Origin of the sequence: Curtobacterium guangdongense, from assembly GCF_049341845.1 — a bacterium.
Lineage (GTDB): Bacteria > Actinomycetota > Actinomycetes > Actinomycetales > Microbacteriaceae > Curtobacterium > Curtobacterium guangdongense.
The window spans coordinates 1-115,343 of record NZ_JBMPIT010000006.1 but is presented as its reverse complement, the minus strand read 5'-3'; the positions used below and the strand labels follow the sequence as shown (position 1 = coordinate 115,343).

Annotated in this window: 101 protein-coding genes, 1 tRNA gene and 1 pseudogene (1 of these 103 running past the window's edge); 59 read left to right on the top strand and 44 right to left on the bottom strand. The window is 70.5% G+C overall.

Translation table 11 applies throughout. The features are described 5' to 3' along the window. From ACO0E1_RS10775 to ACO0E1_RS10730, 10 genes are all read left to right on the top strand, one after another. Positions 1-77 carry the 3' end of a TadA family conjugal transfer-associated ATPase gene (locus ACO0E1_RS10775; protein WP_422874184.1) on the top strand. It extends 949 nt beyond the left edge of the window, so the window shows 77 of its 1,026 coding nt (coding positions 950-1,026); its start codon lies off the left edge, out of view; the stop codon is at positions 75-77. Next, complete coding sequence (locus ACO0E1_RS10770) at positions 74-919, top strand: hypothetical protein (RefSeq protein WP_422874183.1); 846 nt, start codon at positions 74-76, stop codon at positions 917-919. The genes ACO0E1_RS10775 and ACO0E1_RS10770 overlap by 4 nt, the downstream gene beginning before the upstream one ends. A gap of 83 nt (positions 920-1,002) precedes the next feature. After that, positions 1,003-1,215 carry a DUF4244 domain-containing protein gene (locus ACO0E1_RS10765; RefSeq protein ID WP_422874182.1) on the top strand — a complete coding sequence of 71 codons (213 nt, stop codon included), beginning with the start codon at positions 1,003-1,005 and terminating at the stop codon, positions 1,213-1,215. Beyond that, positions 1,199-1,549, top strand: coding sequence for a TadE family type IV pilus minor pilin (locus ACO0E1_RS10760; RefSeq protein ID WP_422874181.1), 351 nt, complete (start codon positions 1,199-1,201; stop codon positions 1,547-1,549). Before ACO0E1_RS10765 ends, ACO0E1_RS10760 begins: the two co-directional genes overlap by 17 nt. Then, entirely contained in the window at positions 1,546-2,049 is a 504-nt protein-coding gene (locus ACO0E1_RS10755) for an Rv3654c family TadE-like protein (protein ID WP_422874180.1), read from the top strand. The genes ACO0E1_RS10760 and ACO0E1_RS10755 overlap by 4 nt, the downstream gene beginning before the upstream one ends. Further along, on the top strand, positions 2,025-4,790 hold the full coding sequence (gene topA, locus ACO0E1_RS10750; RefSeq protein ID WP_422874179.1) for a type I DNA topoisomerase: 2,766 nt from the start codon (positions 2,025-2,027) through the stop codon (positions 4,788-4,790). Before ACO0E1_RS10755 ends, topA begins: the two co-directional genes overlap by 25 nt. Next, the gene (gene tmk, locus ACO0E1_RS10745; RefSeq protein WP_422874178.1) at positions 4,787-5,419 is read left to right on the top strand and encodes a dTMP kinase; all 633 of its coding nucleotides are present in this window, start codon (positions 4,787-4,789) and stop codon (positions 5,417-5,419) included. The genes topA and tmk overlap by 4 nt, the downstream gene beginning before the upstream one ends. Positions 5,420-5,471: 52 nt before the next feature. Continuing rightward, on the top strand, positions 5,472-6,614 hold the full coding sequence (locus ACO0E1_RS10740) for a DNA polymerase III subunit delta' (RefSeq protein ID WP_422874177.1): 1,143 nt from the start codon (positions 5,472-5,474) through the stop codon (positions 6,612-6,614). An 80-nt stretch (positions 6,615-6,694) separates the two neighbouring features. Beyond that, a complete protein-coding gene (locus ACO0E1_RS10735; protein WP_422874176.1) occupies positions 6,695-7,330 on the top strand; it encodes a TetR/AcrR family transcriptional regulator in 636 nt (211 codons plus the stop codon). 44 nt (positions 7,331-7,374) lie between these two features. Continuing rightward, positions 7,375-7,450, top strand: a tRNA-Thr gene (locus ACO0E1_RS10730). 96 nt (positions 7,451-7,546) lie between these two features. Here the strand turns inward: ACO0E1_RS10730 and ACO0E1_RS10725 are convergent. Next, positions 7,547-8,602, bottom strand: coding sequence for a BLUF domain-containing protein (locus ACO0E1_RS10725; protein WP_422874175.1), 1,056 nt, complete (start codon positions 8,600-8,602; stop codon positions 7,547-7,549). Between the two features lie 865 nt (positions 8,603-9,467). Here ACO0E1_RS10725 and ACO0E1_RS10720 point away from each other — a divergent pair. Continuing rightward, entirely contained in the window at positions 9,468-9,737 is a 270-nt protein-coding gene (locus tag ACO0E1_RS10720) for a helix-turn-helix domain-containing protein (protein ID WP_422874174.1), read from the top strand. Between the two features lie 364 nt (positions 9,738-10,101). Here ACO0E1_RS10720 and ACO0E1_RS10715 read toward each other — a convergent pair whose 3' ends face one another. Beyond that, positions 10,102-10,734, bottom strand: coding sequence for a M15 family metallopeptidase (locus ACO0E1_RS10715; protein WP_422874173.1), 633 nt, complete (start codon positions 10,732-10,734; stop codon positions 10,102-10,104). A gap of 967 nt (positions 10,735-11,701) precedes the next feature. Here ACO0E1_RS10715 and ACO0E1_RS10710 point away from each other — a divergent pair. Together ACO0E1_RS10710 and ACO0E1_RS10705 are read left to right on the top strand one after the other, a co-directional pair. After that, positions 11,702-12,142 (top strand): helix-turn-helix domain-containing protein, encoded by a 441-nt coding sequence (locus ACO0E1_RS10710; protein ID WP_422874172.1) that lies wholly within the window; start codon positions 11,702-11,704, stop codon positions 12,140-12,142. Positions 12,143-12,734: 592 nt separating this feature from the next. After that, positions 12,735-12,872 carry a hypothetical protein gene (locus ACO0E1_RS10705; RefSeq protein ID WP_422874171.1) on the top strand — a complete coding sequence of 46 codons (138 nt, stop codon included), beginning with the start codon at positions 12,735-12,737 and terminating at the stop codon, positions 12,870-12,872. Positions 12,873-13,143: 271 nt separating this feature from the next. Here the strand turns inward: ACO0E1_RS10705 and ACO0E1_RS10700 are convergent, their stop codons facing one another. From ACO0E1_RS10700 to ACO0E1_RS10685, 4 genes are all read right to left on the bottom strand, one after another. Beyond that, positions 13,144-13,620: a hypothetical protein gene (locus tag ACO0E1_RS10700; protein WP_422874170.1), complete on the bottom strand. Its 477-nt coding sequence runs from the start codon at positions 13,618-13,620 to the stop codon at positions 13,144-13,146. Continuing rightward, the gene (locus ACO0E1_RS10695) at positions 13,617-13,850 is read right to left on the bottom strand and encodes a hypothetical protein (protein WP_422874169.1); all 234 of its coding nucleotides are present in this window, start codon (positions 13,848-13,850) and stop codon (positions 13,617-13,619) included. The genes ACO0E1_RS10700 and ACO0E1_RS10695 overlap by 4 nt, the downstream gene beginning before the upstream one ends. A 209-nt stretch (positions 13,851-14,059) precedes the next feature. Continuing rightward, on the bottom strand, positions 14,060-15,748 hold the full coding sequence (locus tag ACO0E1_RS10690) for a glycoside hydrolase family 13 protein (RefSeq protein ID WP_422874168.1): 1,689 nt from the start codon (positions 15,746-15,748) through the stop codon (positions 14,060-14,062). A 51-nt stretch (positions 15,749-15,799) separates the two neighbouring features. Further along, the gene (locus tag ACO0E1_RS10685; protein ID WP_422874167.1) at positions 15,800-17,491 is read right to left on the bottom strand and encodes an HAD family acid phosphatase; all 1,692 of its coding nucleotides are present in this window, start codon (positions 17,489-17,491) and stop codon (positions 15,800-15,802) included. Positions 17,492-17,621: 130 nt separating this feature from the next. Between ACO0E1_RS10685 and ACO0E1_RS10680 the strand changes: the two genes are divergently transcribed. The 3 genes from ACO0E1_RS10680 to ACO0E1_RS10670 are packed head-to-tail and all read left to right on the top strand — an operon-like array spanning position 17,622 to position 20,820. Next, complete coding sequence (locus tag ACO0E1_RS10680) at positions 17,622-18,686, top strand: Gfo/Idh/MocA family protein (RefSeq protein ID WP_422874166.1); 1,065 nt, start codon at positions 17,622-17,624, stop codon at positions 18,684-18,686. Between the two features lie 11 nt (positions 18,687-18,697). Continuing rightward, complete coding sequence (gene dacB, locus ACO0E1_RS10675) at positions 18,698-20,176, top strand: D-alanyl-D-alanine carboxypeptidase/D-alanyl-D-alanine endopeptidase (protein WP_422874165.1); 1,479 nt, start codon at positions 18,698-18,700, stop codon at positions 20,174-20,176. Between the two features lie 23 nt (positions 20,177-20,199). Next, positions 20,200-20,820, top strand: a complete 621-nt coding sequence (locus ACO0E1_RS10670) for an isochorismatase family protein (protein WP_422874164.1) — start codon at positions 20,200-20,202, stop codon at positions 20,818-20,820. 10 nt (positions 20,821-20,830) lie between these two features. Here the strand turns inward: ACO0E1_RS10670 and ACO0E1_RS10665 are convergent, their stop codons facing one another. The 10 genes and pseudogenes from ACO0E1_RS10665 to ACO0E1_RS10620 all read right to left on the bottom strand — a co-directional run bounded on the left by ACO0E1_RS10665 (position 20,831) and on the right by ACO0E1_RS10620 (position 30,254). Beyond that, complete coding sequence (locus ACO0E1_RS10665) at positions 20,831-22,678, bottom strand: ABC transporter ATP-binding protein (RefSeq protein ID WP_422874163.1); 1,848 nt, start codon at positions 22,676-22,678, stop codon at positions 20,831-20,833. Between the two features lie 6 nt (positions 22,679-22,684). Further along, a complete protein-coding gene (locus tag ACO0E1_RS10660; protein WP_422874162.1) occupies positions 22,685-22,900 on the bottom strand; it encodes a hypothetical protein in 216 nt (71 codons plus the stop codon). A 234-nt stretch (positions 22,901-23,134) separates the two neighbouring features. Further along, positions 23,135-24,574: an MFS transporter gene (locus ACO0E1_RS10655; protein WP_422874161.1), complete on the bottom strand. Its 1,440-nt coding sequence runs from the start codon at positions 24,572-24,574 to the stop codon at positions 23,135-23,137. A 199-nt stretch (positions 24,575-24,773) separates the two neighbouring features. Beyond that, positions 24,774-25,397, bottom strand: a pseudogene (ribA, locus tag ACO0E1_RS10650) (GTP cyclohydrolase II); the annotation flags it as partial. A gap of 29 nt (positions 25,398-25,426) precedes the next feature. Continuing rightward, complete coding sequence (ribD, locus tag ACO0E1_RS10645; protein WP_422874397.1) at positions 25,427-26,485, bottom strand: bifunctional diaminohydroxyphosphoribosylaminopyrimidine deaminase/5-amino-6-(5-phosphoribosylamino)uracil reductase RibD; 1,059 nt, start codon at positions 26,483-26,485, stop codon at positions 25,427-25,429. Between the two features lie 75 nt (positions 26,486-26,560). Next, complete coding sequence (locus ACO0E1_RS10640; protein WP_422874160.1) at positions 26,561-27,133, bottom strand: GNAT family N-acetyltransferase; 573 nt, start codon at positions 27,131-27,133, stop codon at positions 26,561-26,563. A gap of 2 nt (positions 27,134-27,135) precedes the next feature. Beyond that, complete coding sequence (trpS, locus tag ACO0E1_RS10635) at positions 27,136-28,146, bottom strand: tryptophan--tRNA ligase (RefSeq protein ID WP_422874159.1); 1,011 nt, start codon at positions 28,144-28,146, stop codon at positions 27,136-27,138. A gap of 36 nt (positions 28,147-28,182) precedes the next feature. After that, positions 28,183-29,025, bottom strand: a complete 843-nt coding sequence (locus ACO0E1_RS10630) for an exodeoxyribonuclease III (RefSeq protein WP_422874158.1) — start codon at positions 29,023-29,025, stop codon at positions 28,183-28,185. A gap of 114 nt (positions 29,026-29,139) precedes the next feature. Further along, positions 29,140-29,412 (bottom strand): HPr family phosphocarrier protein, encoded by a 273-nt coding sequence (locus ACO0E1_RS10625; protein WP_422874157.1) that lies wholly within the window; start codon positions 29,410-29,412, stop codon positions 29,140-29,142. A gap of 71 nt (positions 29,413-29,483) precedes the next feature. Beyond that, a complete protein-coding gene (locus ACO0E1_RS10620) occupies positions 29,484-30,254 on the bottom strand; it encodes a DeoR/GlpR family DNA-binding transcription regulator (RefSeq protein ID WP_281265051.1) in 771 nt (256 codons plus the stop codon). A 279-nt stretch (positions 30,255-30,533) separates the two neighbouring features. Between ACO0E1_RS10620 and ptsP the strand changes: the two genes are divergently transcribed. From ptsP to ACO0E1_RS10600, 4 genes are all read left to right on the top strand, one after another. Next, complete coding sequence (ptsP, locus tag ACO0E1_RS10615) at positions 30,534-32,189, top strand: phosphoenolpyruvate--protein phosphotransferase (RefSeq protein WP_422874156.1); 1,656 nt, start codon at positions 30,534-30,536, stop codon at positions 32,187-32,189. Positions 32,190-32,251: 62 nt separating this feature from the next. Further along, positions 32,252-33,790: a PTS mannitol transporter subunit IIBC gene (locus tag ACO0E1_RS10610; protein ID WP_281265049.1), complete on the top strand. Its 1,539-nt coding sequence runs from the start codon at positions 32,252-32,254 to the stop codon at positions 33,788-33,790. Between the two features lie 73 nt (positions 33,791-33,863). Beyond that, positions 33,864-34,301, top strand: coding sequence for a PTS mannitol transporter subunit IIA (locus ACO0E1_RS10605; RefSeq protein ID WP_281265048.1), 438 nt, complete (start codon positions 33,864-33,866; stop codon positions 34,299-34,301). Continuing rightward, on the top strand, positions 34,298-35,458 hold the full coding sequence (locus tag ACO0E1_RS10600) for a mannitol-1-phosphate 5-dehydrogenase (protein ID WP_422874155.1): 1,161 nt from the start codon (positions 34,298-34,300) through the stop codon (positions 35,456-35,458). The genes ACO0E1_RS10605 and ACO0E1_RS10600 overlap by 4 nt, the downstream gene beginning before the upstream one ends. 95 nt (positions 35,459-35,553) lie before the next feature. Here the strand turns inward: ACO0E1_RS10600 and ACO0E1_RS10595 are convergent, their stop codons facing one another. Next, positions 35,554-39,669 (bottom strand): DUF7507 domain-containing protein, encoded by a 4,116-nt coding sequence (locus tag ACO0E1_RS10595; RefSeq protein WP_422874154.1) that lies wholly within the window; start codon positions 39,667-39,669, stop codon positions 35,554-35,556. Between the two features lie 140 nt (positions 39,670-39,809). Between ACO0E1_RS10595 and ACO0E1_RS10590 the strand changes: the two genes are divergently transcribed. The 4 genes from ACO0E1_RS10590 to ACO0E1_RS10575 all read left to right on the top strand — a co-directional run bounded on the left by ACO0E1_RS10590 (position 39,810) and on the right by ACO0E1_RS10575 (position 42,623). Further along, entirely contained in the window at positions 39,810-40,727 is a 918-nt protein-coding gene (locus ACO0E1_RS10590) for an NADP-dependent oxidoreductase (RefSeq protein WP_422874153.1), read from the top strand. 20 nt (positions 40,728-40,747) lie between these two features. Next, positions 40,748-41,281: a DUF805 domain-containing protein gene (locus ACO0E1_RS10585; protein ID WP_422874152.1), complete on the top strand. Its 534-nt coding sequence runs from the start codon at positions 40,748-40,750 to the stop codon at positions 41,279-41,281. A gap of 49 nt (positions 41,282-41,330) precedes the next feature. Further along, positions 41,331-41,987: a DUF805 domain-containing protein gene (locus ACO0E1_RS10580; protein ID WP_422874151.1), complete on the top strand. Its 657-nt coding sequence runs from the start codon at positions 41,331-41,333 to the stop codon at positions 41,985-41,987. 78 nt (positions 41,988-42,065) lie between these two features. Next, positions 42,066-42,623 (top strand): DUF805 domain-containing protein, encoded by a 558-nt coding sequence (locus tag ACO0E1_RS10575; RefSeq protein ID WP_422874150.1) that lies wholly within the window; start codon positions 42,066-42,068, stop codon positions 42,621-42,623. A 95-nt stretch (positions 42,624-42,718) separates the two neighbouring features. On the opposite strand, the gene ACO0E1_RS10570 is transcribed toward ACO0E1_RS10575, so the two are convergent. The 6 genes from ACO0E1_RS10570 to ACO0E1_RS10545 form a co-directional block, all read right to left on the bottom strand. Beyond that, positions 42,719-43,363, bottom strand: coding sequence for a TNT domain-containing protein (locus tag ACO0E1_RS10570; RefSeq protein ID WP_422874149.1), 645 nt, complete (start codon positions 43,361-43,363; stop codon positions 42,719-42,721). Between the two features lie 51 nt (positions 43,364-43,414). Next, positions 43,415-44,185: a succinate dehydrogenase iron-sulfur subunit gene (locus tag ACO0E1_RS10565; RefSeq protein WP_422874148.1), complete on the bottom strand. Its 771-nt coding sequence runs from the start codon at positions 44,183-44,185 to the stop codon at positions 43,415-43,417. After that, positions 44,185-45,978: a succinate dehydrogenase flavoprotein subunit gene (gene sdhA, locus ACO0E1_RS10560; RefSeq protein ID WP_413601547.1), complete on the bottom strand. Its 1,794-nt coding sequence runs from the start codon at positions 45,976-45,978 to the stop codon at positions 44,185-44,187. The genes ACO0E1_RS10565 and sdhA overlap by 1 nt, the downstream gene beginning before the upstream one ends. A gap of 63 nt (positions 45,979-46,041) precedes the next feature. Beyond that, positions 46,042-46,488 carry a succinate dehydrogenase, hydrophobic membrane anchor protein gene (gene sdhD, locus ACO0E1_RS10555; RefSeq protein ID WP_281265039.1) on the bottom strand — a complete coding sequence of 149 codons (447 nt, stop codon included), beginning with the start codon at positions 46,486-46,488 and terminating at the stop codon, positions 46,042-46,044. 14 nt (positions 46,489-46,502) lie between these two features. Next, on the bottom strand, positions 46,503-46,952 hold the full coding sequence (gene sdhC / locus ACO0E1_RS10550) for a succinate dehydrogenase, cytochrome b556 subunit (RefSeq protein ID WP_281265038.1): 450 nt from the start codon (positions 46,950-46,952) through the stop codon (positions 46,503-46,505). A 75-nt stretch (positions 46,953-47,027) separates the two neighbouring features. Beyond that, a complete protein-coding gene (locus ACO0E1_RS10545) occupies positions 47,028-48,266 on the bottom strand; it encodes a glycosyltransferase (protein WP_422874147.1) in 1,239 nt (412 codons plus the stop codon). A 151-nt stretch (positions 48,267-48,417) separates the two neighbouring features. Here ACO0E1_RS10545 and ACO0E1_RS10540 point away from each other — a divergent pair, with 151 nt between their 5' ends. The 13 genes from ACO0E1_RS10540 to ACO0E1_RS10480 all read left to right on the top strand — a co-directional run bounded on the left by ACO0E1_RS10540 (position 48,418) and on the right by ACO0E1_RS10480 (position 62,545). Then, complete coding sequence (locus ACO0E1_RS10540; protein ID WP_422874146.1) at positions 48,418-49,530, top strand: mannose-1-phosphate guanylyltransferase; 1,113 nt, start codon at positions 48,418-48,420, stop codon at positions 49,528-49,530. A 209-nt stretch (positions 49,531-49,739) separates the two neighbouring features. Continuing rightward, on the top strand, positions 49,740-50,813 hold the full coding sequence (locus tag ACO0E1_RS10535; protein ID WP_422874145.1) for a BMP family lipoprotein: 1,074 nt from the start codon (positions 49,740-49,742) through the stop codon (positions 50,811-50,813). Between the two features lie 79 nt (positions 50,814-50,892). After that, positions 50,893-52,413 (top strand): ABC transporter ATP-binding protein, encoded by a 1,521-nt coding sequence (locus ACO0E1_RS10530; RefSeq protein ID WP_422874144.1) that lies wholly within the window; start codon positions 50,893-50,895, stop codon positions 52,411-52,413. Further along, positions 52,410-53,759: an ABC transporter permease gene (locus ACO0E1_RS10525; protein WP_422874143.1), complete on the top strand. Its 1,350-nt coding sequence runs from the start codon at positions 52,410-52,412 to the stop codon at positions 53,757-53,759. Before ACO0E1_RS10530 ends, ACO0E1_RS10525 begins: the two co-directional genes overlap by 4 nt. Further along, positions 53,756-55,048, top strand: a complete 1,293-nt coding sequence (locus tag ACO0E1_RS10520) for an ABC transporter permease (protein ID WP_422874142.1) — start codon at positions 53,756-53,758, stop codon at positions 55,046-55,048. The genes ACO0E1_RS10525 and ACO0E1_RS10520 overlap by 4 nt, the downstream gene beginning before the upstream one ends. Positions 55,049-55,064: 16 nt before the next feature. Beyond that, positions 55,065-55,544 (top strand): cytidine deaminase, encoded by a 480-nt coding sequence (locus ACO0E1_RS10515; RefSeq protein ID WP_422874141.1) that lies wholly within the window; start codon positions 55,065-55,067, stop codon positions 55,542-55,544. 5 nt (positions 55,545-55,549) lie between these two features. Beyond that, positions 55,550-56,836, top strand: a complete 1,287-nt coding sequence (locus ACO0E1_RS10510; protein ID WP_422874140.1) for a thymidine phosphorylase — start codon at positions 55,550-55,552, stop codon at positions 56,834-56,836. A 98-nt stretch (positions 56,837-56,934) separates the two neighbouring features. After that, entirely contained in the window at positions 56,935-58,050 is a 1,116-nt protein-coding gene (locus ACO0E1_RS10505; protein WP_422874139.1) for an adenosine deaminase, read from the top strand. A 4-nt stretch (positions 58,051-58,054) separates the two neighbouring features. After that, on the top strand, positions 58,055-58,501 hold the full coding sequence (locus tag ACO0E1_RS10500; RefSeq protein ID WP_402729701.1) for a PTS sugar transporter subunit IIA: 447 nt from the start codon (positions 58,055-58,057) through the stop codon (positions 58,499-58,501). Further along, entirely contained in the window at positions 58,498-58,785 is a 288-nt protein-coding gene (locus ACO0E1_RS10495) for a PTS sugar transporter subunit IIB (RefSeq protein WP_422874138.1), read from the top strand. Before ACO0E1_RS10500 ends, ACO0E1_RS10495 begins: the two co-directional genes overlap by 4 nt. Positions 58,786-58,828: 43 nt before the next feature. Continuing rightward, positions 58,829-59,656, top strand: coding sequence for a purine-nucleoside phosphorylase (locus tag ACO0E1_RS10490; RefSeq protein WP_281265028.1), 828 nt, complete (start codon positions 58,829-58,831; stop codon positions 59,654-59,656). Positions 59,657-59,685: 29 nt separating this feature from the next. Continuing rightward, entirely contained in the window at positions 59,686-61,356 is a 1,671-nt protein-coding gene (locus tag ACO0E1_RS10485; RefSeq protein ID WP_422874396.1) for a phospho-sugar mutase, read from the top strand. 235 nt (positions 61,357-61,591) lie between these two features. Beyond that, complete coding sequence (locus tag ACO0E1_RS10480; protein ID WP_422874137.1) at positions 61,592-62,545, top strand: hypothetical protein; 954 nt, start codon at positions 61,592-61,594, stop codon at positions 62,543-62,545. A gap of 138 nt (positions 62,546-62,683) precedes the next feature. On the opposite strand, the gene ACO0E1_RS10475 is transcribed toward ACO0E1_RS10480, so the two are convergent. After that, positions 62,684-64,462 carry an acetyl/propionyl/methylcrotonyl-CoA carboxylase subunit alpha gene (locus tag ACO0E1_RS10475; protein ID WP_422874136.1) on the bottom strand — a complete coding sequence of 593 codons (1,779 nt, stop codon included), beginning with the start codon at positions 64,460-64,462 and terminating at the stop codon, positions 62,684-62,686. Positions 64,463-64,541: 79 nt separating this feature from the next. Then, complete coding sequence (locus ACO0E1_RS10470; RefSeq protein WP_422874135.1) at positions 64,542-65,321, bottom strand: Maf family protein; 780 nt, start codon at positions 65,319-65,321, stop codon at positions 64,542-64,544. 14 nt (positions 65,322-65,335) lie between these two features. On the opposite strand from ACO0E1_RS10470, the gene ACO0E1_RS10465 reads away from it, so the two are divergent. The 4 genes from ACO0E1_RS10465 to ACO0E1_RS10450 all read left to right on the top strand — a co-directional run bounded on the left by ACO0E1_RS10465 (position 65,336) and on the right by ACO0E1_RS10450 (position 69,746). Next, positions 65,336-66,595 carry a class I SAM-dependent RNA methyltransferase gene (locus ACO0E1_RS10465; RefSeq protein WP_422874134.1) on the top strand — a complete coding sequence of 420 codons (1,260 nt, stop codon included), beginning with the start codon at positions 65,336-65,338 and terminating at the stop codon, positions 66,593-66,595. 91 nt (positions 66,596-66,686) lie between these two features. Continuing rightward, the gene (locus tag ACO0E1_RS10460; RefSeq protein WP_402729706.1) at positions 66,687-67,448 is read left to right on the top strand and encodes a response regulator transcription factor; all 762 of its coding nucleotides are present in this window, start codon (positions 66,687-66,689) and stop codon (positions 67,446-67,448) included. Beyond that, the gene (locus tag ACO0E1_RS10455) at positions 67,432-68,697 is read left to right on the top strand and encodes a sensor histidine kinase (RefSeq protein ID WP_422874133.1); all 1,266 of its coding nucleotides are present in this window, start codon (positions 67,432-67,434) and stop codon (positions 68,695-68,697) included. Before ACO0E1_RS10460 ends, ACO0E1_RS10455 begins: the two co-directional genes overlap by 17 nt. Continuing rightward, positions 68,694-69,746, top strand: coding sequence for a hypothetical protein (locus tag ACO0E1_RS10450; protein WP_422874132.1), 1,053 nt, complete (start codon positions 68,694-68,696; stop codon positions 69,744-69,746). Before ACO0E1_RS10455 ends, ACO0E1_RS10450 begins: the two co-directional genes overlap by 4 nt. A 483-nt stretch (positions 69,747-70,229) precedes the next feature. Here ACO0E1_RS10450 and ACO0E1_RS10445 read toward each other — a convergent pair whose 3' ends face one another. Further along, positions 70,230-70,484, bottom strand: a complete 255-nt coding sequence (locus tag ACO0E1_RS10445) for an acyl-CoA carboxylase subunit epsilon (RefSeq protein ID WP_422874131.1) — start codon at positions 70,482-70,484, stop codon at positions 70,230-70,232. 50 nt (positions 70,485-70,534) lie between these two features. Further along, entirely contained in the window at positions 70,535-72,130 is a 1,596-nt protein-coding gene (locus ACO0E1_RS10440; protein ID WP_422874130.1) for an acyl-CoA carboxylase subunit beta, read from the bottom strand. Positions 72,131-72,204: 74 nt separating this feature from the next. On the opposite strand from ACO0E1_RS10440, the gene ACO0E1_RS10435 reads away from it, so the two are divergent. From ACO0E1_RS10435 to ACO0E1_RS10420, 4 genes are read left to right on the top strand one after another with little or no spacing between them, the layout of a single operon-like run. After that, the gene (locus ACO0E1_RS10435; RefSeq protein WP_422874129.1) at positions 72,205-73,035 is read left to right on the top strand and encodes a biotin--[acetyl-CoA-carboxylase] ligase; all 831 of its coding nucleotides are present in this window, start codon (positions 72,205-72,207) and stop codon (positions 73,033-73,035) included. Positions 73,036-73,039: 4 nt separating this feature from the next. Beyond that, positions 73,040-73,567: a PH domain-containing protein gene (locus ACO0E1_RS10430; RefSeq protein ID WP_422874128.1), complete on the top strand. Its 528-nt coding sequence runs from the start codon at positions 73,040-73,042 to the stop codon at positions 73,565-73,567. A 54-nt stretch (positions 73,568-73,621) separates the two neighbouring features. Further along, positions 73,622-74,929, top strand: coding sequence for a UDP-glucose dehydrogenase family protein (locus ACO0E1_RS10425; protein ID WP_422874127.1), 1,308 nt, complete (start codon positions 73,622-73,624; stop codon positions 74,927-74,929). An 8-nt stretch (positions 74,930-74,937) separates the two neighbouring features. Further along, on the top strand, positions 74,938-76,386 hold the full coding sequence (locus ACO0E1_RS10420; RefSeq protein ID WP_422874126.1) for a glycosyltransferase family protein: 1,449 nt from the start codon (positions 74,938-74,940) through the stop codon (positions 76,384-76,386). On the opposite strand, the gene ACO0E1_RS10415 is transcribed toward ACO0E1_RS10420, so the two are convergent. Further along, positions 76,379-77,554, bottom strand: coding sequence for a glycosyltransferase (locus ACO0E1_RS10415; protein ID WP_422874125.1), 1,176 nt, complete (start codon positions 77,552-77,554; stop codon positions 76,379-76,381). The two genes, ACO0E1_RS10420 and ACO0E1_RS10415, sit on opposite strands and share 8 nt — an antisense overlap. Before the next feature lie 128 nt (positions 77,555-77,682). On the opposite strand from ACO0E1_RS10415, the gene ACO0E1_RS10410 reads away from it, so the two are divergent. Beyond that, a complete protein-coding gene (locus ACO0E1_RS10410; RefSeq protein ID WP_422874124.1) occupies positions 77,683-78,906 on the top strand; it encodes a polysaccharide pyruvyl transferase family protein in 1,224 nt (407 codons plus the stop codon). Then, the gene (locus ACO0E1_RS10405; RefSeq protein ID WP_422874123.1) at positions 78,903-79,877 is read left to right on the top strand and encodes a lysylphosphatidylglycerol synthase domain-containing protein; all 975 of its coding nucleotides are present in this window, start codon (positions 78,903-78,905) and stop codon (positions 79,875-79,877) included. Before ACO0E1_RS10410 ends, ACO0E1_RS10405 begins: the two co-directional genes overlap by 4 nt. 46 nt (positions 79,878-79,923) lie before the next feature. Here ACO0E1_RS10405 and ACO0E1_RS10400 read toward each other — a convergent pair whose 3' ends face one another. Both ACO0E1_RS10400 and ACO0E1_RS10395 read right to left on the bottom strand, forming a co-directional pair. Continuing rightward, positions 79,924-81,495 carry an ArnT family glycosyltransferase gene (locus ACO0E1_RS10400; protein WP_422874122.1) on the bottom strand — a complete coding sequence of 524 codons (1,572 nt, stop codon included), beginning with the start codon at positions 81,493-81,495 and terminating at the stop codon, positions 79,924-79,926. Positions 81,496-81,586: 91 nt separating this feature from the next. Further along, positions 81,587-82,078 (bottom strand): GtrA family protein, encoded by a 492-nt coding sequence (locus tag ACO0E1_RS10395; protein ID WP_422874121.1) that lies wholly within the window; start codon positions 82,076-82,078, stop codon positions 81,587-81,589. A gap of 111 nt (positions 82,079-82,189) precedes the next feature. On the opposite strand from ACO0E1_RS10395, the gene ACO0E1_RS10390 reads away from it, so the two are divergent. From ACO0E1_RS10390 to purE, 3 genes are all read left to right on the top strand, one after another. Beyond that, on the top strand, positions 82,190-83,326 hold the full coding sequence (locus ACO0E1_RS10390; RefSeq protein WP_422874120.1) for a 5-(carboxyamino)imidazole ribonucleotide synthase: 1,137 nt from the start codon (positions 82,190-82,192) through the stop codon (positions 83,324-83,326). A 205-nt stretch (positions 83,327-83,531) separates the two neighbouring features. Beyond that, positions 83,532-85,487: a glycoside hydrolase family 6 protein gene (locus tag ACO0E1_RS10385; protein ID WP_422874119.1), complete on the top strand. Its 1,956-nt coding sequence runs from the start codon at positions 83,532-83,534 to the stop codon at positions 85,485-85,487. 62 nt (positions 85,488-85,549) lie between these two features. Next, complete coding sequence (purE, locus tag ACO0E1_RS10380; RefSeq protein ID WP_422874118.1) at positions 85,550-86,065, top strand: 5-(carboxyamino)imidazole ribonucleotide mutase; 516 nt, start codon at positions 85,550-85,552, stop codon at positions 86,063-86,065. 9 nt (positions 86,066-86,074) lie between these two features. Here the strand turns inward: purE and ACO0E1_RS10375 are convergent, their stop codons facing one another. The 3 genes from ACO0E1_RS10375 to ACO0E1_RS10365 form a co-directional block, all read right to left on the bottom strand. Continuing rightward, a complete protein-coding gene (locus ACO0E1_RS10375) occupies positions 86,075-87,025 on the bottom strand; it encodes a GH25 family lysozyme (RefSeq protein WP_422874117.1) in 951 nt (316 codons plus the stop codon). Positions 87,026-87,163: 138 nt separating this feature from the next. Beyond that, on the bottom strand, positions 87,164-88,306 hold the full coding sequence (locus ACO0E1_RS10370; RefSeq protein WP_422874116.1) for a glycosyltransferase family 4 protein: 1,143 nt from the start codon (positions 88,304-88,306) through the stop codon (positions 87,164-87,166). 117 nt (positions 88,307-88,423) lie between these two features. Further along, complete coding sequence (locus ACO0E1_RS10365) at positions 88,424-89,920, bottom strand: ArnT family glycosyltransferase (protein ID WP_422874115.1); 1,497 nt, start codon at positions 89,918-89,920, stop codon at positions 88,424-88,426. 107 nt (positions 89,921-90,027) lie between these two features. On the opposite strand from ACO0E1_RS10365, the gene ACO0E1_RS10360 reads away from it, so the two are divergent. Then, complete coding sequence (locus tag ACO0E1_RS10360; protein WP_422874114.1) at positions 90,028-91,857, top strand: hypothetical protein; 1,830 nt, start codon at positions 90,028-90,030, stop codon at positions 91,855-91,857. A gap of 63 nt (positions 91,858-91,920) precedes the next feature. On the opposite strand, the gene rfbD is transcribed toward ACO0E1_RS10360, so the two are convergent. The 4 genes from rfbD to ACO0E1_RS10340 all read right to left on the bottom strand — a co-directional run bounded on the left by rfbD (position 91,921) and on the right by ACO0E1_RS10340 (position 96,358). Further along, positions 91,921-92,769, bottom strand: coding sequence for a dTDP-4-dehydrorhamnose reductase (rfbD, locus tag ACO0E1_RS10355; RefSeq protein ID WP_422874113.1), 849 nt, complete (start codon positions 92,767-92,769; stop codon positions 91,921-91,923). Further along, entirely contained in the window at positions 92,766-93,752 is a 987-nt protein-coding gene (gene rfbB, locus ACO0E1_RS10350; RefSeq protein WP_422874112.1) for a dTDP-glucose 4,6-dehydratase, read from the bottom strand. The genes rfbD and rfbB overlap by 4 nt, the downstream gene beginning before the upstream one ends. Positions 93,753-93,854: 102 nt before the next feature. Further along, positions 93,855-95,414, bottom strand: a complete 1,560-nt coding sequence (locus tag ACO0E1_RS10345) for a glycosyltransferase family 39 protein (protein ID WP_422874111.1) — start codon at positions 95,412-95,414, stop codon at positions 93,855-93,857. 2 nt (positions 95,415-95,416) lie between these two features. After that, positions 95,417-96,358, bottom strand: a complete 942-nt coding sequence (locus ACO0E1_RS10340) for a glycosyltransferase family 2 protein (RefSeq protein ID WP_422874110.1) — start codon at positions 96,356-96,358, stop codon at positions 95,417-95,419. A gap of 102 nt (positions 96,359-96,460) precedes the next feature. Here ACO0E1_RS10340 and ACO0E1_RS10335 point away from each other — a divergent pair, with 102 nt between their 5' ends. The 5 genes from ACO0E1_RS10335 (at position 96,461) to ACO0E1_RS10315 (ending at position 102,608) form a co-directional block, all read left to right on the top strand. Beyond that, positions 96,461-97,573 (top strand): glycosyltransferase family protein, encoded by a 1,113-nt coding sequence (locus ACO0E1_RS10335; RefSeq protein ID WP_422874109.1) that lies wholly within the window; start codon positions 96,461-96,463, stop codon positions 97,571-97,573. 100 nt (positions 97,574-97,673) lie between these two features. Further along, positions 97,674-99,200 (top strand): DUF2142 domain-containing protein, encoded by a 1,527-nt coding sequence (locus ACO0E1_RS10330; RefSeq protein ID WP_422874108.1) that lies wholly within the window; start codon positions 97,674-97,676, stop codon positions 99,198-99,200. Positions 99,201-99,240: 40 nt separating this feature from the next. Continuing rightward, positions 99,241-99,849 (top strand): dTDP-4-dehydrorhamnose 3,5-epimerase family protein, encoded by a 609-nt coding sequence (locus ACO0E1_RS10325; protein ID WP_422874107.1) that lies wholly within the window; start codon positions 99,241-99,243, stop codon positions 99,847-99,849. Positions 99,850-99,904: 55 nt separating this feature from the next. After that, entirely contained in the window at positions 99,905-100,768 is an 864-nt protein-coding gene (gene rfbA, locus ACO0E1_RS10320; RefSeq protein ID WP_422874106.1) for a glucose-1-phosphate thymidylyltransferase RfbA, read from the top strand. A gap of 7 nt (positions 100,769-100,775) precedes the next feature. After that, entirely contained in the window at positions 100,776-102,608 is a 1,833-nt protein-coding gene (locus ACO0E1_RS10315; protein WP_422874105.1) for a glycosyltransferase family protein, read from the top strand. Here ACO0E1_RS10315 and ACO0E1_RS10310 read toward each other — a convergent pair. From ACO0E1_RS10310 to ACO0E1_RS10285, 6 genes are read right to left on the bottom strand one after another with little or no spacing between them, the layout of a single operon-like run. After that, positions 102,605-102,742 (bottom strand): hypothetical protein, encoded by a 138-nt coding sequence (locus ACO0E1_RS10310; protein WP_422874104.1) that lies wholly within the window; start codon positions 102,740-102,742, stop codon positions 102,605-102,607. The genes ACO0E1_RS10315 and ACO0E1_RS10310 overlap by 4 nt on opposite strands. 52 nt (positions 102,743-102,794) lie before the next feature. After that, positions 102,795-103,658, bottom strand: a complete 864-nt coding sequence (locus ACO0E1_RS10305; protein ID WP_422874103.1) for a glycosyltransferase family 2 protein — start codon at positions 103,656-103,658, stop codon at positions 102,795-102,797. Further along, positions 103,655-104,803 carry a glycosyltransferase family 4 protein gene (locus ACO0E1_RS10300; RefSeq protein WP_422874102.1) on the bottom strand — a complete coding sequence of 383 codons (1,149 nt, stop codon included), beginning with the start codon at positions 104,801-104,803 and terminating at the stop codon, positions 103,655-103,657. Before ACO0E1_RS10300 ends, ACO0E1_RS10305 begins: the two co-directional genes overlap by 4 nt. A gap of 59 nt (positions 104,804-104,862) precedes the next feature. Then, positions 104,863-105,963: a glycosyltransferase family 2 protein gene (locus ACO0E1_RS10295; RefSeq protein WP_422874101.1), complete on the bottom strand. Its 1,101-nt coding sequence runs from the start codon at positions 105,961-105,963 to the stop codon at positions 104,863-104,865. Next, positions 105,882-107,111: an ABC transporter ATP-binding protein gene (locus ACO0E1_RS10290; RefSeq protein WP_422874100.1), complete on the bottom strand. Its 1,230-nt coding sequence runs from the start codon at positions 107,109-107,111 to the stop codon at positions 105,882-105,884. Before ACO0E1_RS10290 ends, ACO0E1_RS10295 begins: the two co-directional genes overlap by 82 nt. 4 nt (positions 107,112-107,115) lie before the next feature. Beyond that, positions 107,116-108,018, bottom strand: coding sequence for an ABC transporter permease (locus tag ACO0E1_RS10285; RefSeq protein WP_422874099.1), 903 nt, complete (start codon positions 108,016-108,018; stop codon positions 107,116-107,118). 185 nt (positions 108,019-108,203) lie between these two features. Here ACO0E1_RS10285 and ACO0E1_RS10280 point away from each other — a divergent pair, with 185 nt between their 5' ends. Together ACO0E1_RS10280 and ACO0E1_RS10275 are read left to right on the top strand one after the other, a co-directional pair. Continuing rightward, complete coding sequence (locus tag ACO0E1_RS10280) at positions 108,204-108,773, top strand: hypothetical protein (RefSeq protein WP_422874098.1); 570 nt, start codon at positions 108,204-108,206, stop codon at positions 108,771-108,773. Then, positions 108,770-111,211, top strand: a complete 2,442-nt coding sequence (locus tag ACO0E1_RS10275) for a hypothetical protein (protein WP_422874097.1) — start codon at positions 108,770-108,772, stop codon at positions 111,209-111,211. The genes ACO0E1_RS10280 and ACO0E1_RS10275 overlap by 4 nt, the downstream gene beginning before the upstream one ends. Before the next feature lie 72 nt (positions 111,212-111,283). Here the strand turns inward: ACO0E1_RS10275 and ACO0E1_RS10270 are convergent, their stop codons facing one another. Beyond that, positions 111,284-112,588: a glycosyltransferase family protein gene (locus ACO0E1_RS10270; protein WP_422874096.1), complete on the bottom strand. Its 1,305-nt coding sequence runs from the start codon at positions 112,586-112,588 to the stop codon at positions 111,284-111,286. Positions 112,589-112,724: 136 nt separating this feature from the next. Here ACO0E1_RS10270 and ACO0E1_RS10265 point away from each other — a divergent pair, with 136 nt between their 5' ends. Beyond that, the gene (locus ACO0E1_RS10265; RefSeq protein WP_422874095.1) at positions 112,725-115,214 is read left to right on the top strand and encodes a glycosyltransferase; all 2,490 of its coding nucleotides are present in this window, start codon (positions 112,725-112,727) and stop codon (positions 115,212-115,214) included. The last annotated feature ends 129 nt before the right edge of the window (positions 115,215-115,343 follow it).

Genomic DNA, 115,343 nt, shown 5'->3' with positions numbered 1-115,343 from the left:
TCGGGGTCGACCCGGTAGGGCGGCTCACCGTCGAACCCGTGGTCGCGGGCACCGGGCGGTCGGGTCGGCGCGGATGACGCGTCCTGCTCGTCGGGGTGGTGCTGATGCGGTGGGGGCGGCGCGGTTGCTCGACCGTGTCGCGACGCTCGTCGCCGCAGGGGTACCGCCGTCGCGGGCATGGGCGCTCGCGGCAGCGGCCGGCCCGCCCGTGGTCGCCGGTCCCGCCTGGGAGGACGTGCGCGCCGTCACGACGGTCGCCACCAGGACCGGTGCGCCGGTCGCGCCGACGCTCCGCGCCCTGGCGACGGCCCTCCGGCGGGCAGCGGCAGGAGACCGAGCCGTCCGGGTGGCGCTCGCCGGGCCACGGACGAGCGCGAACGTGGTCCTCGCACTGCCGGTGCTCGGACTGCTGCTGGGATCGCTGTGGGGGATCGACACGATCGGTGTGCTCACGGGGACGCCGATCGGCTGGGCGTGCTGCACCGGTGCCGCGCTGTTCGTCGGGGTCGGCCGCGCCTGGTCGGCACGACTCGTCCGCGCAGCGACGCCCACCGGCCGGATCCCCGGCATCCTGCTCGACGCCTGGGCCGTGGCACTGTCCGGCGGCGGGTCGTGGTCCGGTGCCGGGGACGCCGTGCGCGCGGCCCTGCCGTACGCCGATGACACGACGGAACGACGACGACTCGGCGAGGTGCTCGACCTCGCACGGCGCGCAGGGGTGCCGGCCGCAGCACTCCTGCGCAGCGCGGCCGAGGACCTGCGGGACGACGTCGCGTCGGAGTCGCTCGCGGTGGCGGAGCGGCTCGCGGTGCGCCTCGTGCTGCCGCTCGGGACCTGCGTCCTGCCGGCGTTCGTCCTCGTCGGGGTGGTGCCCGTCGTCGTCGGGATCCTCTCCTCCACCGTGAACGGAACGGGGTGATCGCTCCACGGGTTCGCCGCTCGCCGCCCGGCCCGGACGAATGGTCGCGAGGCTGGGTGCACCAGATCAGAAGGGACCCCATCATGACCGAACGACCGAACCCACCGTCCGCACCGCGGGGCCGAACGGCCTGGCTCTCCACCCGGCTCCGCGACGACCGCGGTTCCGCGACCGCCGAGTACGCCGTCGTCATCCTCGCCGCCGTGGCGTTCGCGGGGGTCCTCGTCGCGGTGATGCGCTCCGGGGAGGTCCAGTCGATCCTGACCGAGCTCGTCCGCGGTGCCCTGTCACTGTGAGCGCGGCTCCGACGACCGCGGGGCGGTCACCGTCGAGTTCGCGGTCGCGCTCCCCGTGTTCGCGGTGGTCGTGTCGCTGGCCATCGCGGGCGTCGTGCTCGTCGACGGGCAGGGACGGCTCCAGTCCGCCGCCGCCACTGCCGCCAGGGCGTACGGCCGTGACGACGACGCCGCGGCTCGAGCGGCGCTCGCCGGGATCGCCCCGGGAGCGACGAGCGCCGTGACGCGGTCCGACGAACTCGTGTGCGTCGTCGCCGAACGCCGGTCTGGACCGGGGCCGCTCGCGGCGATCACCCTTCGTGGTGCGTCGTGCGCGGCGACGGGCGGCCGGTGAACGATCGCGGGTCGGCGACGGTCCTGCTCGTCGCCGTCGTCGCCGCGGTCACGATCGTCGTCGGCGCGGTGCTCACCGCTGCCGGTGGTCGGGGCGCGTCCGTCCGCGCACAGTCGACGGCGGACGCGGCCGCGCTCGCCGGCGCGGCGGCCGCCGTCGGGCTGGTGTCCGGTGCGCCGTGCGACGCCGCGTCGCGGGTGGCCAGGCGCGGCCGCGCGGACCTCGCCGGTTGCTCGACGAGCGGCGCGTTCGTCCGCGTCGTCGTCGAGCTCCGGTCCGGTCCGCTCCGTCTCGGGGCGACCGCGGTCGCCGGTCCCCGGCGGACGCCTGCCGATCGACCGGACCGACATCGTCCGGCGGCCATCCCCGCCACTGTGTGTATGGTGTGCCTGTCGGCCCGCCGGTCATCGATGTCCCGGTCGACCCGGACACTTCCGTGTCCCAGGGCCGACAGCACCATCGATCAAGGAGTCACGTGCCAGGCACGAAGAAGCTCGTGATCGTCGAGAGCCCCGCGAAGGCGAAGACGATCGCGCAATACCTCGGTGACGGATACGAAGTCCAGGCGTCAGTCGGACACATCCGTGACCTCGTCGAGCCCAAGAACCTGCCGGCAGAGCTGAAGAAGGGCTCGCTCGGCAAGTTCTCGGTCGACGTCGACAACGGGTTCGAGCCGTACTACGTCGTCTCCGACGCGAAGAAGAAGACCGTCGCGGAACTCAAGCGTGCCCTCAAGGACGCCGACGAGCTCTACCTCGCAACAGATGAAGACCGCGAAGGCGAAGCCATCGCGTGGCACCTGCTGCAGGTCCTGAAGCCCAAGGTCCCCGTCAAGCGGATGGTGTTCCACGAGATCACCAAGGAAGCGATCCAGCGCGCCCAGGAAGCGACGCGCGAACTCGACACGGCACTCGTCGACGCGCAGGAGACCCGCCGCATCCTCGACCGCCTCTACGGGTTCGAGGTCTCCCCGGTGCTGTGGCGCAAGGTCGGTCCGGGGCTGTCGGCCGGTCGTGTGCAGTCCGCTGCCACCCGCCTCGTCGTCGATCGTGAGCGCGAGCGCCTCGCGTTCGTCTCGGCGAACTACTGGGACCTCACCGCCCGGTTCGAGAAGGCCGGGGACAGCGCGTTCACTGCCCGCATCGCCCGGATCCACGGCGCCCGTGTCGCGTCCGGCCGTGACTTCGACGACCGCGGCACGACGACCTCGGACGCCGTCGTCCTCGACGAGGCCTCGGCCACCGCCCTGAGCTCGGTGCTCGAACGCGCCGGCGACGCCGTCGTCCGCAGCGTCGACTCGAAGCCCTACACGCGTCGACCCGCCGCGCCGTTCACGACCTCGACGCTGCAGCAGGAAGCCGCGCGCAAGCTCCGCTTCTCGGCCCGCCAGACGATGAGCGTCGCGCAGTCGCTGTACGAGAACGGCCACATCACCTACATGCGAACCGACTCCGCGTCGCTCTCGCAGCAGGCGATCGCCGCCGCCCGGAAGCAGGCGGCCGACCTCTACGGCGCCGAGACGGTCCCGGACAAGCCCCGCAGCTACGCCGGCAAGAGCAAGAACGCCCAGGAAGCCCACGAGGCGATCCGTCCGGCCGGTGACGTGTTCCGCACGCCGTCGCAGATGGAGAAGGTGCTCCGCGGCAACGACTGGAAGCTCTACGACCTCATCTGGAAGCGCACGGTCGCGTCGCAGATGGCGGACGCGAAGGGATCGACCGCGTCGGTCGTGCTCGGCATCACCTCGACGGAGTCCGTCGAGGGCATCGCCTCCACCGCGAACGGCACGGACGTCGAGTTCACCGCGTCCGGCACCGTGATCACGTTCCGCGGCTTCCTCAACGCCTACGAAGAAGGCAAGGACGAGGAACGTCACGAGGCATCGTCGAACCGCGCGGACGCCAAGCTGCCGTCGATGACCGAGGGCGACCACCTCGGCGTCGACGAGGTCGAGGCGAAGGGCCACGACACGTCGGCCCCGCCGCGCTACACCGAGGCGAGCCTGGTCAAGACCCTGGAAGAGCTCGGCATCGGCCGACCCTCGACCTACGCGGCGATCATCTCGACGATCGTGGACCGTGGGTACGTCACGCCCCGTGGCAGCTCGCTCGTACCGAACTGGATCGCCTTCAGCGTGGTGCGCCTGCTCGAGGACTACTTCGGCGACCTGGTGCAGTACGACTTCACCGCCGAGATGGAGAACGACCTCGACCGCATCGCCAGTGGCGAGGAAGACCGCGTCGACTGGCTCAACGGGTTCTACTTCGGCGGCGGCGACCAGCGCGGTCTCCGGACGGTCATCGACAACCTCGGTGAGATCGACGCGCGAGAGATCAACTCCGTCGAGCTCTCGCCCGGCCTGACCCTCCGCATCGGCCGCTACGGCCCGTACATCGAGACGCCGAGCGACGACCCGGAGAAGCCGCGTCGTGTGAACGTCCCCGAGGACCTCGCTCCCGACGAGCTCACCGCCGAGAAGGCGCGTGAGCTGGTCGAGGCGCCGGTCGTCGGTGACCGCGTCGTCGGCATCAACCCGGAGACGGGCAAAGAGGTGCTCGCCAAGGACGGCCGGTTCGGCCCGTACGTGACCGAGCGCACGCCGGAGCCGGAGCCCGAGGTCGACCCGTCCACCGGAGAGGTGCTCAGCAGCAGCAGCACCACCGCGACCGCGACCGCCACGAAGGCCGAGCCCGCGACGAAGGCGAAGAAGACGACGAAGAAGGCCGCCGCGCCGAAGGAGCGCACGGCGTCCCTGTTCAAGTCGATGGACCCGCAGTCGGTCGACCTCGAGACGGCGCTGAAGCTCCTCGACCTGCCCCGCACCGTCGGCGCCGACCCGGAGTCCGGCGACGAGATCACCGCGCAGAACGGTCGCTACGGTCCGTACCTGAAGAAGGGGACGGACACCCGCACGCTGCCGAGCGAGGACGCGATCTTCGACGTCGACCTCGCCGGTGCGCTCGAGCTGTTCGCACAGCCGAAGTACGGCGCGAAGCGTGCGGCCAGCGCCGCGCTCAAGGAGTTCGACGCCGACCCGGTGTCCGGCAAGCCGATCAAGATGAAGGACGGCCGGTTCGGTCCCTACGTCACCGACGGCGAGACGAACGCGACCATCCCGCGTGGCGAAGACGTGGAAGCGGTCGACTTCGAACGCGCCGTCCAGCTCATCGCCGACAAGCGCGCGAAGGGTCCGGTCAAGAAGAAGACGACGACCCGGCGCGCTCCCGCCAAGAAGAAGTGACCGGCCGGTTCATCACCCTCGAGGGCGGCGACGGCGCGGGGAAGACCACCCAGGCCGAGTCGCTCACCGAGTGGCTCGAGGCGAACGGACGCACCGTCGTGCGGACGCGTGAACCAGGGGGGACGGACCTCGGGCTCCGCATCCGCGAGATCGTGCTGCACGAACGCGGCCACGTGTCCGCAAGGGCCGAGGCGCTGCTGTACGCGGCGGACCGTGCTCATCACATCGAGACCGTCGTGCGTCCGGCGATCGCCCGTGGCGACGTCGTGCTCCAGGACCGGTACATCGACTCGTCGGTGGCGTACCAGGGTGTCGCCCGCGGCCTCGGTGCCGAGCACATCCGCTCGGTGTCGGACTGGGCTGCCGACGGCCTCGTGCCGGACCGGACGGTGCTCCTCGACCTCGACGTGACCGAGGGGCGCGCCCGAGTGGCGGCCGCCCGCGGCGACACCTTCGACCGCCTCGAGTCCGAGGCGGCTGCCTTCCACGAGTCGGTCCGCGCGGCGTTCCTCGGCATGGCCGCGGCCGAGCCCGAGCGGTTCCTCGTCGTCGACGCGGCCGAGCCCGCCGACGTCGTCCAACAGCGGATCCGCCGCGCACTCGCCCCGCTCGTCGAGATCGACGCATGACCGGGCTCGTGGCTCGATCCGCGGCGTCGGTGGTCCCTGGGAGGATCTCCCTGTGAGCGTGTGGGACGGCCTGACCGGGCAAGAAGAAGCGGTCGCCGCCCTCCGCAGCGCGGCCGAGGCCCCGGACGGCACCGGTGGCATGACCCACTCGTGGCTGATCACCGGCCCGCCCGGGTCAGGGCGGTCGAACGTCGCGACCGCGTTCGCCGCGGCCCTCGTCGGCTCCGGCCCGGACGACGACCACACCCTGCGGCAGATCACCGCCCACACGCACCCCGACGTCTCCGTGCTCACGACGCAGCGCGTCATCATCACCATCGACGAGATCCGCCAGCTCGTCACCTCCTCGTACTACTCGCCGTCGGTCGGCCGCTGGCGCGTGGTCATCATCGAGGATGCCGACCGGATGACGGAGCGCACGTCGAACCTGCTGCTCAAGGCGCTCGAGGAACCGCCGGAGCGCACGGTCTGGATCCTCTGTGCCCCGAGCGAAGCCGACCTGCTGCCGACGATCCGCTCCCGCGTCCGGTCGGTCCGGCTGCGGGTCCCCGGCATCGAGTCCGTCGCGGACCTCATCGTCGCGCGCACCGGCGTCGACCGTGCGCTCGCCATGGACGCCGCCCGGCAGGCGCAGAGCCACATCGGCATGGCGCAGCGCCTCGCCACGAGCGAAGACGCCAGGGACCGCCGTCGACGAACTCTGCAGACCGTGCTCCGGATCCGCAGCGTCGGCGATGCCGTGACCGCCGCGGCCGAGCTCCTCGCGGTCGCCGACGAAGACGCGAAGGCGATCACCCAGCAGCGGGACGCCGAGGAGCGCGACGCAGCACTCCGGTCGCTCGGGGTGGAGCCGGGCGGAACGGTGCCGCCGGCACTCCGGTCGCAGCTCCGTGCGATGGAAGAAGACCAGAAGCGTCGTGCCACCCGGAGTCTCCGTGACGGCCTCGACCGGATCCTGGTCGACGTCTCCTCGCTGTACCGTGACCTGCTGCTCATCGGACTCGGTGCACCGGGGGAGCCGGTGAACCTCGCCATGCAGGACGACCTCGACCGGGTCAAGCAATCGGTCCCGCCGGCGGCCGCCCTCGAGATCCTCGACGCGATCGCGTTGGCGCGGCAACGCATCGCCGCGAACGTCGCGGCACTGCTGGCACTCGAAGCGCTCCTCGTCACAGTGGTCCGGGCGCTGCGCTGATCCGGGCGCGGGAAGCCGACCCAGGCGCGGGAAGCCGACCCAGGCGCGGGAAGCCGACCCAGGCGTGGGACAATCAGCCCATGCCCGATGCAGAACCCGGCCTGCGTGAACGGAAGCGACGCGCCACCCGACTCGCGATCCAGCAGGCTGCCCTCCGCATCGCGGTCGAGGACGGCCTCGCCGCGGTCACCGTGGACGAGGTCTCGCGCCGCGCCGACATCTCGCCGCGCACGTTCTTCAACTACTTCCCGAGCAAGGAGCAGGCGATCCTCGGGGACGACCCGACGCTGCCGGAGGACGAGGTCCTCGACGCCTTCGTCGCCGGCAGTCCGGCCGGTGACCTCCTCGCGGACGTCGGTGCCCTGCTCGTGCACTCGACGCAGGAGCTCATCGAGGAGCGCGGCCTGATCGAGGAACGGCAGCAGGTGCTCCGCGCCAACCCGGAGCTCTTCAGCCAGCGCATGGCGTCGATGAAGGAGTTCCAGTCGACCCTCGAGTCCGTGATCGCACGGCGGCTCGCGAACGACGACCCGACCTTCGCCGAGGACGAGGCCGCACTCCGACGCCGCGCCCGGCTCGCCTCGCTGGTGTCGCTCGCGACCTTGCGGCACGCGTGGTGGGAGTGGTCGGAGTCCCCTGCCGAGTCCCACCTGGTGGACGATCTGCGGCGGTCCTTCGACGAGCTCGGCGCGCTCGTTTCGCGCTCGCTCGTCTGAACCTGTATAGTTATGACCCGTGCCGCTCCGGGAACGGAGCGTCCGCCGCCTTAGCTCAGTCGGTAGAGCGATTCACTCGTAATGAATAGGTCGTCGGTTCGATTCCGACAGGCGGCTCCAGGAAAAGCCCCGGTCAGATGCCCTCAATGGGAATCTGGCCGGGGCTTCTTTTGTTTCTGGTGCACACGGCAGTGCACACAACGCCGAAGTTGGCTCTCAGGGAGCGTCGAGGTCGTAGACCGGTGAGATGTCCCAGTAGGCGGGTTGCTCGTATGACTCGGACCAGCCGCGCCGCATTCGGGTTGCGGCTCGGTCGAACTCGTCGACGACGTCTGTTCCTGGCACTAGGAGCGCGTGGATGCGAAGGCCATCGAAGAGCGCCACGAGCTGCTTTGCTCCACGCTCGGGGTTCATCGTTGCCGGTTCTCGACCTGCCGCGACGTCCGCAGCGAGAGCGTTCCGCACGATGCCGACGAAGTCGCTGTAAGCCTCTCGGTACCGTGTCGCGGCAGGCGCGTTCGGGTCAGCGGCAGAGGCGAGCGCGGACACGATCAATCGGTCCAGTCCGGGTTCTTCTGCGTACGCGCCGATCAGCGCGTGCAGGTACGCAACCGCACCGCGTTCGGCCGCGAGCGGGAGAATTGGGGTCGCGACGGCGGTGATCCACTGTGTCAGAGCTGCGGCCGCGATGTCGATCGGGTGTGGGAACAAGCCGCGCACCTCGGAGACTGGCATCCCCGCGTGGTACGCAACGTCCTCGTGGGTCAGTCGTTCCGGCCCGACTTCGCGCAGCACCGAGATTGCCCCGTTCACGGCCCGGTTGCGTGCTGAGCCATCGGAGACGCGGCTGGTCAGCGGTGCGAGGGGGTGGGTGCGGAACCATTCCAGGAGCGCCCTGGCCCGTGACGCGCTGATCTCGTGTTCGGTCGGTCGGCCCTTCGCAAAGAGGTCAACGAAGCCCGGCACGTCACGGATGAGCGGGTCCAGCGGTTGGAACGCCATCGACCAGGTGGGGAACGCCCGATCTTCGATTGGATCGTCGCAGAGCAGCCGCACGTTCGTGTGTGACGGGTGCTGACGGACTTCTTCGAAGCGAGCCCGAACGGCGGCGTCATCTCCCTCGAGGATGCCGAGGCAGTTCTCGTCGCGATGCGCGAGAATTCCGGTGACCCCGGCGACGGTGTTCTTCTCGCGACCTACGACGAGGATCTGGGCAAGTTCAGCATCAGTGAGGGGATGTGTTTGCGTGCTGATGTAGACGATGGAACGCATGGATCGGCCTCCTGGGGCTTCGAACGAGCATGCGGGCTCGCGACTCGAGTCAACAGGGCGGGCTTTGTGCTGACAACCCCGCGTTCTGAGGGCAGGTGCGAACCGCCATCGTTCTTGCGTTTTGTGGCTCGAAGTCGAGCCAGATGCAAGAGGCTCGTGCTCTTGTCTGGGAGGACTGGCGCAGTCGACCTGTAGCGTCACTGCCTGCTACGCCGCGGTCCCTAGCCGCGGTGGCCCGGTTCCCTGTTCTCGGGCTGGCCTCGTCACGACCACCACGTGCGTCGAACCCGACGGCGTCGTAGCGCGAGGGCGTCTGCTTCCGGACCCGAACCAGTCAGCAGACGCCCTCGCATCTTCTGTACTACCCACGACCGACATAGCCAGTCAGCGCACGTCGCGGCCGGCAATGGGGGCGTTCTACCCCCAGTCATCGGGTAGAACCGGTCCGCACTCCGTTGGTTGCGGTTACACATGAGCGTGTGGTGCTGGTAGTCGCACCCGACCGGCAGCGACCGCTGCGGTCGCGCCGGGACGTCCAGCACCACACCCCACCGTCGTGAGCCGCACTGAGCTCGGGGACGGCGGTGCGGGTCCAGGGACGGCGCGAGCGGTGACGCATTCGGGTTGCGAAGCCGCTCGCCTGTCAGGCACCCGGTTTTGAGATGTCGCGGTCGTGTCCAGCCGGGGACATGATCTGCCCAGTTCTGTCCACCTCGTGGCGGAGCCTCTGGAATGGGCCTGGTGCGCTGCGGCTGTGCCGCTAGGAGGGTCTCAGAGTCATAGCGGTGATTGGTCGACGACTTACGCTGCTCGCGGGCGCGTGAGTTGCAGCATCTGGACTGCGCGGCAAGAGTGATGCTTATGGATGTGCTCGTCAAAAGAAATCGCTGCCGCCGCGGGGCTGCGCTCGAGAGGGCTGCAGGGTGCTTTCCAGCGTGTCCACGGAATGACTCCGCTCGCGTATCTGCGGGGGATACGGCTGCTGCTCGCCCGCGAACGGCTCCGATCCGGCTACTCGGAATCTGTCGCCGCAGTCGCCCGTTCCGTCGGGATCGGGCACCTTGGTCGTTTCGCCGGGGCATATAAGGCCGAGTTCGGCGAGCTCCCCAGCGAGACGCTACGAAGCAGATCCTGACGATGGTGTTGGTCGGGGTCGCCGCTGTCGCCTCGGCCGGAAATCCTGTTCACGGGAGGGGCGGCGACCCCCGGACATGCAGGGCACACCCGGGCGGGCGTCGAGTGATCGGAACCCTTTACCCGCTACGGTCACTCTATGGCGCAGCTGGAGCCTAACGCGATCGCCGGGCTACGAGGCTCGAAAGCGGCCCCGCCGGCATCGACCTCTGCGCAGCGTCCGCGCATCACACGAGCCCTCGGCGGTCTCAACCGCCGCTATAAGACCGCTCGGTGGGCCCGACGCTCACCCCCGAAGAGAAGAACCTCCACCACGCCGACAAGGCGGTGGTGGAGGTCCTTCCGAGATACAAGCCTCAGGGCGCTCAGCGCGCGTAGTCCGCGCCGGTCGTGATTGCAGCTCGAGGGATCGACAGCGCGTTGATGACGTCGTAGAACGTTGCTCGGTCGACGCTGTAGTAAGGGATGCCAACGGACTTGCAGTTGTCAACCTGATCGCCCGTACTGAGGTGACGGAGCGTCCGGATACCGACGAGAGCGGTGTAGCCTGCCGAGGCTTCGTTCAGGACTTGGGAAGAGCGGAGGATGATCATTTTGTTCCTAACGTTGGTCGTGCTCGGCGAACTGGGGGCGGCTGCTCCGGCCCCGTCGTACTCGAAGTGCCACGGTTCGTACATCTTGAAAGAGTCGCCTCGTGGCGACCAGCCGTAGTCAGGCGCGTTTGCATTCATCCACACCTTTTCGGTGCTACCCCCGACGTTGACGCCTGCGCCGAAGTCGCAGGCCCGCCCCCAGCCATGAATGGATGTGCCTGGCGCGGCGGCCTCGTTCGTGGTGCCACCGTTCGCTAGGTAGACCTGGCGGTCGTAGTCCCGATACGCCTCAGTGATCGCTAGCGCCTTACCGAAACGCGACTTGAACGCGGCGTTCAGTTGGAAGTACGCATCGGCTGCATTGGGCTCGAGGTACGGTCCGATCTGCGCCGGAACCGACTTCATTGCTGACAGCGGGATCCGTCCATTGGAATACGACCCCCAGCTTGCTTCAGCAGCCGCTGGGCGGGCCGCTATCAGTGCCGGCCCCAACGCACCGATAGACCCCGTTGCCGCCAACGCGATGAGCAACGCTCTTCGCGATAGGCCCGACGATTGTTCTTGTTCGTCCAAGATGCCCCTCTTCTGTGCGATTGCACGATCTGCGCTTCGCTTCCCCTGCTATGAAACGCTCGAGAGCAGGCTATTAGCGCTCTCAGGGTTTGATAGCCCCCCGTTCTAGGGATTGAGACTCGCGAGGTCATCCACTATTTAGCGCGCGGATTGCATTGGGCGCATTCGTCTGTCATATTTCAGATGTCGATCAACGATTGAAGAATCCCGATGCCGCACGACGGAACTCGGCGGTTCGCCGGTCAAGGCGAACGTCCCACCCGTGCCGTAACGCGATGCTCTTCATGAACAAGGCACCATGGTCGGGGGTCGCTGCGCTCGCGATAGTGCTCTGCTTGGCGAGATGCGCCGGGTCACCGGTAGAACCTGACCCCACCTCTGGCGGTGCGTTCAACTCGCTCGTCCGGAGTGAATTCCAGGTCTTCGATAGAGCGACGGATACGCAGCTCACCCGACTCGGCGAGACCGGCTGCGCAGCCATGACCGCTACCGACCTCGGCTGACAGCGCAGCGTCCCTCGCTCGAGAAGAACCTCGAACTCTCCGCGGAAAAGGCCATCGCGCTGATGAGCTTCCAGGCGAGCGCGTACTATCCTGGATGCTTCCGCAGCTCGGAGACGAGTAGATGGGACTCTGCTGGCACGTCCCGCTCCCCGGTCTGTTCTCCCTCGGCGACCGCGGCGACGGCTCCGGCACGGTCTGGACGCCGGACTTGTAGCTACCCGAGCAGGCTCAACGCGACCTTTCGCCCGCCGCGATCGCTCTATGTTGCAGTCGGCACCTCGCGCTACCGTCCGCCCATGACGGTCGACAGGGAGCTCGCCGACGTCGGGATCAACCTCGGTTCCCAGCGACCGCGCGTCGCACGTGCTCTGGTGTACATCGCCGAGCACTACCGCGAACCGATCACCGTTGACGACGTAGCAGCCGCGGCGGGTTGCAGTCAGCGTGTTCTACAGGTCAGGTTCCGGACCGACTTGAGTATGCGGCCCTTCGAGGCGATCCAGCGACTCCGGCTGCAGTGGGCGCGGCAGTTCCTCCTGCAGCAGACCGCCGGTATCGTGCACATCAAGGAGGTCGCCGCTGCGTCCGGGATGCCGCACGCTGGCCGATTCTCAGTCCGGTACCGCGAGCGGTACGGGGAGACACCGACTGAGACACTTCGATGGCGGCTGGATGCGCAGTGGGCGGCACGGGCGAAGAAGAGTTCCCGGATACCCTTTCCCTGGAACTCCGCGTGACCTAATCTCACTGCAAGCCCGGTTAGAGCATGCTCCTGGGTCAGTGCCGCTTTAGGGTGCGGTACAGCGTGGTGGTGCCGGCGATCAGGCGGCACCACCACGGGCAACACGCAGGACCCGTTCGCTGGTTACGTGCATTCGTGGCATGCTCGGTATCAGTCGGCTGGTTACCGACGAGAGCGCCGCCTTTCCCTGATCCAGGGTGCGCGCGTTCGGAGGGCGGGTGCGTGTCATCCCGGAAGTTGACGCGTTCCTGCCCTCTTCACAAGCCTCCATCGGTGCCGCATACTGCTACCGCGTGGTCCAACCTGAGGCCGCGAAGCAACGGCGAATCATCCCTGATGAGCTGTTCGGGCGTGGGTTGAAGGGTTCCATCCTCTCGACTCACGCCCACCCTTCAATAACGATGTGCCCTCGCAATTTGTCAATAACCACGTTCTGGCCATCAACCCTCGGACTTCGGTCTCCCTCTGAGTGCGGACGGACTCCCGGATGGGTAGTCGGCGAGCGTCTCACGTCACCCCATCGGGGTGTTTGTCGCGCCCACCCACACCCGCCACACCCGTAGATTGACTCCCAAGGGGGAGACACCGTGATCAAGACCAACCAACCCACACCGACGCGCACCGAGCGCCTCGAAGCCCACCTGTATCTCATCGGCGGAGCCCTCGCTGCCTCCTGGTTCATCGGCGGCATGATCTACCTCTACGGAGTCGGACGCTTCTGGTGAGCAGGTTCGACGGCGTTCCAATGTGGGCCGTACGATTCGTCACCGGCACCTGCCTCGCTAACCTCGCGTCCTGGTTCGCGCTCTTCGCACACTAGTACCCACCCGGCGGCACCGCATGGTGGATCGCACTGATCGTCTTCTTCGCCAGCTCACTCGTCGTCGTCTGCACAATCGGCCTAGCCATCACCCACACGATCGTCACCCGCGCACGACGCTGAACCAAGAACGAAAGCCCCCCACCAGGCTCCCGAGGGAACCGGTGGGGGTCTGTTCACGTTGAGGCTCGGCGCGGACGTCTTGGCTGGGTGGCCTCGAGTGCTAAGGGGATGATGTCGGCCAGAATCTCCGCGTCACGTCCTTCCGGGTAGGGCATGTCGTGATCGATGCCCCATGCAGACATGATGCGTCCCAGCCAGCGTGCAAGCGCACCCTGACGCTGCCGGTCCTCACGCTTGAAGGTGTCGAACGCCGCCTGGACCTCGTCCGCCCGCTTCTCAGCGGCGGCCGCGCGGGACTCTGCGGCCTCGACCCGGGTGATCAGTTGCTCATTGGAGCGGAGCACACGGTCGGCCCAGCCGTCCGGGTCGGCCGCGATCTGGGCCTTCCCCTCCGCGATGCGTTCCTCCTCGTCAGGCACGGAGGTGCCGCGCGCTGACCGGACCTTGGCCTGGATGCCGAGATAGGTCATGAACGCAGCGAACATGATGCCGATGGTGCTGACGATCGATACTGCGACCTGGTCGCTCATGCATGCCGCCCCTTCGTTCTTCGGGGTGGGCGCAGGCGCTCCTCTCGGACCATCTCCCCGATGATGTCGAAGATGCGCCACAGTGATGCGTACATGCGGATCCCGACGAGGGTGAGAGTGAGCGCGCTGGTCACGTTCCCCCTGAAGATGTAGAACACGGTCAGCACGGCGTACACCGCGAGACCAAGTTCAACCATCACGCGCCCCACAAGCTCGAGCCGGTCGTTCATGGCTGCGAGACTAAGGACGGCGGTGGCGCCGCCATCGCCGCGGCGCGCACACGCGACGTGTGAGCGGACCGATGACGCGTCGCTGACGCGACCCACGACGGACTGGAGGCGGGCCCCGCCAGCCGGTTCCGCTGCGTCGCGAAGCGGCGAAGCGGCCGTGACTGGAGGGACGTTGCCGGACCGGCACCGAGCCTCCAGTCCGTCCGTGGTCACCCGAACTCGTGGACCCGCGCCTCCCACGGGCGCAGCGCGCCCGCCTCCGGCACACCGAGGTTGCCGAGGACCAGGTCGCCGAGGCGGGACCCGACGGCCTTCGGGAGTTCCAGGGCAGAGGACGACAGGTTCGCGACCACCACGAGCGGCGGCTCGGACTCGTCCGGCAGGGACCGCGTGAACGCCCACAGCGACGGGTGGTCGGCCTCGAGCAGCTCGAACGCCCCGAGACGGACCGTCCGTGACGTGTGCCGGAGGTCGATCAGACGGCGCGTGTGCGCGAACACCGAGCGGTCGCCTGCCGCACGGTCGGCGGCGACCGTCACCGCCGGCCACCCCTGCCCCATGCCGATCCACGGCGTGGTGGAGGAGAACCCGCCGGCTGGTTCGCTGTCGTCCCAGGGGATCGGCGTCCTGGCGTTGTCCCGGCTGCGGAACGCCAACGCGTCGAGCGCCTCGGCCACGGGCATGCCGCGCCCGACCGCCCCGCGGTACCAGTTGAGCGACTCGATGTCGCGGTACTCGTCGATCGTCCGGAACCCGGCGTTCACCATGCCGATCTCGTCGCCCTGGTAGACGTACGGCGTCCCGCGGTGCAGGTGCAGCACGGTCGCGAGGAGCGTCGCCGACTCGTAACGGAAGGCGAACGGGTCGGCGTCGAAGCCGGCCGCGGCGGCCACGGCTGCGGCGCCGAACCGCGACACCGGCCGCGGCTGGTCGTGGTTGGCGAGGTAGAGCGAGTTCCAACCGGTCTCGGCGAGCGCGGTCTGCCACCGGGCGAGCGACGCTTTGAGCACCGGCAGGTCGAACGGGCGGTTGTCGAACTTCGTCGTGGGTCCGTGGTCGAGTCCGACGTGCTCGAACTGGAAGACCATGTCGAGTTCGTGGCGGTCCGGATCGGTGAAGAGCGCGGCGTCCTGGACGGTGACCCCGGGCATCTCGCCGACGGTGAGCATGGCATCGCGTCCGGCGAACACCCGCTCGTGCATCTCCTGCAGGTACTCGTGGATGCGTGGCTGCATCACGTACGCGGCGCTGCCGTCCGACAGCGCAGTCGGGTCCTTCGCGATGTGGTTGATCACGTCCATGCGGAACCCGTCGACCCCGCGGTCCAGCCAGCCGTTCATCATCGCGTGGACGGCCGCCCGCATGTCCGCGTTGTCCCAGTTCAGGTCGGGCTGCTGCGGCGTGAACATGTGCAGGTAGTACTGACCGGTGCCCGGGTCCCACGTCCAGGCCGGGCCGCCGAACGCCGCCCGCCACTCGTTCGGCTCGTGCCCGTCGACCGGATCGCGCCAGATGTACCAGTCGTGCTTCGGGCACGCTCGCGACAGCTTCGCGGCCTGGAACCACGGGTGCTGGTCGCTCGAGTGGTTGACCACGAGGTCCATGACGAGCTTCATGCCGCGTCGGTGCACCTCGACGAGCAGCGCGTCGAACTCGTCGATCGTGCCGAACAGCGGGTCGATGTCCTCGTAGTCGCTGATGTCGTACCCGTTGTCGGCCTGTGGCGACCGGTACACGGGGGAGAGCCAGACGACGTCCACCCCGAGGTCCGCGATGTGGTCGAGGTGCTGGCGGATCCCGGCCAGGTCGCCGACGCCGTCGCCGTTGCCGTCCGCGAAGCTCCGCGGGTAGACCTGGTAGACCACCGCGTCCGTCCACCACGGCTCGGGTCTCGTCACGGTGAACGCCTCCTCGCGCTGGTTGTCCTCCGTTCGGACGCTACGCGGGGTTCAGGGCAGGTAGTACGTCGGATTCGGCAACTTCACGGTTCGATCCGCGGAGCCGCCCGTGAGGTCGCTGTACTGGTCGCCCACGTTCGCGACGATGGCGTACCGCCCGCCGGCCGCCGACTCGATGTGCGCGCGGGTCTGGGACTTGTACTCGATCGTCGTGCACTTCGCGGTCGCGCACTGGACGTACGACGGCTGCTGCGAGGTGCCGACCCCGGTCCACTTCGTGTAGTAGGTCTGCGTGCCGCGCTGCTCGGCGCGGAACTGCGGGAAGCCGACCTTGTTCAGGTTGGCGATGGTCGCCGTCTTCTGGTCGTCGTTGCGACCGGTCAGCCCGATCACCGTGCACCCGGCGCGCTGGGCGATCGACACGAGCGACGTCATCGACGGGGTGGCGGGGAAGCGTTGGTCCTGGACCCAGACGTCCTGTTCGGTGGGGTCGAAGACGAAGTGCATGTCCGCGACCTCCATGTCGTAGGTCCAGAGCGTGGTGTCGTCGGCGTCGAGCACGATCGCCGGGTTGCTGTGCTTCGCCCGGCCGACGGCGCACTGCGCGGCGATCACCGGGGCCTGCCGCGCGACGATCGACCGCATCTCGCGGATGTACGGCGAGTCGGTCCGGTTCGCGAGCCCGGTGCCGGGGTCGCCGTAGTACGTCGCGATCGTCTTCTTCACGGAGTCGATGTTCGGGATGCCCTCACCGCCCTGCGTGGCTCCTGACGATCCGTCCGCGGCCATCGTGAAGTGGGTGCGCGGCGCGAGCGACGGCTCGGACACCCCGGGGAGATCGGCCGAGGGCAGGTAGTACGTCGGGTTCGGCAGCTTCAGGTTGCGGTCGGCGTACCCGCCCTGCAGGTCGCTCCACTGGTCGCCGATGTTCAGCGCGATGTCGTACCCGAGGTCCTGCTCGATGTGCTTGCGGGTCTGCGCCTTGTACTCGACCGTGGTGCAGGATGCCGTCGCGCACGTGATGTACGACGGCTGCTGGCTGGCGCCGACGCCGGTCCACTTCGTGAAGAAGTCGTCCGAGGAGAATCCCTGGTAGCCGACCTTCGTCAGGTTGGCCACCGTGGCTGCCTTCTGGTCGTCGTTCCGGCCGGTCAGCCCGAAGACCGTGAACCCCATCGCCGACGCGGTGTTCACGAGGCCGACCATCGACGGGACGGCGGCGAAGCGTTGGTCCTGGACCCAGACGTCCTGTTCGGTGGGATCGAAGACGAAGTGCATGTCCGCGACCTCCATGTCGTAGGTCCACAGCGTGGTGTCGTCCGCGTCGAGCACGATCGCGGGCTTCTCGCCCTTCCGGACCGCCCGGTCGTGGATCTGCCGCAGCTGCGCGGTCTGCCGCGCGACGATCGACCGCATCTCGCGGATGTACGGCGAGTCGGTCCGGTTCGCGAGCCCGGTGCCGGGGTCGCCGTAGTACGTCGCGATCGTCTTCTTCACGGAGTCGATGTTCGGGATGCCCTCACCACCCTGCGTCGCACCGGACGACCCGTCCGCCGCCATCGTGAACGAGGTCCGTGGCGTCAACCCGGCGTCCGGATCGTGTCCGTGTCCGTTCCCGTGCCCCGGGGATCCCCAGCCGTGCGCCGATGCGGGTGCGCCGCCGAGGACGGTCGCCGCGACGACGATGGCCGCACCGACGGCGGTGGCGGAGAGGAACCGGGAAGGAGACACGGGTCGACGCATGGCGTTCCTGATCTACGGGGGAGTGGCCCCCGGTCGGGGGACGTTCCAGCACGCTAGCTGGCAATCGGCAGTGCGGTCCATACCCGAGTGCTGGATGTGGACAACTCGTCGACGCTGGTAGACAGGGCACATGACGGTTCGCTGGGGAGTCATCGGCACGGGCGGCATCGCCCGGTCATTCGTGGGCGACTGCACCGCTGCGGGGGTGGAGTTCGTCGCGGTCGGCAGCCGCACTCGGGCGAGCGCCGACGCGTTCGCGGCGGAGTTCGACATCCCGCGGGCCCACGGCAGCTACGCGGACCTGGTGGCCGATCCCGACGTCGACGCGGTGTACGTCGCGACTCCACACTCCCGCCACGCGGAGGACGCCCTGCTCGCGATCGACGCGGGCAAGCACGTCCTCGTCGAGAAGGCGTTCACGATCACCGCCGAGCAGGCGCGTCGCGTGGTCGATGCTGCTCGCCGGGAGGACGTCGCGGTCATGGAGGCCATGTGGACGCGCTTCCTGCCGCAGATGACCATGATCCGAGAGCTCATCGCGGAAGGGCGGATCGGTCGCCCGAGGTTCGTGGAGGCCACGCACCACCAGGCCCTGCCGACGGATCCGAACCACCGGCTGCGCGACCCGGAGCTCGGCGGCGGCGCGATCCTCGACCTCGGCGTCTACCCGATCTCGTTCGTCGTGGACGTCCTCGGCGTCCCGACCGACGTCGTGGCGGCCGGGACGCTCAGCGCCGAGGGGGTCGACACGCAGATGGGGATCGTGACGACCCACGACGGGGGAGCGCAGTCGACGGTGCACTTCTCGCTGGACGTCCGGAGCCCGAACACGGCGTCGATCATCGGCGACGACGGGCGGATCGACATCGACGCCACCTGGTACACGCCGACGACGTGGCGGGTGCGCGACCGCGACGGAGCGGTCGTGGAGGAGTACGACTCGCGTGAGGAACTGACCGGCTACGCGCACGAGGTCCGCGCGTTCGAGGCGATGATCGCCTCCGGCGACCACGAGGGCGGCGCGATGGACCCGGAGCAGACGATCGCGATCATGGCGGTGATGGACGAGGCACGCAGGCAGGTCGGGGTCCGGTACGCGGCGGACGGCGAGTCGGTGGAGGGTGAGTCGGCAGCAGGCGAGTCGGCAGCAGGCGAGTCGGCAGCAGGCCTGGAGGCTCCTCCCGCAGTTCCGTAGGATCGGTCCCGATGTCCGAGCACGAGTCCGTCCCCGACCGCCTCCGCGGCGCGTTCACCGCGATCCGCGGATCGATCGCGCAGAAGCCCCTGCCGTGGGCGATCGGCGGTCTCGCCGCGGTCCTGGTGCTCGGCTCCGGCGGTGCCGTCGCGGTCGCCGCGGCGACCGCCCCGACCGGATCGGCGTCCACGGCGCCGTCGGCCGCGGGGACGACGAGCGGCTCCGCGACGCCGACGGCGAGCACGACGCCGACCCCGACGGTGGCACCCCGCACGGTGCCGTCCGATGCCCCCGGGCCGTCAGCGCTCCGGACCTGCTCGATTGCCGGCCCGGCATCCGCCGCCGGTCTCGGGAACTTCGAGGGCTACGTGATGAACGCCTCCACCGGAGAGATGCTCTTCTCGAAGAACGGCGACACCGCCGCGCAGACCGGCAGCGTCATGAAGACGCTCACGACCGCGACCGCGCTGGCGGTGCTCGGCGGCGACCACACGATCCCGACGACGGTCACCGACGAGGGCAGCGGCACGATCGCGCTCGTCGGACACGGCGACGCGACGCTCTCGGCCGGCGGCGCGACGGTCTACCCGGGCGCGCCGACCCTCGCCCAGCTGGCGCAGCAGGTGAAGTCGAAGCTCGGGGACACCGCGGTCTCGACGATCGTCACCGACGACACCTACTGGAACGACGCCGACGCCTGGGACCCGACGTGGCCCGTCAGTGAGCGGACGATCGGGTACCAGCCGGAGGTCACCGCGCTGATGGTCGACGGCGACCGCGTGAACCCCGGCGCCGCGACCTCGCCCCGCTCCGAGGACCCGGTCGGTCGTGCGGGCGCGGCGTTCCGGACGGCCCTGGCGAACGCCGGCGTCGTCGGTGCGGCGAACGCCCAGATCGTGAAGCGCGCGACCACCAGCCAGAGCACCATCGCGCAAGTGTCGTCGCAGCCGGTGTCGACCCTCATCGGCCAGATGATCCCGAACTCGGACAACACCCTCGCCGAGATGCTCGCGCGGATCTCGTCGAAGGAGTCGGGTTCCGACGGCTCAGCGGCGTCGCTGACCGGCGTCTACCAGAAGGCCCTCGCGTCGTACGGCGTCGACCCCGCCGGCATCGTGATCAAGGACGGCTCCGGGGAGAGCGCGTCGAACGCCGTCTCGCCGAACTTCGTCGCGCACCTCATGGTCCAGGTCGCGGCCGGGGCGAAGGGCCTCGGGACACTCGCCCAGGCGCTGCCGGTGTCGGGGCAGTCCGGCACGTTGTCCAGCCGCTTCACGGGGGCGAACGCCGTCGCACGCGGCAAGGTGCACGCCAAGACCGGGTGGATCGACAGCGCGAACACGCTCGGCGGGTACATCGACGCGGCCGACGGCACGAAGCTGACGTTCGCGTTCTACGCCATCGGGTCGTCCCGCGCGGCCGCGCTGCCCGCCCTCGACGCGGTCACCGCTGCCGCCTACTCGTGCGGGAACAAGCTCACCAACTCCTGATCGACCTGGTGTTGGATGGGCCCATGACCAGGGCTCTCCTCGTGGTGGACGTGCAGAACGACTTCACCGAGGGCGGCGCGCTCGGCGTCGTCGGCGGCGCGGAGGTCGCCGCACGCATCACGGCGTTCCTCGGCCGGCACTCCGACGAGTACGACCTCATCGTCGGGTCCCGCGACTGGCACCACGGCGACGACGACAACGGCGGTCACTTCGCGGTGGGCGGCGAGCCCGACTTCGAGACGACCTGGCCGGTGCACTGCGTCGCCGGGACCCCTGGGGCCGACTACCACCCGGAACTCGACACCGCACCCATCGACGTCCACGTCGTGAAGGGGCAGGGCGCGCCCGCGTACTCCGCGTTCGAGGGCACCACCGAGTCCGGCGAGGACCTCGCCGACCTGCTGTACGACCGGAAGGTGCACGCCATCGACATCGTCGGCATCGCGACCGACCACTGCGTCCGGGCCACCGCGCTCGACGGTGTCCACGCCGGCCTCGACGTCGGCGTCTACACGGACCTCGTCGTCGGAGTGGACCCGACGCGGAGCGAGGCGGCACTCGCCGAGATCGCTGCTGCCGGCGGCCACGTCGAACGCAGCGACATGGACGAGGGACTCGCGAACCCCGGCGGCGCGCAGCTCTGACCCGACCGGGTCAGACCAGGAGCTGGTGCTTCGCCAGGTCGCGGTACAGCGGCGTGGACTCGACCAGCTCCGAGTGCGTCCCGACCCCGACGACCCGTCCGTGCTCGAGCACGACGATGACGTCGGAGTCGACCACGGTGGACAGCCGGTGCGCGATGACGAGCAGCGTGCGGTCCTCGGCGACGGCGTCGATCGCCAGACGCATCTTCTGCTCGTTCACGCCGTCGAGCGACGACGTGGACTCGTCGAGCAACAGGATCGGGGGAGCGGCGAGCAGCGCACGGGCGATCGCCAGACGCTGGCGCTCACCACCCGAGAGCATCACGCCGTCCTCGCCGACCTGCGCGTCGAGCCCACGGGGGTCGCGGTGCAGCACGTCGCCGAGGTTGACGGCCTCGAGGACACGGACGCAGTCGTCCTCGCCGGCGTCCGGCGACCCGAGCAGCAGGTTCGCGCGGATGGTGCCGGCGAGCACGGGGGCGTCCTGTTCGACGTACCCGATCTGTGCGCGGAGCTCGTCGCGGTCGAGCCCGCGGACGTCGATCCCGCCGAGACGGATGACCCCGTCGGTCGGGTCGTAGAAGCGCTCGATCAGCGCCAGGGTCGTCGACTTTCCGGCGCCGGACGGGCCCACGAGGGCGACACGCGAGCCGCGCGGCACACGGAACGACACGTCGTGCAGCACCGCCTGCTCGTCGTCGGCGACGTCGCGGCGGCGATCCGGGCCTCCCGGCCGGCCGCTGGCGCCTTCTGCGCCGTCGGCACCGGACGCGTCCGCGGAGCGGGCGTACCGGAACGACACGTGCTCGAACGTGATGGCGTCGTCGGTCGCGATGGCGGCGGCGGGGTGCACGGCCTCGTCGTCCTGGTCCTCGGTCGGCAGATGCAGGATCTCCTCGATGCGGCCGAGTGCCCCGAGTGCCTGCGCGACGGCGACCGCGGCACCCATCGCCTGGCCGAGCGGCATGATCATCATGAACAGCAGCAGGATGAACGTGATCAGCGTGGCGATCGTGATCGTCCCGGCCGCGACCTGGGCGCCACCGACGCCGAGCACGGCGATGAACGCGACCTGCATCACGATGCTCGCGACGGGCACCACGAAGGCGGACATCTTCGCGATGTCGAGGCCGCGCTTGTACGCCTCGGTCGCGTGGCCGTCGACCTCGTGCACCTCGCGCTCGGTGGCGCCGGCGGCGCGGATGGTCCGGACGGCGCCGATACCGCGTTCGACCGCGGCGGTGAGGTCGCCGACCTTTTCCTGCGCGCGCTTCGACGCGATGCGGATGCGGCGGCTCAGCCCACCGACCACGACGATCGCGACGATGACGATCGCGACGGTGATGCCGAGCAGCAGCGGGTCGATGATCGCCATCGCGATGATCGCCCCGATGAAGGTGAGCATGCCGCCGATCGACTCGATGAGGCCCTGCGTGAGGACCGCTCGGAGCAGGGTCGTGTCGCTGCCGACGCGGGACACGAGGTCGCCGGTCCGCCGGGTGTCGAACTCGGAGATCGGCAGGTTGAGGATGCGGGCGATCAGCTTGCGACGCGTCGAGAGCACGACGCCTTCACCCGCACGCTGCAGCAGGAAGTGCTGGACGCCGTTGAGCACACCGGCGACGATCACGAGGACGACGAGCGCCCACACGAGCATGCTCAGCGTGTTGCCGTGCTGGACCGCGGTGACGACCTGGTTCACGAGCAACGGCTGCGCGAGCGACGCCCCGGCGCCGAGGATGCTCAGCACGATGATCACGACCATCGCGGGCTTGTTCTCGAACAGGTAGGACAGCAGGCGGCTGAACGTGGCGCGGGGTCCGTCGGTCTTCTTCGGGCGCGCGAAGGGGGAGCTCATCGATTCCTAGTTTCTGCCGTACTTCTTGTGCACTGCCTGACGGCTCACGCCGAGGAGCGTCGCGATCTCCTGCCACGAGGCGCCGGCGTTCCTCGCGCGTCGCGCGGCCAGTTCCTCGGTGCGGTCGAGCTCTCGGCGGAGCTCGCGCACGCTGGCGAGGGCGGAGAACGGATCGTCTCCCGCTGCCCCCGCTGCGAGGTTCGTGATCGTCGGCCCGTCCATGCGTGTCAACCTACATTGACGCCGGGCTGGTTGTCAACCTGAGTTGACGGCTGCGGCGCGGTGGGTCGTTTCGCGCGTGGTAGGTCGATTCGCGCGTAGGAGGCCCGATTTTCCTGCCTCCTACGCGCGATTCGGCTTTCCATTGCGCGCGCGATGGGCGGGAACGTGCGCGCAGACGGACGGGAGGCCCGGTGCCAGCTGGCACCGGGCCTCCCGTCTCGGAGATGGGCGCAACTACGGCGCGAGGCTGCCGGACGTGTGCACGTGCCCGTCCGAGGCGGTCGTGTCGGCGTGGACGCGCGGTGCGTCCTCGTCCGCGAAGTCGCCGCCCTTCGTCTCGCGGATGAAGAGCAGTGCGACGAGGGTGACGACGGCGGCGATGGTCAGGTACAGCCCGACCAGGAAGATGTTGCCGTCGGCCTTCCACAGCGCGAGCGCGATCGTCGGCGCGAGCGATGCGCCCAGGATGGACGCGACGTTGTACGCGATCGCCGAACCCGTGTAGCGGACGTTCGTCGGGAACAGCTCGGGGAGCAGTGCGCCCATCGGGCCGAACGTCAGCCCCATTAGCGACAGCCCCACGATGAGGAAGGTGACGACGGTGATCGGGCCGGTCGAGGCGGCGAACCAGAACTGGAACGTCAGACCGAAGAGCGCGATGCCGATGGTGGTCGGGATGAGGGTCTTCCGACGGCCGAACTTGTCGGCGAGGATCCCGGCGATCGGCGTGAAGATGCCGAAGAACACCACGCCGATCATCAGCAGGGTCAGGAACTCGCCGCGCGAGTAGCCGAGGCCGACCTTCGGGACGAGTGCCGAGGCAGTCGACCCGGTGGTGCCGTACGAGAGCGTGAAGGTCGTCATGAAGTAGAAGAGCACGTAGGTGGCAACCATGCCAAGCGTGCCGACGATGAGCGCGCGCCACGAGGTGCGGAACACCCGGCCCAGCGGAACCTTCGCGACGGTGCCCGACTCCTGCACGCCGCGGAACACCGTCGACTCGACCAGCCGGAAGCGGACGTACAGCCCGACGAGCACGAGCACGGCCGAGAGCAGGAACGGCAGACGCCAGCCCCATGCCTGGAAGTCCGGGTTCGGGGTGCCGTCGGCGCCGGCGGGCATCGCGGCGTTGATCGCGATGAACAGGCCGTTGGCGAGCAGGAAGCCGATCGGGGCGCCGAGCTGCGGCATCGAGCCGAACACGCCGCGCTTGCCCTTCGGGGCGTTCTCGGTCGCAAGCAGGGCCGCACCGGACCACTCGCCACCGAGGCCGACACCCTGTGCGAAGCGCATCACGGCGAGGAGGACGGGCGCCCAGATGCCGATCGAGTCGAACGTCGGCAGGCAGCCGATCAGGAACGTGGCGGTCCCCATCACGAGCAGCGATGCGACGAGGGTGGTCTTGCGGCCGATGCGGTCACCGAAGTGGCCGAAGATGATCGAGCCGACGGGACGCGCGAAGAACGCGAGCGCGAAGGTCACGAACGACGACAGCTGCGACGCGGTGGGGTCCTCGTTCGGGAAGAACAGGGTCGGGAAGACGAGGACCGCGGCGGTCGCGTACACGTAGAAGTCGTAGAACTCGATGGACGTGCCGATGAGGCTCGCGACGACGACGCGGGAGCGCGGGTTCGTGGCGGGTGCGGGTGCAGGTGCTGCCGATGTGGCGGACATGGGGCGGTGTGGACTCCGAGCAGAGCGTCGTGCAGGCGACGCAGCGGTACCGGACTGCGGACACCGATCGGTCGGCGCAGGTGGCGCTGGTGTTCGATCGGGTGCGTTCGGTTGGTGGTGTACCGCTTGTGACGGGAGCCATCAGTGTACGACGGATGTCGCCAACCTGCGAATCCGCCGAGGGACTGGTATCCCACCGTCAGTTGTGCGCGCCGACCTGCAGGTGTCCGGGGAGCTCGTGGCCCATGCGGTCGCGCTTGGTGTCCAGGTACCCGGCGTTCTGCGCCGAGACACCGACGACCAGGGGGACCAGCGTGTCGACCGTGATGCCGTGCTCTTCGAGCTGACGACGCTTCTCCGGGTTGTTCGACAGCAGCCGCACCCGGCTGATGCCGAGGTCGGTGAGGATGCCGGCAGCACCGCCGTACTCGCGGGAGTCCGCGGGGAGACCGAGCGCCAGGTTGGCGTCGAGCGTGTCGAGGCCGTCTTCCTGCAGCCGGTAGGCCTTCAGCTTGTTGACGAGTCCGATCCCGCGTCCTTCGTGCCCGCGCAGGTAGACCACGACGCCGCCTTCCGCGGCGATCGTGTCGAGGGCGGAGTCGAGCTGCGGACCGCACTCGCACTTCAGCGAACCGAAGGCCTCTCCGGTGAGGCACTCCGAGTGCACGCGCACGAGCGCGCCGTCGGTCGGCGCGGAGCCGTCGGGAAGCGCGCCGATGATCGCCACGTGCTCGGCACCGGTCACCAGGTCGCGGTACGCGCGCATCTGGAAGGTGCCGTGGGTGGTCGGGACGTTCGTGGACACCTCGAACTGGACCGGACTCCCGGGGGTGGGGGAGGTCAGTGCATCGGTCATGGGGTACTCCGGTCGTTACGGGCCCCGTCGTTCGTGTGGTCGTCGTGGCGGTGTCGCTCAGGGTCGCGACCGGACGGACGTGCACGCACCAGCAGGTCAGGGCCGAGGCTGGTTGTCGATAGTACGTCCAACCGCAGACGTTCGTTCATGCTTCCCACACCGACGTCACCGAGCGCAACACGGGGGCCGCCGAGCAGGATCGGCGCGACGTAGACGAGGTACTCGTCGACGAGTCCGGCGGCGATGAACGCCGACGCGACGGTCGGGCCGCCCTCGACGAAGACCGTGCGGACTCCGCGGTCGCCGAGCGCGCGGAGCGCGGCATCGAGGTCGTGTCCCGGCAGCTGCACGAAGCCGCGGGGGTGGCGTCGGACGGCGGCATCAGCGGGGACGGCTCGGTCACCGAGGACGACTGCGAGGGGTTGATCGGCGAGGAGTTCGCCGGCGTCCCCGCGTGCGGTGAGCGACGCGTCGTCCGCGAGGACGGTGCCCGTCCCGACGACGATCGCGTCGTGCGAGGCGCGCTGCTCGTGCACGTGCTGGCGAGCGGCCGCTCCCGTGATCCACTTGCTCGTGCCGTCGGCTGCTGCGGCCCGGCCGTCCAGGCTGGACGCCCACTTCACGGTCACCCAGGGGCGCCCCCGGCGGATGGATGCGAGCCAGCGCTCGAGGAACGCGGAAGCCTCGTCCGCGAGGACACCCGACACGACGTCGACACCGGCGGCCCGCAGTCGGTCGGCACCGCCGTGCACGTTCGCGCCGGGGTCGTCGATCGCGTACACGACGCGACCCACTCCGGCCTCGATCAGCGCCACGGAGCACGGGCCGGTCCGCCCGGTGTGATTGCACGGCTCGAGCGTGACGACGACCGTCGCACCGCGGAGCTGCTCGGGTCGCAGCTTCGCCATCGCGTCGACCTCGGCGTGCGGGGTCCCGGCGCCCTTGTGCCAGCCCTCCGCGAGCACCTCGCCGGCGGGGGAGAGCACGACGGCGCCGACCCGGGCGTGGTCGCCGAGCACGGGGCCGAGCGCTGCCAGTTCGAGCCCGCGGCGCATCGCCCGGACCTCTGCCGGCGATGCCGACGGGGCCGGTTCGGGAGTCGTCGGTGCGCTTCCGTCCACGGTCCGAGACTACCGGGCGGCCGCGAACGACTCAGCGGGCCAGGCGAGGTCGGAGGCGGGTGTCCCGTCGGCGCGACGGAGTCCCTTCCACGCCGATGCGGGGGAGCCGTCCCGGTTCGGGATGACGGCGTCGCCGGTGCCCGTGTACGAGAAACCGGCGCGCCGTGCGACGCTCGCCGACGCCACGTTGCCCTCGTAACACTCCCAGTACACGTCGGGGGCGCCACGGTCGAACGCCCAGTCCACGACGAGCGAGACCGCTTCGTGCACGAGTCCGTGGCCGCGCGCGGACGGGGCGAGCCAGAACCCGAGGTCGCGGCGCTGGGTGCGGTACGAGATGACGCCGACGAGCCAGGTGGACCCCGGCTGCCGGATCGCCCACGTGTACTCGCGGTCGGACGCCCACCCCGGCCCCACGAGTGCGTCGACGAAGGCGTTCGCGTCCTGCGGCCGGTACGGGGTGGGGATCGTCGTCCAGCGGATGACGTCCGGGTCCTGGCAGGCCTCGGTGATCGCGACGGTGTCCGCCCGGGTGGGGAGGTCGAGCCGGACGCGCTCGGACGCCAGCGTGACGGGGAGCACGGTCAGCGCCGGACGCGCGGGACGAAGCCGATGCGGTCGTAGACGCGCGCCAGGGTCGTCTCGGCGATGGACTCGGCTCGCTCGGCACCGACGGCGAGCAGGCGGTCGAGCTCCGCCGGGTCGTCGAGGAGCTCGAGCGTGCGGGCGCGCACCGGTTCGAGCTCGGCGACCACCGCGTCTGCGACCTCGCCCTTCAGGTCGCCGTAGCCCCGTCCGGCGAACGACGACTCGAGTTCGGCGACCGGCGTGCGCGTGAACGCCGACAGGATCGCGAGCAGGTTCGTGACACCGGGCTTGGTGGCACGGTCGGCCCGGATCTCGCGCTCGGTGTCGGTCACCGCGGACTTGATCTTCTTCGCCGTGCGCTTCGGGTCGTCGAGCAGGCGGATGAGCCCGTTGTCCGACGCGGCCGACTTGCTCATCTTGCTCGTCGGGTCCTGCAGGTCGTAGATGCGGGCCGACTCGGTGCCGATCTGCGCCTTCGGCACCACGAAGGTGTCGCCGAACCGCGAGTTGAAGCGGTTCGCCAGGTCACGGGTCAGCTCGACGTGCTGCCGCTGGTCGTCGCCGACCGGTACCACGGCGGTGTCGTAGAGCAGGATGTCCGCGGCCATCAGGACCGGGTAGGTGAAGAGCCCCACCGACGCTGCCTCTGTCCCCTGGCGCGCCGACTTGTCCTTGAACTGGGTCATGCGGCTCGCCTCGCCGAAGCCCGTGAGGGTGTTCAGCACCCAGGCCAGCTCGGCGTGCGCGGGCACGTGGGACTGCACGAACAGGGTCGACTTCGACGGGTCGATGCCGGACGCGATGTACTGCGCGGCGGTGGCACGGGTGCTCGCGCGGAGCTCGGCCGGGTCCTGCGGGCTCGTGATGGCGTGCATGTCGACGACGCAGTAGATCGCGTCGTGGTCGTCCTGCAGGTCCCTCCACTGCATGAGGGCGCCGATGTAGTTGCCGAGGTGCAGCGAGCCGGCTGACGGCTGGATGCCCGAGAAGATGCGGGTCTTGGTCATGGTGGTGTTCCTGTACTGCTGGAAGAGGGTGGGGAGTCAGAGCTCGTAGTCGACGACCACGGGGGCGTGGTCGGACCATCGCTGGTCGTACGCCGCGGCGCGGTCGACCGTGTAGGAGCTCACCTTCGCGGCGAGGTCGGGCGTGGCCATCTGGTAGTCGATGCGCCACCCGGTGTCGTTGTCGAAGGCCTGGCCGCGCCAGGACCACCACGTGTACGGCCCCTCGACGTCGCCGGCCTGGTCACGACCGACGTCGACCCAGCCGAGCCCGGTGCCCGTCGACCCGTCAGCGCCCTCGACCTGCTCGCCGTCGGTCCCGAAGAAGCGGCTGAAGTACGCGCGCTCCCTGGGCAGGAAGCCGGCACGCTTGACGTTGCCCTTCCAGTTCTTGATGTCGCGCTCGTCGTGTCCGACGTTGAGGTCGCCGACGACGACCGCGAGCGGGTTGTGCTCGCGGAGCTCCGGCAGCCGCTCCGTCATCGCGTCGAGGAACTTCCACTTCTCGTCCTGCTTCTCGGTGCCGACCTCGCCCGAGTGCACGTACGTCGACACGACGGTCACGAGGGTGCCGTCGATCTCGTAGTCGGCTTCGAGCCAGCGGCCGGCGGAGTCGAACTCCGACGGTCCGAGCTCGACGCGGTGGATGTGCGCTCGGTGGCGTGATGCGATCGCGACGCCCGCGCGACCCTTCGCCGAGGCGGGGTCGTGCACGATGTCCCACCCGTCGCCGAGGAGTCCGGTGAGGTCGTCGGTCGATGCGCGGACTTCCTGCAGGGCGAGGACGTCGACGCCCCGCCCGTCGAGCCAGTCGCCCATGCCCTTGCGGAACGCGGCGCGGACGCCGTTCACGTTGACGGATGCGAGGCGCAGGCGTGTCATGCAGAACAGCTTATCGGCGGGGTCCGACAGCCCTGGACGCGACCCGGAAAGACGGGAGGCACGGTGCCAGCTGGCACCGTGCCTCCCGTCAGGACGTGGTCGCGCCGCGCGCGATCAGGCCGCGTCGTGGTCCGTCTTCAGGAACTCGACCAGGCTGTCGGCGGTCGATTCGGCATCGTCACCGGACACGGTGATGGTGACCTCGTCGCCGTTCTCGACGCCGAGCCCGAGGAGCCCGAGGATGCTGCCGGCGTTCGCGGACTTGTCGCCCTTGGCGATCGTGACCTGGTGGCCGGACGCGGTGACGGTCTGGACGAAGAGCGACGCCGGACGGGCGTGCAGACCGGATCCGCTGGCGACGGTGACGGTGCGGGTGGCTTCGGACATCGATGAACTCCTAGTCGATGGGTGGTGCGCTCATGGTAGCGAGCAGGGGGCGGACGGAACCGGGCGGGCGGTCAGGGACGGCCGGGCCAGAAGACCTCGGTACCCGCTGCCTCGACCTCGCGGACGAGGTCCAGGTTGACGGCGGGGTCGGTGATGATCGTGTCGATCGCGGCCAGCGGGGCGACCCGACCGAACTCCTCCCGGCCGAACTTCGTGTGGTCGGCCAGCAGGATGCTCCGGCGCGCCGACTTGATCATGGCGCTCTTCACGGCGGCCTCGGCCATGTTGTGCGTCGTGAGGCCGCGCTCCGGCGTGATGCCGTTGATGCTGATGAAGGCGACGTCGACGCTCACCATGCCGATGAGCTGGTGCGTCCAGGTGCCGACTCCGGCGAGCGAGTCGCTACGGATGTTGCCGCCGAGCAGGTGGAGGTCGATCCCCGGGCGGTTGGCGACGGCCATCGCGACGGGGAGCGAGTGCGTGACGACGGTCAGGCCGCGGTCGGTGGGGAGCATCTCGGCGAGGCAGATCGTCGACGTGCCGGCGTCGATCATGATCGAGCCGTTCTCCGGCAGTTCCTCGAGCGCGGCCTCGGCGATGACCATCTTCTCGGCCTGGTTGATGCCGCCGCGGTCGCCGACACCGGGGTGCAGGGTGATCCGCTCGACGGGGATCGCACCACCGTGCGCCCGGCGGACGAGGCCGCGACGCTCGAGCGACGTCAGGTCGCGCCGGATCGTCTCCGGCGTGACCTCGAGCAGCTCGGCGAGGTCCTTGACGTCGACCCGGCCGTTGGCGCGCGCCTGCTCGACGATGCGCTGGTGGCGCTCTGGTGCGTACATCGGACCTCGGTGTCTCGGAGGGTGTCGGGGGAGCGGTCCGGTGCCGAACGGATCGGAACGGGCACGGACGGGGGTGATCGTCGGGATCGACGCCCGAACTGGGGGCGGCTCAGACCGAAACGGGCATCTGTTTGTGCATTTTTATCCCCGGATGTGTTTGTTTGTCAACGCGGATCGATGTAGTGTGCTGCCAAGCCGCACGGGCGTGGTCCGTTCGTGTCGCTGTGCACCGAACCACCAGCCCCCACCGCAAGCGCGCGTGAGATGAAGGAGTCTCGAATGTCCGAACTGCTCGGAACCGGCGTCGGCCGCGGCGTTGCCCACGGCCCCGTGCTCCGGATGGCGGACCCGCTCGGCGAACCGTCGACCGCGGCGCTCGAGGGCTCGGCGGACGACGCGAAGCAGGCGGTGCACGAAGCGCTCGCCGCGGTGGCGGAGGACCTCACCAAGCGCGGACAGCTCGCCGGCGGCGACGCCCAGGCCGTGCTCGAGGCGCAGGCGCTCATGGCGCAGGACCCCACGCTCCTCGACGACGTGCACTCCCGCATCGACGGCGGCACCAACGCCGAGCGCGCGGTGTTCGAGGCGTTCGGGCAGTTCCGTGACCTGCTCGTCTCGATGGGCGGCTACATGGGGGAGCGCGCGACCGACCTCGACGACGTCGCCCAGCGCATCATCGCCAAGCTCCGCGGCGTGCACGCACCCGGTGTGCCCGAGTCGGACACCCCCTTCGTGCTCGTCGCCCGCGACCTCGCCCCTGCCGACACCGCACTCCTCGACCTCGACAAGGTCCTCGCCCTCGTCACGCGTGACGGTGGCCCCACCTCGCACACCGCGATCCTCGCCCGCGCCAAGGGCATCACCGCGATCGTCGGTGTCACCGGTGCCGACGACCTCACCGACGGCCAGGCGGTCGTCGTCGACGCCGCTGCCGGCACCGTCGTCACCGACCCGTCCGCCGACCTCGTCGCCGACGTCGAGCAGCGCATCGCCGACCGCCTCGCCGCAGCCGCAGCACCCCTCACCGCTGGTGCCCTCGCCGACGGCCACGTCGTGCCGCTCCTCGCCAACCTCGGGAGCCCGGCAGACGCCGTCGGCGCCGTCGCTCTCGGTGCGGAGGGCGTGGGGCTCTTCCGCACCGAGTTCCTCTTCCTCGACTCGCCGAAGGCCCCGACGGTCGACGAGCAGAAGGAGTCGTACAAGCAGCTCCTCGCCGCGTTCCCCGGCAAGAAGGTCGTCGTCCGTGCGCTCGACGCCGGCGCCGACAAGCCGCTGCCGTTCCTCACCGACAAGGACGAGGAGAACCCGGCGCTCGGACGCCGCGGGCTCCGTGCGCTCCGGAACCACCCCGAGGTCCTCCGCGACCAGCTCACCGCGCTCGCCCAGGCCGACGCCGAGACCGAGGCGGACCTCTGGGTGATGGCCCCGATGGTCGCCGACGCCGAGGAGACCGAGTACTTCGTCGACCTGGCCCGGGAGCTCGGCATCCGGACCGCCGGCGTGATGGCCGAGGTGCCCTCGCTCGCGCTGATGGCCGAGCAGGTGTTCCAATCGGCGGACTTCGTGTCGATCGGCACGAACGACCTGACCCAGTACACGATGGCGGCCGACCGCATGCTCGGCACCGTCGCGAGCTACCAGGACCCGTGGCACCCCGCGGTCCTCCGTCTCGTCGCGCAGCTCGGCACCGCCGGCGTCGGCGCGTCGAAGCCCGTCGGCATCTGCGGCGAGGCCGCGGCCGACCCGCTCCTCGCCGTCGTCCTCGTCGGACTCGGCGCCACCACCCTCTCCATGACCCCCGCAGCCCTCGCCGACGTGCGTGCCGAGCTCGGCAAGCACACCCTCGACGAGGCCCGCGAGATGGCCCAGGCGGCACTCGCCGCGTCCACGGCGGCAGCAGCCAAGTCCGCCGCCGCGGCCGCGCACGCCGTCTGAGCCCACCCGCACCACCCCTCCCTGACACAGCAGCAGCACCACCACACAGAAAGTCACCGCACATGACAACGTCGTCCGTTGCAGCGCCCGACGCCCCCGCGAAGTCGCGGGGCGGCGCACGCGTCGCCGTTCAGAAGTTCGGCACGTTCCTCTCCGGCATGGTCATGCCCAACATCGCGATCTTCATCGCGTGGGGCATCATCACCGCCTTCTTCATCGAGACCGGCTGGACCCCCGTGGGCATCCTCGGCGGGTTCGGCGAGACGAACGGCGTGGCCAACATCGGCCTCGTCGGACCGATCCTGACCTACCTCATCCCGCTCGCGATCGCGATCCAGGGTGGCCGGATGGTCTACGAGACCCGCGGCGCCGTCGTGGGATCGATCATGACCATGGGTGTCATCATCGGCGCCAACGGCACCACGATGATCCTCGGCGCGATGATCTGTGGTCCGCTCGGCGCGTACCTCATCAAGCAGATCGACAAGATCTGGGACGGCAAGATCAAGCCGGGCTTCGAGATGCTCGTGAACAACTACGCGGCCGGCATCCTCGGCTTCGTGCTCGCGATGATCGGGTTCTTCTGGCTCGCCCCGCTGTTCAAGCTCATCGCCGAGGGTCTCGGTGCCGCGGTGAACTTCCTCGTCCAGCACTCGCTGCTGCCGCTCGCGAGCGTCATCATCGAGCCGGCGAAGGTGTTCTTCCTCAACAACGCGATCAACCACGGTGTGCTCGACCAGCTCGGCGCGCAGCAGGTGCAGGCGTCCGGCAAGTCCATCCTGTTCCTCCTCGAGGCGAACCCCGGCCCCGGTCTCGGCATCCTCCTCGCCTTCACCTTCTTCGGTGTCGGCATCGCCCGCTCGACCGCTCCCGGCGCGATCATCATCCAGTTCTTCGGTGGCATCCACGAGATCTACTTCCCGTACGTGCTGCAGAAGCCGGTTCTGTTCATCGCCGTCATCCTCGGTGGTGCGACCGGTGTCGCGACCAACGTGGCGTTCCACTCCGGCCTCGTCGCTCCCGCATCGCCCGGGTCGATCTTCGCCGTGCTCGGTGCGACCGCGAAGGACAGCTTCGTCGGCGTCATCCTGTCCGTGCTCTTCTCCGCAGCGGTGTCCTTCGCCGTGGCGTCGTTCTTCCTCATCGCCACCCGCAAGCGCGACCTCGCGTCCGGCGGCGGCGACATGGCAGCAGCCTTCGACAAGATGCAGGCCACCAAGGGCCGTGACGCCAACGCGGCGACCGCCGGCCTCTTCGGCGGCAACGCTCCGGCGAACGCCGACGAGGCAGCTGCCGTCGGCGGCACCACGACCGCAACCCGGGTCGAGAACGTGGTGTTCGCCTGCGACGCCGGCATGGGCTCGAGCGCCATGGGTGCGAGCGTCCTCCGCAACAAGATCAAGAAGGCCGGCATCGAGGGCGTCACCGTCGTCAACAAGGCCATCGCGAACCTGTCCGGCGACGAGGACCTCGTCATCACGCAGGAAGAGCTGACGGACCGCGCCAAGCAGAAGACCCCGAACGCACAGCACGTGTCGGTCGGCAACTTCATGAACGCGCCGCAGTACGACCAGGTCGTCGAACAGCTCAAGAACCAGTAACGCAGTGCAGTATCGGAGGGGGTGGGCCACGGCCTGCCCCCTCCACCACGTCCACGAAGCAAGGAGAACACCCATGCCCGTCCTGCAGGAGAGCCAGATCCGCATCCACGCCGAGGACACCGCTCCGACCAAGTCGGAAGCGATGAAGGAGGCGGCCGAGATCCTCGAGGCTGCAGGCGCGGTCACCGGTGAGTACTACCCGGCGATGCTCGAGCGCGAGAAGAGCGTCTCGACGTACATGGGCAACTTCCTCGCCATCCCGCACGGCACCAACGACGCGAAGGACGCCATCAAGTCGTCCGCGCTGTCGTTCATCCGCTACGCCGCCCCGATCGACTGGGACGGCAACGAGGTCCGCTTCGTCGTCGGCATCGCCGGGGTGAACAACGAGCACCTCGACATCCTGTCCAAGATCGCGATCGTGTTCTCCGACGAGGACCAGGTCCAGGCGCTCACCGACGCCCCCGACGTCGCCGCGATCCTGGCCATCCTCGGCGAGGTCAACGAGTGACCGACCAGCGCACCGCCGTCCACTTCGGCGCGGGGAACATCGGCCGCGGCTTCGTCGGGCTGCTCCTGCACGAGGCCGGCTACGAGGTCGTCTTCGCCGACGTCGCCGCGCCGCTGATCGACGCCCTGGCCGCCGCCGAGTCGTACACCGTGCACGAGGTCGGTGCCGGTGCCCGCGACCACGAGGTCACCGACTTCCGTGCGCTCAACAGCGCCCAGGACGAAGCAGCCGTGGTCGCCGAGATCGCGGCAGCGGACATCGTCACGTGCGCCGTCGGTCCGAACGTCCTGAAGTTCATCGCCCCCGTGATCGCCGCGGCGCTGCAGGCCCGTCCGGCCGACGCCGCGCCGATCGCCGTGATGGCGTGCGAGAACGCCATAAACGCGACGGACCGCCTCCGCGAGTTCATCGTCGACGCGCTGCCGTCGGACACCCGCGACCAGGCACTCGCGAAGGCCGTCTTCGCGAACACCGCCGTCGACCGCATCGTCCCGGCCCAGCCGGAGGGTGCCGGCCTCGACGTCACCGTCGAGACGTACTTCGAGTGGGCCATCGACCGCACGCCGTTCGGGGGAACCGAGCCGGAGATCCCCGGCGTGCACTACGTCGACGGCCTCGCGGCGTCGATCGAGCGGAAGCTCTTCACGGTGAACACCGGGCACGCCACCGTCGCGTACCACGGGTTCCTCGCGGGAGCGGACAAGATCTCCGACGCCATCGCGATCCCCGCGGTCCGGTCCGAGCTCGAGTCGGTGCTCGCCGAGACGAGCGACCTCCTCGTCCGTCGCCACGAGATCGACCCCGAGGTGCACCGCGCCTACGTCGAGGCGATCATCGGTCGGTTCGAGAACCCGCACCTGCCGGACACGGTCACCCGTGTCGGTCGGCAGCCGCTCCGCAAGCTCTCCCGCGACGAGCGCTTCGTCTCGCCGGCAGCGGCTCTCGCGGAGGACGGCACCGAGCCGGTCGCGCTCCTCGACGCGATGGGCGCTGCGCTCCGCTTCGACGTCCCCGACGACGAGCAGAGCGTCGAGCTGCAGGCGCTGCTCGCGTCCGACAAGTCGGATGCCGACGTCGTGACCGAGATCACGGGTCTGGGTGTGGAGCACCCGCTGCACGCGGCGTTCGCGGACCGCGTGCGCGTCGCGCGCTCGTAACGTCGAGCAGTCGCAAGAAACGGCCAGGAGGCCCGGTGCGGTTCCGTCACGGAACCGCACCGGGCCTCCTGGCTGTGTCCAGTGCGTTGGTGGCGTCAGTCGGTGGTGTGACCGCCGGCGTGCCGGCCGGTGCCGCGCCGCGTGGCGCGGCGGACGGCGATCGCGCTGAGGCCGACGATGATCGCGAGGGCCGCGATGATCGTTGCGGGGACGAGCCCCTCGGCGCCGGTGAACGCGAGTTCCAGCGGGGTCGCCTCGGCGCGGATGTCGGTCGTGAACGCCTTGCTCTGGATGTGGATGGTGCGCTCGATCGACGGCATCGCCTTCGCGGACGGGCCGACGAGTTCCGGAGCGCCCGCGCGGATCACCCAACCGCCGGCCTTGGTGACGAACCGGACCTTGCCGGCGGCCGCGTCGGCCTCGGTGACCACGTAGGGTTCTGCGAGGTCGCAGCGCACGGACCCACCGGGCAGCAGCGGTGCGTCGCTGCTGCAGGTGAGGTCCCCGGCCGGGGCCATCGTCGCGCCGGGACGGTCGACCTGCAGGTTGCCGGTGTTCGTCACGGTGACGGTGGCCTCGATGCGGTCGCCCGGACGGACGACGTCGCGGCCGTCGGCGAGGAGCTTCGGCTCGACGCGGACCGTGAGGGACGGGTTCGCCGCGACCTCGACCCGGACGGTGCCATCGGCCGAAACGACGGTGCCGTGCGGGTCGGTGGCGGTCGCGGTGATCAGGTAGGACACTGCTCCGGTCTCGACGTCGTCCTGGGTGATCGTGCGACCCGTGACGATGCACTCGACGGAGTCGCCGGGCGCGATCGTGTCCGCGTCGCAGACGGTGGTGCCCTCGACGCCCTCGATCCCGGCCGTGGGGTCGGTGATCGTGGAGTTGCCGGTGTTCGTGACCGTCACGCGGGCGTCGATCGTGTCGCCGACGCCGAGCTGCTCACGCGGCCCGTCGAAGATCGCCTCGACCTGGACCTCGGCGCCGGAGGCGGCGGCGAGCTCGATGGTCGCCGAGGCGTCCGTGGTGGTGCCGGCACCCGAGGGTGCGGTCGCGGTCAGGTGCGCGTCGATGGTGAGGTGTCCGCCGTCGATGTCCGCCTGGGTGAGCGTGACGCCCTTCGCGGTGCACTCCGTCGACGCGCCCGGCGCGAGGGTGGCGTCCGCGCAGGTGACCTTGCCGTCGATGCCGGTGAGGGCGACGGTGGTGTCGGTCAGGGTGACGGTGCCGGTGTTGGCTGCGGTGACGGTGACGTCCACCGAGTCGCCGGCCATCGGTCGTTCGACGTCGCCGGGAAGCTCGGCGTGCATGGTGAGTGTGGCGGCGGGTGCTGCCGGGATCACGATCGCGTCGCTGTCCGTGGCGGTCACCTCGGCGTCCTTCGGACCCGTCGCGGCGAGCGCGACGTCGTAGCCGACCCGGCCGGCGTCGATGTTCTGCTGGGTGAGCTGCTCACCGCGGAGCTCGCACGTCACCGTCGCGCCGGGTGCGATCGTGTCGGTCGGGCAGGTGGCGGTCAGACCGGGGTGGCCGGCGACGGTGAACGTGGGCGCGGTGATGGTGACGTTGCCGATGTTCTCCACGACCGCGGTCACGACGACCTCGTCACCGACGGCGGGCACGTCGCCAGCACCGGCCGACGCGGAGACGGCGAGGGTTGCGGCGGGGGTCGCGGCGATCGGGGCGGTGGCCGGGTCGGATGCGCGGACCGGTTCCCCGGCGGGGGTGGTTGCGGTGACGGCGGCTTCGTAGGTGATCGATCCGGCGTCGACGTCGGCCTGGGACAGAGTCGTCGTCGCCGTGCAGGTGACCTGCTGCCCGGGGGCGAGGTTGTCGGTCGGGCAGGTGACCTGGATGCCGTCGTGGTCGACGACCGTGGTGCGGATGCCGGTCAGGGTGACGGAGCCGGGGTTCGACACGACGAACCGCATGTTCACGGTGTCACCGGTGACAGGTCGGGCGGAGTCGCCGCCGATCGCGATGGTGCTCGCGACGTCGACGCGACCATCGGCCGGGATCGTCACCGACGTGTCGTCGCCCTTCGTGACGGCGGTGCCGCGTGCGTCGGTGCCGGTCACGGTCGCGGCGAAGCGGACCGAACCGCCGTCGATGTCCTGCTGGGTGAGGACGTACCCGGTGAACACGCACGCCGTCGACGCACCCGGCGCGAGCGTGGCGGCGGGGCAGGTGCCGACGAGACCATCCCGTCCGGTCAGGGTCGCGGCGAGGTCCGTGATCGTGGTGTTGCCGGTGTTCTCCACCGCCGCACGCACCGTGACGACGACACCGACCGCCGGAACCTTCCCGGCGTCGTTCGACGCGGCCACCGAGATCGACGGCGCCGCGGCGACGGTCGGGACCGTCAGGGTCTGCCGGTCGGTGGGGACCGTCGCGCCGGCACCGGAGCGCATGGTGCCGGTCGCGGTGAATCCGATCGCGCCGCGGTCGACGTCGGCCTGCGTGACCGTGTAGCCGCGGGCGGTGCAGTCGATCGACGCGCCGGGCGCGACCGTCCGCGACGCGCACTCGAAGTTGACACCGACCGGCGCAGTCGCGATGACCTCCGCTGCGGACATCGACACGTTCCCGATGTTGCTCATCCGGGCGGTGACGTCGATCCGGTCGCCGACCTCGGGGGCCGTCGCGGTCGTGGAGAGTTCCAGGCCGATGCGGGCGTCCGCGACGGTCGTCGGGATGAACGCCTGGGCCATCGGCGCGGCGACGGCAGCGCCCAGACGCGAGGTCGCGGCGGTGGACACGGCGTCGGCGATCCCGCCGGCATCGATGTCGTCCTGCGTCACCGACTCCGGCTCGGTCGAGCACGTCGTCGACGCGCCCGGGGCGAGCGTCGTGTCCGCGCAGGTCACGTCGCCGTGGGAACCGCTCACCGTGAGGTTCCGGACGAGGACGTTGCCCTCGTTCTGGACCGTGGTGTCGAACACGACCTCCTCGCCGAGGTCCGCGACATCGTCACCGTTGCCGCCGAGGACCCGGCCGGCCTCGGTCGCGGTGAGGGCGTTCGCTTCGGGGACGAACGTCACGTCTGCCGCGGCGGGCGCGAGCACACCGTTCGACGCGGTCATCGAATCGGGCGCGAACGTCGTCGTCGCCGCCTTCGTCGCGGTGACGTCGAGGGTGACCGTGCAGGACGCCTCCCCGGTCTTCAGGTCACCCGACGCCGTGACCGTACGGCCGTCGAGCGCCACGTCACCATCGGCGCACGTGGTGCGGAGGTTCGGGTCGGACGCGAGGTCGATCCCCGAAGGGAGCCGCTGCTCGAACGACCAGCCGAGCTTCTGCCCGTGCTCGGTCGTGTTCACCACCGTCATCGTGAACGGCACCGTGTCCCCCACGATGTGCTCACCGGCCGCGAACGAGTACCCGAGCGTCGGCGTCGAGTCCACGATCGTCACGTCATCGAACGCGCCGTCGTTGCCGAGGCCGCTCTCGTACTCGTTCTCGAGCAGGATGCCCACGTCCTCGCCGGTGAAGAGCAGTCCGCCCTTGCTGACGAACTTGCCGGCCTTCACCCCGTCCGCGAACTGCTGCGACGAGGGATCCGTGCAGACGTTGATCGGCTGGTCGGCCGTCGGGTACGTGTTCGCACCGTCGACCAGCGAGAACTTGAGGAGCGGCGCCCCCGCGGAGCAGCTCATCGCCGCAGCAGCGACGCCGAACGACAGGTACCGCCCCTTGGCGTCGACGGCGATCGGCTGGACGGTCCGCAGCTGGACCTTGCTGCCCTTCACCGGGTCGCCCTGCGTGTAGGCCGACACGGCGTGGTTCGTGTCCGGGTCCTGGCCGGTGACCTCGCCGAGGACGCCGGCGAGGGTCCGGAGGTACCCGTTCACGTTGCACGCGCCGAGGTTCGCCGAGGTCTTGCTCGTGATGATGCCGTTGCAGGCGGCCGCGCTCTTCCAGAAGGCGTCGGCGTCGTATCGTTCGCCGGTGGCCGAGGTGTACTGGTCGATCATCTTCGGCGTCGTGTCCATGTCGTGCTCGAACCCGTCCGAGAACAGGACGTTCGGCTCGCGCGCCTCGAGTGGACCGGTCGACGCCGCCTGCTCGGACGAAGCCATCGTGGCCGGAGCCGCCGACGCAGACGCGGGTGCGGATGGCGAGAGGACGACGGCGCCGAGCGCGCTGAGCGTGACCGCGAGGGACGCGGCGACAGCACGGCGGACAGCCTGGGACGGAGGTGAAGACATACGGGAGCTCCTGAGAAGACGAGGGACCGGTCGAGCATGCCATTCTTTACATGCACACGCAATTTCACATATTGCATGCTGACATCGGGTTTCCCGTCCGTCTCGGACTCCTGTCCAGGGCGGCGCGTACCGTCCGGGACATGACGACACAGTGGGTGGCGCCGCGCCCCGGCGGCAGCGAGGTCCTGGAATCGATCGACGTGGAGGTCCCGGCGCCGGGGCCCGGTGAGGTCACGATCGAGGTGCGCGCCGCCGGCATGAACCCCGCCGACACGAAGCACACCCACGGAGCCGAGTCCTCCGCGTACCCGATGCCGATCGGCTACGAGGTCGCCGGGATCATCTCCGCCGTCGGACCCGACGTGTCGTTCTCGGTCGGCGACGAGGTCCTGGCCTTCCGCATCTCCGGCGGATGGACGGCATCGCTCACGGTGCCCGCGGTCGACGTCTTCCGGAAGCCGGCATCGCTTGGGTTCCCGGAGGCGGCGAACCTGCTGCTCGCCGGTGCCACGGCGGCCGACGTGATCCGGGTCACCCGGGCTTCCGGCAACGACACGGTGCTCGTCCACGGTGCCTCGGGCGCCGTCGGGCTCAGCGTCCTGCAGCTGCTCCGACCGCTCGGCGCCCGGGTGATCGGCACCGCATCGGAGCGCGGAGCGGAGACCGTCCGGCGGTACGGCGGCGAGTGGGTGCCGTACGGTGACGGGCTCGAGTACCGCGTGCGTGAGGCCGCACCCGCCGGGGTCGACGTGGCGATCGACTGCGTCGGGACCGACGAGGCGGTCGACGTGTCGCTCGCACTCGTCGCCGACCGGAGCCGCATCGTCACGATCGCCGCGCAGGCCAGGGCGGCGGCGGACGGGTTCCCGGCGGTGGGCGGTGCCCAGCCGGAGAGCAAGGCGTTCCGGGACTCCGTCCGGCAGCGGTTGGTCGACCTCGCGGGAGCAGGGCAGCTCGACGTGCTGGTCGCGCGGACGTTCCCGTTGGCGTCGGCGCGAGAGGCTGCTGAACTGCTGGAGTCCGGGCACCCCGGCGGGAAGCTCGCACTCGTTCCCTGAGGATGTGCCAGGATCACGATGTGAGCGATCAGCATCCGCCGTACGGCCAGCCGAACCAGAACCCGTACGGGCAGAACCAGTACAGCCAGAACCCGTACGGCCAGAACCCGCACGGCCAGAATCCGTACGGCCAGCAGCCGTCCTCGGGGCAGCCCCCGCTCTGGGCACCCTGGTACGGGATCCCGTTCCCGCAGGCCTTCCTGCGGTTCTGGAAGAAGTACGTCCGCTTCGACGGGCGCGCCAGCCGCAGCGAGTTCTGGTTCTGGGCGCTCTGGTACGTCCTTGGCAACGTGGCGACCGGTATCGTCGGGGGCATCCTCAACGTGCTGCCGTTCGTCGACAACGCCGACGACGGGCTGAGCAGCCTGTGGGCGCTGGCGTGCGCGCTCGGGTTCATCGCGCTGACCGTCCGACGCCTGCACGACGTGAACCTCAGCGGCCTGTTCGCGCTGCTCTTCATCATCCCGCCGATCGGTGTCCTGTTCTCGCTCATCGTCGGGCTGCTCGGGACGAACCCGCAGGGACAGCAGTACGACCGACCGGACCGCGGCTGACCCGGCCCGCTCGGAGCCGGACGCCGATCGACGCACGACAGGGGACAGCGTGAGTGACACCGATCCGACGCAGGGACAGGACGGGCCCTCCGGTCAGCAGCCCGGTCCGCCGCAGTGGGACCGACCGCAGTGGGGGCAGCCCCAGTACGGCCAGCCGCAGTACGGCCAGCCGTGGCAGCAGCCGTACGGGCACCGGCAGTACGCGGAGCCGTACCCGACGTTCCCGCCGATCCCCACCGGGCCCGACGGGAAACCCCCGCTCTGGGCGCCGCACTACGGCATCGGGTTCCTCGGTGCGGTCAAGCGCTTCTTCACGAAGTACGCGCGCTTCGACGGCCGCGCGAGCCGGAGCGAGTTCTGGTGGTGGTTCCTCGTGAACGTGATCGTGACGATCGTCCTCTACGGGGGATTCTTCGCCGCGCTCTTCAGCTGGGCCGTCGCGAACAGCACGACGGACCAGTACGGGTACAGCCACACGACCGGAGCGCCGCCGTTCTGGGCGTTCGGCCTGCTGTTCCTCTGGGGGATCTGGGGGCTCGGGACGATCGTGCCGAGCCTCGCCCTCGGGTGGCGCAGGGTCCACGACGCGAACCTCGCCGGCCCGTTCTGGCTCATCACGTTCGCCGCCGGGTTCGCCGGGATCGTGTTCGGCTGCCTCCCGCCGAACCCGTCCGGCGCACAGTACGACCGGCCCGACCAGCGGTAGTCGAGACTTCTTCGGACGGACGGGTGCCGTTCTGATTGACTCTGACAGGAGTATCAGCCGACACCCAGGGGGTCCACCATGACCGATCAGTACCCGTCCGACAGTCCGTACGGGCAGCAGCCCGCCGGACACACGCCGCAGTACGGTGCGCCCGCACCGACGGGGCCTGATGGCGAGCCACCGCTGTGGGCACCGTGGTACGGGATCTCCTTCGGGGGAGCCGTCCGCCGGTTCTTCAAGAAGTACGCCCGGTTCGACGGCCGTGCGAGCCGTAGCGAGTTCTGGTGGTGGTACCTCGCCAACGGCATCATCAGCATCGTGCTCGGCATCCTGCTCGGTGTGGGTGCCGCGACGTCGCAGATGACCACCGTGTCGAACGGGTACAGCACCGTGTCGACGATGCAGAGCCCATCGGCGCTCTACGTCATCGTCGGGATCATCGCGACCATCTGGGGCCTCGCCATCCTCGTCCCGTCGATCGCCCTGTTCTGGCGCCGACTGCACGACGCGAACCTCGCCGGGCCGTTCTGGTTCCTCGGGTTCATCCCGTTCGTCGGCGGGATCATCCTCATCATCCTGGCGATCCTGCCGTCGAAGCCCGAGGGGCAGCGGTTCGACCAGCCCGGTCGCGGCTGACCCGGAACGACGAAAAACCCCGTTCCGGACACCGAACCACGCAGCTGCGTGGTTCGGTGTCCGGAACGGGGTTCTCTGCGTGCTGGGGCTGGCCGTCAGACCGCGCGGACGCGCACCAGGGACCCGTCGACGACGAGGTCGCGGACGGTCGTGGTCGGGTCGGCGATCTGGAAGCGGAGCGCGCCACCCGGCTGCTCGAACCACGGCTGCACGAACCGGACGGACACCAGGAACGGACGGTCGACGACGTAGCGGTGCACCTCGGGTGCCGCCGCGACGTGCGGGGGGAGCGACCGTGACGGCATCGGGGTGTCGAGCGGGTGCAGCAGGTACCCGTCCGGGCCGCCGATCCGGTCGACCGGGACACCGGCCGGGATCTGGATGGTGAGGCCGTCCGGGCCCGCCTGCGACACCTGCTGAGCGAGCTGCGGGTACGTCGACGCCGCGCGGTCGCGGAGCCCGTCGAGCTCGTACCGCTGGATGTCGCGCGGCGCGGGGAAGGGACGGTTCAGGAACCGGCGGAGCATCTCGACCGCGTCCGACTCGCCACGAGCCGTCGCCAGGCGCCGCGCGGTGCCGTAGTCCACGACCTCGAGCGCGAAGGTGTCCGCGCCGTCGGCCGGGACGAGGCGCAGTGCGCCCTCCACGGGAGGCTCGTGCAGTGTCTCCCCGGGGAGCTGCACGTAGCGGATCGTGTAGCCGAGCTGGTCGAGGATGGGGCGGGTGTCCGCGAACGTCATGAGCGGGAGCCTAGTGGTCTGACCTCTGCCGATCCTGGTGCCGCGACGGACCTATGCCCGACCACGCATGACCGCCTGCTTGACCTCCGAGATCGCCTTGGTGACCTGGATGCCGCGGGGGCAGGCGTCGGTGCAGTTGAAGGTCGTGCGGCAGCGCCAGACGCCTTCCTTGTCGTTGAGGATGTCGAGGCGCACGTCGGCCGCGTCGTCGCGCGAGTCGAAGATGAAGCGGTGCGCGTTGACGATCGCCGCGGGGCCGAAGTACTGGCCGTCGGTCCAGAACACCGGGCAGGACGACGTGCACGCTGCGCAGAGGATGCACTTCGTGGTGTCGTCGAAGCGGGCGCGATCGGCGACGGACTGCACGCGCTCCTTGCCCTTCTCCGGCGTGGAGTTCGCCTGCAGGAACGGCTGGACCTCTCGGAAGGACTTGAAGAACGGCTCCATGTCGACGACGAGGTCCTTCTCGAGCGGCAGACCCTTGATCGCCTCGACGTAGATCGGCTTCGACACGTCGAGGTCCTTGATGAGGGTCTTGCAGGCCAGACGGTTGCGCCCGTTGATGCGCATCGCGTCGGAGCCGCAGACGCCGTGCGCGCAGGAGCGGCGGAAGGTCAGCGACCCGTCCTGCTCCCACTTGATCTGGTGCAGCGCGTCGAGGATGCGGTCGGTCGGCAGCATCATGACGTCGAAGTCCTGCCACCGCGGCTCGTCGTCGACGTCCGGGTCGAAGCGTCGGACGATGATCGTGACGGGGAACGACCCGGGAGGAGCTGTCGCCGCGTCGGTGCGGGGGGCGCCGGAGACCAGGGTGTCGGTCATCAGTACTTCCTCTCCATCGGCTCGTACCGCGTCACGACGACGGGCTTCCAGTCGAGCGTGATGTGGTCGTCGGCGAGTGACGAGTGCGGGTCGCCCGTCAGGTACGCCATGGTGTGCTTCATGTAGTTCTCGTCGTCGCGCTTCGGGTAGTCGTCGCGCATGTGGCCGCCGCGGGACTCCTTGCGGTTGCGTGCCGAGTAGACGACGACCTCGGCGAGGTCGAGCAGGAACCCGAGCTCGACGGCCTCGAGCAGGTCGGTGTTGAAGCGCTTGCCCTTGTCCTGCACGGCGACGTTCATGTACCGGTTGCGGAGCGTGTGGATGGTCTCGGTGACGCGTGCGAGCGACTCGTCGGTCCGGAACACCTGCGCGTTCTTGTCCATCTCCTCCTGCAGCTCCTTGCGGAGCGCGGCAACGCGTTCGGTGCCGGTGGAGGCGCGGAGCTGCTCGAGCATGCCGCGGACGTTCGCGGCCGGGTCCTCGGGCAGGGGGAGGAACTCCGCCGTCTTGACCCATTCGGCGGCGTTGTTGCCGGACCGCTTGCCGAAGACGTTGATGTCGAGGAGCGAGTTGGTGCCGAGACGGTTCGACCCGTGCACGGAGACGCACGCGCACTCGCCGGCGGCGTACATGCCCGGCACGACGTGGTCGTTGTCGGACAGGACCTCGGCGTTGGTGTTCGTCGGGATGCCGCCCATCGCGTAGTGCGCGGTCGGCATCACGGGCACCGGCTCGGTCACGGGGTCGACGCCGAGGTAGGTGCGGGCGAACTCGGTGATGTCCGGGAGCTTGGTCTCGAGGACCTCGGCACCGAGGTGGGTGCAGTCGAGCAGCACGTAGTCCTTGTTCGGACCGGCGCCCCGGCCCTCTGCCACTTCCTGCACCATGCACCTGGCCACGATGTCGCGAGGGGCGAGGTCCTTGATGGTGGGGGCGTAGCGCTCCATGAAGCGCTCACCAGAGGCGTTGCGGAGGATCGCGCCCTCGCCGCGAGCGCCCTCGGTGAGCAGGATGCCCAGTCCGGCGAGCCCGGTCGGGTGGAACTGGAAGAACTCCATGTCCTCGAGCGGCAAGCCCGTGCGCCACACGATGCCGACGCCGTCACCGGTGAGGGTGTGCGCGTTGGACGTGGTCTTGTACATCTTGCCGAAGCCGCCGGTGGCGAAGATCATCGCCTTGGCGTGGAAGACGTGCAGTTCGCCGGTCGCGAGCTCGAACGCGACGACGCCGGCGGGCTGCTTGCGGGTGACGCCGTCCTCGCCGACGACGTCCACCATGATGAGGTCGAGCGCGTAGAACTCGTTGAAGAAGTTCACGCCGAGCTTCACGCAGTTCTGGAACAGCGTCTGCAGGATCATGTGGCCCGTGCGGTCGGCGGCGTAGCAGGCCCGGCGCACGGGCGACTTGCCGTGGTCGCGGGTGTGACCACCGAAGCGGCGCTGGTCGATCTTGCCCTCGGGCGTGCGGTTGAACGGCAGGCCCATGTTCTCGAGGTCGATGACCGCGTCGATGGCTTCCTTCGCCAGGATCTCGGCGGCGTCCTGGTCGACCAGGTAGTCGCCGCCCTTGATCGTGTCGAACGTGTGCCACTCCCACGAGTCCTCTTCGACGTTCGCGAGCGCGGCCGCCATGCCGCCCTGCGCCGCACCGGTGTGCGAGCGGGTCGGGTACAGCTTCGAGATGACCGCGGTGTTCGCCTTCGGGCCGGCTTCGATCGCGGCACGCATGCCCGCGCCGCCCGCGCCGATGATGACGATGTCGAACTGGTGGTGATGGACGGTGATGTCGGTCACGTATATCTCTCGAGTCAGGGGAGTGCAGAAGGAAAGTGAGGAGTGCCGCGGCTATTGGACCGGCTACTGCGCCGGGCAGAACGACGGCAGGTCGGCAGCGGCAGCGCCGGCGGGGCACGGGTCGAAGGTCCAGCAGACCAGCGTGCCGAGGACGATGAGCAGGACGCACGCGACCAGGATGGCGACGAGCAGCGTCTTGCGGATGCCGGGCTTCGACACGTAGTCGTTGACGATCGTGCGCATGCCGTTCGAGCCGTGGATCAGCGCGAGCCAGAGCATGAGGGTGTCCCACACCTGCCAGAACGGGCTGGCCCACTTGCCGGCGACGAAGGCGAAGTCGATCTGCTTGACCCCTTCGCCCGCGACCATGTTCACGAACAGGTGGCCGAAGATCAGGACGACGAGCAGGACACCGGATCCGCGCATGTAGATCCAGCCCCACTTCTCCCAGTTGGTGGAGCGGCGTGCGGCCTCGGAGCTGCGAGGGGGTGCGATGGTGTCGGTGGTCATGTGGTGCCCCCTGGTCAGTGGAAGTCGGCGACGAGGTTCATGAGCTGGCGCGGCAGGAAGCCCGCGATCGCGATCGCCCACAGGACGATGACGATCCAGAACATGGCCCGCTGGTACTTCGGCCCCTTGGACCAGAAGTCGACCAGGATGATGCGCAGTCCGTTGAACGCGTGGAACACGATCGCCATCACGAGCGCGATCTCGCCGAGGTTCATGATCGGGGTCTTGTACGTGCCGATGACCGCGTTGTACGCCTCTGGCGACAGGCGCACGAGCGCCGTGTCGAGGATGTGCACCAGCAGGAAGAAGTAGATCGCGACGCCGGTGATGCGGTGCAGGACCCACGACCACATGCCGGTGCTGCCGCGGTACAGCGTCCCCTTGGGGGTCCGGGACGCGCGGGGCGCCTCGATGGTCACCTGTGGCACGGCTGTCGCCGTACTCCCTGCGGTCTGCTCGGCCATGAGCTCGCCCTCCGTTGAGACCGGGGCGCCGATCGGCGCACCGTTGCCGTCGTGTTCGTGTGGAACACGACCATCCTATGACCGGGAGCTGACCTTCTCGTTCCACTCGGCGCGGACACCCCGTGCGGCGGCGGGCGGCGCGCCGATGTTCCTCGCCGTGTCGTGGTGCGCCAGCAGCTGGTCGCCGACCGCTTCCCACGTGGTGCCCTCCACCCGCAGCCGCCCGGCCGACCCCATGCGCGCGGCGCGGTCCCGGTCGAGGTGCAGCCCGACGACCGCCCGCCGGAGCGCCTGCGGCACGTCCGGGTCGTAGAGCTCGCCGTCGAGCCCCGGCGCGACGAGGTCGAGCGGGCCACCCGACGCCGGTGCCACCACCGGCAGGCCGGTGGCGTGCGCCTCCTGCAGCGTCTGCCCGAAGGTCTCCGCCGGTCCGGTGTGCACGAACACGTCGAGCGCCGCGTACGCGTCGGCGAGGGCGTCGCCGCGCAGCGGACCGGTGAAGGTCACGTCCAGGTGGCGCAGCCGTCGCTCCAGTACCTGCCTGGAGGGCCCGCCTCCCGCGACCACGATCCTGACGCCCGGGACGCCGCCGAGCTCGGCGAGCCGCTCGACCTCCTTCTCCGGTGCGAGCCGGCCCACGTAGCCCACAACGGTCTCGCCGCGCGGAGCGAGTCGCCTCCGGAACGCGCGCACGTGCGCCGACCGTCGTCGCGACGGGTGGAACAGGTCGGTGTCCACACCGCGACCCCATCGCGTGACGCGCGGGACGCCGTCCGCGGCCAGCATGGCCGCGGTCGCGGACGACGGCGCGAGCGTCAACGACGCGCCCTGGTGGATCCGGGCGAGCACCCGTCTCGCCAACGGGGCGGCCGCTGCCAGGCCGTTGCGGCGGGCGAACCCGGCCACGTCGGTCTGGAACACGGCGACGGACGGGATGCCGAGCCTCCCGGCCGCCGTGATCGCGCGCCCGCCCAGCAGGAGCGGACTGGCCGCGTGCAGCACGTCGGCGCCGGAGGCGGCGAGGATCGTGTCGAGGACCGGGTGGGGGAGGGCGACCGGGAACTGCCGGTACGCGACCGCCGGCACACGGTGCACGTCGAACCCGCGGTACCGCTCGAGCTCGGTGCGGGATCGCCAGGCCGCGAGACCGGGGGCGTCGGGCGCGATGACGACCGCGCGGTGGCCACGGCGCTCCAGGTGGTCGAGGACCGCCAGGACGCTGGTGGTCACGCCGTTGAGGGTGGGCAGGAAGCTCTCGGTCACGACGGCGACGGTCCGCTGGACCTGGCCGCGCTCCACGCTGCGTGCGTTCATGGCACTCGCCATGCTCCGCGGCGCACGTGACGCGGACGGGGGCCGCAGGGTGAACGGCGCGTTCGGCGGGGGTGAACAGGTCGTGCGGCTTCCCGCACATCCGAGCGGTCGGTACCCAGGAACGGCGGCGACCGGACGGTACGGTGAGCGGGTGGCTGACCCTCTCGACGACTTCTACGCGATCATCCCCGCCGGCGGTATCGGTTCGCGCCTCTGGCCGCTGTCGCGCGCCGACGCCCCGAAGTTCCTCCACGACCTGACCGGCTCGGGCACCTCGCTCCTCCGGCAGACGTGGGACCGCCTCGCGCCGCTGTCCGGGGACCAACGGATCATGGTCGTGACCGGGCGTGCCCACCGGGTCGCGGTCGAGTCGCAGCTGCCGGGCATCCACGACCACAACGTCGTGCTCGAGAGCGAGCCGAAGGACTCCACGGCAGCCATCGGCCTGGCCGCGGCGATCCTCCGACGGCGCGAGCCCGACGTGGTCATCGGGTCGTTCGCCGCCGACCACGTCATCGGCGACGCCCGCGGGTTCCGTCGGTCGGTGCGCGAAGCGGTGCTCGCGGCCCGCGCCGGCTACGTGACGACCATCGGCATCACACCGTCCGAGCCCGCCATCGGGTTCGGCTACATCCACGCGGGCGACTCGCTCGGCATCGACACCGCCCCGCGGGCGCACGCCGTGCTGGACTTCGTCGAGAAGCCCGACCTCGACACCGCCACGGGGTACCTCGCCGACGGCAGCTACCTCTGGAACGCCGGCATGTTCATCGCCCGCGCCGACGTGCTCCTCGCGGAGATCGGTCGGAACGAGCCCGAGCTGCTCGCCGGCATCGAGGAACTCGCCGCCGCGTGGGACACCTCGTCTCGCGGCGCCGTCGTCGACGCGATCTGGCCGGGGCTGAAAAAGATCGCGATCGACTACTCCGTCGCCGAGCCGGCCGCTGCCGCCGGACGGCTCGCCGTGATCCCCGGTGACTTCGACTGGGACGACGTCGGCGACTTCGCGTCCCTCGCGAAGCTGCAGTCCGGCGGTCGGACGAACAACCTCGCGGTGCTCGGCGACAACGCCCGCATCCTGGCCGACTCGTCGAGCGGCATCGTCGTCGCGCACAGTCAGCGGCTCATCTCGCTCATCGGCGTCGAGGACATCGTCGTCGTGGACACCCCCGATGCGCTCCTCGTCACGACGAGCGCAAACGCCCAGCGGGTCAAGGGTGTGGTGGATGCACTGAAGATCAGCGGGCGGGACGACGTCCTGTAGCGCTCCACCACGAAATGTGGGCGCGTGCCCCCCGAATTGGGGTGGGGGTCGTTGCGCCGCGTTACGGGCCTGTTTCGGCGCGGTCGCGATCCCGTAACCGATCATCCGGGCGGCCGGAAGGGGCCCTGTACCGGCCAGGCGGTCGTGTACTGTCGCCACGATCGCCCGGTGCGCAGTGACCCGGGCCCTTGCTCCCGGAGGAACATCCCGTGTCATCTCGTACCCGTCAGATCGCACTCAGCGGCCTCGCGCTCCTCGGCACCGCCGCCGTCCTGGCCGGCTGCTCCGCCGCTCCGTCCGACTCCTCGTCGGCGAAGTCCACCGACTTCCGCCCGTGCATGGTCTCGGACTCCGGCGGCTTCGACGACAAGTCGTTCAACCAGCTCGGCTACGAGGGCCTGAAGGACGCCGCGAAGGAACTCGGCGCGACCTACAAGTCGGCCGAGTCGAAGGACTCCACGGTCTACGACTCGAACATCGAGCAGCTCATCAACCAGAACTGCAAGCTCATCGTGACGGTCGGCTTCAACCTCGCCGACGCGACGAAGAAGCAGGCGGCGGCGAACCCCGACACCGACTTCGCGATCATCGACGACAACTCGATCGACGCCAAGAACGTCAAGCCGATCACGTTCGACACCTCGCAGGCGGCGTTCCTCGCCGGCTACGCGGCCGCGTCGTACTCCAAGAGCGGTGTCGTCGGCACCTTCGGCGGCATGCAGATCCCGACCGTGACCATCTTCATGGACGGCTTCGCGGACGGCGTGAAGTACTACAACGAGCAGAAGAAGAAGGACGTCAAGGTCGTCGGCTGGGACGTCGACAGCCAGAAGGGCTCCTTCACCGGTGGCTTCGAGGCCGGCACGCAGGCCAAGTCGGTCGCGCAGACGCTCATCGACCAGAACGCCGACGTGATCCTGCCCGTCGGTGGCCCGATCTACCAGTCGGCCGCAGAGGCGATCAAGGACGCGAACAACGGTTCCGTGCTGATCGGCGCGGACAGCGACCTCTACGAGGCCGACCCCCGCTACAAGGACATCGCGCTGACCTCGGTCGAGAAGGGCATGCGCCCGGCGACCAAGGACGTCGTCGAGCAGGCCGCGAAGGGTGACTTCTCGAAGACCCCGTACGTCGGCACGCTGAAGAACGACGGCGTCGGCATCGCGCCGTTCCACGACTACGAGTCCAAGGTCGACTCGGGTCTCCAGAAGGAGCTCGACACGATCAAGTCCGGCATCATCGACGGCTCGATCAAGGTCGAGACGAAGGCGACCGTCAAGTAGCACGATGCGATGCGGGCGGGGGAGCAGTCCTCCGCCCGCATTCCCGTGCGCTCCGCAGCGACAGAAATAGACTCCCGACATGAAGCTCGAGCTCCGCGGCATCACCAAGCGGTTCGGCCCCCTGGTCGCGAACGACCACATCTCCCTCACCGTCGAACCGGGTGAGGTGCACTGTCTCCTCGGCGAGAACGGCGCAGGCAAGTCCACCCTGATGAACGTGCTCTACGGCATGTACCAGGCCGAAGAGGGCGAGATCCTCCTGGACGACGTCGTCCAGGACTTCGACGGCCCCGGCGACGCCATGCGTGCCGGCATCGGCATGGTCCACCAGCACTTCATGCTCGTCCCGGTCTTCACCGTGGCCGAGAACGTGATGCTCGGACAGGAGGAGACGTCGTTCGGCGGTCGCCTCGACCTCGCCGGCGCCCGGAAGCGTGTCCGCGAGATCTCCGAGCGGTTCGGGTTCGACGTCGACCCGGACGCGAAGGTCGAGGACCTGCCCGTCGGCGTGCAGCAGCGCGTCGAGATCATCAAGGCGCTCTCCCGCGACGCGTCCGTGCTGGTGTTCGACGAGCCCACGGCCGTCCTCACCCCGCAGGAGACCGACGAGTTGATGGGCATCATGCGCCAGCTCCGCGAGGCCGGCACCGCGATCGTCTTCATCACCCACAAGCTCCGCGAGGTCCGCGAGGTGGCGGACCGCATCACGGTGATCCGGCTCGGCAAGGTCGTCGGCGAGGCATCGCCCACCGCGACGAACAACGAGCTCGCAGCGCTCATGGTCGGCCGAGCGGTGTCGCTCGTCGTCGAGAAGGAGCCCGCGATCGGCGGCGAGGACGCCCTCGTCGTCGAGCACGTCACCGTCACCGACCCGTCCGGCATCGTGCTCGTCGACGACGTCTCGTTCACCGTGCGACGGGGCGAGGTCCTCGCGATCGCCGGCGTGCAGGGCAACGGCCAGACCGAGCTCACCGAGGCGATCATCGGCCTCGAGCACATGCGCTCCGGCCGGATCACCCTCGACGGGCGCGAGATCAGTGGTCGCAGCGTCAAGCAGATCCTCGACGCCGGCGTCGGGTTCGTCCCGGAGGACCGCAAGGAGGACGGGCTCGTCGGTGAGTTCACGATCGCCGAGAACCTGATGCTCGACCGTGCCGACCACGCCGAGTTCGTCCGCGCCGGCACCATCCGGTCGGCCGAGCGCGACGCGTTCGCCGACGAGAAGATCGCCGAGTTCGACATCCGCACGCCCTCGCGCACCACCGCCGCCGGCCGGCTGTCCGGCGGCAACCAGCAGAAGATCGTGCTGGCCCGCGAGCTCAGCCGCGAGCTGCGCCTCTTCGTGGCCGCGCAGCCGACCCGCGGCATCGACGTCGGGTCGATCGAGTTCGTGCACAAGCGCATCGTCGCCACCCGCGACACCGGCGTCCCGGTCATCGTCGTCTCCACGGAGCTCGACGAGGTCGTGGCGCTCGCCGACCGCATCGCCGTGATGTACCGCGGCGCGATCATCGGCATCGTCCCCGCGGACACCCCGCGCGACGTCCTCGGCCTCATGATGGCCGGAGAGCTTCCCGAAGGAACGGAGCTGGCAGCGTGAGCAACACGCCAGAGAACACGCAGCCGGCGCAGGCCGGGGACGAACTGCCCACCGACGACCGACTGCAGGACGTCGAGGGCACGCCGCACCTGATGACGGACTCCGCCGCCGACACCGAGCGCCGCGCCGGTGCCTCGGGCGGGGACCGCTGGAACGCCGCACTGCAGAGCATCGTGAACGGCTCCGTCCTCGTCACGGTCCTCGCGATCGTGCTCGCGCTCGTGGCGTGCGGCATCCTCATCGCGATCACGGACCCTGCCGTGCAGCAGGCCGCCGGGTACTTCTTCGCACGCCCGGCCGACACCTTCCGGGCGATCTGGACCGCCGTCGGCGGCTCGTACGCCTCGTTGTTCCAGGGCTCGGTCGTCAACTTCGGCGCGAGCTCGTTCGCGCAGGCGATCGTCCCGATCACCCGGTCGATCGACTACGCCGTCCCGCTCATCGCCGCGGGTCTCGGCATCGCCCTCTCGTTCCGTGCCGGCCTCTTCAACATCGGTGGTCAGGGGCAGATCCTGATGGGCGCTGCGGCCGCGGGGTGGGTCGGCTTCGCGTTCGACATGCCCGCGATCATCCACATCCCCCTGACCATCGTCGCGGGCATCGTCGGCGGCGCGGTGTGGGGTGGCATCGTCGGTGTGCTGAAGGCGCGGACCGGCGCGAACGAGGTCGTCCTGACGATCATGCTCAACTACGTCGCGCTCTACCTGGTCAGCTACCTGCTCCGCACCCCTGGGCTGCTGCAGGCACCGGGGAGCCCGAACCCGATCTCGCCCGCGATGAAGGACTCCGCGGTGCTGCCGGCCCTGTTCGGTCCGCGCTACGGCGTCGACCTCGGGTTCGTCGTCGCGATCATCGCCGTCGTCGTCGTGTGGTGGCTCGTCAACAAGTCGTCGCTCGGCTTCCGGTTCCGCACGATCGGTGAGAACCCGCGTGCGGCGCGCGTCGCCGGCATGAGCGTCCCGTCACTGACCATCTGGGTGCTCGTCATCTCCGGTGCCCTCGTCGGCATCGCCGGGGCGTACCAGGTGCAGGGTGCCGTGACGAGTGGCTTCACGTCGAACATCGACGCGGGCATCGGCTTCGACGCCATCACCGTGGCGCTCCTCGGTCGGTCGAAGCCGTGGGGCACGTTCTGGGCGGCGATCCTGTTCGGCGTGCTGAAGAACGGTGGCTACGCCATGCAGGCCGCCAACGGCATCCCGATCGACATCGTCGGCGTCATCCAGGCCCTCATCGTCCTGTTCATCGCGGCACCGCCGCTCGTCCGCGCGATCTTCCGGATCCCGCAGCCGGGTGCCCGCCGCAAGGTCTCCAAGAAGTCCCAGCGGAAGGCAGTCGCCGCGTGAGCACCATCAGCCCCTCGATGCCCTCCGGTGCGGCGGTCCTCGCCGACCGGGCCGTCGAGTCGACCCGCAGCTGGAAGGCCCCGATCGCCTTCGCCGTCTTCACGGTCGTCGCGCTGGTCTTCTTCGTCCTGCTCGGCCGTGACGGCTCGGCGACGTTCCGCCTCGCGAACGCGGGCGACTTCGTCCAGCTGCCGGACGTCCAGCTCGCCGCGACGGGGACCGGCATCACCGTCACCGTCCTGCTCGCCCTGGCGACGGTGTACGCGTTCGTCCAGGTGAACGGGTACCGGAGGATCCCGCTCTGGGTCACGTCGGTCTTCGCCATCCTGTTCGTCGTCGGGTTCCTCACCTGGGCGGCGGCCGGTGCGACGATCCCGCTTCCCGGGCTGCTCGTCGGGGCACTCGGCCTGAGCGTCCCGCTGGTGTTCGGTGCCCTCGGCGGCGTGATCTCCGAGCGCGTCGGCGTGGTGAACATCGCGATCGAGGGCCAGTTCCTCGCCGGCGCGTTCGTCTCCGCGATGATCGGCTCGCTGACCGGCTCCGCATGGGTCGGCCTCGTCGGCGCGCTCGTCGCCGGTGTGCTGGTGTCGTTCGTCCTCGCGACGTTCAGCATCAAGTACCTCGTCGACCAGGTCATCGTCGGTGTCGTCATCAACGCGTTCATCTCGGGACTGACCGGCTTCCTGTACTCGCAGGTGCTCTCCCCGGCCGAGCAGACGCTCAACGTCGGCATCCGGTTCCCGGTGCTGCCGATCCCGGTGCTGCACCAGATCCCGGTCATCGGCCCGGTGTTCTTCGAGCAGAACGTCATCGTCTACCTGGCGTACATCGCGGTCGCGGTCGTCACGTTCGCCTTGTTCAAGACGCGCTGGGGCCTCCGCCTCCGCGCGGTCGGCGAGCACCCGCAGGCGGCGGACACCGTCGGCATCAACGTGCTCAGCACGCGGTTCTGGAACGTCTCGCTCGCCGGTGCGATCGCGGGACTCGGTGGCGCGTACTTCACGCTCGGCTCCGTCGGACCGTTCGCGAAGGACATGACCGCGGGGGCCGGCTACATCGCCCTCGCCGCGGTCATCTTCGGCCGCTGGGACCCGATCCGCGCGACGCTCGCGGCGCTGCTCTTCGGCTTCGCGTCGAACCTGCAGAACGTCCTCGGGTCGATCAACTCGCCCGTCCCGAGCGAGTTCCTGCTCATGCTGCCCTACGTGGTGACGATCTTCGCGGTGGCCGGCCTGGTCGGGCAGTCGCGTGGTCCCGCAGCGTCCGGCAAGCCGTACACCAAGAGCTAGCCGGGAGGCTCGGCGCATGACCGACACGAACGCATCCGGTGACCAGACGGTCACCGACACCGCCGCTGCGGACGCGGCCACGAGCCTCCCGTCCGATCTGGACTGGGCGTCACTGCGTGACGCGGCCACGGCCGCGATGCGACACGCCTACGCGCCGTACTCGTCGTTCCCGGTGGGCGCCGCTGCGCTCACCGACGACGGCCGGATCGTGTCCGGCTGCAACGTCGAGAACGCCTCGTACGGGGTGACCCTCTGCGCGGAGTGCTCGCTCGTCTCGCAGCTGCACATGACCGGCGGCGGCAAGCTCGTCGCGTTCACCTGCGTGGACGGCGACGGCGCGACGCTCATGCCGTGCGGCCGGTGCCGGCAACTGCTGTTCGAGCACTCGGCCGAGGGCATGCTGCTCGAGACGGTCTCCGGCATCCGCACGATCGACGAGGTCCTCCCGGACGCGTTCGGGCCGCGCACCCTGACCACCTACCAGCAGGAGCACTGATCACCATGGCCGTCGAGCCGTTCGACACCGTCGACCTCATCCGCACGAAGCGTTCGGGTTCCGCGTTGAGCACGCCGGAGATCGACTGGCTCGTCGACGCCTACACGCGCGGCTACGTCGAGGACCCGCAGATGGCGGCGCTCGCGATGGCGATCTTCCTGAACGGCATGGAGCGTCGGGAGATCAAGGACCTGACGCTCGCGATGATCGCGTCGGGGGAGCGGATGTCGTTCTCCTCGCTCGGCAAGACCACCGTCGACAAGCACTCCACCGGGGGTGTCGGGGACAAGATCACGCTGCCGCTCGCGCCCCTCGTGGCGTCGTTCGGGGTTGCCGTGCCGCAGCTGTCCGGCCGTGGGCTCGGGCACACCGGGGGCACGCTCGACAAGCTCGAGTCGATCCCCGGATGGCAGGCGTCGCTGTCGAACGACCGCATGATGTCGATCCTCTCCGACGTCGGAGCGGTGATCTGCGCGGCGGGCTCGGGCCTCGCCCCCGCCGACAAGAAGCTCTACGCGCTCCGCGACATCACCGGCACCGTCGAGTGCATCCCGCTCATCGCGTCGAGCATCATGTCGAAGAAGATCGCCGAGGGCACCGGCGCGCTCGTGCTGGACGTGAAGTTCGGTTCGGGGGCGTTCATGCCGACGTACGAGGCATCGAAGGAGCTCGCGCAGACGATGGTCGACCTCGGGAAGGACGCCGGGGTCGCCACCTCGGCGCTCCTGACCGACATGGAGGTCCCGCTCGGCCTGACGATCGGCAACGCGCTCGAGGTGCGGGAGTCGATCGAGGTGCTGGAGGGCGGTGGCCCGGACGACGTCGTCTCGCTGACCATCTCGCTGGCTTCCGAGATGCTCCGCCTGGCCGGTCTGCCGGATGCGGACCCGGCTGCGGCACTCGCCGACGGCCGCGCGATGGACACCTGGCGCCGGATGATCGCGGCACAGGGCGGCGACCCGTCCGCCGCGCTCCCGGTGGCCCGCGAGCAGCACGTCGTCACCGCGCCGTCCTCCGGCGTGCTCGTGACGCAGGAGGCCCTGCCGTTCGGCGTCTCGGCGTGGCGTCTCGGCGCCGGTCGTGCCCGCGCGCAGGACCCGGTGCAGGCGGGTGCCGGCATCGAGCTGCACGTGAAGCCCGGCGACGCGGTGGTCGAGGGGCAGCCGCTCTGGACGCTGCACACGGACGAGGAGTCGCGCATCCCGCGCGCGCTCGAGGTGCTCGAAGGGGCCTGGTCGATCGGGACGTCCGCTCCCGAGCGTGGACCGATCGTCCGTGAGCGCCTGACGTGAGCCGATCTGCTCACATGTAGCGAGCCTCCAGCCAGTTCTCCACAAACCTGTGGGACGTCACGGGCGAGGCGGGTGCGACCACCGATAGCCTGGTCGTCATGAGCGCCCACGACGCCCCCACGTACCGACTGCCCGACGCGGGTGCCGTGATCAACGACCTGCCGAAGGTCTCGCTGCACGACCACCTCGACGGCGGACTCCGCCCCGAGACGATCATCGAGCTCGCCTCGGACGGCGGCATCGACCTGCCGACCACCGACCCGGCCGAGCTCGGCCAGTGGTTCGCCGACCAGTCGAACTCCGGCTCGCTCGTCGAGTACCTCAAGACCTTCGACGTCACCACGAGCGTGATGCAGACCGCGCACGGCCTGACCCGCGTCGCCCGCGAGTTCGTGGAGGACCTCGTCGCCGACGGTGTCGTCTACGGGGAGATCCGGTGGGCCCCCGAGCAGCACCTGCAGGGCGGCCTGACGCTCGACCAGACGGTGGAAGCCGTGCAGGCGGGCATCGAAGAAGCGGTCGTCGCAGCGGACGGTGCGATCCGCGTCGGGCAGCTCGTGACGGCCATGCGCCACGCGGACCGTGCACTCGAGATCGCCGAGCTCGCCGTCCGCCACCGTGACCACGGCGTGGTCGGGTTCGACATCGCCGGGGCCGAAGCCGGGTTCCCCGCGTCGAACCACCGCGCGGCGTTCGACCACCTCGCCTCCGAGCTCTTCCCGGTCACCGTGCACGCCGGCGAAGCGGACGGCATCGCCTCGATCCGTTCGGCGCTCGTCGACGGCCGGGCCCTGCGCCTCGGACACGGCGTCCGCCTGTTCGAGGACATCCAGCTCTCCGACGCCGGCGACGGTTCGACGCTCGCCTCCCTGGGCGAGGTCGCCTCGTGGGTCCGCGACCGGGAGATCCCGCTCGAGCTCTCGCCGCAGTCGAACCTGCAGACCGGAGCGATCGCGGCGTGGGGCGACGACCTCGCCGACCACCCGTTCGACGTGCTGTACCAGCTCGGCTTCCGGGTCACCGTGAACACCGACAACCGCCTGATGAGCAACACCTCGCTCAGCAAGGAGCTCGCGCTCCTGGCCGGTACGTTCGGCTACGACCTCGACGACCTGGCCGCGTTCCAGATCAACGCGGCGCTCGGGTCCTTCCTGCCGCTCGAGGACCGCGAGGAGATCATCTCCATCATCACCACCGGGTACGCGGAGGCCTGATCGCATGGGTCTGCCGCCGCTCTCCGACGACGCCGTCGTGCTCGGTGCGTCTGCGCCGTCATGGCGTGACGCGCTCCGGCTCGCCGGTGGTGCGCTCGTGTCGTCGGGCGCGGCGACGGACGCCTACACGGACGCCATGATCGCCATGGTGGACGAGCACGGGCCGTACATCGTGATCTCACCAGGGCTGGCGTTCGCGCACGCCCGGCCGGGGTCCGCGGTGCTGCGGGACGGCCTGTCCGTGGTGACCCTGGCATCGCCGGTGGCGTTCGGCCACCCGCACAACGACCCGGTGTCGGTCGTGCTCGGGCTCGCCGTCGCGGAGGTCGGCACCCACCTGGAGTCGATCGGCGAGATCGCGAACCTGTTCAACGACGCGTCGGTGACGTCGCGGCTCGCGGCGGCGTCCTCCGCTGCCGAGGTCAGGACGATCATGGGGGTGTCCGCGTGAAGATCGTGACCATCTGCGGCGCCGGCATCGGGTCGAGCGGCATCCTCAAGGTGAACGCCGAGAAGGCCCTCGCGGCGCTCGGGCTCTCCGCCGAGGTGGTGGCGGCCGACGTGGCGTCCGTGCGGGAAGTCTCCGATGACGCGAACGTGATCCTCACCTCGCAGGAGTTCGTCGAGGCGATCGGCCAGACCTACGCCGAGGTCATCGTCATCCGGAACCACTTCGACCAGACGGAGATCACCGCAGCGGTGCAGAAGTCCCTGGGGGATCCGACCGCCCCGTAGCGCGGCGGCGGGGCGGACTCCGGCCGCCCCGTAGCATTGCCACATGGCAAGCACGAACCCGCTCAACGACCCCTCCGTCGACCCGTTCGACGTCGCACGCGACGCCGCAGCCGTCATCGCGGAGCGGTCGGGCATCGAGCGTCACGACATCGCCCTGACCCTCGGGTCCGGATGGGGCAAGGCCGCCGACCTCATAGGCGAGACGGTGTCGTCGATCGACGCCGCCGACGTCCCGGGCTTCAGCGCGTCCGCGGTCCCCGGACACTCCGGCACGGTCCGGTCCATCCGGCTGGCGGACGGACGGCACGCGCTCGTCATCGGGGCGCGCACGCACTACTACGAGGGCCACGGCGTCCGTCGTGTCGTGCACAGCGTCCGCACCGCGGCGGCGACGGGGGCGACCACCATGGTGCTCACGAACGGTGCCGGTGGCATCAAGGAGCACTGGACGCCCGGCACCCCGGTGCTCATCAGCGACCACATCAACCTGACCGCCGACAGCCCGCTCGAGGGCGCGACGTTCGTCGACCTGACCGACCTGTACTCGGCGCGGCTGCGTGCCGTCGCCCGGTCGATCGACCCGTCCCTGGACGAGGGCGTCTACACGCAGTTCCGCGGGCCGCACTACGAGACACCGGCCGAGGTCCAGATGGCCAAGACGATCGGCGGGCACATCGTCGGCATGTCCACGGCGCTCGAGGCGATCGCGGCACGACAGGCGGGGATGGAGATCCTCGGGTTCTCGCTCATCACGAACCTGGCCGCCGGCATCCAGAAGACGCCGCTGTCGCACGCCGAGGTGCTCGAGGCCGGCAAGTCGGCCGAGCCGGTGATCGCGGACCTGCTCGCGCGGGTGGTGGCGGCGCTGTGAGCCCGTACACGGGGGCGTCCGACGGGGCGATCGGGGACGGGGACCTCGTCGAGGACACGACGGTCCTCGACGTGGCGCGGTCGTGGCTGGAGCAGGACCCGGACGACTCGACACGCGAAGAACTTGCCGCGGTGGTGACCGCAGCTGGCTCCGGCGACGACGACGCCCTGGCGCTCGTCACCGACCGGTTCGCCGGGCAGCTCGAGTTCGGGACGGCCGGGCTCCGCGCCGAGCTCGGATGGGGCCCGCTGCGGATGAACCGCGTCGTCGTGTCCCGCGCCGCCGCCGGACTCGCTCGCTTCCTCATCGACACCGGGCGCGACCGGAGCGTGGTGATCGGCTACGACGGACGCGTCAACTCGGACGTGTTCGCCCGCGACTCGGCCGAGGTCATGCGGGGCCTCGGCCTCGACGTCACACTGCTGCCGTCGGCGCTCCCGACCCCCGTGCTGGCGTTCGCCGTCCGGCACCTCCGCGTCGGTGCCGGCGTGATGGTGACCGCGAGCCACAACCCGCCGCGCGACAACGGCTACAAGGTGTACCTCGGTGGGGAGGACGACGGCTCCCAGATCGTCCCGCCCGTCGACGGGTCGATCGCCGCGGCCATCGCGGCGGTAGGCTCCGTCGCCGAGCTCGCTCGCGCGACGGACTACACCGTCGCCGGTTCGGAGCTCGTCGACGCCTACGTGGCCGCCACGGCCGCGATCGTGCCCGCCCCGGCGCTGCCGGTCGATGCGCAGCCCTCGGTCGTCTACACGGCCATGCACGGCGTCGGGTGGGAGACCGCGCGGGCCGTGTTCGCCGCGGCCGGGTTCGCCGAGCCCGCGGTCGTCCCGGAGCAGATCGAGCCGGACGGCGCGTTCCCGACGGTGTCGTTCCCGAACCCGGAGGAACCGGGCGCGATGGACCTCGCGACGGCCAGGGGCACAGCGGTCGGCGCCGACCTGGTCATCGCGAACGACCCGGACGCCGACCGGCTGGCGCTGGCGATCCCCGTCGGTGACGGCACCTACCGCCGGCTCTCCGGCAACGAGGTCGGTTGGCTGCTCGGCTGGCGTGCGGCGTCCCGCGCGGTCGCGGCCGGCACCACCGGTGTGCTCGCGGCGTCGATCGTGTCGTCCCCGGCGCTTGCCCGTGTGGCGGCCCGGCACGGACTCGGGTACCGCGACACCCTCACCGGCTTCAAGTGGGTCTCCCGCGTGCCCGACCTGCTCTTCGGGTACGAGGAGGCACTCGGCTACCTGGTCGACCCCGAGGTGGTCCGCGACAAGGACGGCATCTCCGCCGCACTCGTCCTGCTCGACCTCGCGACGTCGCTCGCTGCGGCCGGTTCGTCCATCGCCGGGCAGCTGGACGCCTTCGCTGCGGAGTTCGGCGCGTTCGCGTCCGGCCAGGTCGCGACGCGCGTGGACGACCTCGCCCGCATCGGCGAGGTCATGGACTCGCTGCGGACATCGCCGCCCGACACACTTGGTCCGCTGACGGTCCTGTCGACGACGGACTACGCGTCGGGCGTGGACGGGTTCCCGCCGTCGGACATCCTGCGCTACGACCTCGAGGGCGACGCGCGCGTCATCGTCCGCCCGAGCGGCACCGAGCCCAAGGTGAAGGTCTACATCGACACCGTGGCCGCGACCCCCGCCGAGGCCCAGTCGCTCGTCGACGCCCTCGCCGACGCGATCCGCCCCCGGGTCTCGTAGCGGCTGCCCGCGCCGGCCGCGCGTCGCCCGCCCGGCACCGGCCCGCGCCGACCCGCCGCCGTGCCCTCCGCACAATCGAAAGCACCTCGTACCGCGCCCTTCCGCGGTGCGAGGTGCTTTCGGTTGTGCAGGTGCGTCCCGCGCCGTCTGTCCACAGGACCGCCGACCGTCCGCTTGGTCCACAGGGAGCGACGGGAGGCTCGACAGGCGTCCGATGGTCGGCATGCTCAGCAGCATGGCTCGGTTGGACATCATCGTCGGGGGCACGGCAGACCCCACCGGTCGGCGTGGTCGGTCGCTCAGGAACCAGGCGGACGCCGGCATCGTGGTCCGGTTGGCGCCGGGACGATTCGTCGATGCCGACGCATGGCGCCAGGCTTCGGCGGGCGAGCGGCACATCGCCCGGATCAAGGCGTACCACGACCGCATGGCGGCGCGGCTCATCGTGTCCCACGCCTCGGCGGCAGCGCTCCACGGCCTACCCTGGCCCGGGGAGTTCCCGCAGGTCGTCGAGGTGATCGACCCCCAGCGATCCACGGGACAGACGCTGCGTGGACTGCACAAACGAGCGGGAGCGGGACGCACCATCCCGACGAGGACGATGACCGCGAACGGCCGCCGGCTGACGGACGTCGTGGCCACCTGTGTCGATCTCTCCATCGCTCATCCGCTCCGGCTCAGTGTCCCCGCGCTCGACGTCGCGCTCGGCAGAGGGTACTCACGCGATGCGTTCGCGAAGGAGCTGTCGACGAGGGTGAACGTGCATGGCAGCCACCGGGCAGCACAGGCGATCGAACTCGCCGACGCACGGTCCGGCTCTCCGGGGGAGTCCGTCGCGCGGGTGGCGCTCGACGAGGTCGGCGCGCCTGTGCCGGTCGTGCAACAGTCCTTCGCGGACGAGCACGGGACCATCGGCTACGTCGACTTCTGGTTCCCCGAACAGCGGGCCGTGCTCGAGTTCGACGGCCGGGTGAAGTACACCGACCAGGTCATGCGTCGACCGGGTCAATCGTCGGCGGACGTCGTGGTCGCCGAGAAGCGTCGAGAGGACCGGATCCGTCGTCTGCCTGGCGTCGAAGCGTTCGGCCGGATCGGCGTACAGGAGACGAACGACACCGAGGCGCTCCGTGCGGTCCTCCGCGCAATCGGAGTGCCCACGCGGCCCAGACGCTTCACGACCGTTCGCTGATGCCGGCACGAATCGCCTCCGAACAACCGAAAGCACTTCGCGCCGCGGAAGTCCGCGGCGCGAAGTGCTTTTCGTTGTGCGAGCGGCCGGACCGGGTCGCCGCGCGACGGGGACGACCGCGGCGCCCGCCGGGCGCCGCTACGCGAGCTCGAGCAACACGTGGCCGGACGAGACCGTCTGACCGACGGGGGCGTTCAGGCCGGTGACGACGCCGTCCTTATGGGCCTGCACGGGCTGTTCCATCTTCATGGCCTCGAGCACGACGAGCAGGTCGCCCTTGACGACGGTGTCGCCCTCGGCCACGGCCAGCTTCACGACGGTGGCTTGCATCGGCGACGCGACCGAGGAACCGGACGCCGCTCTCCCACCGCGCACCGCCGACGAACGACGACGAGGGGGAGCGGACGGACCGGCAGGGCGGCGGGCAGCACCAGCGGCACCCCCACCGACGATCGACGGCATCGTGACCTCGATGCGCTTGCCCTGCACCTCGACGACGACCGAGTCGCGTGCGGCGGGTGCCGGGAGCTCCTCGGGGGAGCCGCTCCACGCCGGGATCTCGTTCACGAAGTCGGTCTCGATCCACTGCGTGTAGACGCTGAACGGAGTGGAGTCGTCCGTCGCGAACGCCGGGTCGGACACGACGGCGCGGTGGAACGGGATGACCGTGGGGAGCCCGGCGACCTCGAACTCGGCAAGCGCACGACGAGCTCGCTCCAGCGCCTCGGCACGCGTGGCACCGGTGACGACGAGCTTCGCGAGCATCGAGTCGAACGCGCCGGAGACGACGTCACCGGACACGACGCCAGAGTCCACGCGGACGCCGGGGCCGGACGGCGCGTGGAACACGTGCACAGGGCCGGGTGCCGGGAAGAAGTTGCGACCCGGGTCCTCGCCGTTGATGCGGAACTCGAAGGAGTGGCCGCGGGGCGCAGGGTCCTCGTAGTCGAGCACGCCGCCCTCGGCGATGCGGAACTGTTCGCGGACCAGGTCGATTCCGGTGACCTCCTCGGACACGCAGTGCTCGACCTGCAGGCGGGTGTTCACCTCGAGGAAGGACACGGTGCCGTCGGCCCCGATGAGGAACTCGCACGTGCCGGCGCCGACGTAGCCGACCTCGCGGAGGATCGCCTTGGACGACTCGTAGAGCGACGAACGCTGCGAGGCCGTCAGGTACGGCGCCGGTGCTTCCTCGACGAGCTTCTGGTGGCGACGCTGCAGCGAGCAGTCGCGCGTGGAGACGATGACCACGTTGCCGTGCTCGTCGGCGAGGCACTGGGTCTCGACGTGCCGCGGCTTGTCGAGGTACTTCTCGACGAAGCACTCGCCCCGACCGAACGCGGCGATGGCCTCGCGCGTCGCCGACTCGAAGAGCTCCTCGACGGACTCGCGCGAGCGCACGACCTTCAGTCCGCGACCGCCACCACCGAACGCCGCCTTGATCGCGACGGGGAGCCCGACCTGGTCGACGAAGTCGAAGACCTCGGACACGTCCTGCACGGGCTCGATGGTGCCGGGGGCGAGCGGCGCACCGACCTTCTCGGCGACGTGCCGCGCGGAGACCTTGTCGCCGAGCTGCTCGATGGACTCGGGCGACGGGCCGATCCAGATCAGCCCGGCGTCGATGACGGCGCGGGCGAAGTCGGCGTTCTCGGCGAGGAAGCCGTAGCCGGGGTGCACGGCGTCGGCGCCGGAGCGGCGGGCGACGGACATGATCTTGTCGATGACCAGGTACGTGTCCGCGCTGGTGGTGCCGTTCAGCGCGTAGGCCTCGTCGGCGAGGCGTGCGTGCAGAGCGTCACGGTCCTGGTCGGCGTAGACCGCGACCGAGGCCTTTCCAGCATCGCGGGCCGCGCGGATGATGCGGACGGCGATCTCGCCGCGGTTCGCGATGAGGACCTTGCTGATACGGGGCATGACACATCAGCGTATTCGCGCCCGGGCAGGTCGAATTGACCGGCATCGACAAGAAAGCGCCGCAATTACAGGCGGATGTCTACAGCGTCCAGAAATCGTGCCAGGACACCCCGAACCCACGCAGCAGCATCGACCGCAGCACCGGGAGCGACAGACCGACGACGGCCGACGGCGCCCCGTCGATGCGTGTGATGTACGCCGCCGCCCGTCCGTCGATCGTGAACGCCCCGGCCACCTCGAGCGGTTCACCCGTCGACACGTACGCGTCGATCTCGTCCAGCGACACGTCGTCGGCGAAGGTGAGGACGGCGCTATCGACCGCGACGACGCGATCGCCTGCGGCGACCAGCGTGGAACCACCGGGCGCGACGTCACCGATCGACCCGGCCCACGCCGTGAAGTCGTCGCCGAGGCGGACGGGAGGCTCGGTGCGGGCCGGATCCGTGCCTCCCGTCAGTGATGTGGCGGGGTCCACGTCCCGGCGCTGGTCGACCACGCAGTGGCCGCTCCACAGCGTGCCGCCGCCGGCGGCCAGCATCTGCCGCCAACGCTCCTTCGCGACGGCCGGGTCGTGCGGCTTGCCGTACAGGTGCCCGTCGACCTCGAACGCGGAGTCGCCGCCGAAGACGAACCCGTCGACCGGTGAGCCCGCGACCTCGGCGTCCGCGACCGCCGACGCCTTGGCGACGGCGAGGAGCGCGACGAGCTCCGGGCCGGTGAGGTCGCGCCCGAGTGACGCCGAGGCGGCTGCTGCCGCGGCGTCCTCGTCGACCCCGGGGGAGACGAGCACCGGTTCGATCCCGGACTGGGCGAGGAGTGCACGACGGGCGGGGGAGGTACTCGCGAGGTACAGACGCATGGGAACATCGAACCATGGGTGAATCCGTCGGAACGCTGCTCGAACTCGACGTCACCGGGATCGCCCACGGCGGCATCTCGGTGGCACGGCACGAGGGGCGCGTGGTGTTCGTCTCGGACGCGATCCCGGGCGAGCGTGTCGTCGCGCGGGTGACCGAGGACCGGAAGAAGTCCTTCTGGCGCGCCGACACCGTCAGCGTCATCACCCCGAGCGAGCACCGCGTCGACCACGTCTGGCCGGAAGCGGGCCTCGACCGCGACCCAGCCGTCCGCCCGGGCGGGGCGGAGTTCGGGCACATCGCCCTCGCACACCAGCGCACCCTGAAGCACGACGTGCTCGTCGACTCCTTCTCCCGCTTCGCACACATGGACCTGGCCGAGGTGCTCGGGCACGACGTGGTCGTCGAGCCGGCCCCCGGTGACGACGAGGCGAACGGTCTCGGCTGGCGGACGCGCGTCCGTCTGCACGTCGACGAGGAGGGCACCGCCGGCCCGTTCGCCGCGCGGTCGCACGACGTCGTGCAGGTCTCCTCGCTGCCCCTGGCCACCGCGGCCGTGCAGGAGAGCGCGCCGATCGGCCGGGCGGCGATGCCCGGGGCATCGGTCGTCGACGTCCTCGCACCGAGCAGCTCCGACGGGGCGCGCCTCGTCATCGACGAGCAGAAGCCGACGATCGTGACCGAGGTCGTGGGGGAGCGGACGTTCCAGGTCGACGACAACGGCTTCTGGCAGGTGCACCACCGCGCCGCCGAGGTGCTGACGTCCGCCGTGCAGGACCTCGTCGACCGTGACCGCCTCGACCCGGAGGGCACCCACCTCGACCTCTACGGCGGTGTCGGTCTGCTCGCCGCGGCGCTCGGCGACCTCGTCGGCCCCAAGGCGCGCATCACGAGCGTCGAGAGCTCACCGCGCGCGACCGAGCACGCGCGGGAGAACCTCGCCGAGTGGATCGGCGCCCGTGCGGAGACCGGTCGGGTCGACCGCTGGCTCTCGCGCACCACGTCGACGGCGTCCGCGGCCGAGAAGCAGCGCTTCCGGGCGGGGACCGTCGTGCTCGACCCGCCGCGTGCCGGCGCGGGGCGAGAGGTCGTCGTGCAGATCGCCGCACTGCAGCCCGCGCAGGTCGTCTACGTCGCCTGCGACCCGGTCGCTCTCGCGCGCGACGTCGCCACGTTCGCCGACCTCGGGTACCGCCTCGAGGCACTTCGTGCGTTCGACCTGTTCCCGCACACGCACCACATGGAGGCCGTCGCACGCCTGGTCCCCGTCGCCTGACGGGTCGAGCGCGCCGTCCGGGCGACGCATAGCGCACACTGTGTGTGGCGAGACCTGAACCTGAGACGGACCTGGGTATCCTTGGTTGCTGATGGCAACCCGGTTTCAGGGGCCGGGCCCGTCGGAACGAGAGGTCACCGTGCCAGCAGAATCGACCACCACAGGGACGACCGGACTCACCACGAGGCCGGTCCGCGTCGCGATCGTCGACGACCACGAATCCGTCCGGCTCGGCATTCAGGCCGCATGCCAGAACGAGGGGTTCGAGGTCGTCCTCACCGCAGCGAGCGTGCCCGAGTACATCGCGAACCTCGAGGGGCGAGAGGTGGACGTCGTCGTCCTCGACCTGTCGCTCGGCGACGGTTCGACCGTGACCGAGAACGTGAAGGGCGTGCAGGGGACCGGTTCGGCCGTCCTCGTGCACAGCATCGCCGACCGCGTCGCGAACGTCCGTGAGGCGCTGGCGGCAGGGGCCGCCGGGGTCATCCCGAAGTCGTCGGCGACGAAGACCGTGATGGCTGCCGTCGCCACCGTCGCGCGCGGCGACGTCCTCAACAACCTCGAGTGGGCGAGTGCGATCGACGCCGACCGTGACTTCGCGAAGGCCCAGCTCGGTCGTCGTGAGCGCGAGATCCTGCACCTCTACGCATCGGGTCTGCCCCTCAAGCTCGCGGCGCAGCAGCTCGGCATCGGGTACTCGACCGCGCGCGAGTACCTCGACCGGATCCGTGTGAAGTACGTGGAGGTCGGCCGTCCGGCCCCGACGAAGGTGGACCTGCTCCGCCGTGCGGTCGAGGACGGCATCCTGCCGGGGCTTGACTCCGGCATCGACCCGGATGTCGACGGACGCTGACGGCACCCGGGCGCCGCTGACGACCGACGTCGCGCCGTTCGGGACCGACCCGTCCCGCGGCGTGCGGGCGAGGATCACGCAGGCGTCGACGGAGCGCGCGTTCGCGATCCTGCTCGCCCTCGCGGCGGTCGGGCTCGGTGTCGTCGATGCGCCGGCGGTCGTGCACCAGCTCCCGGTGCTCGACCCGGTCTGGGGCCCGGTCGTCGTGCTGGCCGTCGCGGGGACGTTCGTCTTCGTCGGCGTCTCGGCGTTGGTGCAGCGGTTCGCGCAGCCCGCGCAGATCCTGTGCGCGCTCGTGTTCTTCGTCGCGCTCGTGACGTGGCCGCTGACGCTCAACGACGACCTCCCGGCCGGGCAGGTGCCGTGGCCGTGGTGGTTCTGCAACGTCGGGACGACGGCGGCCGCCATGGGCTTCGCGCCGTGGCGAGCGACCGTCTACAACGCGCTCGTGCCGATCGTGTACATCGTCATCCGCCTGACGCCCGCCGGCGGCGAGGTGGGCCTGACCCGGGCGCTCCTCGACGGCGTCTACACGACGATCCTCGGCATCGTGACGCTCGTGCTCGCCGTGGTGCTCCGCCGGGCGGCGGCCGCCGTCGACTCGGCGCAGGCGACCGCCGTGCGCCGGTACTCGCATGCCATCCGGGAGCACGCGACCGAGGTCGAGCGCGTGCAGGTCGACGCGATCGTGCACGACAGCGTCCTCACCACGCTCCTCTCGGCCGCGCGTGCGGACACACTCGAGGCGAAGACGCTCGCCAGCAGGATGGCGCGGAACGCGATCGACCACCTCGCGGCGGCCGCCGACGGCCCCGGTGAGGTGCCACCGGTGCCGCTCGCCGAGCTGCACGCGCGCATCGGGGCCGCGGTGTCCGCACTCGCCGCCCCGGTGGCGGTCCGGGGCGGCCCGTTCGGCATGCACAACGCGCCGGCACCCGCCGCGGACGCGTTGGCGTCCGCCGCGATCCAGGCAGCGGTGAACAGCGTGCAGCACGCCGGGGACGGGGTCGAGCGCTGGGTCAGCGTCGACGTGTCGCCCTCCGGCGTGGTGCGCGTGGAGGTCGGGGACGACGGCGCCGGATTCGACGTCGGCGCGATCCCCGCCGGTCGTCTCGGCGTCCGACGGTCGATCATCGAACGGGTCGCCGCCGCTGACGGGCTCGCCGAGATCCACACGACGCCCGGAGCAGGGACGCGCGTGGTGCTGACGTGGCCGGCCCGACCCGCGGACCGGGTGGAGGCGTCGTGAAGATCTCGATCCCCGCCGGCGTCGCGATCGGCCTCGCCGCGCTGTTCTCGCTCTACCACCTGCTCCTCGCCTCGACGACGCTGTTCCGTGTCAGCGACGTCGGTGCGGTGCTCGCGTGCATGGCGCTGTACGCCGCAGCGACCGGAGCGGCGCTGTTCGCCAAGGGTGCCGTCCTGCCGGTGTGGGTCGCCTGCTTCTCGCTCGCCACCGCGGTCATGATGCCGGTCGTCGCGGCGCCGGTGGCCGAGGCCGGCTCGACGCCGGGGTTCGGCACGTGGTGGATCGCAGCCGTCGGCACGCTCATGGTGATCGTCGCCGTGCGGCAGCGCATCGTGTTCGCCTGGGTCGGGGTGCTGTTCCTCGTGGTGTACACGGTGGCGTGGGCCGGACCGGACGCTCTCGGCGCGCTCGGTGTGCTCGGCAGCGTCGTCTGGGTCGCCATCGCGACGATCTTCAACTTCGTGATGAACCGCGCGACCCGCACCACCCGTGACTTCATCCGCGCCGAGCAGGAGACCGCCGACTGGCAGGCCGCGCAGGACGCCCACGTGTTCGAGCGGCAGTTCCGGCTCAGCCAGACCACGCGGATGGCGCTGCCGATGCTGCAGCGCATCATCGACTCGTGCGGGGACCTCACCGACGCCGAGCGCACCGAGTGCCTGCACCTCGAGCAGGCCATCCGCGACGAGATCCGCGGCAGGTCCCTGCTGTCCGACGACGTCCGCGAGGAGGTCATGCGCCTCCGTCGCCGCGGTGCGGTCGTCCAGCTGCACGACGACGGTGGCCTCGACGAGCTCGAGGTCGACGACGTCCGGCGTATCCACGCACAGCTCGCGGACGCGCTCCGGCAGGCGTGGGACGCGGACAACGTGATCGTCCGGACCGTGCCGGAGGGGTCGGGCGCTGCGGTGACGGTGGTCGGCCTGCGGCTCGACGTCGCGGCGAGCGAGTCGGCGGCGTTGGGCACCGCCCACGACGACGACGAGGACGGCGACGAGGACGACTCGGTCGCGCTCTGGCTCGAGATCCCGCGGCACGAGCGCGCGTAGCGAGCGCGGCCCTGGACGCGCTCCGCGCCGGACGGGAGGCTCGTGGCGGCGCCGCGGTGCGCCTCCTGTCCGGCGGGTGGTCGCGCCCACGGCACGTGGTGCGGTGTCGGTGCTCGTTGCGTGTCGTTGCTTACGCAACGAGCGGCGGCACGCCCGGAAACGGGGAACGGGCCGGTCAGGAAACCCGACCGGCCCGTTCACGACCCGAGGCAGAGCGACAACCCGAATATCGCCCTGACTCGCAGCGGACAATGGCTTCGTACCCTAGTCGGCCACCGTCCGGCGATGTACTTCGTACACCGAACACCAGTAACTATGCCCGGTGCTGCGCATCGTGTCAGTCATCATTATGGGGGACAAACGTGCCCTTTCGGGTCCCCCTCGGACGACACGTGTCCCCCACACGAGGGGAGACGGACCGGGAAGTGCACCCTGCAACGCGCATACCGTCCGGTATCCCAGGGGTACATCCCGGCCCGGTCGTCAGCGCAGCGAACGGGCCCAGGCGCCCGGCCCGTGGGGCAGCGGACCGCGGAGCCCTCGAGCGGACGTCTCCCAGCCCACGCGCGGTGACACCTCGATCTGCGCACGCCCAGCGGCCGCCGCTTCGTCGGCCTGGTGCTGCAGGACCGCGATGACTGCCGCGAGCTCCTCGGGGGACGGCTCGCCGGAGACGACGTGGACGTCCGCGACCGGGGTCGGTTCGTCCGCGGGGACGGCTGCTGCGTGGCGCGCCATCAGCCGTCGGGACCGTGATGTTCCCGTGCCGGATGCTTCAACCGGTTCCATCAGAGCGGAATGTTCCCGTGCTTCTTCGGCGGCAGCGACGCGCGCTTGCCCCGCAGCGCCCGCAGCGCCTTGATGACCGACACGCGGGTGGCGTGCGGCTGGATGATGCCGTCGAGCTCCCCGCGCTCCGCGGCGAGGTACGGCGACGCCACGTTGTACGTGTACTCGTTCGCCAAGCGGGAGCGTACGGCGGCAACGTCCTCGCCCGCTTCCTCCGCGCGCTTGATCTCGCTCCGGTAGAGGATGTTCACGGCGCCCTGACCGCCCATCACGGCGATCTCGGCGGTCGGCCACGCCAGGTTGATGTCGGCGCCGAGCTGCTTCGAGCCCATCACGATGTACGCGCCGCCGTAGGCCTTGCGCGTGATGACGGTGACGAGCGGGACGGTGGCCTCGGCGTACGCGTAGAGGAGCTTCGCGCCACGGCGGATGACGCCGGTCCACTCCTGGTCGGTGCCGGGGAGGTACCCGGGGACGTCGACGAGCGTGAGGATCGGGATCCCGAACGCGTCGCAGAACCGCACGAAGCGCGCCGCCTTCTCACCGGCGTCGATGTTCAGCGTGCCAGCCATGGCCTGCGGCTGGTTCGCGATGATGCCGACCGTGCGCCCCTCGACCCGACCGAAGCCGATGAGGATGTTCGGCGCGAAGAGCGGCTGCACCTCGAGGAAGTCGCCGTCGTCGACGATGTGCTCGATGATCTGCGTGACGTCGTACGGCTGGTTCGTGGAGTCCGGGATGACCACGTCGAGCTCGCGGTCGGCGTCGGTCGTCTCGAGCTCGGGGGCCAGGTCGTACGCGGGCGCGTCGGACAGGTTGTTGTCCGGAAGGAACCCGATGAGCGAGCGCGCGTAGTCGAGCGCGTCGTTCTCGTCGTCGGCGAGGTAGTGCGCGACGCCGGAGACCGCGTTGTGGGTCTGCGCGCCGCCGAGCTCCTCGAAGCCGACGTCCTCACCGGTGACGGTCTTAATGACGTCGGGGCCGGTGACGAACATGTGGCTGGTCTTGTCGACCATGATGACGAAGTCGGTGAGGGCGGGGGAGTACACCGCGCCGCCGGCCGCCGGGCCCATGACGATCGAGATCTGGGGGATGACGCCGGACGCCTGCGTGTTGAGGCGGAAGATCTCGCCGTACTTGCCGAGCGCGACGACGCCTTCCTGGATGCGGGCGCCGCCGGAGTCGAGGATGCCGATGATCGGCACGCCGGTCTTCAGCGCGTGCTCCATCACCTTGACGATCTTTTCGCCGGCGACCTCGCCGAGGGAGCCGCCGAAGACGGTGAAGTCCTGCGCGTAGACCGCGACCTGCCGGCCGTGGATGGTGCCGAGTCCGGTGACGACCGCGTCGCCGTACGGCCGCTTCGACTCCATGCCGAAGGCGTGCGTGCGGTGTCGGACGAACTCGTCGAGCTCGACGAAGGAGTTCTCGTCGAGGAGCAGCTCGATGCGCTCGCGCGCCGTCATCTTGCCCTTGGCGTGCTGCTTCGCGATGGCTGCTTCGCCCGCAGCGGTCACGGCCTCGTGGTACCGCTCGCGGAGGTCGGCCAGCCGGCCTGCCGTCGTCGAGAGATCGGGGGTGTCTCCTGAAGTCACCCGCTCACCCTACCGGCGGCGGGGTGGGCGTCGGTTGGAGGACCTCCACGGTTCCTGCCCGTAGATTTGCGTGCATGTCCACACCGGTCCTCCCGCTCTCGCGCGCCGCACTCGACCGCGTGGGTGCCGTCCTCGACGTCCGCGACACGACCGGTTCGACCAACGCGGACCTGCTCGCCGCTGCGTCCGACCTGCCGGACGGCAGCGCGATCGTGACGCTGGACCAGACCGCCGGGCGCGGGCGCCTCGACCGATCGTGGTCCGCGCCGGCCGGGGAGACCCTCGCGGCGAGCGTGCTCGTCCGTGCCGCCCTGTCCGACCGCGACCGCGGCTGGCTGCCGCTGGTGGCCGGCGCGGCCATGCGGGACGCGGTGATCGCGGCCCTGGAGCCGACCACGGACGGCGCGACCAACGTGGCGGGGTCGGGTTTCGCCTCCAGGACGACCGTGAAGTGGCCGAACGACGTGCTCGTCGACGGCAGGAAGCTCTGCGGCATCCTCTGCCAGGTCGCCGCCGACGGCGCCGTCGTCGTCGGTGTCGGCGTCAACCTGACCATCCCGGCCGATCGGCTCCCGACCCCGACGTCGACCTCGCTCGCCGTGGCGGGCGCGACCGGCGAGGCGGTCGACCTGGCCGACGCGGTCCTGTCCGCCTTCTGGTCGGGCGTCCGGGAGGCCGTGGTCGCCCTGGTCGCCGGCGGCGCGGCTGCCGAGTCGGTGCGGTCGCACGTCCGCGCCGGCTGCGGCACGATCGGCGCGCGGGTGCGCCTGGAGCTGCCGGACGGCAGCACCGAGGAAGCCGACGCGACCGGCATCGACGACGACGGCCGGATCACGATCCGGGATCGAGACGGCGCGGAGAGGGGCGTCGCCGTGGGGGACGTCACCCACCTGCGGTATGCATGACGGCATGACCGCCGAGCCGCCGCCCGAACGCGTCGTGGCCCGGCTCCGCCCGCACGCGCGTCGTCTGGTGCGTCCGGCGGTGTTCGTCGTCCTGGTCGCGGTCGCCGGTGGGTTCGGGTTCGGGGTGTTCCAGGCGCAGCTCGCGTGGATCAACGCCGTGGTCGCCGGACTCGTGCTGGTGCTGGTGCTGTTCGGCGGCGTCGTGCCGCTGGTGCGGTGGATGACCGAGCGGTACGTGGTCACCACGAGGCGACTCGTCGTCGTGCACGGCTTCGGCACCAGGACCCGGCAGGAGCTCCTGCACTCGCGCGGCTACGACGTGACCGTCCGGCGCCGGGGGCTGCAGGGGCTGTTCCGGTCGGGTGACGTCATCGTGTTCCCCGGCGACGACCCCGCCGTGGTGCTCGCGGACGTGCCGCACGCCGACCTCGTCGTCGCGGTGCTGCACGACATGGTCGAGGCGTACGAGGCCCGTCGTCGTCACCGCGAGCCGGACTGGGACGAGATCGTGCGGGGCCCAGACCGCACCTGAGGCGTAGTCATCGCGCTCGGTGGAAGTTCGCACAGGGTCCGGTACCGTCGTCCCGTGCGCATCTCTGTCATCGGCTGCGGGTACCTCGGTGCCGTGCACGCCGCCTCCATGGCCAAACTCGGACACGAGGTCGTCGCGGTCGACGTCGACCCGGTGAAGATCGAGCGGCTCGCCGCGGGCGACGCCCCCTTCTTCGAACCGGGGCTGCCCGAGATCCTCGCCGAGGCGATCGCCTCCGGCCGCATCCGCTTCACGACGGACTACGCCGAGGTCGCCGGGTCACGCGTGCACTTCCTCGCCGTCGGGACCCCTCAGGGGCCGACCGGTGCCGCTGACATGACCTACATCGACTCCGCCGTCGCGTCGCTGACGCCGCACGTCGCCGCCGGGGAGTTCGTCGTCGGCAAGTCGACCGTGCCCGTCGGGACCGCTGCGCGGCTCGCCGCCGGCCTGCAGGACGCGGTGCCGGGCGCAACGCTCGTGTGGAACCCGGAGTTCCTGCGAGAGGGCTTCGCCGTGCAGGACACCATCTCGCCCGACCGCCTGGTGTACGGCGTGCCGTCCGGACCAGCGGGCGAGTCCGCCGTCGCGGTGCTCGACGAGGTCTACGCGACCACCCTCGCCGAGGGCACCCCGCGTCTCGTCGTCGACCTCGCCACCGCGGAGCTCGTCAAGGTCAGCGCGAACGCGTTCCTGGCGACGAAGATCTCCTTCATCAACGCGATGGCCGAGATCGCCGAGGTCGCCGGCGCCGACGTGACGGCGCTCGCCGACGCGATCGGGCACGACGACCGGATCGGCCGGAAGTTCCTGAACGCCGGACTCGGGTTCGGCGGCGGCTGCCTGCCGAAGGACATCCGTGCGTTCCAGGCCCGTGCGACCGAGCTCGGCGTGGGGGAGTCGCTCGACTTCCTGGCAGACGTCGACGCGATCAACCTGCGTCGCCGCGCCCACGTCGTGACCCTCGCTTCGGAGATGCTCGGCGGCGCGGTCGCCGGCAAGCGGGTCGCGGTGCTCGGGCTCGCGTTCAAGCCGAACTCCGACGACGTCCGCGACTCCCCGGCGCTCGACATCGCCGCGCGGCTGCTCGAGCTCGGCGCCACCGTGTCCGCGTACGACCCCGAGGCGAACGGCACCGCTGCCCGGGTCCGTCCGCAGCTGCGGTACGTGGACACCGCAGCGGCCGCGATGCAGGACGCCGACCTCGTCCTCGTCCTGACCGAGTGGAACGAGTTCCGCACGCTCGACCCGAACACGGTGGCGTCGATCGTCGCGAGCCCCGTCGTCATCGACGGGCGCAACTGCCTGGACCGTGACGCCTGGACGACCGCCGGGTTCGTGTACCGCGGCATGGGGCGCTGATCCACCAGGTGGCGTCCTTCGTCGCACGCCTGCAACGGCACGCCTGGGCCACCCCGACCGTGCTGCTCGCCATCGTGGTCGTGATGGCGGCCTCCGTCGCGCGGGCCTTCACGACCGACCCGCTCGGCAGCGCCGACGAGCCCGCGCACCTCGACTACGCCCTGCAGGTGTGGCACGGGCACCTCCCGCTGTTCGCCGACGGCCTGCGGAACACCGTGCCGTTCGGCGCGCACCCGCCGGTCCAGTGGGTTGCGCAGCACCCGCCGCTGTTCTACCTGGTGCTCGCCCCGATCGTGGGACCGGCGTGGGACAGCGGTCACGTGCTGGTGGCCGTGATGCTCGGCCGGTTGTGCAGCGTCGTCTTCGCCGGCCTGCTCGTGCCCGCCTCCGCGTGGGCGGCCGCGCGCTGCTTCCCCGACGCCCGTCGCCTCCCGTCCGCCGTCGGCGTCGTCGTCGCGCTCACGGGCATCGTCGTCGTGCAGGGGGGCTCGATCTACAACGACTCGCTGTACGCCGTCCTCTGCGCGCTCGCCGCGGGAGTGGCCGGAGCGGCGCTCCGCTCCGGGGTCGGGCCGCGCCTGCTCGTCGGCGGCGTGCTCGTCGGCGCAGCCGGGATGACGACACGGTTGTCGTTCGGGATCTGGCTCGCCGCGATCGTCGTGGCGTTCCTGCTCGCCCGTCGTGTCCGACTCGGTGCACTCCGCGGGATCGGCGGCAGGATCGTCGCCGGGATCGCCCCGCTCGTCGCCGCCGCGGCCGCGTCCGGCTGGTTCTACCTGCGGAACCGCGAGGTCGCCGGCAGCTTCAGCGGTCGTCCGACCGGGTGGGCCGGCCACGTTCCGCGCGAGAAGCGCAGCGACCTGCAGGTGGCGGTCGACCCGGAGTTCTGGCGCGGGATCTACGGCGTGTTCCGTGGTGCGCTCGACCCGCTGTCCGCGGTGCCGTGGCTCCTCCTCGTCGTCCCGGTCCTCCTCGCCGTGGTGGCGATGGTGCTGCACGGGGTGCTCCGACGTCGATCCCTGCCCCGTGGGGGTGACGCGCTCCGCACCGCGCTCGTCGTGGCGATGCTCGCCGTCGTGACCGTCCTGTTCACGGTCGCCGAGCTGCGCTACGTGGCGGGAGGCGGTGGCGCGATCAACCGGTACGTGCTGACGGTCGTCGTGCCGGTCGCCTTCCTGGTCGCCGCCGGACTGGTCTCGTGGGGTCGTGCGTCGGCGTGGTTTCTCGTCGCGTGGTCAGCACTCGCCGTCGTGCCGTCGGTGTCGCTCGTGACGTTCTCGGGCGTGGCGATGCTGCCGCACTCGGGCGCGGTGGGCACCCTCGCCTTCGTCGTGTCGATGGCCGCCCTCGTGCTCGCGCTCCTCGCGTTCGTGCTCGCGGAGCGTCATCGCCCGGACGGACCCGCCTCGCGCGGTGCCGGCCGACGTTCGGCCGCTCGCGGGGGGTCGGTCAGCTGAGCGCGGCCCGGATGACGGCCCGGTAGCGTTCGCCGATCCGGTCGCCCGAGAACGCCTGCGCCGCGGCCGCTGCGCCGTCCTGGAAGCGTGCTCGTGCCGCGTCGTCGGTCAGCACCGTCCTGAGCGCGGACCGGAGCGCGGGGACGTCGCCCGGTGCGACGAGCAACCCGGACACGTCGGTCTCGACGACGTCGCGGATCCCCGGCAGGTCACTGGCGACGATCGCGGCGCCGACGGCCGCGGCCTCGAGCAGCGTCACCGGCAGACCCTCCTGGTCCCCGTTCGCCGCGGGGACCGACGGCAGTGCGACGACCGTGGCGGACGCCAGGGCGTCGAGCACCTCGGTCTTGCCGCGCTGCCCGAGGAACGTCACCTGCAGCCCGGTCGCCTGCCGTTCGAGCCGCTCGCGGTACGGGCCGTCCCCGATGACGACGAGCTCCCACGGGACGTCCTCGATGCCGCGGAGCGCCTCGATGAGGTTGCCGAACCCCTTCTTCTCGACCAGCCGACCCACTGCGACGACCCGTCCGGAGCGGCGCTCGCCGCGCTGGCGAGCCGCTTCGGCCGGGGCGAGGTCGACGCCCATCGGGACGACGCTCGACCGCGCCGTGGGGACGCCCCATCCGGTGAGACGATCGCGCATCTCGCCGTTGACCGTCGTCACGTGGGCCGCGCGCCCGAGCACCCAGCGCTTCAGACGGACGAGCGGCGCCGCTCGGAGCGCGTAGACGTCGCCGCCGTGGGTGGTCACGACGAGGGGGATGCCCGGTGCCGCGAGGGTCGCGATCAGGGCCTGCGGGATCGCCCAGTGCGCGTGGATCACGTCGGGACGGAACGACCGGACCGCCCGGCGCACCGCGGCGTACTGCGCGGCCATCAGTGCGGGCACCTGCACGAGGCGGCTCCGACGTTCCTTGAGGTTGTCGAGGATCGCGCCGTCCGCGAGGTCCTCGAACCGACGTGGGAAGTACGGGAACCGCACGACCCGGACACCGTCGACGACCTCGGACCGTGCCGCTCCTGGCACCCGCGGCGTGAGCACCGCGGTCTCGAACTCCGTCGCCTCTTGCCGGGCGAGGTCGAGGACGAACGCGGGGACGCCGTCGTCGGGACGTGCGGGGAAGGTGGACGCGAGCACGAGCACGCGGGGCCGGGCGGGGACGGGCATGGGGGTTCCTTCGCTGCGTCGGGCGCGGTTCGTCGGCGAGTCCCGGACGGGCATTGGTACCCTGCTGGGGGTCCGCGGAGCCGGTCGACGATCGGCGTCAGCGGGCCGGACCCCCGAGCAGGAGACCCGTGCGAGTTCTGATCCACAATAGCGATTCCCCCCACAACCGCGGGGACCGTGCGATCCTCGCCGGCAACGTCGAGCTGGCGCGTCACCGCTGGCCGGGCGCCGAGATCGTCTCGCTGTCGCAGTACCCCGAGCGCGACGCCGCCTGGTTCGGCATCCGGTTCCTGCCGGTCTCGCCCTACAGCACCGGCGTCGGCGACCTGTTCCGGCTCCTCCGGGCGGCGCGCGGTGCCGATGTGGTGCTCTGGGGTGGTGGGGAGATCCTGAAGGACTACACGAACAAGCTCGGGCTCGTGTACTGGCTGCTCAAGCTCCTGCTGCTCCGGCTCGTGAACCGTCACCTCGTCGGCGCCTTCCAGGGCATCGGCCCGACGTCCGCGTCGATCAGCAAGCGTCTCATCCGCGCCACGGTCGACCTGACCGAGGTGTTCCTCGTCCGCGACGACGAATCCCGCGAGAAGCTGGTGGCGTGGGGCGTGCGGACGCCGGTCGTCTCGTCGTTCGACCCCGCCGTGGTCGGCACCGTCACGACGCCCGACGCCGACGTGCTCGAGCGTCTCGAGCGCACCACGGGGCTCACGGCCGAGCGCCTCGACGGGTCGATCGGCATCGGCGTCCGACGCTGGTTCCACTACAAGCGCAGCGGCTGGATCCCCTTCCGGTTCGTGCCGAAGGCGTTCCGGAAGGCGCACGCCGAGTCTCAGGACCTCCAGACCTACCGGCGCGCGCTGACGGACCTCGTCGACGCCGTCGTCGATCGATGGGACACGGACGTCGTGTTCTACCCGATGCACATGGAGGCGTCCGAGGGGGATGCCGCCTTCGCGCGTGAGGTCATCGCCGGGCTGCGACACCCGGAGCGCGCGCACGTCGTCGAGGCCGACGTGTTCTCACCGTCGGAGTACGCGGGGCTCATGTCCAAGAGCCGGCTGTTCGTCGCGAGCCGGCTGCACTCGGCGATCGTGGCCACCATCGCCGGTGTGCCCGCCACGGTGCTCTACTACGTCGACAAGGGCCGCCTCTTCTTCGAGCAGATCGGCATGCAGCGGTTCGCCCGCCCGATCGAGGACGCACTCCGGCCGTCGTTCGTGTCGGACGTGATCGCCTCCCTCGAGGAGCTCGACCGCGAGCGCACCGCCGTCGTGGCCGACCTCGCCGACGGTGTCGCGACGATGAGCGCGGCCCTGCGCGACGACTTCGCCAGGGGTACCGAGGCGATCCGATGAGCCCCAGGACGCGCGCGGTCCTCCGACGCGCGGTGCCGATCGTGTTCTACGTGGCGCTCGCGGTCTTCCTGTTCCTCTACGTCCGGAGCGTCGACTGGGGGCAGCTCGCCGGCATCCGGTGGAACTGGTGGTGGGTCGCCGTCGCGACGGCGATCAGCCTCGGCTTCCGCTACTGGGGCGTCGGCATCTGGTTCTACCTGCTCCGGAGGCTCGGTGCGACGGGGCTCAAGGGCAGCGGGGTGACCCTGACGGCCGTGTACGCCAAGTCGTGGATGGGCCGGTACATCCCCGGCGCGGCGACCTGGATCATCGGCAAGGTGTACTTCGCGTCCCGGCACGGGGTCTCGAAGGCCCGGCTCGGCGTCAGCGGTCTGCTCGAGGGCGGCCTGCAGATCGCCGCGACCCTGGCGCTCGCATTGGTGCTGCTGCTCGTCGACCCCCGCACCCACGCCCTCGATCCGTGGATCGTGGTGGTGATGATCGCAGCGTTCGTCGGCTGCGTGGTCTGCCTGATCCCGAAGGTCTTCGTCTTCCTCGTGAGCACGGCGCTCCGCATCCTGCGTCGGCAGCCACTCGACGAGGACGTCACCCCCGGCATCGGGACGGTCCTCGGCGGCGCGGCGCTGTACGTCGTCGGCGCGCTGTTCTCCGGGACCGCGTACTACTTCATCACCCTGGCGGTCTACCCGTCGCTCAAGGGCAGCGACGCCGCGTTCGTCATCGGTGCCGCGAGCATGGCCTCCGCGATCAGCATGCTCGCGGTCTTCGCTCCCGGCGGGCTCGGCGTCCGGGAGGGCGTGCAGGCGCTGCTCCTCGGGCTCGTGATGCCAGGACCGGTCGCACTCGTCGTCGTCGTGGTCACTCGCGTGTGGAGCCTTGCCGTCGACGCGCTGTTCCTGCTCTGCGCGTCGATCCCCACCTGGTTCGCCCGGAAGTCCGCGGGCGAGGCAGAAGAGGCCCCGGCCGCCTGACCCGGACGCGGCGACCGGCCGACCCGGAGGTCGGGCGGGCACCATGTCAGACCGTCACGCGCTCCCGCCGCGGTGCGCGGTCGCGGACACCCGGGGCCACCACGACGGCCGCGACGGTCAGCGCCAGCCCGACGAGCATGACGACCACGGCCACGACGACGACCGACACGGGGACCGGACCGAGGGCGGTGTAGCGCTCGACCGCGAGCCCGGAGAGCGGCACCCGTGCGGCGTTCCAGAACCAGCTCGTCACGACGGTCAGCCCGTAGAGCCCGACCACCGGGCCCGCGACGGCGAGCGCGATCGCCAGGGCACGCCGACCACCGGCGCTCCGCGGGATCCTCCGCCAGGCCACCGCGCTGATCGCGATGAAGCACACGATCGCGGGGAAGTAGTAGCGGCCCTGGGTGGCGGCGACCTCGGTCGTGGTCAGGTACGCGTGCGCGCTCGTGTAGGTCTGGATCCCGATCAGGAGCGCCGGGAACACCGCGAGGACGACGACGGCCCGGAGCTCGGGCCCACGGCGGAACGCGAAGAGCACCACGGCGAGCAGTGCGACGATCGTCAGGACCCCGGTGAGGACGTCGCCGATGGTCACCTGCGCCTTGATCCCGGGGCTGCCCCAGAACGTCCGGGCGATGGTGCCCCAGCTGACGTCGAGGAAGTGGCCGAGCGTCGGGTGCTCACCGGGCGGGAACTCCTTCGGCGGCCGCATCGCCGCGTACCCGTTCGGCTGCAGCCGGTGGTAGGCGACGAGGTTGTGGAGCCACCACCACGCGCCGATGCCCCCGGCGACGCCGAGCGTCACGACGGTGCGCACGAGCCGGTGCACGATCGGCAGGACGCCGGCGCCGGCGACGAGCACCACGAGCGCGACGAAGGGGATCGCGGGCAGCGCCGTGCCCTTCACCCAGATCGCCGCACCGAGTGCGACGCCGAGTCCGATCGTCGTCCGCCACCGCAGGTCACCGGTCAGGAGCCGGACGGCCAGCCAGACGACGATCCCCGCCAGCAGCATCACCGGCGCGTCGTTCGAGACGGAGGCCCCGATCGACGCGAGCTGCGGGGTGGCGAAGAGCGCGAGCGCTCCGACCAGTGCCGCACGCGGTGAGCGGGTCAGCCGACGGACGGACGCCCACGCCAGCAGCGCCAGCGGGGTGACCGCCAGGGCATCGGCGATCCGGAGGGCGAGCACCGCGTGGTCGAACCGGAGGTCCCCGAAGTGCACGGCGCGCAGGACCGCGGCGCCGGCGAGGTACGCGGTCGGCGGGTGCTGCGTCATCTGGTTGACGGTGGCCGAGACGCCGGGGTTCGCGGCGAGCAGCTCGGTCATCGTCGACCACTCGCTCTTCGGCAGCGTCGCCTGCTGCTGCGCGGCGACCTGGACGGCGTTGAGCACGTGCATCTCGCCGGGGGCCGACCACGGGTCACCGATCGCCAGGTGCACGGCGGCGTCGATGTGCGCCGTCTCGTCCGGCGCCTGGAACGTCGGCAGGACGAGCGCCCAGACGAGCAGCCACAGGCCGAAGGCGGCCGTCACGACGGCGACGGCGATGCGCTCCCACGGCCGGATGGGGGGAGCGGACACGGTCACGTCGGCGGGATGGGTCGTCGGCACCCGACAATCCTAGGTGGACGGCGGCCGCCCGCCGTCGTGAAACCGGCCGAACGCCGCGCGGACGCTGTGCGGACGGCGCCGCGCGGTCGGCTCAGACCTCGTGCGGCTCGCGGACCTCGGCGGCGACGACGCCGCCGCGGCGCGACGCCTCGCGCTCCACGCGGTCGGGGTGGTACACCCACACCTTGTACAGCCAGAAGCGGAACGCGGTCCCGAGCAGCAGTCCGATGACGTTGCCGGAGACGTTGTCCGCGAACGCCGACGTGAAGCCGAACACGTAGTGGGACAGCCCGAGGCAGCCGAGGGAGATGACCATGCCGCCGAGCGAGACGACCACGAACTCGAGCCCCTCGCGGGCCGCGACCGATCGGCGCTGGTTGCGGAAGGTCCAGTACCGGTTGCCGATCCAGTTCACCATGATGGCGATGACGGTCGAGATGACCTTCGCCCAGAACGGCCCGGAATGGACGTCGTCGGGGGAGAGCACCGTCGCACGCAGCAGGTTGAACACGGTGAAGTCGACGACGAAGCCGACCGCGCCGACCACACCGAAGCGGGCCAGCTGCGCGATGAGTCGCCGCACGTCGTCTCCAGGATCCGTAGAGTTGTGACGGACCGGGGAACCCGGACCGAACATCGATTGTAGACAGCCCGCTCTCCCTACGCGGTGAGAACGGCGGAAGGAACACTCAGCATGGCGTTGCGCGTCGGGGTCGTCGGTGGAGGGCAGCTCGCCCGGATGATGGTCCCAGCGGCCGTCGAGCTGGGGCTGGACATCCGTGTCCTCGCGGAAGGACCCGGCATGTCCGCAGCGATCGCGGCGACGGCGGAGGGGGACTACCGCGATGCGGCGACGGTCCTGGCCTTCGCCGAGGAGGTCGACGTGATCACGTTCGACCACGAGCACGTGCCGCAGGAGGTCCTCCGCGCGCTCGTCGACGCGGGCGTCGCGGTCCGACCGGGGCCGGGGGCGCTCGCCGTCGCCCAGGACAAGATCGTGATGCGGCAGCGGCTCACCGACCTCGGCCTGCCCGTCCCGGACTGGGCTGCGGTGCAGGACCCGGACGAGCTCCGGCAGTTCATCGCCGACCACGGTGGCCGAGCCGTCGTGAAGACCGCTCGCGGCGGCTACGACGGCAAGGGCGTCCGCGTCGTGTCCGACCCGGCCGAGGTGGACGACTGGTTCATCGCGATCGCCGAGGCAGGTGGTGACCAGGCGCTCCTCGTCGAGGAGCTCGTGCCGTTCACGCGCGAACTCGCGCAGTCCGTCGCGCGACGTCCCTCCGGCGAGGTCGTGGCGTGGCCGCTCGTCGAGACGGAGCAGCGCGACGGTGTGTGCGCCGAGGTGCTGGCTCCGGCACCGGACAGCGCAGGACGGATCGCCGACCTCACCGAGTCGATCGCGGTGCGCATCGCCGAGGAGCTCGACGTCACGGGCGTGCTCGCGGTGGAGCTGTTCCAGACCGGCGACGAGCGGATCCTCATCAACGAACTCGCGATGCGGCCGCACAACACCGGCCACTGGTCGATCGACGGTGCGACGACGAGCCAGTTCGAGCAGCACCTCCGTGCCGTGCTCGACCTGCCGCTCGGTGCGACGGGCATGAACGCGCCGTTCGCCGTGATGGTGAACGTGCTCGGCGGACCGGCCGACGGCGACCTCGCGGCACGGTACCCGGCCGCGCTCGCCGCCTTCCCCGAGGCGAAGTACCACTTCTACGGCAAGGCCCCGCGGCCCGGCCGGAAGATCGGGCACGTCACCGTGACCGGCGACGACGTCGACGACGTCGTCTACCGGGCGCGCGCGGCCGCCGCGCACTTCGACAGCTGACGGCGGACGGACCGGAACCGGACAGGAGGCTCGGCTCACCTCGACCACGCGACCTGCGTCGCCGAGGTGATCCGGGCCTCCAGGCGTCTGCGCCCGCGGAGCGGGTGCCACCCGTGCAGGTGGCACCCGCTCTGGCGTCTGGTCCCGAGGGGCACTGCGTGGTGCCATGGGATGGTCAGGGGTCGACCATCCAGGGAGTCGCGCAGTGCGCCGTCACCAGTTCATCGCGGGCGCCGTCGCGCTCGCGTCCGCCATCGGCATCGTCAGCGCGCCGATGCCGGCGACCGCGGCGACCGACGTCCGCAGCGCCTCCTCGGCCCAGCTCTACGGCAACGGGCAGTACAACCCGCCGACGAGCGAGGCCGCGAAGAACGCGACGCTGCTCGCCTCGACCGACCCAGCTGGTTCGCAGGCGGCCGCCACCATCGCGAAGTACCCCGTCGCGACCTGGCTCGGCGAGTGGAGCACCGGGACGACGCTCGCACGGACCATCGACACCGCGACGGCAGGTGCGGCGGCGGACGGGACCACCGCCGTCTTCGTGACCTACGCCATCCCGGACCGCGACTGCGGTGGGTACTCGGCCGGCGGCTTCGACGAGGCGTCCTACGACGCGTGGGTCGACCAGATCGTCGCTCGGCTGGCGGGGAAGCGTGCCGCGGTCGTCGTCGAACCGGACTCGCTGGCGATGCTCAGCAACGCCGCGTGCACGAAGGTCCTCGACCAGCAGCGGTACCGGATCCTCGCGCGCGAGGTCGCGGCCTTCACCGCGGCCGGTGTCCCCGCCTACCTCGACGCCGGCAACTCGAACTGGGTGCAGCCCGCGGTGATCGCGAGTCGCCTGAACAGTGCCGGCGTCCAGAACGCCCGCGGCTTCTTCACGAACGTGGCGAACTACTACCCGACGGCGCAGGAGCAGACCTACGCGCAGAAGGTCTCCTCGCTCACCGGTGGGTCCCACTACGTGATCGACACCTCGCGGAACGGCCAGGGATGGCGTGGGACCTGGTGCAACGGACCCGGGGCCGGCCTCGGGACGACACCCCGGGTGGTGGCCGACGGGACCGCGCTCGACGCGCTGCTCTGGGTGAAGACCCCTGGGGCCAGCGACGGCACCTGCAACGGCGCCCCCGCCGCCGGGAAGTGGTACTCGGCCTACGCGCAGGCGCTCGTCGCCAACGCGGTGCTCGGGACCCCGCCCACCCTGCGGTCACCGGTCGGGACGCTCGACGCCGCCATCGGTGCCGCGAGGGCCGTCCGTGTGCAGGGGTGGGCGTACGACGAGGACGACACGGCGGCCGCGCTGCCGGTCCGGGTGACGGTCGACGGTGTCGCGGTGGCGACGCTGACGGCGGACGCTCCCCGGCAGGACATCGACGACGACTACGGCGTCGGCGCGAACCACGGCTACGACGCGATGATCGCGGTGCCCGGCGAGGGAGCGCACTCGGTCTGCACGACCGCGCTCAACGTGGGGACCGGCGTCGATCGCCGGCTCGGGTGCGAGGACGTCACGGTCTGGGGCCACGACCCGGTCGTCCGGATCGACGCGGCGAAGGTCGTCCGTGCGGGCATCGACGTGACCGGATGGGCGGTGGACGCCGACGCCGGGACCACCCCGGTCACCGTCGACCTCACCGTGGACGGCACCGTCGTCAGGAGCCTGCCGACGACCGTCGACCGACCAGGAGTCGTCGCGCCGGCGGGCTCGGGCACCGTGCACGGGTTCCGGACCGTCGTGCCGGCCGCGGCGGGCAAGCACACGGTGTGCGCCGTGGGCCGGAACCAGGGGTCGGGAGCCGACGTCCGTTCGACCTGTTCCGTCCTGACGGTCGCGGCCAGCGCACCGTGGGGCTCGCTCGAGTCGGTGACCGGATCGTCCTACCACCGCACCACGGTCACCGGATGGGTGTTCGACCGGGACGCGATCACGCGCGGGCTCACCGTCCGCGTCACCGTGGACGGCAAGCCGAGCAGCACCGTCCTGACGGCGGACGGCGACCGACCCGACGTCGACCGGACCTGGGGGTCGGGGCCGGCGCACGGGTTCTCCGGGAGGATCCCGTCGTCATCCGGATCGCACACGTTCTGCGTGACGGCGGTCGGAGCAGGCAGCGGTGGGGACAAGGCACTCGGGTGCCGGACGGTCCGGGTGCCGTGACGGCGCCACTCGGCCCGGTGCTCGTCGTGCGGCGTGTGGTGGTGCTCGGCTAGCCTCATCGGGTGACCGACACCACCGCCGCCGCCGCCGCTCCGCTCGTCTCGATCATCATGGGGTCCGACTCGGACTGGCCCACGATGCGCGCCGCCGCCGACATCCTCACCGAACTCGACATCCCGTTCGAGGCCGACGTCGTCTCCGCGCACCGGACCCCGGACAAGATGGTCGCCTTCGGTCGTGCAGCAGCCGGACGCGGCATCCGGGTCGTCATCGCCGGTGCCGGAGGGGCCGCGCACCTGCCCGGCATGGTCGCGTCCCTCACCACGCTCCCCGTCATCGGTGTCCCGGTCCAGCTCGCGCGGCTCGACGGCCTCGACTCGCTGCTGTCCATCGTGCAGATGCCCGCCGGCATCCCGGTCGCGACGATGGCGATCAACGGCGCCGCGAACGCCGGACTGCTCGCCGCCCGGATCATCGGGTCGGCGGACCCGGAGGTCGCCGCGCGGCTCGCGGAGTACGCCGCCGGCCTCGAGCAGGTCGTCGAGCGGAAGGCGGCGGCGCTCCGCGAGCAGCTGTAGCGCCCGGTCCTACTCGTGCTTGCGCGCGAACAGGTGCAGGTTGCCGATGGTGCTCTCGTAGACGTCCTGGTCACCGGGGAACGTCCCGGCAGCACGCCACTGCCAGAACTTCCACTTCGTCCAGCTGTGACCGAGCTCACCGGGTGACGTGAAGTCGTTGACCGGGTAGATCGCGACGAACAGCGGGTTGTTCGAGAACTGCCGACTGTTGTTCGTGCAGCGCTTCCACCAGTCCGTCGTCGTGTAGATCGCCGGGTAGCGGTGGATGCGTTCGTACACGCGGTCCGAGAAGTCGTGGATCCAGGTCCGCATCGCACCCCAGCTGAGGCCGTAGCACGTCCCCTGTGACGCGCTGCCGTACTCGATGTCGAGCAGCGGAGGCAGGGTGATGTTGTCGTCGCTCCACCCGCCGCCCGAGGCGAAGAAGTAGTCGGCGGTCGCCCGACCACTCGCCTGGCTCGGCTGCGCGTAGGCGTACCCGCCGCGGACCATGCCGGCCTGTGCGGCGTCGAAGTACTGCTTCTGGTACGTGCGGCTCGTGTACGTCACCCCCTCTGATGCCTTGATGTAGGCGAAGCGGGCGCCCTGCGCGTACGCGGTCCTGAAGTCGGCGTCCGGCTGCCAGGCGCTGACGTCCATGCCCTGCAGCTTGCCGGGCGGCGGTCCCGAGGCGGCGGCCCTGGCCTGCGGCGCCGCGAGCATCTTCGTGCCGGCGGCGGATCCGGCGGCCTCGGCGTGGGCCTGGATGCTCGACCCCATGGTGTGGTTGCCGGTGGCGTCCTGGGTCTCGATGGGTGGATCGTCGGTGCCGGCCGCGGGCTGTGTGCTCGCGGCCGACGTGTCGGTCGGCGGTGTCCCGCCGGTGACGGCGTCTGCCGGGCCGTCGACTGCGAGCGTCACGAGCAGTCCCGCCGTGATCACCGCCGCTGCATAGGTGGTTCGTCGCGCTGCTGCACGCATCCGGTTGCTCCCCTGTCCGAGAAGGCCGGAGCGCGGGCGTGCTCCGACCGTGTTCCGGGGCAGCCTAGCCGACGGTGTCGGCTCCGTCGCCGGTCGCGGTGGTCGGCCGCGGTGGTCGGCCGCGGTGGTCGGTCGCGGTCAGAGGTCGGCGTGCAGCTGCCAGGTCTCGGCAGCCGAGTCGCGCCAGTCGAACATCCGTGCGCGGTCCGGCCCCGCCACCGCGAGCTGCCCGGCGAGCAGCGGGTCGTTGACGACCTGGAACACCGCCTGCGCGAGGCGTTCGGGGTAGGCGTCCCGCGGCTCGAGCGGCACGGTGACGCCGGCGTCCGACGCCACCTCGCTCACCGCCGGGTCGTCGGAGTGGATGACCGGGGTGCCGAGGCTCATCGCCTCGATCACCGGGAGCCCGAAGCCCTCGGCGAGGCTCGGGAAGACGAACACCGTCGCCCGGTCGTAGACCACGGCGAGGTCGGCGTCGTCGACACGGCCGAGGACCTTCACACGGTCCTGCGGCAGACCGGCCTGTTCGGCGATGCCGACGACGTCGACGTCGCCCCACCCGTCCGGGCCGCTGATGACGAGCGGGACGTCCTTCGGGGCATCCGGGTGCGCCATGGCCTCGATCAGGTGCCGAAGCCCCTTGCGGGGTTCGAGCGTGCCCACGGCGAGGACGTACCGATCGGGGAGCCCGAGCCGCTCCGCACGGAGGTCGGCGTCCACGGGCACGCGGAGTCGGCCGGACGGGGCGCCGCCGATGACGCGGAGCCGGTCGTCGAACCGATGGATGTCGTTGAGCGCTCCGGCCACCGCGTGCGTCGGCACCACGACGGCGTCGGCGTGCTTCCATGCCCGCTTGACCATCGCCTTGTGGAAGTGGACACCGCGCGGCGTGAGGGTCTCCGGGTGTGTCCACGGCACGGTGTCGTGCACGGTGACGACGGTCTGCCGACCGGGTTCCTGGAACCGGTTGTGCTTGACCAACGGCGCGAGCACGCTCGGCGCGTGCACCATGCCCTGCGACGCGCCCCGCGCCATCCCGCCCTGCCAGGCGACGGCGAGCTCGCGACGGGGGAGCGCCAGCCGGTCGATGCGCCCGAGTCCCGGCAGCAGGGTGCGGACGCGTTCGAGCTCCGTCGGCCCCACTGCGGAGAGGACGGCCTCGACGTCGCAGCCGGAGGGAGCGGTCGCGATGAGCTGACGCGTCAGTTCTTCCGCGTACCGTCCGATGCCGCCCGGGACCGGTGCCACCACCTGGTCGACGATCACTCGGAGTGTGGTCACGGGGCTCCTCAGCGGTGGGTGACGGCGGGCTGCCAGAGCGTAGCAGGTGGAGCAGGGCGCGGGCCGTGGGCGGTGCCCACGCTCGGCGGGGCGTCGTCAGGGCTCGGCGGGGCGTCGTCAGGGCTCGACGACGAACCGTCCGTCCTGCTCGACGAAGCGGGCACCGTCCCGGAGCATCCAGACGTCGAGGTAGTCGACTCGGAAGTGCACGAGTCGCGGGCGGTTGGCGGCGATGAAGTCCCGGACCTCGGGCGTCACCGGGTACCGGATGTCCGGCCCGATCGCGAGCGCACCGAAGGTGCCGTCGCCCGGCTTCGCCGACCCGTGTCCGCGGAAGTAGACGCCCCACGTGGAGCCGTACCGGACGAACAGCACCCGGTTCGCCACCGGGAAGCCGTGCTCGTGCAGTTCGTCACCGAGCAGCGCGACACCGGCGGGACGCGCAGCTGCGACCGTCCCGGCGAGCGTCGCAGCCGGGACCACCGCAGCACCCACCAGGAGCGTCGCGATCACGCGCATCGCTCCGGGCCACACCCTGGCGGGACCGGAGCGCCGCACCCGCCGACGCGGATCCGCGACCCGGGCGAGCCGACCGTGGCCGACGGCGGCGAGGGCGATGACGAACGGCATCCACACGTCGTAGTAGTGCGGCAGCGACACGTGCGCGACGACCGTCGAGAAGAGCACGAGCGACGCGGTCGCGACGCCGAGCACGGCGACGAGGCGGTCGGGGCGGATCACCAGCGCCGCGACGACACCGGTGCCGAGGACGACGACCATGACCCAGCCGATGCCGTTGACCATGAAGGCGAGGTCGGCCCACCACGGTGGGTGCTGGTAGACGACGCCGTTGATGGTCGTCCGGTGGCCGCCGCCGTTGTGCGCGCTCTGGAAGGCGATCATGGTCTCGATCGGCCGGACGAGACCGAGCGGCAGGTAGACGAGGACGGCCGTCGCCGCACACGTGACCGCGGCGATCGGCGCACCGATCAGGAGTGCGCGCCACCGACCGAAGACGACGGGGACCGTCAGGAGGGCGACGACGAGCACCGCGGTGGTCACCTTGCTCGTGACCGACAGTCCGAGGCAGAAGCCGCTGAGCAGCGGCCACCACCAGCGCCAGTCCCGCGTCCACGCCCAGGCGCAGGCCAGCGCAGCGACCGCGAACACGACCATGACCGGTTCGAGCAGCGCGAACCGGTCGATCCGCGCCCCGATCCCGGAGCCGAGGTCCGCCCAGGCGGCTCCGATCGCGCGGGGCGTGAGCCACCACAGCGCGGCGGCGAGGAGCGCCGGCCAGAACCCGACGGTGCGGCGGAGCAACCAGAACAGCAGGAACCCGGTGCCGAGGACCGCGAGCGCGGTGACGATCCGCGGACCGAGGACGCCCTGCCCGAGCACGAGCTGCGCCGCGCCGAACAGGAACTTCGCGAGCGGCGGGTGTTCGAGGTTGCCGCCGAAGTCGCCGTGCACGTATGCCCAACCGACGGTGACGTAGACCTGCTCGTCGTTCATGATCGTCTGCGCACCGAGTCGCCAGAACAGCATGAACGAGGACGCGACGAGCACGAGGGCGAACGCGATCGGTCGGAGCGCGGGCAGACGGACTGGCACGGAGTGATCGTGACAGAGGACGCCCGGAGTTCCCGGGAACCGTCCTCGACGTGTCGACAGGATCCTGAACGGAATCGCACCGCCCGGCGGGATGGGACGATGGTCAGGTGACCAGAACCCTCCCGGCCACCCGGCCATCCGCCGTGCAGCGGCCCCTGGCCGTCGTTCGCGGCGCAGTCGTGCTCGGCGCCGTGCTCGTCGTGGCGGTCGCGCTCGTCGCCCTGGTGGTCGCGCAGCAGCGGTTGCAGGTGGTGGCCGGCGACGGGATCTCGTACCTGTCGATCGCGAGGCAGTACGCCGAGGGCGACGTCGCCGACGCCGTGAACGCGTACTGGTCGCCGATGGTCTCGTGGATGATGGCGCCGCTCATCGCCGGTGGTGTCGGGTTCACGGATGCCTTCGGCGTCGTGAGCTGCTTCGCCGCGGCGGTCGTCGTCGGGGTCGGCGGATGGCTGGCGTGGAGCGAGACGCGGCGGATCGTGCCCGCGCTCGTGTACATGGTCGCGGTGACGCCGGCCGTCATGGCAGCCGCGCCGCCGCGGACGCCGGACCTGCTCGTCGTCGCGTGGGTCGTCGGGTTCCTGTGGGCGCTCCGATGGGCCGATCGCACGGCCGGCGGCTCGACACGGCGGCACGTCGTCGCCGCTGCCGTCCTCGGGGTCGTCGTCGCGCTCGGGTACTTCGTGAAGCTCTACCTGCTGCCCGTCGCGGTCGTCTCGGTGGTGGCCTGGCTGCTCGTGCGCTGGTGGTCGGCGCGTCGGAACGGGACGGGGACGCTGCGCCCGTGGCTGACACCCGTGGCGGTGACGGTCGCCTTCGCGGTCGTCGCGGCTCCGTGGATCGGTGCGCTCAGCGCGAAGTACGACGGCCCGATGCTCGGCTCGTCGTTCGGGGTGAACTTCGGCAACAAGTTCAGCTCCGCCACGAACGACCAGGGCTGGCCGTTCCTGCCGGTGCCCCCGAACCCGTCGGCCGTGACGCCGAACGAGGACTTCACCCCGGCCGTCTACGGGCGTGGGCCGTACGATCGACCGACGGACACCCCTCGGCCGGACGACGGATCGAGCCCGGATGCGCAGGCGGCCACCACGCCGTCCGACTCGTCGCTCGTCGGCAAGGCGCGGTACTACGTCGGACAGCGACTCCTCGCGCTGCCGTACTACCTGCACAGGATCGCCGAATACGGCCCGGCGACGCTGCCGATCGGGCTGCTGTTCGCGGGAGCGGTCGTCGTCGGTGCCGTCCGGTTCCGTCGGTCGCCGTTCGCCTGCACCACGGCGATCGTCGGGCTCGTGTACCTGCTCGGGTACGCGGCGATCACGTCGGCGTCGAGCTCCGGCGGCAACATCCGGTACTACTGGCCGCTCTTCCCGGTGAGCGTCCTGCTCGCGAGTGTGATGCTGCCGTCGGTGTGGCGTGCCGCCCGACGTCGAGGCGTCGTCAGCCGGGCGGTGGTGGCGCTCGCGGTCCTCGTCATCCCGGTCGCCTCGGTCGCGCAGAACGTGTACGGCGTCCAGGCCCCGTTCGTCGCCTCGACCACGACCCTGCCGTCGCTGCCCCTGCTCCAGGGACCGGGCGAGCCACCGCTCCGCCAGCTCGCCGAGGACATCGTGGCGAGCGGCGACCTGCCGTCCGATGCGCGGATCATCGGCACGAACTACCGGGTCACCTCGAGCCTCGCCTTGATGGTGGACGCGCACGCGTACGGTCGGTCTGGACAGGGGTACGAGGTCGCCTCGTCGGAGCAACGCGAGCTGTTCCGACAGGTCGGGGTGCAGTACTTCCTGCAGTTCGACGAAGCGGACCACCCGCAGCGCGACTACAACGAAGCGGGGACGAGGGTCGGGTCGTTCGTGGCGCTCATCCCGTGCGCATCGGACGCCGCCGGAGTCCCGGCGTCGGCGTGCCGCGTCGACATCGTCCGACTCGACCCCTGACGCGCCGATGCGCGGCCCCGATCGGGACCGCGCATCGAGCGGTGTTCGTCGTCCGGGCGTCGCTCAGGCGAGCACGCCGGCTTCCGCCGCGGCGTGCAGGGCTTCGCGCCAGTCGCGCATCGGCGGGATGCCGGCCCGCTGCCAGGCGTCGTGCCCGAGCACGCTGTACGCGGGACGCGGCGCCGGGCGGACGAACGCCGAGCTGTCGGTCGGCAGGACGCGCTCCGGGTCGAGGCCCACCTCGGTGAAGATCGCCTTCGTGAAGTCGAACCACGAGCCCTGCCCGGCGTTCGTGCCGTGGTAGATCCCGGCGGGGGCGTCGGCGTCGAGCATGGCGACGATCTGCCGCGCCAGGTCGCCCGTCCACGTCGGCTGCCCGACCTGGTCGACGACGACGCTGACGGTCTCGTGCGAGCCGGCGAGGCGGATCATCGTCTTCGCGAAGTTCGGTCCACCCGCACCGTAGAGCCACGCAGCACGGACGACGTACGACGAGTCCGGCGCGATCGACCGCACCGCGGCTTCGCCTGCTGCCTTCGTGCGGCCGTAGGCGCCGATCGGGTCCGTCGGCTCGTCCTCGGCGTACGGCGCGGTGCCGTTGCCGTCGAACACGTAGTCCGTCGACACGTGCACGAGCTTCGCACCGGCGGCGACGGTGGCGGTCGCGAGGACCTCCGGTCCGCGGGCGTTGACCGCGTGGGCGTCGTCCTCGTGGGACTCGGCGTCGTCGACCTTCGTGTACGCCGCGGCGTTGATCACGACGTCGTGCCCGGCCACGGCCGCGGCGACGGCGACCTCGTCGGTGATGTCGAGGTCGGCGCGGGACAGCGCGGTGACGTCACGACCGGCGAGCGCCTGCTGGAGGTCCTGGCCGAGCATGCCGGCCGCTCCGGCGATCAGGTAGCGGGTCATGCGAGCGCCGCACGCTCCTTGAGGGGCTCCCACCACGAGCGGTTGTCGCGGTACCACTGCACGACGTCCGCCAGGCCCTGCGCGAACGGCACCTGCGGCTCGTAGCCGAGTTCGGCCTGGATCTTCGAGATGTCGACCGAGTACCGCAGGTCGTGGCCGAGGCGGTCGGCGACCCGGTCGACGTACGACCAGTCCTTGCCGGTGGCCTCGAGCAGCATCTCGGTGAGCTCCTTGTTCGTGAGCTCCGTGCCGCCGCCGATGTTGTAGATCTCGCCTGCGCGGCCGCGGGTGAGCACCATGGCGATGCCGCGGGTGTGGTCGTCGACGTGCAGCCAGTCGCGGATGTTGTTGCCCTCGCCGTACAGCGGGACGTGCTTGTCGTCGATGAGGTTCGTGACGAACAGCGGGATGACCTTCTCGGGGAAGTGGTACGGCCCGTAGTTGTTCGAGCAGCGCGTGATCGAGAGGTTCAGTCCGTGCGTGCGGTGGTAGCTGCGGGCGAGCAGGTCGCTGCCGGCCTTCGACGCCGAGTACGGGGAGTTCGGCTCGAGCGGACGGTCCTCGGCCCACGAGCCCTCGCTGATCGAGCCGTAGACCTCGTCCGTGGAGACGTGCACGAAGCGCTCGGTGCCGTGGCGGAGCGCCGCGTCGAGCAGCCGCTGGGTGCCGACGACGTTGGTCTCGACGAAGATGCCGGAGTCACGGACGGACCGGTCGACGTGCGACTCGGCGGCGAAGTGCACGATCGCGTCGACGGTCGGGACGACCTCGTCGAGCTTGGCCGCGTCGCGGATGTCGCCCTGGACGAACGAGTAGCGCGGGGAGTCCGAGACCGGGGCGAGGTTCGCGAGGTTGCCTGAGTAGGTCAGGGCGTCGTAGACGACGACCTCGGCGCCTTCGAGGCCGGGGTAGGCGTCCTCGAGGGTTCTGCGGACGAAGTTCGAGCCGATGAAGCCGGCCCCTCCGGTGACGAGGATCTTCACGCTGGTTTCCTTTTCGTGGCCGATGGAGGTCGGCTCGATACGCCGACGACGGTCGGCGAGCAGTCTAGCGGCGTCGGAACCGACCGCCGCCCGGACGACCGGTCAGTCCTTCGCGAAGACGATGATGCTGAAGGCGCTCTCGGACCACTGCTTCTCGATGTGCCAGCCCTGCGCCGCGAGCTGCTCCTCCGGGATCCGCGGCTGGTCGGGTGTCGGCTCGCCGACGAACCACACGCGATCGACGCCCTCGGTGCTCGGCAGGGGATCTGCCGTGGTGTACCGCTCGGCCCAGAGTTGTCCGATCGAGATCGCGTCACGCCGGAGCGTCAGGTCGCGCATCCCGGCGAACGCCTCGGGGTAGGACGACGCGACGAACTCGGTGGTGCGGTTCGTGTGGCTCGGCAGCGGGCCGTAGTAGACGGCGTCGACGGTGCCCGCCGGTTCCTTCGCCCGTTCGGCGGTGATGAGGGCGGCTGCGACGTTCCACGTCGAGTCGTCCTTCGCCGTCGGGGTGCGTTGTGCGAGGTAGATCGGCGAGACGAAGGCGGCGATCGCGACGAGGGCGACGGCCGTGACGGTGCGCCACGGGACCGCCGTCAGCGCGAGGCCGAGCAGGATCGCGACGAACGGCGTGCAGAAGGTGAAGTAGCGCGGGTCGTAGAACGGACGGACCAGCACCGAGACGGCGACGACGATCAGCGTCGGCAGGACGACGACCGGGACGGCGACCTCGATCGCGGGGATCCGCGAGCGGAGTCGCGGCATCGCGAGGGTCGCGATGATGCCGAGCCCCATGAGCACGAACGGCACCCACGCCCACTGCCCCGTCCCCAGGAACCACTGGTCGACGACGACACGGCGGACGAGCCCCGGTCCGATCACGAGCGGGCCCATCCAGTACAGCTGGGCAGTCTGCCCCGAGACGGTCTTCATGAAGGGCAGCAGCGCGGCGCCGGCGAGCACGACGGAGCCGAGCCAGAAGAGCGCCGGTCGGACCACCGACGGGGAGCGACGTCCGACGAGCCGTCGGACCTGCCAGAGGGCGAGCGTCACCGCATGGGCCACGAGGATGAGGGAGAGGTACACGAAGAGCACCCCGCCCGCGATGGCCAGACCCGAGTAGGCCGCCCACCACGCCCACGCGACGCCACGGCGTTCGACGGTCTTCGACACCGCGATGACGAGCAGCAGGGTGAGGGCGACGGCGACCGCCGCGGTGAGCGCGTTCGACCGGCCCTCGATGGCCGAGAACGTCACGCGCGGGAGCAAGCAGTACACGATGCCGGCGGCGACGGCGGGGCGGAGCCCTGCCAACCGGTGCACCAGCAGGACGACGAGCCCCGCGGCGAGCCCGGTCGCGAGCGCACTCGGCATCCGCAGCCAGAACGGGCTGTACGGCACGACCTCGAACCAGAGGTGCAGCAGCAGGTAGTAGAACGAGTGCACGCCGTCGACGTTGTGCGCCATGTGCCAGAGCGCCGGGATCGATCGCCGGACCCCGCTCATCGTGGCGGCCTCGTCGGCCCACGCCGCCGGGATCCACGAACCGGCCGCGCCGATCACGACGCCGAGCACGGCGACGGCCCCGGCCCAGAGGAGCGTCGTCGAACGGAGACGACGGGTCGGCGCGGTCGGCGTCGGGGTGGCCGCGGTGGTCGTCACGGCTAGTCGCCGTACCTGGCGAGCTTCTGAAGGTCCAGCTGCTCCTCGGCCAGGGTCCGGTTCAGGCGTGTCAGGTCCGCGACGACGCCGATCACGATGGCCAACAACGCCGTGATGAGCAGGACAACGCCGAGGATGATCGACTGCAGGTGGTTGCCACCGGTGTGCGTGGCGAGCAGCACCAGGTACCGGATGAGCGGCCAGAGGCCGAGTCCGCCGAGGACGAGCGCCACCCAGAGGAACAGCGCCATCGGCCGGTACATCAGGTAGACGCGGGCGATCGCGGAACCGGACTGGAACATGTGCTGCCAGATGTTCTTGAACAGGCGGGACTCGCGCGTCTTCGCGTTCGTCGTGATCGGGATGCTCGCGATCGCCAGGCGCTTGTACCCGGCCTGCACGATCGTCTCCATGCAGTAACTGAAGCGCGTCACGATGTTCAGCCGGATGAGCGAGTACTTCGAGTACGCGCGGAAGCCGCTGGCCGCGTCCGGCAGGTCGAGGCCGGCCGCACGGCTCGCGACCCAGGAACCGAAGCGCTGCATGAGCTTCTTGAACCCGGAGAAGTGCTCGATCGTGCGCGTCTGGCGGTCGCCGATCACGATCTCGGCCTCCTTGCGGAGGATCGGCTGGACGAGCTCGGTGATGTGCGCCTGCGGGTACTGGTTGTCACCGTCGGTGTTCACGACGATGTCCGCGCCGTGCAGCAGTGCGTAGTCCACCCCGTCGCGGAAGGACCGGGCGAGGCCCATGTTCGTCGTGTGACGGACGAAGTGCTTCACCCCGTGCGCCTTCGCGACCTCGACGGTGCGGTCCGTCGAACCGTCGTCGATGACGAGGACCTCGATCTCGTCGATGCCCGGGATCGACGTCGGGATCGACTCGAGGACCGCGGGGAGGGTCTGCTCCTCGTTGAGGCAGGGGATCTGCACGAACAACTTCACGACGTGACGGGTCCTGTCGGGCTCGGGGCTGGCGGCGAACCTGACCATCCTACGGGCGCGACCAGCGAGCGATGCTCGCGACCCCGGCTGCAATACTGCAGTGTGCCCGCCGACACCAGTTCCTCGTTCCTCCGTCGGGTGGTCAAACGGCTCCGCCCGGCGGCCCGACAGCCGATCCCCACCCCCAAGCCCCTCGTCGGCTACGTCGTGCACGGGCACGGCGGCCTGCACGCTCCCTCCGCCCACGTCCGTGTCGTGCAGCGGATCGAGATGCTCGCGCTCTCGGGGCGTGCCGACGTCGCGCAGGTCGACCCACGCGCGTTCGGCGCAGGGGAGGACCCCGCGACGTACGCGGTCGTGCTCGTGCAGCGGGACGCCGTGCCGGCTGCCGACCTCGACGCGTTCCTCGGGCGGATCCGGGCGACCGGCACCCGGCTCGTCGCCGAGGTCGACGACGACTTCTTCACCGACGGTGCCCGTGAGCGACTCGGTCGCGCCGAGTACGACCCGGGTCGTCTCCACTCGGTGAACACGGTGGTGCGGTCGGCGGACAGCACGATCGTCAGCACGCCCGCGCTCGCCGAGGCCGTCCGTGCCGTCGACGGGCACCCGGTCGTCGTCGAGAACCAGGTCGACCCCCGCCTGTGGACGGGCCCGACCGTGGAACCCGCGGACCAAGCGGGACCACTGTCGGACCCGGATGCACCGCACCGCGTCGTCTACGCCGGCTCGCGCACCCACGGCGCCGACCTCGCCCTGCTCGAGCCGGTCTTCGACGGCCTCGTCGCCGCGGACGGGCGCCCGATCCGCCTCGAGGTGGTCGGGGTCACCGAGGACGTCGAGGACTGGTACGACCACCTGTCCGTCCCCGAGGACGCCGGGCACTACCCGTCCTTCGTCCGCTGGCTCCGCCGGAACGCCTGGCGCTGGGACGCAGCCGTCGCGCCGCTCGTCGACGAGCCCTTCAACCACGCCAAGAGCGACCTGAAGTTCGTCGAGTACACGCTCCTCGGGCTGCCGGTCGTGCTCTCGGACGTCGGCCCGTACCGTCCGCACGTCGATCGGGCGGCGGTCGTGCCGAACGACACCGACGCCTGGAGGGAGGCCGTGGTCGCCGCCGTCGGCACCACTCCGGCCGGCCGGACCGACGCGTACGTCCGCGGGGAGCGGCTCATCGGCGTCGACGATGCGTGGGAACGCGCACTCGGACTCTGATCGGAATCCGACGACCAGCGGCCCCGCCCGTCGTCCCGTACGATGCTGCGGGGCATCCGCGCGGAGCCCGCGACGGATCAGGACCGCAGGGGGACGACGAGTGACGGACAGCGCAGTGGCAGCAACCGCGACGACCACGACCACGACCGCGACGACCGCGGCGACGCCGTCGAGGCGGTCGACGAGCTGGCTCCGGTCCTCGTGGCAGTTCATCGCCTTCCTGCTCGTGTTCCTGCTCGGCGGTGCCGCCTTCATCGCGATCACCCCACCCGGGCTGAACCCCGACGAGCCGACGCACGTGTTCCGCGCGTGGCAGGTCGCACACGGCGGATTCGTGTCGGTGGAGTCCGAGAACCAGCCGCACGTCCGTGACGGCGAGGTCGGCGGAGTCGTCCCGACGGCGTGGCCCGCCCTGTTCGCGGAGTCGCACTACCAGCGCGGCTTCGAGGACCCCACGACCTTCCGCGACCTGGACTGGTCGAAGCTCGCGTCGCTGCACGCCTCCGCGGACGACACCGGCTGGGTGACGTTCACGAACACGGCGCAGTACGCCCCGGTCGCGTACGTGCCGCAGGTCGTCGCGATCTGGGTGGGGGAGGCGCTCGACCTCCCCGTGCTCGTCACCCTGGAGCTCGGTCGGGCACTCGGGTTGCTCGCGGTGGCCGGGCTCCTCCTCGCTGCCGCACGGTTGACACCCGTCGGCAGGTTGGCGTTCTTCGCGATCGGCATGTTCCCCTCGGTGGTGTCCCAAGCGGCGTCCTTCAGTGCCGACGGCGTGACGTTGGGGCTCTGCGTCCTCGCGACCGCGGTCGTCCTCCGGTGGTCGCTCCGGGACGGCCCGCTCGGCTGGTGGCGATGGCTCCTGCTCGGCGTGTTGTTCGTCGGGATCGCGCTCGTGAAACCGACGTACGCGCCCCTCGCCGTGATCGTGCTCGCCATCCCGTTCCGCAACCCGGCTGCGCGATCGTGGCGTGCGATCGCCAGCACCGCCGCCGTCGCGGTCAGCGCGATGGTCGCGTTGCTCGGGTGGCTCCGCGCGACGAGCTGGATCTCCACGGGCGTCAACCCGCTCAACGATCCGGCCGAGCAGCGCGCCTACGTCATCGGCGCCCCGTTCGCGTTCGTCAAGGCGACGGTGAAGTCGCTCGTGTTCGACGGTCCCACCGGGCTCACCGACCAGAAGGGCGAGATCTGGCGCGGGGTGTTCGGATCGTTCTCCTGGCTGCGGTCCCCGTTGCCGATGGTCTTCGTGATCCTGCTCGTGGTCGTCGTGGTGCTCGCGATCCTCACCGTCGAACCGCACGAGCGCGCCGCCGTCCGTGCACTCCGTGGCGGTGTCGTGTGGCGCGTGGTGGTCGCCGCCGGAGCGGCCGCGGTGATCGGTGCGGTCTGCCTCGCGCTGTACATCTACTACACGCCGACGAAGGGGCTCGTCCTCGAAGGGCTCCAGGGGCGGTACTTCCTGCCGGTGCTCCCCGCGGTGGTGCTGCTGTTCCTCGGCGGGCGGCTCGTGTCGACGCGCGGGGTACGACCGTTCGTGTTCATCGCCTGCGCGGTGGCGATCGGAGCCGGCATCGCGACGGTCGACCTGCACTGGTACAACTCGTTCCTGCCGTACTGGGGCTGATCGGGGGCCGTCCGGCGAGGGCTCTTGCTAGGATTCCACGGTGCAGATCCGCGAACTGAAGATCCAAGGCGCGTGGGAGTTCACCCCCGTCCAGCACGGCGACGCACGAGGAGCCTTCCTCGAGGCATACCGCGCCGACGTGCTCGAAGCGACGGTCGGACACCCCCTCGACCTCCGGCAGGTGAACATGTCGATCTCGTCGCGCGGCGTCGCGCGGGGGATCCACTACGCGCTCGTCGCCCCGAGCCAGGCGAAGTACGTCACCGCCGTGCGCGGCGCGTTCATCGACTACATCGTCGACATCCGGGTCGGCTCGCCGACGTTCGGCCAGTGGGACTCGGTGCGCATCGACGACGTCGACCGCAAGGCCGTCTACCTGTCGGAGGGCCTCGGCCACGCGATCGTCGCGCTCGAGGACCAGTCCACGGTGAACTACCTCGTCAGCGCCCACTACGACCCGGAGCGCGAGAAGGGGATCACGATCCTCGACCCGACGGTCGGCCTCGAGCTGCCGGAGGGCATCGGCGACCCCGTGCTGAGCGAGAAGGACACCAGCGCCCCGACGCTCGAGGAAGCGGCAGCGGCCGGTCTGCTGCCCACCTACAAGGAGTGCGTCGCGTACACGGAGTCGCTGAGGAGCAGCAAGTGAAGGGCATCATCCTGGCCGAAGTAACCGACGCGTCGTACCTGGGGGGAGTCCGATCATGAAGGGCATCATCCTGGCCGGGGGATCCGGTTCGCGCCTCTGGCCGATCACCAAGGGCATCAGCAAGCAGCTCATGCCCATCTACGACAAGCCGATGGTCTACTACCCGCTGTCGACGCTCATGATGGCCGGCATCCGCGAGGTCCTGGTCATCACGACCCCGGAGTACAACGACCAGTTCCGGGCACTGCTCGGGGACGGCTCGGCGTACGGCATGGACATCCAGTACGCCGTGCAGCCGAGCCCGGACGGCCTGGCGCAGGCGTTCGTCATCGGTGAGGACTTCATCGGCGACGACAGCGTCGCGCTGGTCCTCGGCGACAACATCTTCCACGGCACGGGCCTCGGCACCAGCTTGAAGAAGAACACCGAGGTCCAGGGCGCGACCATCTTCGCGTACCACGTGGCCGACCCGAAGGCGTACGGCGTCGTGGAGTTCGACGAGGACTTCACCGCCGTCTCCATCGAGGAGAAGCCGGCGGAGCCGAAGTCGAACTACGCCGTGCCCGGCCTCTACTTCTACGACAACAAGGTCGTCGAGATCGCCAAGACCATCGAGCCGAGCGCCCGCGGCGAGCTCGAGATCTCCACGGTCAACGAGCGCTACCTGGACGCCGGCACGCTCGGCGTCGAGGTGCTCGACCGCGGCACCGCGTGGCTCGACACCGGCACGTTCGAGTCGATGATGCAGGCGTCCGAGTACGTCAAGGTCATCGAGGACCGCCAGGGCCACAAGATCGGCTGCATCGAGGAGATCGCCTGGCGGAACGGCTGGATCGACGACGCCGCCCTCGCGGCGCTCGCCGCGCCGCTCGCGAAGAGCGGCTACGGCGTCTACCTGCAGCAGCTGCTCGCCGGCTGACCCACTCGTGGCGCTGTTCCGACGCCGCCGTCCGGAAGCGACGGCCCCCGGCTCCGGCCTGGAGGCTCGCCCCGCGTCCGTGACGGCGGCGTCGCCCGTTCCGGTGGCCGGGTGGGACGGCGCGCTGCCGCACTCGGACCGTCCGGTCACGGCGGTCGTCGTCAGTCGCGCTGATCGCCATGCGGCGGTCCCGCCGCTGGTCGCGTCGGTGCGTCGGGCGCTCGGCACGGACACCGACGTCCGCGTCGTCTCGTACGTCGCGGACGACTCACCCGTGGACGAGCAGCAGCCCGACCTGCCGTGGGCCCGCCAGGAGCCGGTGGCGGGTATCGGGTCGGCGATCAACGCCGGGCTCGCCAGCGGGAGCGGTCGGACGGTCGTGCTGCTCGACTCGACGGTGACGATCGGCGACGAGGACCTCCGCGCGCTCGCGGCGGCCGGCGCGGACGGTGTCGTCCAGGCTCGCGTGCGGATGCCCGACGGGTCCGGGCGCAACGGTGCCCTCCTGCTCCGACCAGGGGCCCTGCCGTGGACCGACGACCGGACCGACGACCGCACCGATGACCAGGCCGACGGACCGACCCGGCAACCGGCCACGACCTCGGCGGTCTTCGCGGCGGACCAGCCGGCGATCGCGATGCCGCGCGCCGCCCTGGTACCGGCACCGGTCCTCCCGGACGAACGGATGAGCCTGACGGTCTGGAGCCGCGCGGCGGCCGACCGCATCGACGGTGCCGTGCGCCTCGTGGCGGCCGCGACCCGGTCGGCGGAGGCCGGCCGCACCGTCGACGCCGCCACCGTGGACGCGTTCTCCCGGTGGCGGGACCGCACGGCGGACGGCGACGGCGTCGTCACGGCCGGTGCTCCGCTCCCGCCGTGGGGTGCGCGGCCGGTCGCGCCGCGGCACCCGGTCGACGGCGACGGCGCGTTGACGTGGTCGCTGAAGATCGCCGCACCGGCCGGGCCGGAGGGCGACGGCTGGGGTGACGTGCACTTCGCCGCGGAGCTCGCCGCAGCGCTGGAGCGGCTCGGGCAGCGCGTGCGGATCGACCGGCGGGACGCCCACGTGCGGGACGACGACGCCACGGACGACGTGACGCTCGTGGTCCGCGGACTCGACCGGGTGCCGCCGAATCCCGCCTCGGTGAACCTGCTCTGGGTGATCAGCCACCCGGACGACGTCGCGGACACCGAACTCCGGTCGTTCGACGCGGTGTTCGCCGCCGGTCCGGCCTGGGCGGCGCAGGCATCGGAGCGCGCCGGCGTGCCGGTTCGGACCCTGCTGCAGGCGACCGACCCGTCGGTGTTCTCCCCGACTGCGCGGTCGGACTCGAGCGCCGACGCCGGGCGGGTCGTGTTCGTCGGCTCGACGCGTGGTGCGGCGAGGCCCCTCGTCGCCGAGGCCGTTGCGCTCGGCGTGGACCTGACGGTGCACGGACCCGGGTGGGACGCGCTGGTGCCGACCGGGTCGCTGGGGGAGCCCGCCCTCGGACGCGCCGAGGTCGCGACGGCGTACGCGTCCGCGCGGGTCGTCCTCAACGACCACTGGCCGGACATGGCCGCCGGTGGGTTCCTGTCCAACCGGGTGTTCGACGTGCTGGCAGCGGGCGGGGTCGTCGTCACGGATCCGGTCGCCGGGCTGTCCGACGTGCTGGACGTGCCGACGCTCGCGGTCGCGGACCGACCGGGGCGTCTGGCGGCGCTGCTCGACCCGGCGTTCCCGTGGCCTGACGGCAGCGAGCGGCAGGCGGTGGCGACACACGTCGCGGCGGAACACTCCTTCGACGCCCGGGCACGGGTGCTGCTGGACGCCGCGACGGCGGAGCTGGCGCGCCGCTAGTCCCTGATCAGCCGGGTCCGGTACGCGACCGATGCGATCAGCGCCGTCGCGACGAGGATCCACGCGGCGTTCGCGATGATCGCGGTCCTGGTCGATCCCCAGCGTCCTGGAGTTGGGCCACGGTTGTCGTTCATCATCACCGCCGACGACTCTCCATGAGCGTTCGTACAGCTTCGACCGCGATGGCTACTTCCGTGTGACCCAGCGCGCCCGGATCGAGAGCCCCGCGTGCAGCACGAGCCGGAGTGGCCACAGCCACCACGCCCGGTACTTCCTCGACAGGAACCGGTAGGCGCTCCGGTGGTGCTCGACCTCCATCCGGCGACGGTTCGACGAGGTCGAGTGCGCGCCGGTGTGCACGACGACGGCGGTCGGGACGTAGACGTTGTCGTGCCCGGACGCCCCGACGCGCTGCCCGAGGTCGACGTCCTCGAAGTACATGAAGTACGACTCGTCGAAGCCGTCGAGCTCACGGAAGAGCGACGTCCTGATGAGGAAGCATGCACCGGACAGCCACCCGGCGGTGCGCTCCTCGACGAGGGTCGTCGACCAGTAGCGCTGACTCCACGGGTTCCCCGGCCAGAAGCGCGAGAACGCCGCGTGGCCGAGCCCGGTGCGGAGCGAGGGCAACTGACGAGCGGAGGGGTAGGTGTCCCCGTGCTCGTCGAGGATCTGCGGTCCGAACGACCCGCCGCGGGGCAGACGATCCGCCGCGGCGACGAGCTCGTCGATGGACCCGGGGTGGAACACGACGTCCGGGTTGGTCACGAGCACGAACTCCGGGCGGACGTCCGGGAGCAGGTCGTCGAGCGCCGAGAACGCCGCGTCGATCCCGCCCCCGTAGCCGCGGTTCGAGCCGGACGACACCACGACGGCCCCGTGCGACTCGGCGATCGCGCGCAGTGCGTCGAGGTCGGCGGAACCGTTGTCGGCGACGACGACGGGGACGGGTGTCGCCGAGGCGTGCGCGATGCTGTCGAGGAACGGCCGGATCGTCTCGCCGGTGTTGTACGTGACCGTCAGCACGGCGACGCGGGGTGCGGCGCTCACCGGGCGACCTCGGCGTAGGCGGCGGCGTGCACCCGGGCGGTGGCGTCCCACGTGAACTCGGCGGCACGCGCCACGGCCAGGCGTCGGTGCTGCTCGCGCAGCTCGGCGTCGTCGAGCAGGGTCGACAGGGCCGCCGCGATCGACGTGGCGTCGGTGTCGGTGTAGACGGCCGCGTCGCCGCCGACCTCGGGCAACGAGAGCTTCCGGGTCGTCAGGACGCACGCACCGGCGGCCATCGCCTCGACCACCGGCAGGCCGAACCCCTCGCCGAGGCTGGGGTAGACGACGACCGTCGCGCCGCCGAGGAACCCGGAGAGGTCCTCCAGCGGCAGGTACCCGGCTTCGATCACGTGGTCGTCGTCGGTCAGGGCGTCGAGCGCGGCGATCGCCTGGTCGTCCCACCCGCGTGCACCGGAGAGCACCAGCCACGGGGTGTCCCGCCCACCGGCCGCCCTGGTGGTCCGGACCGAGCGGTACGCGTCGAGCAGCGCGCCGACGTTCTTCCTCGGCTCGATCGTGCCGAGGAACGCGATCCACTCGGCGTCGTCCGGCAGTCCTGCGGCGATGCGGGCGTCGGCGACCTGGTCGTCGGTCGGCGCGTGGAACACGGCGCGGTCGACCCCGAGGTGCGCGACCCGGACGTCGGCGCGGATGCCGGTGACGGCGCGTGCCGCTTCGGTCCGTGTCGCCTCGCTCGGGACGACCACGACGGGACGGCTCCGCAGCGAGCGGCGGCTCCACCACGTGAAGAAGGTGCGCTTCAGCCGGGAGTGCCACTCGGGGTTCGAGAAGAACGTGGCGTCGTGCAGGGTGACGACGGACCCGCGGCGCCAGGCGAACGGGAACGTGTAGTGCGGGGAGTGCAGGACCCGGGCGCCGAGCCGCCGGCCGAGTGCGACGAGTCCGGTCTGCTCCCAGAGGAACCGCAGCGGCACCGACCGGACCCGTCCTGGGGCGACGTGCACCGTGACGTCCGGAGCGATCCGGGAGAAGTGCGCGACGTGCTCGCGGCGCACGACGAGGTGCAGGTCGAGCTGCGGATCGGCCGCGGCGAGGTGCGAGACGACGCCCTCCACGTACCGGCCGACTCCGCCGAGGTTCCGCGGTACGGCGGTCCCGTCGATGAGGACGGTGAGCTGCGGCACGCGGTGTTCCTTTCGGCCTGGACCGTCGGCGGATGACGGTCCAGCGTATCGCGCGCCGCTCATGCCCCCGTGTCCACCCGGCCGCGCGCCACGACGGCGCGCGACGACTCGGTGCGTCGGCGAGCGAGGTGGTGGGGGAGGTGCCCCGCGACGTCGGCCAACGCTGCCAGGACGAGGCGTGCCTCCCGTCTCGTCGACGACGCGATCGTGAGCCGCAGCGCCCTGGCCGCGGTGCGCACGGCTGCGCGGCCGACCACCGGCCACGGCGCGTGCCAGAGTGCGACGACCAGCCGGTTCCTGGCGTTCTTCGACACGAACAGGTCGCTCTGCACACCGGACGACGCGGAGTGGTCGTGCTCGACCACCGCGTCGGCCGCGTACTCGACGCGCCAGCCGCGACGGGCGAGCCGCCAGGCGAGCTCGGTGTCCTCGTAGTACATGAACAGGCTCTCGTCGAGGAGACCCACGTCGTCGAGCGCGCTGCGACGGAGCGCGCTCGCGCCACCGGAGAAGCCGAACACGCGGGTCGGCGCTCGGGTGTCGACCGGTGCGAGCCAGTCGCGGTCCGATCCGTTGCCGACGCGGTCCACCTGGACTCCGGTGGAGTTGAGGCGGACCTCGCCGTCCTGACTCGGGACCCAGGACCGGCCGTCGTGCGCGCGCAGGGCGCGCTGGCCGGGATCCGGCAGGGCACCGGGCGGGAGGATCGTCCAGCGTCCCGCGAGCACGATGCGGCCCGTCACCGCGGCGACCTCCGGGCGGCTCGCGGCCAGGTGGTCGCGGAGCGCACCGACGAACCCGGACGCGGGGACGGCGTCGTTGTTGAGGAGCACCACGACGTCGGCGCTCGTCGCGCGGATGCCGGCGTTCGCACCGGCGGCGAACCCGCCGTTGCGGTCGCGCACCACGAGCGTCACGTCGGGGAGTCCGGCACGGAGCACCGCGACGGAGTCGTCGGCGGAGCCGTTGTCGACGACGACGACCTCGTCAGCGCCGTCCGGGTCGTCGAGGACCGCCCGGACGGCCCTGGTGGTCAGGTCGGCGCGGTTCCAGTTGACGACGACGACCGCCGTGCGGGTCAGTCGACGTCCTCGAGCGAGGGTTCGGCGTAGACGGTGCCGACCGCGTTGCCGAAGGCGGGGACCTCGAACGAGTCGCACTCCGGCAGGTCGTGCAGGTGCCGTCCGGCGGAGTCCATCATCGACACGTTGATGAAGTACTTGCCGGTGCCGAACGCGGTGTCGGCGATGCGGATGCGGAGCTTCTTCCGGCCGTGCAGCGGCGGGAGCGTGACACCCATGATGCCGGTGGTGGTGCCGAACACGACCTGCCCGGCGGTGTTGTTCACCTGCACCGCCGCCTCCCAGTCCGTGACGCCGTCGAGGTGCTCGAACTCCATGTCGACGATCAGGTCGTCGCCCGGGCGCACCCCGTCGCGCGGGCCCTTGCCGTCGGCGTGGACACTCGCGCCGAGCACGGTACCCCGGCCGACCGCGACGTCCTGGCTCAGTTCACCGTGGCGCCGCTCCTCGAGCACGTCGCGGAACATGCTCACCGCGGCGACCGGGTCGCCGTCGTGCAGCACCTTGCCCTTGTTGAGCAGGACGACGCGGTCGCACATCTCCTGCACCTGGCTCAGGGAGTGCGTGACGATGATGATCGTCTTGCCGGCTTCCTGGAAGGTGCGGATGCGGTCGAGGCACTTGCGCTGGAAGGCCTCGTCGCCGACCGCGAGCACCTCGTCGACGAGCAGGACGTCGGGGTCGGTGTGCACGGCGACCGCGAAGGCGAGTCGCACGTACATGCCGGACGAGTAGAACTTCACCTGGGTGTCGATGAAGTCGCCGATGCCCGAGAACGCGAGGATGTCGTCGAAGCGTTCCTCGGTCTGCTTGCGGGTCAGCCCGAGCAGGCTCGCGTTGAGGAAGACGTTCTCGCGGCCGGACAGGTCCGGGTGGAAGCCCGCGCCGAGCTCCAGAAGCGCGGCGAGTCGGCCACGGCGCGACACGGTGCCGGACGTCGGCTGGATGATGCCGCCGATCGCCTTGAGCAGCGTCGACTTCCCGGAGCCGTTCTGACCGATCAGGCCGACGGTCGACCCGGCCTTGATCGAGACGGTGACGTCGTCGAGCGCCCAGAAGTCCTGGCGGTGCTTCCGGCCGGCGCGGCCGAGCGTGACGATGCGTTCGCGGATCGTGTTGTCCTTGCGGACGACGAAGCGCTTGCGCACGTGGTCGATGACGATGACCTCGGGGCGGTCGTCCGAGCGCTGTTCGGTCGAGGGCGCGACGGGGGTGCTGATGGCCATGTGCTCAGAGCTCCTGTGCGAAGTTGCCCTGCAGGCGGGAGAAGACCCGCTGCGCGCCGATGAGGCAGAACAGTCCGATGACGAACGCGATGAGCAGGCGCATCATGAGGTGGTCGGGGTAGTCGACGATGCCCGGCTTGTGCAGCCAGATCGCGTTCTGCAGCCCGAGCACCGAGAGCGTCAGCGGGTTGTTCGTGTAGATCGCGAGCAGCCACCCGATGTGGAGCCGGTCGACGACCATCGAGTACGAGTAGACGATCGGTGATCCCCAGAGCAGGACCATCAGGCCGACGTCGATGACGAACTGCACGTCACGCAGGTACACGTTGAGCGCCGACAGGATGAGCCCGATGGCGGAGCCGTAGACCAGGATCACGAGCAGCGACGGGATCAGGTACACCAGGCCGCCGTGCCACGGGAACTTCCCGAGCACCGCGGTCGCCGCGATGAGGATCACGAACTGGATCGCGTAGTTCACCAGTGCGGCGCCGACGCTCGCGAGCGGGAAGACCTCTCGCGGGACGTACACCTTCTTGATCAGCCCGCTGTTGCCGACGATCGACCCGGTGGACCCGGCGACGATCTCGCTGAAGAGCGTGTACGCGGTCAGACCGGTGAAGACGTAGATCGCGAAGTTGTCGATGCCCCGCGCGGCGTTCAGGATCTGGCCCATCACGAAGTAGTAGATGAGGAGCTGCGTGAGCGGGCGCACGAGCGTCCACACGAAGCCGAGCGCGGAGTCCTTGTAGCGGGCCTTCAGGTCACGGCGGACGAGCATGCCGAGCATCTCGCGCTGGTGGAACACGTCGCGGAGTTCCCGCCAGGTGCCACGGATCGCGCTCGAGGGGGCGCCCACCACGACGAGGGGCTCCGCCGCGAGCTGGCGCATGCGGTTGTTGTCGACCATCACACTCTTCGTTCGGGGGCAGGACCTGGACAGTGTAGCCGTGCGCGTCCGCCGCGAGCCGTGCCCCCGGTGCGGGGGGCAAACCGGGGTTGAGACGGTTTTCATCTTCCCCTGGGCCTTCTCACTTGTCACACTGGTAACACCCGAAGCCCCGTGTCCCATGCTCCTCACCAAGATCGGCACCCGTGCATCGCACCGCATCCACCGTCTCCGCGCTCGGCTTGACCGCCGTGGCGCTGCTCGTCCTCGCCGCCTGCACCGGCGGCGGCGGCGACCGACCGACGCCGTCGCGCAGCGCGTCGGCATCCGCATCGGCGTCGGCCACGCCCTCCGCCTCGGCGGGCTCCGACGACGCGGGATCCGGCTCCGGTCCCTCCGATGGTGACGGGCCGACGACCGTGCCGATCCCGAGCGAGACCCCGGCCGACGACCCGTCCGAGGCGCCGCCGTCGGACTTCCCGGCCACCGCGCTCGTGACCTACGCCGGGTGGGACGCAGGATCGCAGACGCTGCAGGCGTCCGGCATCGTCAGCGGGGCGACCGACACGAGCGGCAAGTGCACCTTCACCGCGAAGCAGGGCGGCACCACCCGCGAGCAGGGGAGCGAGGCCCGGGTGGCGAGCACGAGCATCAACTGCGCGCAGGTCTCCTTCCCCCGCGCGCAGCTCGGGTCGGGCACCTGGACGGTCGCCCTCCGCTACTCCCTCGGCGGCAAGTCCGTCACCTCGGCCACGACGACAGTGGAGATCCCGTGAACGCCCAGACCGAAGCGCGCCGACCAGCGCTCCGCCGCCCGCGCGCCTGGATCGCGCTGATCACGGCCGTCGTGGCGTTCGCCGCGACGCTCAGCGCCTTCACGGTGGTCGTCGACGAGCAGCCGGCCTCCGCGGCGACCGCGAGCGGGTTCGACCCCGGCAACATCATCAGCGACGCGAACTTCTACAACTCGAACGCGCTGAACGCCGCCCAGGTGCAGTACTTCCTCGACGGCAAGGTCCCGACCTGCAGGTCCGGGTCCGGCCCGGCGTGTCTCCGGAACTACTCCCAGAACACCCGGGCCATCGGCGCCGTCGCCGGGCGCTGCGCGGGCCTCGGCGGCGGCTCGATGACCGCGGCGCAGATCATCGACGGGGTCGCCCGCGCGTGCGGCATCAGCCAGAAGGTGCTGCTCGTCCTGCTCGAGAAGGAGCAGGGGCTCGTCACGTCGAGCGCACCGACGTCGTACAAGTACACGCACGCGACCGGTTTCGCCTGCCCGGACACCGCTCCGTGCGACCCGGCGTACAACGGCTTCTTCGCGCAGGTGTACGCGGCCGGGCTGCAGTTCCAGCGCTACAAGGCATCGCCGAACTCGTGGGGCTACCAGGCCGGGCGGACGAACACGATCCTGTACAACCCGAACGGTGCATGCGGCACGAAGCAGGTCTACATCCAGAACCAGGCCACCGCGGCGCTGTACATCTACACGCCGTACGTGCCCAACCAGGCGGCGCTGAACAACCTCTACGGCACCGGTGACAGCTGCTCGGCGTACGGCAACCGCAACTTCTGGCGGATGTACACCGACTGGTTCGGATCCACCACCGGCGGGAACTCGCCGACGGGTGCCATCACCGGCGTCTCGACCGGCTACCAGCAGGCCGTCGTGACCGGCTGGGCCGTCGACCCCGACACGACCTCCCCGATCCGCACCGATCTCTACGTCGACGGCGCGGGCGCGGCGAGCGTCACCGCGAACATCGACACCCCGTCACTCGCCGGCCAGCTCGGCGCGAACAACACCAAGCACGGGTTCTCCGCGAAGCTCACGGGCCTCAGCGCCGGCTCGCACGAGGTGTGCGCGTGGGGCATCAACGCCGGAGCAGGCTCGAACGCGCAGTTCCAGTGCGCCACGTTCACGATCGAGGGTGGGAGCCCGGTCGGCGTGATCGACGCCGTGAGCAGTGCGATCGACACCGTGACGGTGCGCGGCTGGGCCATCGACCCGGACACCACCGCGGCCGTGTCGGTGCGGGTGCAGATCGACGGCAGCACCAAGGCGACGTGGACGGCGAACCAGGTCAAGGCGAGCCTCGACGCCGCGAAGCCCGGGTACGGTGACGCCCACAAGTTCTCCGGGACGATCTCCGGCGTCTCCCCGGGATCGCACCAGCTCTGCGTCGTCGCGGTGAACAAGGCGGGGAGCGGCTCCGACAAGCAGCTCGGCTGCGAGTCGTTCACGCGGCAGACCGGGTCGCCGATGACGAGCCTCGACCAGGCGGACTCGAAGTCCCCCGGGATGCTGACGGTGCGCGGTTGGGCGATCGACCCCGACACGGCGAAGTCCGTGCGGGTCGACGCGTACGTCGACGGCACCCGCGTCAAGGGCCGTCGGGCCGACATCGCGAAGGCCTCCCTCGCGACGGCGTTCCCCGGGTACGGCGCGAACCACCAGTTCAGCATGACGATCACCGGCCTCGCGCCGTCGGTGCCGCACGAACTGTGCATCGCCGCCGTCGACGAGGTGGGCGGGCACCCCGCGACCTGGACGTGCCGGACCGTGGCGCAGCCCACCGGTGCGCCGAACATGTCGATCGACCAGGCGAAGGCCACGTCGCTCGGAACCGTGACGATGCGCGGCTGGGCGATCGACCCGGACGTCGTCGACCCGGTGGACGTCTCGTTCACGATCGACGGCAAGTCGGCGGGCAGCACCACCGCGAAGACGGCCAAGGCGTCCCTCGCGACGGCGTTCCCCGGGTACGGAGCGAACCACCAGTTCACGAAGACGATCACCGACGTCGGGCCGGGCAAGCACACGGTCTGCACCACGGTGCAGAACGTCGGCGGCGGCAGCGACACGACGGACTGCCGGAGCGTGTCGATGCTGACCGGCTCGCCGACGTTCTTCGTCGACGAGGCGTCCTCCCGGTCCGCCGGGTCGATCACGCTGCGCGGCTGGGCGATCGACCCGGACACGGCCGACCCGGTGCGCATCGACACCTACGTCGACGACGTCGGAGCGTCGAGCATCCAGGCAGCCGGCGCGAAGGCGTCGCTCGTCGACAGCTTCGGGGCCGGGTACGGCGCGAACCACCAGTTCAGCCAGACGCTGACCGGGTTCACGGCGGGCAAGCACCAGGTCTGCATGTACGCGATCAACGTCGGGGCCGGGTCGAACACGATCGCGTGCTCGACGGTGACCGTCAAGTAGCGCCACCGGCACGACGAAGGGGCACCGCGACCGCGGTGCCCCTTCGTCGTCTCCCGGCGTCCGGCCGGGTGCTCAGCGACGGCGTGCGATCCGGGCGGCGCGCTCGACGAGCTTGTAGGCGCGGCTCCTGGTGACCTCGTCGAGACGGATCGCCAGACGGTCGCGCTCTGCGGTCAGCTCGCCGATCCTGTCGTGCGCGGCAGCGGCCGACGCGGCGTTCGTCTCGGCGGCGTCGACGGCGGAGATCAGGCGCTCGTTGATGTCCTGCACGCCCGACAGGTGCAGGTCGCGGTCGCGCTCGGCCTGGCGGAGGCGTTCCCGCATGTGGGCGGCCCAGATCAGGAACGGCCCGCGGTCGACCCCGGGTCGGTCCCGGCGCGCCTGGACGACGCGGCGGAGGTCTTCGTCGGCGGTCACGGCCCTGGTGTCGTACGAGTGGCGTTCGAGCACCACCGCACGGAGTCGTTCGACCAGGTCGGGGTCGTCCGTCGCCGCCGCGGCGACGAGGGACGGGCCGTCGGTGTAGGTGGGGACTCCGGCGAGTCCGAGCTCGTCGAGCCCCTCCGCGCAGTTCGTCACGACGAGGGCGCCGGAGGCCAGCCCTTCGAAGAGCCGGGAGTTGTGCGTCGCGTACTCGCGGGCCGGCGGGATGACGTCGTCGACGACGACCCGCGCGGACGCGTACACCGCCGGCAGGTCGAAGAAGGGCACCTTGCCACGGTGGTCGACGCGCTCGTCGAGGTGCAGGTGGTCGCCGTTCGCGCCGTACCAGACGACGTCGCGCGACTCGGCGAGCTCGGCGATGGCCGGGATCCCGGCCCGGTCGGCACCCCAGAAGTTCACGGTGGTGACGACGTCGATGTCGGCGGAGTCGGTCCGGTCACCGGCTCGCTCGCCGGCTCGCTCGCCGGTGAACAGCTCGAGGTCGACCCCGATCGGCAGGACCTGGACCGGGCCGTCGTAGCGCTCGGCGATCCGGTCGCGCGCCGGCGTGGACGACGTCCAGATCGAGTCGAACTCGTCGAGGTAGGGCAGCTCCGCCCAGACGTCGGTCCAGTTGCGTACCCACGCGACCAGCGCGGTGTGCTGGGGGAGGAGCCCAGGGACGAACGACTCGATCATCGAGACGACGACGTCGACGTCGTCCGCCACGTGCGTGTCCCACTGCTCGATCGGCCAGAGCACCACGCCCCAGCCGAGCCGTTCGAGGTACTTCGCCAGGCCGAGCGCGACGTACACGTCGCCGGCGCCGGCATCGACGTCGTCGGTGGACACCGCGAAGGCGACGGTTCCCCGTCCGCCGCTGCGGTGTTCACCCGCTGCGATCGATCGGTAGAGCGCGGCCTGGTCGTCCGCGGAAGAGAGGTGATCGGGCATCGCTCCATCATGCCGCAGCCGTCGGCGCTGGCGGGGCACCCGGGATCCGCGGGTTCGGCCTTGTAGGGTGTTCTCCGCACGACGCCGGTCGTGGCGGTCCCGCACGGGTCCGTATCGCGCTGACGAAAGGGTTCGAGTGAGCGAGCGCAGGACGGGGGTCGTCTCGGTCGTCCTCGTGAACTACAAGGGCACCGACGACACCCTCACGAGCATCGCCGGTCTGGTCGAGCAGGACTGGCCCGCCGACAAGCTGGAGATCGTCGTCGTGGACAACGACTCCGGTGCGGAGCACGTCGGGCGGCTCAAGGCGTCCGACCTCCCCTTCACGCTCGTCGAGTCCGGTGGCAACCTCGGGTTCACCGGTGGGTGCAACCTCGGTGTCGCGAACACCACCGGTGAGTTCGTCGCGTTCCTCAACAACGACGCCCGCCCCGACCCTGCCTGGATCCGCGAGGCGATGGCGACCTTCGCGTCCGGCCGCGACATCGGCGCGGTCGCGAGCAAGGTCCTCGACTGGGACGGCGTCAACGTCGACTTCACCGAGGCCGCGATGACCTGGTACGGCATGGGCTACAAGCCCTTCGCCGGTTCGCCGGACACCGGTAAGTGGGAGACCGAGACGGACGTGCTCTTCGGCACCGGCGCCGCGATGTTCATCCGCGCCGACCTGTTCGAGCAGCTCGACGGCTTCGACGACCGTTACTTCATGTTCTACGAGGACGTCGACCTCGGCTGGCGGCTCAACTTGCTCGGCTGGCGCTTCCGCTACCAGCCGAAGTCCGTGGCCTTCCACAAGCACCACGCGTCGATGAACAAGCTCGGCGACTTCCGCGAGACGTACCTGCTCGAACGGAACGCCCTGTTCACGCTGTACAAGAACCTCGGCGACGAGCAGCTGCGCACCGCGCTGCCCGGTGCCCTCGCGCTCGCGGTTCGCCGCGCGGTCGGTCGTGGCGAGCTCGACTCCGAGTCGCTCGACATCCGTCGACCAGGTGGCGACGCCGACCCGACGATGCCGGTGTCGAAGACGACGATGGCCGGCGTGTTCGGCATCGACCGGTTCGTCGAGGAACTCCCGTCCATGACCGAGTCGCGTCGGCAGGTCCAGGCGACCCGCGTGCGGAGCGACCGCGAACTGCTCCGGCTCTTCGGCAACCGCGACGAGCCGGCGTACCCGATCGAGTCCTACCTGGCCGGGTACGACAAGATCGTGCACTCGCTCGGCGTGCTCGAGGTCGGGCAGCGTCGGCGGATCCTCATCGTCACCGGCGACGCCATCGGCGAGAAGATGGCCGGCCCCGCGATCCGCGCGACGAACATGGCGAAGGAGCTGTCCGGCGAGCACGACGTCCGGGTCATCAGCCTGACCCGCTCGGTGCAGATCGACCCGGACTACGACGTCGTCACCGTCCCGCACCGTCACCCGCGCCAGATGATCGAGCACGAGGGCTGGGCGGACGTCATCATCGTCCAGGGCCACGCGCTCCGACTGTTCCCGGTGCTCGAGTCGACGGCGAAGATCCTCGTCGTCGACGTGTACGACCCGCTGCACCTCGAGCAGCTCGAGCAGGGCCGCGACGAGGACGTCGACAAGTGGGACCGTCAGATCCTCGACGCGTCCGACACGCTGAACCACCAGCTCGAGCTCGGCGACTTCTTCATCTGCGCCTCGGAGCGACAGCGCCTGTTCTGGCTCGGTCAGCTCGCCGGTTCCGGCCGGATCAACGCCAGGACGTACTCACGGGACCCCGAGCTCCGCAGCCTGATCGGCGTCGTGCCGTTCGGTCTGTCCGCGACGCCGCCGGTGCACACCACGAACGTCGTCAAGGGCGTCGTGCCGGGCATCGGCAAGGACGACAAGCTCATCGTCTGGGGCGGCGGCATCTACGACTGGTTCGACCCGATCACGCTCGTCCGCGCGATGGGGGAGCTCGCGGAGCGTCACTCGGACGTCCGCCTGTTCTTCATGGGCGTCCAGCACCCGAACCCGGACGTCCCGGAGATGGACATCGTCGCGAAGGTCCGGAAGGAGTCCGACGACCTCGGGCTCACCGGCAAGCATGTGTTCTTCAACGAGTCGTGGATCCCGTACGAGGAGCGCGGCGCGTACCTCGCCGAGGCCGACGCCGGCGTCTCCACGCACTACGAGCACCTCGAGACGACGTTCTCGTTCCGCACCAGGATCCTCGACTACCTCTGGGCGAGCCTGCCGATCGTCACGACGGGCGGGGACTCCTTCGCCGAGCTCGTCGCCGAGGAACGGCTCGGCGAGGTCGTGCACGAGCGCGACGTCACCGGGTTGGCCGACGCGCTCGACAAGGTCCTGTTCGACGACGACGCCCGGGCGACCTACCTCGAGAACGTCACCCGGGTCCGGCAGGACTTCACCTGGTCGAACGTCCTCGCGCCGCTCGTCGAGTTCTGCCGGAACCCGATCCGTGCCGCCGACAAGACCGTCCGCGCGGCCGCGTCGCTGCCCGTCGCCCACGAGATGCGCGTGCGCGTCCCGGATCGCCAGAAGCTGTACGGCGTGCGGTACGACCTGGGTCGTGCCGTCCACTACCTGCGCACCGAAGGGCCGCGCAGCGTCGCGGCGAAGGTGAAGCGCCGCATCGCCAACCGATGACCGACATCTCGGACGTCCGCACCCGCTCCTCTCGACTCGCGCAGTTGCAGGGGCGGGTGTCGGCGTTGGTGGAGCCGCGGGTGTCTGGGTTGCCGCGGTTGTGGGTGGTGGTGTCGTTCCCGGTGCTGG

Bases quoted from the DNA above. Each gene is read 5' to 3' on its own strand.
- ACO0E1_RS10770 (WP_422874183.1), top strand. From the start codon at position 74: ATGACGCGTCCTGCTCGTCGGGGTGGTGCTGATGCGGTGGGGGCGGCG.
- ACO0E1_RS10765 (WP_422874182.1), top strand. From the start codon at position 1,003: ATGACCGAACGACCGAACCCACCGTCCGCACCGCGGGGCCGAACGGCC.
- ACO0E1_RS10735 (WP_422874176.1), top strand. From the start codon at position 6,695: ATGCCCGATGCAGAACCCGGCCTGCGTGAACGGAAGCGACGCGCCACC.
- ACO0E1_RS10725 (WP_422874175.1), bottom strand. From the start codon at position 8,602: ATGCGTTCCATCGTCTACATCAGCACGCAAACACATCCCCTCACTGAT.
- ACO0E1_RS10720 (WP_422874174.1), top strand. From the start codon at position 9,468: ATGTGCTCGTCAAAAGAAATCGCTGCCGCCGCGGGGCTGCGCTCGAGA.
- ACO0E1_RS10715 (WP_422874173.1), bottom strand. From the start codon at position 10,734: ATGAAGTCGGTTCCGGCGCAGATCGGACCGTACCTCGAGCCCAATGCA.
- ACO0E1_RS10710 (WP_422874172.1), top strand. From the start codon at position 11,702: ATGACGGTCGACAGGGAGCTCGCCGACGTCGGGATCAACCTCGGTTCC.
- ACO0E1_RS10700 (WP_422874170.1), bottom strand. From the start codon at position 13,620: ATGAGCGACCAGGTCGCAGTATCGATCGTCAGCACCATCGGCATCATG.
- ACO0E1_RS10695 (WP_422874169.1), bottom strand. From the start codon at position 13,850: ATGAACGACCGGCTCGAGCTTGTGGGGCGCGTGATGGTTGAACTTGGT.
- ACO0E1_RS10685 (WP_422874167.1), bottom strand. From the start codon at position 17,491: ATGCGTCGACCCGTGTCTCCTTCCCGGTTCCTCTCCGCCACCGCCGTC.
- ACO0E1_RS10680 (WP_422874166.1), top strand. From the start codon at position 17,622: ATGACGGTTCGCTGGGGAGTCATCGGCACGGGCGGCATCGCCCGGTCA.
- dacB (WP_422874165.1), top strand. From the start codon at position 18,698: ATGTCCGAGCACGAGTCCGTCCCCGACCGCCTCCGCGGCGCGTTCACC.
- ACO0E1_RS10670 (WP_422874164.1), top strand. From the start codon at position 20,200: ATGACCAGGGCTCTCCTCGTGGTGGACGTGCAGAACGACTTCACCGAG.
- ACO0E1_RS10665 (WP_422874163.1), bottom strand. From the start codon at position 22,678: ATGAGCTCCCCCTTCGCGCGCCCGAAGAAGACCGACGGACCCCGCGCC.
- ACO0E1_RS10660 (WP_422874162.1), bottom strand. From the start codon at position 22,900: ATGGACGGGCCGACGATCACGAACCTCGCAGCGGGGGCAGCGGGAGAC.
- ACO0E1_RS10655 (WP_422874161.1), bottom strand. From the start codon at position 24,574: ATGTCCGCCACATCGGCAGCACCTGCACCCGCACCCGCCACGAACCCG.
- ribD (WP_422874397.1), bottom strand. From the start codon at position 26,485: ATGCGCCGCGGGCTCGAACTGGCAGCGCTCGGCCCCGTGCTCGGCGAC.
- trpS (WP_422874159.1), bottom strand. From the start codon at position 28,146: ATGACCAAGACCCGCATCTTCTCGGGCATCCAGCCGTCAGCCGGCTCG.
- ACO0E1_RS10630 (WP_422874158.1), bottom strand. From the start codon at position 29,025: ATGACACGCCTGCGCCTCGCATCCGTCAACGTGAACGGCGTCCGCGCC.
- ACO0E1_RS10625 (WP_422874157.1), bottom strand. From the start codon at position 29,412: ATGTCCGAAGCCACCCGCACCGTCACCGTCGCCAGCGGATCCGGTCTG.
- ACO0E1_RS10620 (WP_281265051.1), bottom strand. From the start codon at position 30,254: ATGTACGCACCAGAGCGCCACCAGCGCATCGTCGAGCAGGCGCGCGCC.
- ptsP (WP_422874156.1), top strand. From the start codon at position 30,534: ATGTCCGAACTGCTCGGAACCGGCGTCGGCCGCGGCGTTGCCCACGGC.
- ACO0E1_RS10610 (WP_281265049.1), top strand. From the start codon at position 32,252: ATGACAACGTCGTCCGTTGCAGCGCCCGACGCCCCCGCGAAGTCGCGG.
- ACO0E1_RS10605 (WP_281265048.1), top strand. From the start codon at position 33,864: ATGCCCGTCCTGCAGGAGAGCCAGATCCGCATCCACGCCGAGGACACC.
- ACO0E1_RS10595 (WP_422874154.1), bottom strand. From the start codon at position 39,669: ATGTCTTCACCTCCGTCCCAGGCTGTCCGCCGTGCTGTCGCCGCGTCC.
- ACO0E1_RS10590 (WP_422874153.1), top strand. From the start codon at position 39,810: ATGACGACACAGTGGGTGGCGCCGCGCCCCGGCGGCAGCGAGGTCCTG.
- ACO0E1_RS10575 (WP_422874150.1), top strand. From the start codon at position 42,066: ATGACCGATCAGTACCCGTCCGACAGTCCGTACGGGCAGCAGCCCGCC.
- ACO0E1_RS10570 (WP_422874149.1), bottom strand. From the start codon at position 43,363: ATGACGTTCGCGGACACCCGCCCCATCCTCGACCAGCTCGGCTACACG.
- ACO0E1_RS10565 (WP_422874148.1), bottom strand. From the start codon at position 44,185: ATGACCGACACCCTGGTCTCCGGCGCCCCCCGCACCGACGCGGCGACA.
- sdhD (WP_281265039.1), bottom strand. From the start codon at position 46,488: ATGACCACCGACACCATCGCACCCCCTCGCAGCTCCGAGGCCGCACGC.
- sdhC (WP_281265038.1), bottom strand. From the start codon at position 46,952: ATGGCCGAGCAGACCGCAGGGAGTACGGCGACAGCCGTGCCACAGGTG.
- ACO0E1_RS10545 (WP_422874147.1), bottom strand. From the start codon at position 48,266: ATGAACGCACGCAGCGTGGAGCGCGGCCAGGTCCAGCGGACCGTCGCC.
- ACO0E1_RS10530 (WP_422874144.1), top strand. From the start codon at position 50,893: ATGAAGCTCGAGCTCCGCGGCATCACCAAGCGGTTCGGCCCCCTGGTC.
- ACO0E1_RS10515 (WP_422874141.1), top strand. From the start codon at position 55,065: ATGACCGACACGAACGCATCCGGTGACCAGACGGTCACCGACACCGCC.
- ACO0E1_RS10510 (WP_422874140.1), top strand. From the start codon at position 55,550: ATGGCCGTCGAGCCGTTCGACACCGTCGACCTCATCCGCACGAAGCGT.
- ACO0E1_RS10505 (WP_422874139.1), top strand. From the start codon at position 56,935: ATGAGCGCCCACGACGCCCCCACGTACCGACTGCCCGACGCGGGTGCC.
- ACO0E1_RS10500 (WP_402729701.1), top strand. From the start codon at position 58,055: ATGGGTCTGCCGCCGCTCTCCGACGACGCCGTCGTGCTCGGTGCGTCT.
- ACO0E1_RS10490 (WP_281265028.1), top strand. From the start codon at position 58,829: ATGGCAAGCACGAACCCGCTCAACGACCCCTCCGTCGACCCGTTCGAC.
- ACO0E1_RS10480 (WP_422874137.1), top strand. From the start codon at position 61,592: ATGGCTCGGTTGGACATCATCGTCGGGGGCACGGCAGACCCCACCGGT.
- ACO0E1_RS10475 (WP_422874136.1), bottom strand. From the start codon at position 64,462: ATGCCCCGTATCAGCAAGGTCCTCATCGCGAACCGCGGCGAGATCGCC.
- ACO0E1_RS10470 (WP_422874135.1), bottom strand. From the start codon at position 65,321: ATGCGTCTGTACCTCGCGAGTACCTCCCCCGCCCGTCGTGCACTCCTC.
- ACO0E1_RS10465 (WP_422874134.1), top strand. From the start codon at position 65,336: ATGGGTGAATCCGTCGGAACGCTGCTCGAACTCGACGTCACCGGGATC.
- ACO0E1_RS10460 (WP_402729706.1), top strand. From the start codon at position 66,687: ATGGCAACCCGGTTTCAGGGGCCGGGCCCGTCGGAACGAGAGGTCACC.
- ACO0E1_RS10455 (WP_422874133.1), top strand. From the start codon at position 67,432: ATGTCGACGGACGCTGACGGCACCCGGGCGCCGCTGACGACCGACGTC.
- ACO0E1_RS10445 (WP_422874131.1), bottom strand. From the start codon at position 70,484: ATGGCGCGCCACGCAGCAGCCGTCCCCGCGGACGAACCGACCCCGGTC.
- ACO0E1_RS10435 (WP_422874129.1), top strand. From the start codon at position 72,205: ATGTCCACACCGGTCCTCCCGCTCTCGCGCGCCGCACTCGACCGCGTG.
- ACO0E1_RS10430 (WP_422874128.1), top strand. From the start codon at position 73,040: ATGACCGCCGAGCCGCCGCCCGAACGCGTCGTGGCCCGGCTCCGCCCG.
- ACO0E1_RS10415 (WP_422874125.1), bottom strand. From the start codon at position 77,554: ATGCCCGTCCCCGCCCGGCCCCGCGTGCTCGTGCTCGCGTCCACCTTC.
- ACO0E1_RS10405 (WP_422874123.1), top strand. From the start codon at position 78,903: ATGAGCCCCAGGACGCGCGCGGTCCTCCGACGCGCGGTGCCGATCGTG.
- ACO0E1_RS10390 (WP_422874120.1), top strand. From the start codon at position 82,190: ATGGCGTTGCGCGTCGGGGTCGTCGGTGGAGGGCAGCTCGCCCGGATG.
- ACO0E1_RS10375 (WP_422874117.1), bottom strand. From the start codon at position 87,025: ATGCGTGCAGCAGCGCGACGAACCACCTATGCAGCGGCGGTGATCACG.
- rfbD (WP_422874113.1), bottom strand. From the start codon at position 92,769: ATGACCCGCTACCTGATCGCCGGAGCGGCCGGCATGCTCGGCCAGGAC.
- rfbA (WP_422874106.1), top strand. From the start codon at position 99,905: ATGAAGGGCATCATCCTGGCCGGGGGATCCGGTTCGCGCCTCTGGCCG.
- ACO0E1_RS10310 (WP_422874104.1), bottom strand. From the start codon at position 102,742: ATGAACGACAACCGTGGCCCAACTCCAGGACGCTGGGGATCGACCAGG.
- ACO0E1_RS10290 (WP_422874100.1), bottom strand. From the start codon at position 107,111: ATGGCCATCAGCACCCCCGTCGCGCCCTCGACCGAACAGCGCTCGGAC.
- ACO0E1_RS10285 (WP_422874099.1), bottom strand. From the start codon at position 108,018: ATGGTCGACAACAACCGCATGCGCCAGCTCGCGGCGGAGCCCCTCGTC.
- ACO0E1_RS10270 (WP_422874096.1), bottom strand. From the start codon at position 112,588: ATGCCCGATCACCTCTCTTCCGCGGACGACCAGGCCGCGCTCTACCGA.